Annotated in this window: 83 protein-coding genes, 2 tRNA genes, 2 other RNA genes, 2 pseudogenes and 1 other annotated feature (1 of these 90 only partly in view); of the genes and pseudogenes, 44 read left to right on the top strand and 45 right to left on the bottom strand. The window is 54.6% G+C overall.

What is annotated here, in order from left to right; genetic code table 11:
• The 8 genes and pseudogenes from C3406_RS14690 to pspA all read right to left on the bottom strand — a co-directional run.
• Positions 1–627 (bottom strand): annotated as a pseudogene (locus C3406_RS14690) (carbohydrate ABC transporter permease); the annotation flags it as partial.
• Positions 614–1,495, bottom strand: a complete 882-nt coding sequence (locus tag C3406_RS14685; RefSeq protein ID WP_103822223.1) for a carbohydrate ABC transporter permease — start codon at positions 1,493–1,495, stop codon at positions 614–616. The pseudogene C3406_RS14690 and the gene C3406_RS14685, both read right to left, overlap by 14 nt.
• 22 nt (positions 1,496–1,517) lie before the next feature.
• Positions 1,518–2,810 (bottom strand): ABC transporter substrate-binding protein, encoded by a 1,293-nt coding sequence (locus C3406_RS14680; protein ID WP_103822224.1) that lies wholly within the window; start codon positions 2,808–2,810, stop codon positions 1,518–1,520.
• Between the two features lie 14 nt (positions 2,811–2,824).
• Positions 2,825–4,522 carry a sugar phosphorylase gene (locus C3406_RS14675; RefSeq protein ID WP_103822225.1) on the bottom strand — a complete coding sequence of 566 codons (1,698 nt, stop codon included), beginning with the start codon at positions 4,520–4,522 and terminating at the stop codon, positions 2,825–2,827.
• A gap of 186 nt (positions 4,523–4,708) precedes the next feature.
• Entirely contained in the window at positions 4,709–4,930 is a 222-nt protein-coding gene (pspD, locus tag C3406_RS14670) for a phage shock protein PspD (protein ID WP_103822226.1), read from the bottom strand.
• 14 nt (positions 4,931–4,944) lie between these two features.
• The gene (gene pspC, locus C3406_RS14665; protein WP_103822227.1) at positions 4,945–5,301 is read right to left on the bottom strand and encodes an envelope stress response membrane protein PspC; all 357 of its coding nucleotides are present in this window, start codon (positions 5,299–5,301) and stop codon (positions 4,945–4,947) included.
• On the bottom strand, positions 5,301–5,525 hold the full coding sequence (pspB, locus tag C3406_RS14660; protein WP_103179865.1) for an envelope stress response membrane protein PspB: 225 nt from the start codon (positions 5,523–5,525) through the stop codon (positions 5,301–5,303). The genes pspC and pspB overlap by 1 nt, the downstream gene beginning before the upstream one ends.
• A 51-nt stretch (positions 5,526–5,576) precedes the next feature.
• The gene (gene pspA, locus C3406_RS14655; RefSeq protein WP_103822228.1) at positions 5,577–6,245 is read right to left on the bottom strand and encodes a phage shock protein PspA; all 669 of its coding nucleotides are present in this window, start codon (positions 6,243–6,245) and stop codon (positions 5,577–5,579) included.
• Between the two features lie 167 nt (positions 6,246–6,412).
• On the opposite strand from pspA, the gene pspF reads away from it, so the two are divergent.
• The 10 genes from pspF to pdeR all read left to right on the top strand — a co-directional run bounded on the left by pspF (position 6,413) and on the right by pdeR (position 19,149).
• A complete protein-coding gene (pspF, locus tag C3406_RS14650) occupies positions 6,413–7,390 on the top strand; it encodes a phage shock protein operon transcriptional activator (RefSeq protein ID WP_103822229.1) in 978 nt (325 codons plus the stop codon).
• An 88-nt stretch (positions 7,391–7,478) separates the two neighbouring features.
• On the top strand, positions 7,479–9,119 hold the full coding sequence (gene sapA / locus C3406_RS14645; protein ID WP_103822230.1) for an ABC transporter substrate-binding protein SapA: 1,641 nt from the start codon (positions 7,479–7,481) through the stop codon (positions 9,117–9,119).
• Entirely contained in the window at positions 9,116–10,081 is a 966-nt protein-coding gene (gene sapB, locus C3406_RS14640; protein ID WP_103822231.1) for a putrescine export ABC transporter permease SapB, read from the top strand. The genes sapA and sapB overlap by 4 nt, the downstream gene beginning before the upstream one ends.
• Positions 10,068–10,958: a putrescine export ABC transporter permease SapC gene (gene sapC / locus C3406_RS14635; protein ID WP_103822232.1), complete on the top strand. Its 891-nt coding sequence runs from the start codon at positions 10,068–10,070 to the stop codon at positions 10,956–10,958. The genes sapB and sapC overlap by 14 nt, the downstream gene beginning before the upstream one ends.
• Positions 10,958–11,950: a putrescine export ABC transporter ATP-binding protein SapD gene (gene sapD / locus C3406_RS14630; protein ID WP_103822233.1), complete on the top strand. Its 993-nt coding sequence runs from the start codon at positions 10,958–10,960 to the stop codon at positions 11,948–11,950. The genes sapC and sapD overlap by 1 nt, the downstream gene beginning before the upstream one ends.
• Position 11,951: 1 nt before the next feature.
• Positions 11,952–12,758, top strand: coding sequence for a putrescine export ABC transporter ATP-binding protein SapF (gene sapF, locus C3406_RS14625; RefSeq protein ID WP_103179872.1), 807 nt, complete (start codon positions 11,952–11,954; stop codon positions 12,756–12,758).
• Between the two features lie 122 nt (positions 12,759–12,880).
• Complete coding sequence (fabI, locus tag C3406_RS14620) at positions 12,881–13,669, top strand: enoyl-ACP reductase FabI (protein WP_103822234.1); 789 nt, start codon at positions 12,881–12,883, stop codon at positions 13,667–13,669.
• A gap of 159 nt (positions 13,670–13,828) precedes the next feature.
• Positions 13,829–14,821, top strand: coding sequence for a CMD domain-containing protein (locus C3406_RS14615; RefSeq protein WP_103822235.1), 993 nt, complete (start codon positions 13,829–13,831; stop codon positions 14,819–14,821).
• Positions 14,822–14,909: 88 nt separating this feature from the next.
• A complete protein-coding gene (locus C3406_RS14610; RefSeq protein ID WP_103822236.1) occupies positions 14,910–16,844 on the top strand; it encodes an exoribonuclease II in 1,935 nt (644 codons plus the stop codon).
• A gap of 319 nt (positions 16,845–17,163) precedes the next feature.
• Complete coding sequence (gene pdeR / locus C3406_RS14605; RefSeq protein WP_103822237.1) at positions 17,164–19,149, top strand: cyclic di-GMP phosphodiesterase; 1,986 nt, start codon at positions 17,164–17,166, stop codon at positions 19,147–19,149.
• On the opposite strand, the gene C3406_RS14600 is transcribed toward pdeR, so the two are convergent.
• Positions 19,146–20,015 (bottom strand): crotonase/enoyl-CoA hydratase family protein, encoded by an 870-nt coding sequence (locus C3406_RS14600; protein WP_103179876.1) that lies wholly within the window; start codon positions 20,013–20,015, stop codon positions 19,146–19,148. The genes pdeR and C3406_RS14600 overlap by 4 nt on opposite strands.
• Before the next feature lie 192 nt (positions 20,016–20,207).
• On the opposite strand from C3406_RS14600, the gene yciZ reads away from it, so the two are divergent.
• The 3 genes from yciZ (at position 20,208) to osmB (ending at position 21,695) form a co-directional block, all read left to right on the top strand.
• Entirely contained in the window at positions 20,208–20,390 is a 183-nt protein-coding gene (yciZ, locus tag C3406_RS14595) for a protein YciZ/DeoL (protein WP_103822238.1), read from the top strand.
• Between the two features lie 68 nt (positions 20,391–20,458).
• Positions 20,459–21,214: a DNA-binding transcriptional regulator YciT gene (gene yciT, locus C3406_RS14590; protein WP_103822239.1), complete on the top strand. Its 756-nt coding sequence runs from the start codon at positions 20,459–20,461 to the stop codon at positions 21,212–21,214.
• Positions 21,215–21,479: 265 nt separating this feature from the next.
• Positions 21,480–21,695 (top strand): osmotically-inducible lipoprotein OsmB, encoded by a 216-nt coding sequence (gene osmB, locus C3406_RS14585; protein WP_103179879.1) that lies wholly within the window; start codon positions 21,480–21,482, stop codon positions 21,693–21,695.
• A 113-nt stretch (positions 21,696–21,808) separates the two neighbouring features.
• On the opposite strand, the gene yciH is transcribed toward osmB, so the two are convergent.
• The 5 genes from yciH to pgpB form a co-directional block, all read right to left on the bottom strand.
• A complete protein-coding gene (yciH, locus tag C3406_RS14580) occupies positions 21,809–22,135 on the bottom strand; it encodes a stress response translation initiation inhibitor YciH (RefSeq protein WP_103179880.1) in 327 nt (108 codons plus the stop codon).
• Positions 22,135–22,872 carry an orotidine-5'-phosphate decarboxylase gene (gene pyrF / locus C3406_RS14575; protein WP_103822240.1) on the bottom strand — a complete coding sequence of 246 codons (738 nt, stop codon included), beginning with the start codon at positions 22,870–22,872 and terminating at the stop codon, positions 22,135–22,137. The genes yciH and pyrF overlap by 1 nt, the downstream gene beginning before the upstream one ends.
• 182 nt (positions 22,873–23,054) lie before the next feature.
• Entirely contained in the window at positions 23,055–24,224 is a 1,170-nt protein-coding gene (lapB, locus tag C3406_RS14570; protein WP_103822241.1) for a lipopolysaccharide assembly protein LapB, read from the bottom strand.
• A 6-nt stretch (positions 24,225–24,230) separates the two neighbouring features.
• On the bottom strand, positions 24,231–24,539 hold the full coding sequence (locus tag C3406_RS14565; RefSeq protein WP_103822242.1) for a LapA family protein: 309 nt from the start codon (positions 24,537–24,539) through the stop codon (positions 24,231–24,233).
• 151 nt (positions 24,540–24,690) lie between these two features.
• On the bottom strand, positions 24,691–25,455 hold the full coding sequence (gene pgpB / locus C3406_RS14560) for a phosphatidylglycerophosphatase B (RefSeq protein WP_103822243.1): 765 nt from the start codon (positions 25,453–25,455) through the stop codon (positions 24,691–24,693).
• A gap of 197 nt (positions 25,456–25,652) precedes the next feature.
• Between pgpB and ribA the strand changes: the two genes are divergently transcribed.
• A complete protein-coding gene (ribA, locus tag C3406_RS14555) occupies positions 25,653–26,243 on the top strand; it encodes a GTP cyclohydrolase II (RefSeq protein WP_168192025.1) in 591 nt (196 codons plus the stop codon).
• 39 nt (positions 26,244–26,282) lie between these two features.
• Here the strand turns inward: ribA and acnA are convergent, their stop codons facing one another.
• From acnA to topA, 5 genes are all read right to left on the bottom strand, one after another.
• A complete protein-coding gene (acnA, locus tag C3406_RS14550) occupies positions 26,283–28,958 on the bottom strand; it encodes an aconitate hydratase AcnA (RefSeq protein WP_103822244.1) in 2,676 nt (891 codons plus the stop codon).
• A gap of 163 nt (positions 28,959–29,121) precedes the next feature.
• Positions 29,122–29,223 (bottom strand): small membrane protein YmiC, encoded by a 102-nt coding sequence (gene ymiC, locus C3406_RS26515; RefSeq protein ID WP_231604113.1) that lies wholly within the window; start codon positions 29,221–29,223, stop codon positions 29,122–29,124.
• 298 nt (positions 29,224–29,521) lie between these two features.
• Positions 29,522–29,662 carry a YmiA family putative membrane protein gene (locus C3406_RS14545; RefSeq protein ID WP_220436256.1) on the bottom strand — a complete coding sequence of 47 codons (141 nt, stop codon included), beginning with the start codon at positions 29,660–29,662 and terminating at the stop codon, positions 29,522–29,524.
• A gap of 334 nt (positions 29,663–29,996) precedes the next feature.
• The gene (gene cysB, locus C3406_RS14540; protein ID WP_032611190.1) at positions 29,997–30,971 is read right to left on the bottom strand and encodes an HTH-type transcriptional regulator CysB; all 975 of its coding nucleotides are present in this window, start codon (positions 30,969–30,971) and stop codon (positions 29,997–29,999) included.
• Between the two features lie 186 nt (positions 30,972–31,157).
• Complete coding sequence (gene topA / locus C3406_RS14530) at positions 31,158–33,752, bottom strand: type I DNA topoisomerase (protein ID WP_103822246.1); 2,595 nt, start codon at positions 33,750–33,752, stop codon at positions 31,158–31,160.
• Positions 33,753–34,148: 396 nt separating this feature from the next.
• Between topA and C3406_RS14525 the strand changes: the two genes are divergently transcribed.
• A complete protein-coding gene (locus tag C3406_RS14525) occupies positions 34,149–34,400 on the top strand; it encodes a YciN family protein (RefSeq protein ID WP_103822247.1) in 252 nt (83 codons plus the stop codon).
• A gap of 39 nt (positions 34,401–34,439) precedes the next feature.
• On the opposite strand, the gene sohB is transcribed toward C3406_RS14525, so the two are convergent.
• Entirely contained in the window at positions 34,440–35,486 is a 1,047-nt protein-coding gene (gene sohB, locus C3406_RS14520; RefSeq protein ID WP_103822248.1) for a protease SohB, read from the bottom strand.
• 249 nt (positions 35,487–35,735) lie between these two features.
• On the opposite strand from sohB, the gene C3406_RS14515 reads away from it, so the two are divergent.
• Together C3406_RS14515 and cobO are read left to right on the top strand one after the other, a co-directional pair.
• A complete protein-coding gene (locus C3406_RS14515; protein ID WP_103822249.1) occupies positions 35,736–36,497 on the top strand; it encodes a YciK family oxidoreductase in 762 nt (253 codons plus the stop codon).
• Entirely contained in the window at positions 36,494–37,084 is a 591-nt protein-coding gene (gene cobO, locus C3406_RS14510; protein ID WP_103179892.1) for a cob(I)yrinic acid a,c-diamide adenosyltransferase, read from the top strand. The genes C3406_RS14515 and cobO overlap by 4 nt, the downstream gene beginning before the upstream one ends.
• 32 nt (positions 37,085–37,116) lie before the next feature.
• Here cobO and rluB read toward each other — a convergent pair whose 3' ends face one another.
• The 5 genes from rluB to rnm form a co-directional block, all read right to left on the bottom strand.
• Positions 37,117–37,995, bottom strand: a complete 879-nt coding sequence (rluB, locus tag C3406_RS14505) for a 23S rRNA pseudouridine(2605) synthase RluB (protein ID WP_103822250.1) — start codon at positions 37,993–37,995, stop codon at positions 37,117–37,119.
• Between the two features lie 258 nt (positions 37,996–38,253).
• The gene (locus tag C3406_RS14500) at positions 38,254–38,745 is read right to left on the bottom strand and encodes an Hcp family type VI secretion system effector (protein WP_103822251.1); all 492 of its coding nucleotides are present in this window, start codon (positions 38,743–38,745) and stop codon (positions 38,254–38,256) included.
• 248 nt (positions 38,746–38,993) lie between these two features.
• A complete protein-coding gene (locus C3406_RS14490; protein WP_103822253.1) occupies positions 38,994–39,515 on the bottom strand; it encodes a DUF2778 domain-containing protein in 522 nt (173 codons plus the stop codon).
• 202 nt (positions 39,516–39,717) lie between these two features.
• Entirely contained in the window at positions 39,718–40,338 is a 621-nt protein-coding gene (locus C3406_RS14485; protein WP_103179897.1) for an L-threonylcarbamoyladenylate synthase, read from the bottom strand.
• Complete coding sequence (rnm, locus tag C3406_RS14480; protein WP_103822254.1) at positions 40,335–41,216, bottom strand: RNase RNM; 882 nt, start codon at positions 41,214–41,216, stop codon at positions 40,335–40,337. The genes C3406_RS14485 and rnm overlap by 4 nt, the downstream gene beginning before the upstream one ends.
• Before the next feature lie 137 nt (positions 41,217–41,353).
• On the opposite strand from rnm, the gene trpL reads away from it, so the two are divergent.
• From trpL to C3406_RS14440, 9 genes are all read left to right on the top strand, one after another.
• Entirely contained in the window at positions 41,354–41,398 is a 45-nt protein-coding gene (trpL, locus tag C3406_RS26870; protein ID WP_106993556.1) for a trp operon leader peptide, read from the top strand.
• Positions 41,375–41,469 (top strand) — a sequence feature (Trp leader region). Its footprint overlaps the gene before it by 24 nt.
• Before the next feature lie 24 nt (positions 41,470–41,493).
• Complete coding sequence (locus C3406_RS14475; protein WP_103822255.1) at positions 41,494–43,056, top strand: anthranilate synthase component 1; 1,563 nt, start codon at positions 41,494–41,496, stop codon at positions 43,054–43,056.
• Positions 43,056–44,651, top strand: coding sequence for a bifunctional anthranilate synthase glutamate amidotransferase component TrpG/anthranilate phosphoribosyltransferase TrpD (gene trpD, locus C3406_RS14470; RefSeq protein ID WP_103179900.1), 1,596 nt, complete (start codon positions 43,056–43,058; stop codon positions 44,649–44,651). Before C3406_RS14475 ends, trpD begins: the two co-directional genes overlap by 1 nt.
• A gap of 3 nt (positions 44,652–44,654) precedes the next feature.
• Positions 44,655–46,013, top strand: coding sequence for a bifunctional indole-3-glycerol-phosphate synthase TrpC/phosphoribosylanthranilate isomerase TrpF (gene trpCF / locus C3406_RS14465; RefSeq protein ID WP_103822256.1), 1,359 nt, complete (start codon positions 44,655–44,657; stop codon positions 46,011–46,013).
• A gap of 10 nt (positions 46,014–46,023) precedes the next feature.
• A complete protein-coding gene (gene trpB / locus C3406_RS14460; protein WP_103822257.1) occupies positions 46,024–47,217 on the top strand; it encodes a tryptophan synthase subunit beta in 1,194 nt (397 codons plus the stop codon).
• A complete protein-coding gene (gene trpA / locus C3406_RS14455) occupies positions 47,217–48,026 on the top strand; it encodes a tryptophan synthase subunit alpha (RefSeq protein ID WP_103822258.1) in 810 nt (269 codons plus the stop codon). Before trpB ends, trpA begins: the two co-directional genes overlap by 1 nt.
• Positions 48,027–48,184: 158 nt before the next feature.
• Entirely contained in the window at positions 48,185–49,396 is a 1,212-nt protein-coding gene (yedE, locus tag C3406_RS14450; protein WP_103822259.1) for a selenium metabolism membrane protein YedE/FdhT, read from the top strand.
• Positions 49,393–49,626, top strand: coding sequence for a sulfurtransferase-like selenium metabolism protein YedF (gene yedF, locus C3406_RS14445; protein ID WP_103822260.1), 234 nt, complete (start codon positions 49,393–49,395; stop codon positions 49,624–49,626). The genes yedE and yedF overlap by 4 nt, the downstream gene beginning before the upstream one ends.
• A 104-nt stretch (positions 49,627–49,730) precedes the next feature.
• Complete coding sequence (locus C3406_RS14440; RefSeq protein WP_103179906.1) at positions 49,731–50,003, top strand: ElaB/YgaM/YqjD family protein; 273 nt, start codon at positions 49,731–49,733, stop codon at positions 50,001–50,003.
• 32 nt (positions 50,004–50,035) lie between these two features.
• Here the strand turns inward: C3406_RS14440 and ompW are convergent, their stop codons facing one another.
• The gene (ompW, locus tag C3406_RS14435) at positions 50,036–50,668 is read right to left on the bottom strand and encodes an outer membrane protein OmpW (protein ID WP_103822261.1); all 633 of its coding nucleotides are present in this window, start codon (positions 50,666–50,668) and stop codon (positions 50,036–50,038) included.
• 225 nt (positions 50,669–50,893) lie between these two features.
• Between ompW and C3406_RS14430 the strand changes: the two are divergent.
• From C3406_RS14430 to yciA, 4 genes and pseudogenes are all read left to right on the top strand, one after another.
• Positions 50,894–50,983: pseudogene (locus C3406_RS14430) on the top strand (YkgJ family cysteine cluster protein); the annotation flags it as partial.
• 25 nt (positions 50,984–51,008) lie between these two features.
• The gene (locus C3406_RS14425; protein WP_103822262.1) at positions 51,009–51,752 is read left to right on the top strand and encodes a YciC family protein; all 744 of its coding nucleotides are present in this window, start codon (positions 51,009–51,011) and stop codon (positions 51,750–51,752) included.
• 57 nt (positions 51,753–51,809) lie between these two features.
• Positions 51,810–52,349, top strand: coding sequence for a septation protein A (locus tag C3406_RS14420; RefSeq protein WP_103179909.1), 540 nt, complete (start codon positions 51,810–51,812; stop codon positions 52,347–52,349).
• 105 nt (positions 52,350–52,454) lie between these two features.
• On the top strand, positions 52,455–52,850 hold the full coding sequence (gene yciA / locus C3406_RS14415; protein WP_103179910.1) for an acyl-CoA thioester hydrolase YciA: 396 nt from the start codon (positions 52,455–52,457) through the stop codon (positions 52,848–52,850).
• 31 nt (positions 52,851–52,881) lie between these two features.
• On the opposite strand, the gene tonB is transcribed toward yciA, so the two are convergent.
• Positions 52,882–53,619 (bottom strand): TonB system transport protein TonB, encoded by a 738-nt coding sequence (gene tonB / locus C3406_RS14410; protein WP_103822505.1) that lies wholly within the window; start codon positions 53,617–53,619, stop codon positions 52,882–52,884.
• A 221-nt stretch (positions 53,620–53,840) separates the two neighbouring features.
• Here tonB and C3406_RS14405 point away from each other — a divergent pair, with 221 nt between their 5' ends.
• Complete coding sequence (locus C3406_RS14405; RefSeq protein ID WP_032611245.1) at positions 53,841–54,137, top strand: YciI family protein; 297 nt, start codon at positions 53,841–53,843, stop codon at positions 54,135–54,137.
• A gap of 35 nt (positions 54,138–54,172) precedes the next feature.
• Here C3406_RS14405 and leuE read toward each other — a convergent pair whose 3' ends face one another.
• Both leuE and C3406_RS26040 read right to left on the bottom strand, forming a co-directional pair.
• The gene (gene leuE, locus C3406_RS14400) at positions 54,173–54,808 is read right to left on the bottom strand and encodes a leucine efflux protein LeuE (RefSeq protein ID WP_103822506.1); all 636 of its coding nucleotides are present in this window, start codon (positions 54,806–54,808) and stop codon (positions 54,173–54,175) included.
• Between the two features lie 66 nt (positions 54,809–54,874).
• Entirely contained in the window at positions 54,875–55,048 is a 174-nt protein-coding gene (locus C3406_RS26040; protein ID WP_139157093.1) for a YciY family protein, read from the bottom strand.
• A gap of 142 nt (positions 55,049–55,190) precedes the next feature.
• Here C3406_RS26040 and cls point away from each other — a divergent pair, with 142 nt between their 5' ends.
• Both cls and C3406_RS14390 read left to right on the top strand, forming a co-directional pair.
• Positions 55,191–56,651, top strand: coding sequence for a cardiolipin synthase (gene cls, locus C3406_RS14395; protein ID WP_103179911.1), 1,461 nt, complete (start codon positions 55,191–55,193; stop codon positions 56,649–56,651).
• A gap of 33 nt (positions 56,652–56,684) precedes the next feature.
• Positions 56,685–57,014: an HI1450 family dsDNA-mimic protein gene (locus C3406_RS14390; RefSeq protein ID WP_103179912.1), complete on the top strand. Its 330-nt coding sequence runs from the start codon at positions 56,685–56,687 to the stop codon at positions 57,012–57,014.
• A gap of 43 nt (positions 57,015–57,057) precedes the next feature.
• Here C3406_RS14390 and oppF read toward each other — a convergent pair whose 3' ends face one another.
• The 6 genes from oppF to C3406_RS14360 form a co-directional block, all read right to left on the bottom strand.
• A complete protein-coding gene (oppF, locus tag C3406_RS14385; RefSeq protein ID WP_103179913.1) occupies positions 57,058–58,062 on the bottom strand; it encodes a murein tripeptide/oligopeptide ABC transporter ATP-binding protein OppF in 1,005 nt (334 codons plus the stop codon).
• Complete coding sequence (gene oppD / locus C3406_RS14380; RefSeq protein WP_103179914.1) at positions 58,059–59,072, bottom strand: ABC transporter ATP-binding protein; 1,014 nt, start codon at positions 59,070–59,072, stop codon at positions 58,059–58,061. Before oppD ends, oppF begins: the two co-directional genes overlap by 4 nt.
• A gap of 11 nt (positions 59,073–59,083) precedes the next feature.
• On the bottom strand, positions 59,084–59,992 hold the full coding sequence (gene oppC / locus C3406_RS14375) for an oligopeptide ABC transporter permease OppC (RefSeq protein WP_103179915.1): 909 nt from the start codon (positions 59,990–59,992) through the stop codon (positions 59,084–59,086).
• 14 nt (positions 59,993–60,006) lie between these two features.
• The gene (oppB, locus tag C3406_RS14370) at positions 60,007–60,927 is read right to left on the bottom strand and encodes an oligopeptide ABC transporter permease OppB (RefSeq protein WP_103179916.1); all 921 of its coding nucleotides are present in this window, start codon (positions 60,925–60,927) and stop codon (positions 60,007–60,009) included.
• 85 nt (positions 60,928–61,012) lie between these two features.
• Complete coding sequence (oppA, locus tag C3406_RS14365) at positions 61,013–62,644, bottom strand: oligopeptide ABC transporter substrate-binding protein OppA (RefSeq protein WP_103822263.1); 1,632 nt, start codon at positions 62,642–62,644, stop codon at positions 61,013–61,015.
• A gap of 772 nt (positions 62,645–63,416) precedes the next feature.
• A complete protein-coding gene (locus C3406_RS14360) occupies positions 63,417–64,064 on the bottom strand; it encodes a YchE family NAAT transporter (protein ID WP_103179918.1) in 648 nt (215 codons plus the stop codon).
• 476 nt (positions 64,065–64,540) lie between these two features.
• Here C3406_RS14360 and adhE point away from each other — a divergent pair, with 476 nt between their 5' ends.
• Positions 64,541–67,219, top strand: a complete 2,679-nt coding sequence (adhE, locus tag C3406_RS14355) for a bifunctional acetaldehyde-CoA/alcohol dehydrogenase (protein WP_103822264.1) — start codon at positions 64,541–64,543, stop codon at positions 67,217–67,219.
• Positions 67,220–67,304: 85 nt separating this feature from the next.
• On the opposite strand, the gene tdk is transcribed toward adhE, so the two are convergent.
• Positions 67,305–67,919, bottom strand: coding sequence for a thymidine kinase (gene tdk / locus C3406_RS14350; protein WP_103822265.1), 615 nt, complete (start codon positions 67,917–67,919; stop codon positions 67,305–67,307).
• Between the two features lie 547 nt (positions 67,920–68,466).
• On the opposite strand from tdk, the gene hns reads away from it, so the two are divergent.
• Positions 68,467–68,880: a histone-like nucleoid-structuring protein H-NS gene (hns, locus tag C3406_RS14345; protein ID WP_039030686.1), complete on the top strand. Its 414-nt coding sequence runs from the start codon at positions 68,467–68,469 to the stop codon at positions 68,878–68,880.
• Between the two features lie 203 nt (positions 68,881–69,083).
• Here the strand turns inward: hns and galU are convergent, their stop codons facing one another.
• The 3 genes from galU to rssA form a co-directional block, all read right to left on the bottom strand.
• On the bottom strand, positions 69,084–69,992 hold the full coding sequence (gene galU / locus C3406_RS14340) for a UTP--glucose-1-phosphate uridylyltransferase GalU (RefSeq protein WP_103822266.1): 909 nt from the start codon (positions 69,990–69,992) through the stop codon (positions 69,084–69,086).
• Between the two features lie 201 nt (positions 69,993–70,193).
• Positions 70,194–71,207 carry a two-component system response regulator RssB gene (gene rssB, locus C3406_RS14335; RefSeq protein WP_103822267.1) on the bottom strand — a complete coding sequence of 338 codons (1,014 nt, stop codon included), beginning with the start codon at positions 71,205–71,207 and terminating at the stop codon, positions 70,194–70,196.
• A 92-nt stretch (positions 71,208–71,299) separates the two neighbouring features.
• Positions 71,300–72,199 carry a patatin-like phospholipase RssA gene (gene rssA / locus C3406_RS14330; protein WP_103822268.1) on the bottom strand — a complete coding sequence of 300 codons (900 nt, stop codon included), beginning with the start codon at positions 72,197–72,199 and terminating at the stop codon, positions 71,300–71,302.
• A 114-nt stretch (positions 72,200–72,313) separates the two neighbouring features.
• On the opposite strand from rssA, the gene C3406_RS14325 reads away from it, so the two are divergent.
• The 6 genes from C3406_RS14325 (at position 72,314) to C3406_RS14300 (ending at position 74,369) form a co-directional block, all read left to right on the top strand.
• Entirely contained in the window at positions 72,314–72,772 is a 459-nt protein-coding gene (locus tag C3406_RS14325) for a YchJ family protein (protein WP_103822269.1), read from the top strand.
• A gap of 45 nt (positions 72,773–72,817) precedes the next feature.
• Positions 72,818–73,660, top strand: a complete 843-nt coding sequence (gene purU, locus C3406_RS14320; RefSeq protein WP_103179925.1) for a formyltetrahydrofolate deformylase — start codon at positions 72,818–72,820, stop codon at positions 73,658–73,660.
• Positions 73,661–73,816: 156 nt separating this feature from the next.
• Positions 73,817–73,901, top strand: a tRNA-Tyr gene (locus tag C3406_RS14315).
• A 43-nt stretch (positions 73,902–73,944) separates the two neighbouring features.
• Positions 73,945–74,076, top strand: a non-coding RNA gene (locus tag C3406_RS14310) — RtT sRNA.
• 35 nt (positions 74,077–74,111) lie between these two features.
• Positions 74,112–74,196 (top strand) — tRNA-Tyr (locus tag C3406_RS14305).
• A 46-nt stretch (positions 74,197–74,242) separates the two neighbouring features.
• Positions 74,243–74,369: non-coding RNA, RtT sRNA (locus C3406_RS14300), on the top strand.
• 150 nt (positions 74,370–74,519) lie between these two features.
• Here the strand turns inward: C3406_RS14300 and C3406_RS14295 are convergent.
• Positions 74,520–74,963, bottom strand: coding sequence for an Lrp/AsnC family transcriptional regulator (locus tag C3406_RS14295; RefSeq protein WP_103822270.1), 444 nt, complete (start codon positions 74,961–74,963; stop codon positions 74,520–74,522).
• A gap of 107 nt (positions 74,964–75,070) precedes the next feature.
• Here C3406_RS14295 and C3406_RS14290 point away from each other — a divergent pair, with 107 nt between their 5' ends.
• Positions 75,071–75,967, top strand: a complete 897-nt coding sequence (locus C3406_RS14290; protein WP_103822271.1) for a DMT family transporter — start codon at positions 75,071–75,073, stop codon at positions 75,965–75,967.
• On the opposite strand, the gene narI is transcribed toward C3406_RS14290, so the two are convergent.
• The 5 genes from narI to C3406_RS14265 all read right to left on the bottom strand — a co-directional run bounded on the left by narI (position 75,964) and on the right by C3406_RS14265 (position 84,396).
• Positions 75,964–76,641 carry a respiratory nitrate reductase subunit gamma gene (narI, locus tag C3406_RS14285; RefSeq protein WP_103179928.1) on the bottom strand — a complete coding sequence of 226 codons (678 nt, stop codon included), beginning with the start codon at positions 76,639–76,641 and terminating at the stop codon, positions 75,964–75,966. The two genes, C3406_RS14290 and narI, sit on opposite strands and share 4 nt — an antisense overlap.
• On the bottom strand, positions 76,641–77,351 hold the full coding sequence (gene narJ / locus C3406_RS14280; RefSeq protein ID WP_103179929.1) for a nitrate reductase molybdenum cofactor assembly chaperone: 711 nt from the start codon (positions 77,349–77,351) through the stop codon (positions 76,641–76,643). Before narJ ends, narI begins: the two co-directional genes overlap by 1 nt.
• On the bottom strand, positions 77,348–78,883 hold the full coding sequence (narH, locus tag C3406_RS14275; RefSeq protein WP_103179930.1) for a nitrate reductase subunit beta: 1,536 nt from the start codon (positions 78,881–78,883) through the stop codon (positions 77,348–77,350). Before narH ends, narJ begins: the two co-directional genes overlap by 4 nt.
• Positions 78,880–82,623 carry a nitrate reductase subunit alpha gene (locus C3406_RS14270; RefSeq protein WP_103822272.1) on the bottom strand — a complete coding sequence of 1,248 codons (3,744 nt, stop codon included), beginning with the start codon at positions 82,621–82,623 and terminating at the stop codon, positions 78,880–78,882. The genes narH and C3406_RS14270 overlap by 4 nt, the downstream gene beginning before the upstream one ends.
• 378 nt (positions 82,624–83,001) lie before the next feature.
• A complete protein-coding gene (locus C3406_RS14265; RefSeq protein WP_103822273.1) occupies positions 83,002–84,396 on the bottom strand; it encodes a NarK family nitrate/nitrite MFS transporter in 1,395 nt (464 codons plus the stop codon).
• Positions 84,397–84,705: 309 nt separating this feature from the next.
• On the opposite strand from C3406_RS14265, the gene narX reads away from it, so the two are divergent.
• Positions 84,706–86,502: a nitrate/nitrite two-component system sensor histidine kinase NarX gene (narX, locus tag C3406_RS14260; protein WP_103822274.1), complete on the top strand. Its 1,797-nt coding sequence runs from the start codon at positions 84,706–84,708 to the stop codon at positions 86,500–86,502.
• Positions 86,495–86,903: the 5' portion of a two-component system response regulator NarL gene (narL, locus tag C3406_RS14255; protein ID WP_103822275.1), read on the top strand. The gene runs 242 nt beyond the window's last position; the window shows 409 of its 651 coding nt (coding positions 1–409); the start codon lies at positions 86,495–86,497; its stop codon lies beyond the right edge, outside the window. Before narX ends, narL begins: the two co-directional genes overlap by 8 nt.

Genomic DNA, 86,903 nt, shown 5'->3' with positions numbered 1-86,903 from the left:
CAGTATGGAAGAGTCGGACAAGACAGCAAACAGTGCGGAGACAGCCAGAGGGACGTTGGTGCTGAATAGATTGTGTAGGGGTGTAATGCGCCGCCTGATGTGGTCGACGGCTATCTCGTCCGGGACGGGTGAGAATGAGGTGCGCAGCATGAAGACTGCCGTAGGCAGCGTCTATGTCACCATGGTGATAATCAACGCCAGCTCGGTATCGTAAATGCCGAGCGCAGTGATGATTTTGAACAGCGGTACCACCAGCAGGATCCCGGAGAACATGTAGACGGTGTAGAAGCTCGCATTGATCGTCGCCCGCCCTTTAAAACGCAGTTTGGAGAGGGCGTATGCGCCAAGCGTGCCGAGGAAGACGGCGATAACCGACGAGGTCAGCGACACCACCATGCTGTTACGGAAGTAGTCCACAAACGGGAAGATCAGCGGATTAAAGATGTCGATGTAATGCTGCATCGTCCAGTCCTGCGGCAGGATGGTCGGGTGTAGCGATATCGCCTCTTTCGCGCTCTTGAATGAGGTCATCAGCATCACGAAGAACGGGAACAGCGTGATGACCAGAAATACCGCCAGCCCCAGATAAAAACCAATCCGGCCCAGTACGCGTTTATTTGTTGCCATTGAGGTTTACCCTATTTCTGGTCAGCAGAATGACAGCGAAGATGATCACAAACAGTACAACGGAGATCGCCGCCGCTTTGCCCAGGTCGTTGAAAGCAAAGGCGGTCTTGTAGAGATAGACACCCAGAATATCGACCTTGGTGGTCAGCAGGTAGACATCCGCGAACATGTAGAACATCCAGATGGTGCGCAGTGTGACGACGGTAGCCAGCACCGGCATAATCGCGGGTAGCGTGACGATGCGAAAACGCTGCCAGGCATTGGCCCCATCCATCTCCGCCGCTTCGTACAACGATTTATCGATGGTCTGCAAAATCGCCAGGAACGAGATGAACGCGTACGGGAAGTAGCGCCAGATGGCGAACAGCACCACCAGCACAAAACTGCTGCCAGGGTTGTCGAACCACAGCGGGGCCTGTTCGTACAGGTGCAGCAGATCGACACCCAGATAGTTCACAATGCCGTAGCCGTTGTTGAACATATACTTCCAGGCAAACACCAGCGAAATCGACGGCGTAACGTAGGAGAGGATCACCAATGAACGCGCCGTCTTCCGCAGGCGAAACTCCCGGTTGAAGAAGATGGCCACAGCCAGTCCCAACCCCGTACTGCCAATAACCACCAGCGCCGTATACCAGAAGGTCATCCATAAGGCGTGCCAGAAGGCGGCATCACTCAGGATCCGGATGTAGTTATCCAGCCCGACAAAGACGGCGCTCAACCGCGGATTTAATGGCAATCGTAAAAAACTGATTTCAATATTGGAAATCATCGGCCAGGCTACCAGGCCCCCCAGCAATATCAGGCTGGGGGCCAATAGCAGCATGGCGAAAGGCATATCTGAACGACCAGAAAACAACGTCTTCATAATTCCCTTCCGCAGCGCGCTCCTATCGTTGTGAAATCAGATCGGTCAGTCGCTTCTGGCTGTTGCTTAACGTTGCGCCGAGGTCCTGTTGACCTACCGTCACGTTATGCACCATAGAACTGATGATGCCTGAACCCGTTACGTCGCCCATGCGGGTGAAGTTTTTGTCACCCACGGCGCCAAACACCTGAACATTCGGGAACTGTGAGATCAGTTCATAAGGCAACTGTCCAAAGGCTTTAATCACCTCATTGTTTTTCCAGGTGTCGGTGCCAACTACCAGCTTATTGACCGGCAGCGCGGCGCCAGGGGACATCATTACCCAGTCCGCTGCGTTTTGAGCCTGTTCCATCCAGGCGACGAATTTCTCTGCCGCTTTGGTTTCTTCCTCGGCCTGGCCGGTGGTGATGGTCAGGGACGTCACCATGCCGTAGACCGCGGAGGATTTTTCAGTGGGAACGACAAATCCCAGATTGGCGGGATTTCCGTCTTTATATACGGCTGGCAGGATGTAGGTTGAGTAAACGGCCATCGGCGCAGAGCCGTTCATAAAGGCGTCTTTGATTTCCATAACGTCGTTCGAACCGGGCATGGTGGTCGCCGCCAGCGCTTTATAAAACGCCAGCGCGTTTGCCATTTCCGGCGTATTTATGTCGACATCGCCTTTGGCATTAAAGACATTTGCGCCGCCCGAAAGGGCAAACTGCGAGAACGCTTGCTCAGTCATCACGCTTTCAGCGGTTGGCAGAGCAATGCCGTAATGTTTTTTGGCCGGATCGTTGAGCTTCTGGCTGGCTTTCAGCAGTTGCGCCCAGTTATGCGGCTCTTCAAAACCTGCCGCCGCCAGAACATCCTTGTGATACCAGACACCGGATAGCCAGGCGCTGATCGGCACCCCTGTCCACGCTGCGCCATCTTCGGTGCGTACCACACGCAGAATGCCGTCATAGAAGGTGTTTTCACCCACGGTTTTTATGACTTCGCTGATAGCCGCCCGATCCAGCAGTTGCTCTTTGTCCATGACTTTTGCGTAATCGTGGCTGACTTCAATCACTTCCGGCAGTGCGCCGGTTCGGGCCAGGGTGATCACCTTGGTGTTATAGGCATCTTCCTCAACCGGAACCTGCTTCACCCTGATGGTGGGATTTTCTTTCTCAAATTTTTCAATCAGTGTCGTGATAACCGCCTGACGCTCCTGTTCCACTGATGAGTGCATAAATTCAATGGTGACAGCCGTTGTCTTGTCGTCCTTGCAACCTGACAACAGGGCGCACGAAGCCAGTGCTGATATCAGCACAATTCTGGGCATTTTCATTTTAAGGTCCTTTTTTAGTTTTCTTTAATCCACATGACCTGCCATGGATTAAGGGTCAGAGTAGTACCGTTAATTTCGTTTCCGGTGATCAATTCCTTACCGTTTTTAATTGCTGAAGAGATATTGTGAGATTGATTGCTGAAGTTAAATAATGCTGTGATCCGCTCGCCGCTTGCCGCAGTACGAATGATTTTAAATACCTGGTCGCCGACGGTCGAAAAAATGGCCTGACTGTCAGGATGGAAGGCTTTTTCCGCCCGTCGCAGCGCGATTAATGCATTTAAACCATGGTATATCTGATGTCGAAGATTGTTATTATCTTCGAGTTCCTGGCCTATTTCCCCGGCAATATACTTCCTTCTGTTAATCGCACGGTTATAGCCCAGGCGCGCTACCCCAGCATAATCATTACGCGAACCAAGAATACTCTGAATATAGATCGCCGGGACACCAGGAAAAGTGAGCAGAACGGCATGCGCCAGAATAAACCGGGCAGCCCTTTGCTTATCGTCACTCTCCTTCTGGCTTAATGCATCAAGATAGGTCACGTTTATTTCATACGGGCTTCGCGTGCCATCCGGATTATTTTTCCAGTTTACCAGGGCACCTTCGCTCTGCAGCTTCTCTACCAGGGAGAGGATCTCCGCCTCGGGTAAAATTCCACGCAATGGGTTGAGGCCAATACCGTCATGGGATGCCAAAAAATTAAACCAGGTGGTTTTCAGCGAAGGCAGCTTCAGCGTGGTCGCCCACTGGCATAGCGTCCGGACATCCTGACAATGTACGGCATGCAGAACCAACGGAGGTAACGAGAATTGATAAACCATCTGGGCTTCATTTTCACCGTCACCAAAGTAAGAAATATTATCTTTATGCGGCACGTTTGTTTCCGTGATCAGCACCGTGCCCGGAGCCACCCTGTCAGTAATGGCGCGGAAAAGCTGGATTAGACGGTGGGTTTGCTCAAGATGAATGCAGCTTGTTCCCGGAATCTTCCACATAAACCCAACGGCATCCAGACGGATATAGCGGGCCCCTTCAATAAGATAGTGAAGCAGCACCTCCACCATGGCGATCAGCACCTGAGGAGAAGCGAAATTGAGATCGATCTGGTCTTCGCTGAAGGTGGTCCACAGGTGACGGGTGCTTCCATCACTCAGGGTGAAAGGGGTCAGCAGCGGCAATGCCCTTGGGCGCGTCACGGCGGATAAATCGGTTGCCGGATCGACGGAAATAAAGAAGTCTTCATAGCCAGGCTTTTGATGAATATAATTTGCAAACCACTGGCTCTTTGCTGACATATGGTTACAAACAAAATCAAACATCAAGCTGGCTGACTGTTTTAATTCAGCAATGTCTTTCCACGTACCTGTTTCAGGTGCGACCTCGTGATAATCCATAACGGAAAAACCATCATCAGAAGACCACGGATAAAAAGGTAAAAGATGGACATGAGAAAAAGCGCGAGATAGCCACTTATTATAAAAGCGTGTGAAAACAGGTAGTGCTTTCTCCCCTGCTGCAGAAAACTGATCGGCATAGGTAATCAGGACGACATCTTTTTCATCCAAGTCTGCCTTACGTTTCTCTGTAATTACCTTAGCCGCGTTATCGATTTTCTCGATCAGCACTTCCAAATGCGCGTCAGAAAACGATTCCCCGTAAACCAAATTGATTAAATTCTTAATTTTTGCGTTCACTTTATTTTCCATGGTAGCGGTCCCACGGAGTGGCAATCTACTCTCATGAAAAATGTCTGTCAACGGACGTGGAGGTGGAAAAAGGGATATACGAAGCAGCTCAGCGCATTAATGTGAACTGCCGCAAATAAAGAAGGAAAAAAGGGCTAAAGCGTAACAAGTCCTCTCCTGATAAAGGAAAGGACTTATTGACGGGGATCAGGAGAAGTAACGGCGGGAAAGACGCGTTGCCAGCTTTTTCAGCATCGGCTCCAGCGCGACGGCCAGCAACATTCGTACCGGCTTGCGGGCGACCGATTTAATCGCCCAGCCCGCCACGCCTGCCGGGCCGTAACGCAGCGCGGTCAGTAATACCAGCTTCCCTGCGATTTTCAGGCCCGGCTTGACGCGATGTCCGGCCTGTTGCCAGCGTTGATTCATATCAGTTCTCTCAGTTAAAGCTGACGAAAACGGCTTCGCAGCGTGAAGGTATCCGAGGTGACATACCGCTCCATTTCGCGCAGACGTTTTTCGCCTGCCGACAGCTCAGCATCCACCGCATCCAGTAATTCACCGCTGGTGGGTGCATTCTCATCGCCCATCGCGCCGTCCGGCATCGGGTCCAGCACAAAGGACAAAATGATATAGGCCACCAGGGTAATAAACGCCAGACCAAAGAAAATGGAAAGTACCGTTACCACACGCACCAGTTTCACCGGCACGTCGAGGTAGTGCGCCAGTCCGGCGCAGACGCCGCGCAACATCCCCTGCTGAGGGATACGCCACAATTTTTTATTCAGATTCAGTGCCATTAGCGATCCCTCCAGTTCGGATGTTCCGCATCCAGGATCGCCTCCAGCGCCTGAATACGTTCGCGCATTTTATTTGCGTCCTGAGTTAATTGCGCCAGGCGCTGTTGTTCGCTTTGCGACAGCTCTCCCCTTGAAGAACGGTTACTGTAGTGCAGCCACAACCAGATCGGCAGCACAAACAGCACGAAAATGGTCAGCGGAATGGCAAGAAAAAGCGCGCTCATGTCTACTCCTTGTCTTATGAGTGGCGGCGCCGACGGGCGCCGCAGTCGTTATTATTGATTGTCTTGTTTCATTTTGGCCTTCAGCGCGGCCAGTTGCTCGCTGATTTCATCATCCGCTTTCAGATCGGCAAACTGCTGATCCAGCGTTTTCTGTTTGCCAAAGCTGTGGCTTTCCGCTTCCGCTTCCATCTGATCGATACGACGCTCAAACGACTCGAAACGGGCCATGGCTTCGTCAATCTTGCCGCTGTCGAGCTGACGGCGCACGTCACGGGACGAGCTTGCTGCCTGGTGACGCAGTGTCAGAGCCTGCTGACGGGCGCGGGTTTCGCTCAGCTTGTTCTCCAGCTCTGCAATCTCTTTTTTCATGCGGGCAAGGGTTTCATCCACCAGGGTGACTTCCTGCTCCAGGGTAGCGACAATATCGGTCAGCTTCTGCTTTTCAATCAGCGCAGAACGGGCGAGGTCCTCTTTATCTTTGCGCAGCGCCAGCTCCGCTTTTTCCTGCCATTCGGCCTGCTGGGCGGTCGCCTGTTCAATACGGCGGGAAAGCTGCTTTTTCTCAGCCAGCGCACGGGCGGAGTTAGAGCGCACTTCCACCAGCGTATCTTCCATCTCCTGAATCATCAGACGAACCAGCTTCTGTGGATCCTCTGCTTTCTCCAGCAGTGAGTTGATGTTGGCATTCACGATGTCGGCAAAACGAGAAAAAATACCCATAATTGAATCCTCATATTTTCTGTTATCGGGCTGAGCCCTGCTGCATAGCTAATACAATTCCCGTGCCAATTTTATATCTCTTTGATTTCACACGTGGTGATTGCTTTTTCGCCCGCTACGCCCTACTCTCACTTAGTGAATTACACCAATAAGTGGTCAATTACATCATGGCTGAATTTAAAGATACATTACTTGGGGAAGCCAACAGCTTTCTCGAGGTGCTGGAGCAGGTATCCAGGCTGGCACCGCTGAATAAACCAGTGCTGATTATCGGCGAGCGAGGCACCGGCAAGGAGCTGATTGCCAACCGGCTACACTACCTGTCCGGTCGCTGGGATGGACCGTTTATCTCCCTGAACTGCGCCGCGCTGAACGAAAATCTGCTGGATACGGAACTGTTTGGACATGAGGCGGGCGCCTTTACCGGGGCGCAGCGTCGCCATCCCGGTCGCTTCGAGCGCGCCGATGGCGGCACGTTGTTTCTTGATGAGCTGGCGACCGCGCCGATGCTGGTGCAGGAAAAACTGCTGCGCGTCATTGAGTATGGCGAGCTGGAGCGTGTGGGCGGCAGCCAGCCTTTACAGGTCAACGTGCGCCTGGTGTGCGCCACTAACGCCAATTTGCCGGAGATGGTCGAGCAGGAGAAGTTTCGCGCCGACCTGCTGGATCGGCTGGCGTTTGATGTCGTTAACCTGCCGCCGCTGCGCGAGCGACGCAGCGATATCATGCTGCTGGCGGAGCAGTTTGCCATTCAGATGTGTCGCGAGCTTGGGCTCCCGCTGTTTCCCGGTTTTAGTCAGCACGCCCGCGAAACGCTGCTGGACTACCGCTGGCCGGGCAATATCCGTGAACTGAAAAATGTAGTGGAGCGCTCCGTTTACCGCCACGGTAGCAGCGAGACTGAGCTGGATGAGATTGTGATCGATCCCTTTCAGCGCCCCACACAGCCCCCTGTCAGCAAACCGCTTATCACGGGTACGCCTACCCTGCCCCTCGATTTGCGCCTGTTCCAGCTGGAGCAGGAGAAGCAGTTGCTGGAGCAGAGCCTGCGCGAGGCACAATTTAATCAGAAACGCGCGGCTGAACTGCTGGGACTGACCTACCATCAATTGAGGGCGTTGCTTAAAAAGCATCACATGCGCTGACATAATCAGCACTTACCCGCAGACATTTTTACGAAGCAGGTGTAAGTGCGATACACTTTGCAGATCGTCACTAAAAACCTTAAAAATTATGCGTCTGGTTTTCTCGTCCCTGATTGCGCTCGGTCTGTTAAGCAGCCAGGCGTTTGCCGCTCCTGAGCTGGCAGAGCGCGCGGATATTCGCGACAGCGGCTTTGTCTACTGCGTAAGTGGGCAGGTCAACACCTTCAACCCGCAAAAGGCGAGCAGCGGCCTGATCGTCGATACCCTCGCCGCCCAGCTCTATGACCGCCTGCTGGATGTGGATCCCTATACCTATCGCCTGGTGCCGGAACTGGCCGAGAGCTGGCAAGTGCTGGACAACGGTGCTACCTACCGTTTTCGCCTGCGCGACGATGTGAACTTTCAGAGCACGCCGTGGTTTAAGCCTACCCGTAAACTCAATGCGGATGACGTGGTCTTTACCTTCCAGCGCATTTTTAACCGCAACCATCCGTGGCACTACATCAACGGCGGTAATTTCCCCTACTTCGACAGTCTGCAATTTGCCGATACGGTGAAGAATGTCCGCAAGCTGGATAGCCGCACGGTGGAGTTCACCCTGGCGCGGCCGGATGCCTCCTTCCTGTGGCATCTGGCGACGCACTATGCCTCGGTGATGTCCGCGGAATATGCCACACAGCTCACCCTGAAGGACAAAATGGAGTTGATGGACCGCCAGCCCGTAGGAACCGGACCGTTCCAGGTTGAAGAGTACCGGGCCGGGCAGTACGTGCGCCTGCAGCGCCATGAGAAATTCTGGCGCGGCACGCCGCTGATGCCGCAGGTAGTGGTCGATTTAGGTTCCGGCGGTACCGGGCGGCTGTCGAAACTGCTCACCGGCGAATGTGATGTTCTGGCATGGCCCGCCGCCAGCCAGCTGACCATCCTGCGTGACGACCCGCGTCTGCGCCTGACCCTGCGCCCGGGCATGAATATCGCTTATCTGGCCTTTAACACCAACAAGCCGCCGCTGGACAACCCGGCGGTACGCCATGCCCTGGCGCTGGCGATCAATAACCAGCGTCTGATGCAGTCCATTTATTACGGTACTGCGGAAACGGCCGCCTCAATCTTGCCCCGCGCCTCGTGGGCCTACGATAGCGAGGCTAAAATTACCGAATACAACCCGGAAAAATCACGCGAACAGCTCAAAGCGCTGGGGGCAGAAAACCTCACCCTGCAATTGTGGGTGCCCACCAGCTCCCAGGCCTGGAACCCTAGCCCGTTAAAAACCGCAGAGCTGCTCCAGGCTGACCTGGCCCAGGTGGGGGTCAAGGTGGTGATTGTTCCGGTAGAAGGTCGTTTTCAGGAGGCGCGCCTGATGGACATGAACCACGATCTCACCCTGTCAGGCTGGGCGACAGACAGTAACGACCCGGACAGCTTCTTCCGTCCGCTCCTGAGCTGTGCGGCCATTGATTCGCAGACCAACTATGCCCACTGGTGCAACCGCGAGTTTGACAGCATTCTGCGCAAGGCGCTGTCGACCCAGCAGCTGGCGGCACGTATCGATGCCTATGATGAAGCGCAGATTATTCTGGCCAAAGAGCTGCCGGTGCTGCCCCTGGCCTCCTCCCTGCGTCTGCAGGCGTACCGTTACGATATCAAAGGCCTGGTGCTCAGCCCGTTTGGAAATGCGTCGTTTGCGGGCGTCTCCCGCGAGAAACAAGAAGAGGTGAAAAAACCGTGATTATTTTTACCTTACGTCGGTTGCTGTTGCTGCTGATCACCCTCTTCTTTCTGACCTTAGTGGGTTTTAGCCTGAGCTATTTTACCCCGCACGCGCCGCTACAGGGTGCGTCGCTGTGGAATGCGTGGTGGTTCTGGTTTGAAGGCGTGCTGCACTGGGACTTTGGCGTCTCCAGCATTAACGGCCAGCCCATCGCCGAGCAACTGAAAGAGGTCTTCCCCGCCACCATGGAGCTCTGCATCCTGGCGTTCGGTTTTGCGCTGATGGTGGGAATCCCGGTCGGGATGCTCGCCGGGATAACCCGCAGTAAATGGCAGGACAAGCTGATCAGCGCGATCGCCCTGCTCGGGTTTTCGGTTCCCGTCTTCTGGCTGGCGCTGCTGTTAACGCTCTTTTTCTCGCTGACGCTCGGCTGGCTGCCGGTCTCCGGACGTTTTGACCTGCTCTATGCGGTAAAAACCGTCACCGGATTCGCCATTATTGACGCCTGGCTCTCAGATTCGGTCTGGCGGCATGAGATGATCATCAGCGCCGTGCGCCACATGGTGTTGCCGGTGCTGGCCCTGGCCGTGGCACCGACCACGGAGGTGATTCGCCTGATGCGCATCAGCACCAGCGAGGTGTTTGACCAGAACTATGTTAAAGCGGCCGCCACACGCGGGTTGTCACGGCTGACGATTTTACGTCGCCATGTGCTGCATAATGCGCTGCCGCCGGTGATCCCGCGTCTCGGACTGCAGTTCTCAACCATGCTGACGCTGGCCATGATCACCGAAATGGTCTTTAGCTGGCCAGGCCTCGGGCGCTGGCTGATTAACGCCATTCGCCAGCAGGATTATGCCGCCATCTCTGCCGGCGTGATGGTTATTGGCGCGCTGGTGATTATTGTGAACGTGTTATCTGATATTTTGGGCGCTATGGCTAACCCACTGAAACATAAGGAATGGTATGCCTTACGATAGCGTATACAGTGAAAAGCGCACGCCCGGTGCGTTACGCACCGTGTGGCGAAATTTCTACGGCGACGCCATGGCGATGATCGGCCTGTACGGCTGCGGCGGCCTGGTGCTGCTGTGTATCCTGGGCTCCTGGTTTGCGCCGTATGGCATCGATCAGCAGTTTCTCGGCTATCAGCTGTTACCGCCATCCTGGTCCCGCTACGGTGAAGTCTCCTTCTTCCTGGGCACCGACGACCTCGGGCGCGATGTGTTAAGCCGTCTGTTGAGCGGCGCCGCGCCGACGGTGGGCGGCGCCTTTGTGGTCACCCTGGCCGCCACGTTGTGCGGTCTGGTACTGGGTATTGTCGCCGGGGCTACTCACGGCCTGCGCTCAGCGGTGATGAACCATATTCTCGATACGCTGCTGTCGATCCCGTCGCTGCTGCTGGCGATCATTGTGGTGGCCTTCGCCGGTCCGCACCTGACGCATGCCATGTTTGCTGTCTGGCTGGCGCTACTGCCGCGCATGGTACGTTCGGTCTACAGCCTGGTGCATGATGAGCTGGAAAAAGAGTATGTGGTGGCCGCCCGTCTCGATGGCGCCACCACCATGAATATTCTGTGGTTTGCGGTGCTGCCCAATATCGCCTCGGGCATGGTTACGGAAATTACCCGTGCCCTGTCGATGGCGATCCTGGATATCGCCGCGCTCGGTTTTCTCGATCTGGGCGCTCAACTGCCCTCCCCGGAATGGGGCGCGATGCTGGGCGACGCGCTTGAACTGATCTATGTGGCCCCCTGGACGGTAATGCTGCCGGGTGCTGCAATTATGGTTAGCGTATTACTGGTGAACCTGCTTGGCGACGGGATCCGTCGCGCCATTGTGGCGGGGGTGGAATAATGCCGTTACTGGATATTCGCAATCTGACGATTGAACTTAAAACCGGCGAAGGCTGGGTCAAAGCGGTCGATCGCGTCAGTATTACCCTGAGCGAAGGCGAAATTCGCGGGCTGGTGGGGGAATCGGGCTCAGGCAAAAGCCTGATTGCCAAAGCGATTTGCGGCGTGGCGAAGGATAACTGGCGCGTCACCGCTGACCGTATGCGCTTTGATGATATCGACCTGCTGCGCCTCTCCGTCCGCGAACGACGCAAGCTGGTGGGCCACAACGTGTCGATGATCTTTCAGGAGCCGCAATCCTGTCTCGATCCCTCGGAGCGGGTAGGCAAACAGCTGATGCAAAACATTCCAGCCTGGACCTATAAAGGCCGCTGGTGGCAGCGTTTTGGCTGGCGTAAACGCCGGGCTATTGAGCTGTTGCACCGGGTGGGGATCAAAGATCATAAAGACGCCATGCGCAGCTTCCCCTATGAGCTGACGGACGGTGAGTGTCAGAAAGTGATGATTGCCATCGCGCTGGCTAACCAGCCGCGCCTATTGATTGCGGATGAACCGACCAACGCGATGGAGCCGACCACCCAGGCGCAAATCTTCCGCCTGCTGACCCGGCTTAATCAGAACAACAACACCACTATTTTGCTGATCAGCCATGACCTGCAGATGCTGAGTAAATGGGCGGATAAGATTGATGTGATGTACTGCGGCCAGACCGTGGAAACCGCTGGCAGCGAGGATCTGATCACCACGCCGCATCATCCGTATACCCAGGCGCTGATCCGTGCGATACCGGATTTTGGCAGCCCTATGCCGCATAAAAGTCGCCTGAATACCCTGCCGGGGGCTATCCCGCTGCTGGAGCACCTGCCGATTGGCTGTCGCCTGGGGCCACGCTGTCCTTATGCCCAGCGTAAGTGCATTGAAACGCCGCGCCTGGCCGGGCCGAAGAACCATCTGTTTGCCTGCCATTTCCCGCTGAACATGGAGAAAGAGTGACATGGTCGAAACCCTGCTGGAAGTGCGCAACCTGAGTAAGACCTTTCGCTACCGCACCGGATTATTTCGCCGTCAAACTGTTGAAGCGGTAAAACCGCTGAGTTTCACCCTGCGTGAAAAGCAGACCCTGGCGATCATCGGTGAGAACGGTTCGGGCAAATCGACGCTGGCGAAGATGCTGGCCGGGATGATTGAACCCTCGGACGGTGAAGTCCTGATTGACGACCATCTGCTGAAATTTGGCGATTACTCGTTCCGCAGCCAGCGGATCAGGATGATTTTTCAGGATCCCTCCACCTCGCTGAACCCGCGCCAGCGTATCTCACAGATCCTCGATTTCCCGCTGCGGCTCAATACCGATCTGGAACCTGAAGCGCGACGTAAGCAGATCATCGATACTCTGCGCATGGTCGGACTGCTGCCGGATCACGTCAGCTATTATCCGCACATGCTGGCGCCGGGGCAGAAGCAGCGTCTGGGTCTTGCCCGCGCGCTGATCCTGCGCCCGAAAGTGATCATCGCTGACGAAGCGCTGGCCTCGCTGGATATGTCGATGCGTTCACAACTTATCAACCTGATGCTGGAGTTGCAGGAGAAACAGGGTATCTCGTATATCTACGTCACCCAGCATCTGGGGATGATGAAGCACATCAGCGATCAGGTGCTGGTGATGCACGAAGGCTCAGTGGTGGAGCGCGGCAGTACCGCCTCGGTGCTGGCCGCCCCGCTCCACGATCTGACTAAACGTTTAATTGCCGGGCATTTTGGCGAAGCCTTAACCGCAGATGCCTGGCGAAAAGATCGCTGACCTGCCCTGTATGGAGTGGTCGGATTAACACTGTACGCGACACATGCTATTATCGCCGCGTTTTAACGACGGTTGTCCAAAAATGACAGCCGCCACAACAATGAATATAAGGATTAAGAGCTATGGGTTTTCTTTCCGGTAAGCGTATTCTGGTCACTGGCGTTGCCAGCAAACTGTCCATCGCATACGGCATCGCACAGGCTATGCATCGCGAAGGCGCTGAGCTGGCATTCACCTACCAGAACGACAAGCTGAGAGGCCGCGTAGAAGAGTTTGCCGCGCAGCTGGATTCCAGCATTGTTCTGGAATGCGACGTTGCTAAAGATGAAAGCATCGATGGCATGTTCGCCGAGCTGGCAAAAACCTGGTCGAAATTTGACGGTTTCGTTCACTCCATCGGTTTTGCACCGGGCGACCAGCTGGATGGCGACTATGTAAACGCGGTCACCCGTGAAGGCTTCAAAATCGCACACGACATCAGCTCCTACAGCTTTGTGGCGATGGCGAAATCCTGCCGCTCCATGCTTAACCCGGGCGCAGCGCTGCTGACCCTCTCCTACCTGGGCGCTGAGCGCGCTATCCCGAACTACAACGTAATGGGTCTGGCAAAAGCCTCTCTGGAAGCCAACGTGCGCTACATGGCGAACGCAATGGGTCCGGAAGGCGTGCGCGTAAACGGCATCTCTGCCGGTCCAATCCGTACTCTGGCGGCTTCCGGCATCAAAGACTTCCGTAAAATGCTGGCGCATTGCGAAGCGGTTACCCCGATCCGTCGCACCGTGACCATCGAAGATGTGGGTAACTCCGCAGCCTTCCTCTGCTCTGACCTCTCTGCTGGCATCTCCGGCGAAGTGGTTCACGTTGACGGCGGTTTCAGCATCGCTGCAATGAACGAGCTGGAACTCAAATAAGTTCGTTACCTTCCCGCTCCGGCGGGAAGGTTTGCCCACCGTTCAGCCTTCTCTCCCCCCGTTATTCCGTTCCGCTATTTGTTATCACTTAACAATATTTTTCCGCTTATCCGCCTTCCGCCAGGATATTGATCGCCATTTTGAGATCAAGGAACGCACATGGAACAACGCCGTATTTCTGGCAAAGGCCACTGGTATCATGAGACCCAGTCCAGTAGCAGCCCGACGGAAGTCCTGCCTTTGGTTCCCGAAGCCGCGCATGTCGCCGATCGCTTTTTGCTGAATATCGCGCTACCGGCAACGTTGCTGGCAGCCTGTGAACGCTGGTTAACCCCGGCCCGGGCGCTATGCGACCTTTTTTTCCCGCGCGCCGTGCCGGTAAATCGCCTGCGCACGCTCAGCGCCTACGATCGTTTCAGCACCGCCCTGACGGTAGCCCAGGTCTGCGGCATGCAGCGTTTGTGCAATCACTACGCCGCCCTTCTCGCCCCGCTCCCCGGCCCCGACTCCTCCCGTGAAAGTAATCGCCGTCTCGCCCAGATCACCCAGTATGCCCGCCAGCTTGCCAGCTCGCCGGATGTGATCGACAGCAAAGCGCAGCAGGGGCTAGATGAGGTGGGCCTGACGGTGTATGACATCGTGACCATCAATCAGATTATCGGCTTTGTCGGCTTTCAGGCGCGCGTGGTGGCGGTGTTTCAGGCCCTGCTCGGCCACCCGGTGCGCTGGCTGCCGGGACACCATATCCCGCCTCACGCCCTGCCCAACGATAACGACCTGAATATGTGGCAGCCTGCCATCCCCGGCGTTGAGCGTTGTCAGGCCAGTCCACAGCAGCTGGCCTCGCTTGAACGCTGGCAGGACGAGCCGTTATTGCAGCCTCTTACGCCGGTACTCTGTCATGAACCGTTGATCCTGGATCAAACCGGTGAAATTCTGATCAGTGGCATTAACACGGTGTATAAAGACGATGAGGCGGTAAGGCGTGCGGTAGAACAGCTGGCGCGATCGCCGGATCAGTTCAGCGCCGCGCAATTTATCCCGCTGACAGATGATGGCCAGTCGCCCGTACAGGCCATCAACCTGCTCACCTGGAGCGCTTTTTGCGGCTGGCTGAACCGTCTGAAAATCGCCATTGGCAGAAGCGAATAACCACACTAACGACCGAAAGAGCGCTTGCTGTAGCAGTGAGATTCGCGTAAAACTGTCAGCCGCTCAATGGCTACGAAAATAGATCACTATGCTCCAGGACAACCCGCTGCTAGCGCAGCTTAAACAGCAACTGCATTCCCAGACGCCACGTGCTGAAGGGGTCGTAAAAGCCACGGAAAAAGGCTTTGGCTTCCTTGAAGTCGATGCGCAGAAAAGTTACTTCATTCCGCCTCCGCAGATGAAGAAAGTGATGCACGGCGATCGCATTACGGCCGTGATCCATAGCGAAAAGGATCGTGAATCAGCCGAGCCTGAAGAATTGATTGAACCGTTCCTGACCCGTTTTGTGGGTAAGGTACAGCGTAAAGATGACCGTCTGTCCATCGTCCCGGACCATCCCCTGCTGAAAGACGCCATCCCTTGCCGCGCCGAGCGTGGCGTGACGCATGATTTTAAAGAAGGTGACTGGGCCGTAGCAGAAATGCGCCGTCACCCTCTGAAGGGCGATCGCGGATTTTATGCCGAACTGACCCAGTTTATCACCTTCGGCGAAGACCATTTCGTACCGTGGTGGGTCACCCTTGCCCGCCATAATCTGGAAAAAGAGGCGCCAGAAGGCGCAGCGACTGACATGCTGGACGAAGGTCTTGAGCGTCGCGACCTGACTGCCCTGAATTTTGTCACCATCGACAGCGCCAGCACCGAAGATATGGACGATGCGCTGTATGTTGAAGAGCAGGCTGACGGTAAACTGCTGCTAACCGTAGCGATTGCCGATCCTACGGCCTGGATCGCAGAAGGCACCCCGCTGGATGACGCGGCGAAAATCCGTGCCTTTACTAACTATCTGCCGGGCTTCAACATCCCGATGCTGCCGCGTGAGCTGTCAGATAATCTCTGCTCCCTGCGCGCCAACGAAGTGCGCCCGGTACTGGCCTGCCGTATGTCCATCGCCGCCGATGGCACTATCGAAGAGAACATTGAGTTCTTTGCTGCGCTGATCGAGTCTAAAGCCAAGCTGGTGTACGACGAGGTCTCTGACTGGCTGGAAAACAGCGGTAGCTGGCAGCCAGAGAATGAGGCCATTGCCGACCAGATCCGCCTGCTGCATCGCGTCTGCCTGAGCCGTAGTGAATGGCGTAAAACCCATGCGCTGGTCTTTAAAGATCGCCCTGACTACCGTTTCATTCTCGGTGAAAAAGGCGAAGTGCTGGATATCGTGGCGGAGCCGCGTCGCATTGCTAACCGCATCGTTGAAGAGTCGATGATTGCGGCAAACATCTGCGCAGCCCGCGTACTGCGCGACAAACTCGGTTTCGGTATCTATAACGTGCACACCGGGTTTGATCCGGCTAACAGCGAAGCCCTGGCGGCTCTGCTGAAAACCCACGACGTGCATGTGGATCCGCAGGAAGTCCTGACCCTGAATGGCTTCTGCAAGCTGCGCCGTGAACTGGATGCCCAGCCGTCTGGTTTCCTGGACAGCCGCATTCGTCGCTTCCAGTCTTTCGCTGAGATCAGCACCGAACCTGGCCCGCACTTTGGCCTGGGGCTGGAAGCCTACGCCACCTGGACCTCACCGATTCGTAAGTATGGCGATATGATTAACCACCGCCTGCTGAAAGCGATCGTTAAAGGCGAAACCATTGCCCGTCCACAGGACGAAGCCACGGTGCAGATGGCCGAGCGCCGTCGCCTTAACCGCATGGCGGAACGCGACGTTGGTGACTGGCTCTACGCCCGGTTCCTGAAAGACAAAGCCGGAACAGACACCCGTTTCGCGGCGGAGATCATCGATGTCAGCCGTGGCGGCATGCGTGTCCGACTGGTGGATAATGGCGCCGTGGCCTTTATTCCTGCGCCGTTCCTGCACGCCGTACGTGACGAGCTGGTCTGCAGCCAGGAAAATGGCACCGTGCAAATCAAAGGCGAAGTGGCCTATAAAGTGACTGAAGTTATCGATGTCACTATTGCTGAAGTACGCATGGAAACACGCAGTATTATTGCCCGCCCTGCCGTCTGATTGTTGACTGCCTAAAAGTCGGTTCACCTCATTTGAGGGAACCGGCTTTTTTTTGCGTTAACGTCAAATTCATCATTTTTCCTTATCTTTTTCTCCCCTAAATTGCGAAAAGCGATCACACTTATTCATGACAGTCTGGTGAATGCTTTAACGTGTCACCGGAATATTCATTCGCCTGTATCCTTTTTTGCTAATCTCGTTCTAATATAAGAATACTGGGAAAAAACAATAAGTTTAGTTCGGGCTTACCGCTATTTAAGCACGGTAAAACCGACTGAAAATGCACAATGTGTGCAATTAAGTGCGCCTGGGAGAGAGCATGATTGACGATCTGGAGCAAAATTTGCTGTTTCGTTACATGGGCACCCACAGTCCCTGGTGGCGGCTGACGGCGGACAGTAACGCGCTCCATCTTGCGGCCAGCGAAAGCGCCGATACCACACAGGTTGTGGCGCTGAATGACGAGCAGGCCAACAGCATTCGCCAGATGACGGTTATTACCTCCAGCATTACCATGACGCTCTCCCTGTACGGAACCGAGGTGCCAGTGCACCTTGTGGGACGTAAGATCAATAAAAAAGAGTGGACCGGTACCGCCTCCGCCTGGAACGACACCCCTTCTGTCGCCCGCGACCTGGCGCAGGGGTTATCCTTTGCCGAGCAGGTGGTTTCAGAGGCCAACTCGGTCATCGTTATTCTCGACCGGCACGGCAATATTCAACGCTTCAACCGCCTGAGCGAAGAATATACCGGGATGAAAGAACATGAAGTTATTGGTCAGAACGTCTTTAAACTGTTTATGAGCCGCAGCGAGGCAGCGGCTTCCCGGCGTAATATCAGCGGTTTTTTTCGGGACGGCAGCTCCTATGAAGTGGAACGCTGGATTAAAACCCGTAAAGGGCAGCGTTTGTTTTTATTCCGGAATAAATTCGTGCACAGCGGCAGCGGAAAAAATGAAATATTCCTTATCTGTTCCGGTACGGATATTACTGAAGAACGCCGTGCCCAGGAACGTCTTCGTGTACTTGCCAATACCGACACCATTACCGGCCTGCCAAACCGCAACGCTATCCACGATCTGATCAGCGAAGCGATAGAAACCCGTGGCGATGGTCAGGTGGGCGTGGTCTATCTTGACCTCGATAATTTCAAAAAAGTGAATGATGCCTACGGGCATATGTTTGGCGATCAGCTGCTGCAGGCGGTGGCGCTGGCTATCCTCAGTTGTCTGGAGGACGGGCAGGCGCGTCTGGGTGGCGACGAGTTTATCGTGCTGGCAACCGGTACGTCACAGGGTGCGCTAGAAGCTATGGCTTCGCGGATCCTTACCCGCCTGCGTCAGCCTTTCCGGATTGGTTTAATTGAAGTCTACACCGGCTGTTCGCTGGGGATCTCCCTCGCACCCCAGCACGGCACCGATCGGGAAAGCGTGATACGCAACGCCGATACCGCCATGTATACCGCGAAAGAGAATGGCCGCGGCAAGTTCTGCGTTTTCTCCCCGGAAATGAATCAGCGCGTATTTGAATATCTGTGGCTGGACACCAACCTGCGCAAGGCGCTGGACAATGACCAGCTGGTGATCCACTACCAGCCCAAAATTACCTGGCGTGGCGAGGTGAGAACCCTCGAAGCGCTGGTGCGTTGGCAGTCTCCGGAGCGCGGACTGATCCCGCCGCTGGAGTTTATCTCCTACGCCGAAGAGTCCGGACTGATCGTTCCGCTCGGGCGTTGGGTGATGCTGGATGTGGTGCGCCAGGTGGCCAAATGGCGCGATAAAGGCATCAATTTACGCGTGGCGGTCAACGTTTCGGCCCGCCAGCTGGCAGACCAGACGATTTTCAGCGATCTGAAACAGGCGCTTAAGGATCTCAATTTTGAATACTGCCCTATTGATGTCGAGCTGACCGAAAGCTGTCTGATTGAAAACGAAGAGCTGGCACTGTCGGTGATCCAGCAGTTCAGCCAGCTGGGGGCGCAGATCCACCTTGATGATTTCGGAACCGGTTATTCGTCGCTGTCGCAGCTGGCGCGTTTTCCCATCGATGCCATTAAGCTCGACCAGGCATTTGTCCGGGATATTCATAAGCAGTCGGTGTCGCAGTCGCTGGTTCGCGCAATCGTTGCAGTCGCTCAGGCGCTGAATTTGCAGGTGATTGCCGAAGGGGTGGAGAGTGCGAAAGAAGACGCCTTTCTGACGAAGAACGGCGTCAATGAACGACAGGGATTTCTGTTTGCTAAACCCATGCCCGCTGTCGCTTTCGAGCGATGGTTTAAACGTTATCAGTCACGGAATGCGCGCTAGCTGGCTTTACGCAGGCCCGATGCCGTGTGGCGGTCCTGCAACAGCACCAGCCGCTGCATATAGGCCACGTCCTTAGGTTGCAGGCAGAATGCGGCATCTACCCAATCTTCCGTGATGTCCATCAGCTCACTGCGCGGCAGCTGCAATACCCGCTGGCGGGCGCGCAACATGGCTCTGACGCCATTCATCTTGGGTTGTAACGTGTCGATGAAGGTCCGTGTCGCCACGTAGCCCTGACCGGGTTCGAACAGCACATCCACCAGACCCTGCTGCTCATACCATTCCGCAGTGTGCGACTCCCCTTTGTAGATCAACTCTTCTGCCAGTTTCATACCAGAGCGGCGGGCGACCAGCGAGTAGCCTCCCATCCCAGGGAACAGGTTAAAAGCGATTTCAGGAAACCCCAGGCGGGCATCCCGTTGCGCCAGTAAAAAGTGGTGCGCGAGCGCCGCTTCAAAGCCACCCCCAAGGGCACTGCCCTCTACCATCGACAGGGTGATCGCCCCGGTATCAAATCCCCGCGATGCGGCGTGGACACAGTCCACGCAGGCGCGGGCATAGGCCCGAAGCGCTTCCCGACGACCGTTTTCAATGCACTCGACAAAGAAGCGTAAATCGCCGCCCGTATTATACATATCGGGCACCAGCGAACCGGTCACCCAGAAATCAACCTCAAACCCGGACTGCCGTACCAGCCACGACAGGTTCATAATCTCCTCTATAAGCGCATGATTGAAGCAGGGACGCGGCTGGGCCCGTAACATCATCCACACGGTACGTCTCTCCTCCTCGTAATAGCCGGCGAGCTGGGTAAATCGTGCAGAATCAGTGAACAGTTTACAGGTAGCCTGATTGATAATTGTCATAGTCTAATTCCTCATAGAAAAAAGCGCCTTGCGCGCAGAGTTAGACTAATCCACTACAAAATTCCTACGTATAAAGAAGCATCAAAATATCACTACCATTAATGGGCTTTCGTTAGCTCACTTTTTCCCTTCTCTTTTGCCTTCAATTTCTGCATCATTGAATTTATTCACTTTTCATTTAGGGATGAGATTATGTCTGATATCGATGCACTGAAAGTGGCGCAACGTATTGATACTGTGCTGGATATTCTGGTCGCAGGCGATGTGAACTCTGCTCTTCGTAATCTCGAGATATTAAAATCAGAATTACTGACCCTGGCGGGCGAGCAGAAAAACCCGGGTGCAGTGTCGCCTAAATCCCCATGGGAAGTTTAAGGCTCGATCCACCTCTCGTGTTTAAGTCAGTTTTCAACTAACGGCCATGCCGTTTTAATATGGATGCTATGAACTCCCGACAACAAATAATATTACAGATGGTGATCGACACAGGGCGTGTGAGTGTCGTTGATCTGGCAAAAGCAACCGGCGTGTCAGAGGTCACCATCCGCCAGGACCTCAATCTTCTGGAAAAAATGAGCTACCTCCGTCGCGCGCACGGTTACGCCGTCCCGCTGGACAGCGAAGATGTTGAAACGCGCATGATGAACAACTATGCGCTGAAACGTGAGCTGGCGGAGTTTGCGGCATCGCTGGTGAATAATGGCGAAATGGTGTTTATCGAGAACGGCAGCTGCAATGCCCTGCTCGCGCGCACGCTGGCCGACCAGAAGGAAGAGGTCACCATCGTGACGGTAAGCAGCTACATCGCGCATCTTCTGAAGGAGACGCGTAGCGAAGTGATTTTACTCGGCGGCATCTACCAGAAAAAAAGCGAAAGTATGGTTGGCCCGCTTACGCGTCAGTATGTGCAGCAGGTCCATTTCAGCAAGGCTTTCATCGGCATTGATGGCTGGCAGCCTGATACCGGCTTCACCGGGCGGGACATGATGCGCTCGGATGTGGTGAACGCGGTGCTGGAGAAAGGCGGCGAAACCATTGTGCTCACCGACAGCTCAAAATTCGGCGCGGTTCACCCTTATACCATGGGCCCGGTCTCGCGCTTTAGCCGGGTGATTACCGACGAGGGCATTAAACAAGCCCATATCGCCACTCTGCAGCAAGACGGCTTAACCGTCGATATCGTTAAAAAACCCGCCTGACCCTACTCTAACGCCCGAATATCGGGCGTCATTTTTCTGCCCCTTCGCTCTGAGACTTTTCTGAACCCCCGTTTAAGACTATTTACCTGTCGGATCAGTAATAAAGACGTAAAATTATTGTTAGCGATATAACAGGAAGTAACTATCACCTGCGTGATCTTGTAACGCCTGCGCAATCAAGTTTCATGGAATAACGCGCTTGAGGGGATTCTTAGCCATTTAAGCGAAATGATTTCCGTGGATCAATACTTCAGGAGAATGAATTATGACCTTTAACAGCAAAAAATTATCCGCTGCTATGCTGGCCGTTACGCTGGCATTATCCCTGAGCGCGTGCTCCGGCATGAGCAGACAAGACCGTAATACCGCGATTGGTGCGGGTGCTGGTGCAATTGGTGGTTCCGTCTTAACTGACGGTAGCACGCTGGGTACCCTGGGTGGTGCTGCAGTGGGTGGGATCATCGGTCACCAGGTTAAATAACCTACCGATTGCCACCGCAGTCATTTGATAACGCCCTGTTGTTTCTGGCGCTATCTCAAAATAAAAACAGTAAGCCACGGTTTCGACCGTGGCTTATTTGTTTTGGCGGTGCGTTAACCGCCCGCTAATTTCACTTTCATCCCTTTGGCCTCCAGCAGGGATTTAATGAGATCCCGTTTGTCGCCCTGAATCTCAATAACGCCATCTTTAACTGACCCGCCGCATCCGCATTTTTTCTTCAATTCTGCGGCAATCTGGGTCAGAGTGGCATCGTCGGCATCAATTCCGGTGATCAGCGATACGCCCTTCCCTTTACGTCCGCTGGTCTGGCGTTGAATTCGTACAATGCCATCACCTTTTGGTCGCTCAGCAACCTCTTTTGGCTCATCAATGCGCCCGGTTTCTGTCGAATAGACCAGGCGGCTGTTAGTGTCGCGCATTACGCCCCCTTCTGAAGTGATGCGTTGATAGCTTTAAGGGTTTGTGCCGGATCGGCTGACTGGGTGACCGGCCGACCAATAACCATATAGTCCACGCCCGCCGCCAGCGCCTGTTCCGGGGTCATAATGCGGCGCTGATCGCCTGCATCGCTCCCCTGGGGACGGATGCCCGGCGTGACCAGCTTGAAATCCTGTCCGATAACACTTTTGAAGCGAACGGCTTCCTGAGCAGAGCAGACGACACCATCAAGGCCGCAGGAGTGCGTCAGGCGAGCCAGACGTTCGGCATGCTCTGCCGGTGACAACGTCACGCCAAGGTCCAGCAGATCGCTGGCTTCCATGCTGGTCAGCACGGTAACGGCAATCAGCAATGGGGCATCGTTACCAAAGGGTAACAGCGCTTCGCGAGCGGCGGTCATCATACGCGCCCCGCCGGAGGCGTGAACGTTCACCATCCAGACCCCCAGCTCAGCCGCTGCGGCTACCGCATGGGCCGTGGTGTTAGGAATATCGTGGAATTTCAGATCCAGAAAAACATCAAATCCGCGCTGCTGCATATCCCGAACAATTTGCGGTCCAAAGAGCGTGAACATCTCTTTACCGATTTTCAGGCGGCAGTCTTGCGGATCAATACGATCAACGAACGCCAGGGCATTGTCGCGATTGTTGTAATCCAGAGCGACAACAACAGGAGATTCAGTAACTACGCAGGAGGAAGATGAAGCTACAGACGTCATGACCGGACCTTCTCGTCGATGGGCGCCGCATCGGCGCGGGAATGTTAAACGGCGAGCATTCTACCTGCGCACCACAAAAATTAACAGGTTACATTTTTATTCCTGCCGGACCACAGCGCGCACAGGCCCATTGTGTCAAACTTTAATTAGTATGTTGTAACTAAAACAAGGCTTTTTAAAAATTACTGCCCATCGAGGCCGCGAATTGGCTTAATGGTGGACCAGGCGCGGCATGACGGACAGTGCCAGTAGAGGGTATAGGCCGTAAAACCGCACTTCTGGCAGCGATAGCGCGGCTTGCTGCGCACCTGTTCGCCTACCATGTCCCGCAGCACCATCAGGCTCTCTTTGGCGCGCCCCTCTTCTGCCTCGTTCAGGTGATAATCCATCAGCTTATGGAAGACACGCATGGTGGGATGGCGCTGCAGCTGACGGGTAATGTACACCTGCGCCGTATCACTGCCTTCGTGTTCCTGAACCACATCCGCCAGCATCAGCTCCGCTGTCGCCCCGGTGTTCTCTTCCACGCAACGACGCAAGAAAGCCACCCACTCTGAGGTCATATCCAGCTGCTGATAGCAGGTTTGCAACATCTCCAGGGTTTCGCTGACCAGCTCTTTATCCTGATCGATAACCCGGAGCAGACTCTCCACCGCCTTTTGGTAATCCCCTTTCGCCATATAGACGCGCCCCATCATGATGGAGACGCGCGCGCTGCTGCGATCCGCGGCGGCACCCTTGCGAAGAAGCGCCATGGCTTTGTCCATATCTTCGCTGCCCATCTGCTGCAGGGCGAGTTCGCAGTAGAAGTGGCCAATTTCAACGCGCTGTTTATCTTTACCAAGCTTCACCAGACGTTCAGCAACGTCGATCGCTTTCTGCCATTCACTGGTGGCCTGATAAATCTGCAGCAACTGCTGCAGGGCGCTGATGCGAAAATCGGTTTCATCCACCAGCTGCTTGAACATCTCTTCGGCGCGATCGTAGAGACCGGCCGCCATGTAGTCACGGCCCAGCTGTTGTACCGCCAGCAAACGCTGCTCATAGGTTAATGAGGCGCTCTCCATTAAGGTCTGGTGGATGCGGATGGCGCGGTCGACTTCACCGCGGGAGCGGAACAGATTACCGAGCGTAAGGTGGGCTTCAACGGTCCCGGTATCCTCTTTCAACATCTCAAGGAACAGATCGACCGCTTTATCCTGTTGGTTGCTCAGAAGGAAGTTAACCCCGGCGACGTAGTCGCGTGAAAGACGGTTCGCCTCATCCTGCTTTGTTTGTTGCGCACTTCTGCGGCCCATATACCAGCCATAGGCTGCGGCTACAGGCAAAAGCAGAAACAACAACTCCAGCATCTTAGATTATTCCTTCGCTACCGGCACACCTGAACTTACCGGAACGTCGGCCGGAGGCGCAATTTGGTTTTCAAGACGTTTAATTTTTCGTTCCGCCCGGGCGAGTGATACCCGAACTTTAAGCCAGAACAGACCGCAAATCAGCCAGCCGATAACAAACCCTGCAGCAAACAGAACCGCCAGGAGGCTGGATATCCGATATTCGCCTTGCGCCAGCAGATAATTAAACGTTACCTGTTGATCGTTTTGCGCACCCAATGTGACGGAAATGACAAAAATCGCCAACACCAGTAAGAAAATGAGTAAATATTTCACATTACTTCCCGTTATGTGGTTTAAGCGAATAAAGAGCGTTCACCATAGCGTAACCAGCCTTATAAACTACCATTTTCAGGACGGGCGCGAAACGGAAAAAGCGTCGCGCCACGTTCTGATCTGCGGCTTAATATAATAATTTCAACCTCAGTCAGCTTTCTTGCTCTCTGTCGGCAATTTCCCGCTTCTCTTCTACCGGCGGCGTGAGCGGACCGCAGACGCGCTGGGCAAGCCAGGTGGCACAGGTAATCAGCAGCCACGACATCAGGGTGGCTACCACCAGGTCCCGCGGCCAGTGCATACCGAGCAGCAGGCGGCTTCCCATCACGCCCGTCGCCCAGACCAGCAGAACGGCGATGGTCAACGTGCGTCGACGCGGCCACAGCAGCCCTACCCCCAGCAACGCCCAACTTGCGGCGAACATCGTGTGTCCGGACGGAAAGGCAAATCCGGTCTCTTTTTGCCAGTGCTTGCGTAAGAATGTCGGGACAGCCTGTTGTTCACTAAGCTGTTCTTTCACCAGCTCACCGCGTTCCTTACGCTTTAAATTGTAGAAGTCGTCGACCGGAACATGGTGAGTTTTTTCCAGCCAGACGACAAATGGACGCGGCTCCTGAACCCGATCTTTCACCCAGGATTTGAGCCCCTGGCCGATCAGGATCACGCCAGCGAGAATGGCAAACAGCATAATGGCGGCCCGCAAACGAAAACGCAGGCACCACAAAAACCAGCCGCACAATAGCGTATGCGTAATAATGCCCCAAGGTTGAGTGACCGTCTCGGTTACCCAGAACAGCGCCTTCAACCATGCGCTGTTCGTACCAGGCTGCCACTCCCAGCCTGATATCCACACCGCCACAGGCATTACAAGCAATATCCCTGCACCAACCGCCGTACGGCGGGCTATTGAAAGCATGTCGTCTCCTTTTTTCGATAAGCCCCACAATCATAACCGAAAAATCAGAGCTGCGTAAAAATGTCGGATTGTGCGTTTAACGTTCGTTAAGCCGGCAGTGATTAGGTGAACCCGTGCAGCTTGTGGCAAAATAAGAACATACCGACAGCCAAACAGGCAACAGACACAAGGCGTGTCAGCATTTTCTGGAGAATCACATGCAGCTTAAACGTGTGGCAGAAGCCAATCTGCCAACCCCATGGGGCGATTTCCTGATGGTGGGCTTTGAAGAACTGGCAACCGGGCAGGATCATGTCGCGTTAGTCTTCGGCGATACGTCCGGGCAGACGCCGGTTCTGGCTCGCGTTCATTCCGAGTGTCTTACGGGTGATGCCCTGTTTAGCCTGCGCTGCGATTGTGGTTTTCAACTTGAAGCTGCCCTGTCGCGCATCGCCGAAGAGGGCCGGGGCATTCTGCTGTATCACCGTCAGGAGGGCCGCAACATCGGTCTGCTGAATAAGATCCGCGCCTATGCGTTGCAGGATCAAGGCTACGATACCGTTGAAGCTAATCACCAGTTGGGCTTTGCTGCCGATGAACGTGATTTCACCCTGTGCGCGGATATGTTCAAGCTGCTGGGCGTCGATGAAGTACGTCTGCTAACCAATAACCCGCGTAAGGTGGAGATCCTGACCGAAGCCGGGATCAACATCGTTGAACGTGTGCCGCTGATTGTGGGGCGTAACCCGAAAAACGAACACTATCTGGATACCAAAGCGGCCAAGCTAGGCCATCTGCTTAACAAGTAAAAACAACAGCCCGGCAATTTATACCGGGCTGATTTTCTTTTAGTTCAGCATATTACGAATGACATAGTGCAAAATGCCGTCGTTCTGGTAGTAGGTGAGCTCCGTCGCAGTATCGATACGGCAGCGGCAGTTCACCACCTCGGTTTGTCCATCGACTCGCGTCAGTTTGACCGGCACGGTGGCGCCAGGCGTCAGGTTCTGCAGATCCGCAATATCAATGCGCTCCTCACCCGTCAGCCCCAGCGTTTTACGCGATACCCCCTGCGGGAACTCCAGGGGTAAAATCCCCATCCCGATCAGGTTTGAACGGTGGATACGCTCAAACGATTCGGCGATAACGACGCGTACACCAAGCAGTCTGGGTCCTTTAGCTGCCCAGTCGCGGCTTGATCCGGAGCCGTACTCTTTCCCGGCTATCACCGCCAGAGGCGTGCCCTCCTGCTGATACTTCATGGCGGCATCGTAAATCGAGATCACTTCGGTTCCGGGCAGATGGCGCGTCATTCCGCCTTCCACCCCAGGCACCATCTCGTTGCGGATACGAATATTGGCGAAGGTGCCACGCATCATCACTTCATGGTTGCCGCGACGCGAACCGTAGGAGTTAAAATCACGCCGCTCTACCCCACGACTCTGGAGGTAACGCCCTGCCGGGCTATCCGCCTTGATACTGCCTGCCGGGGAGATATGGTCGGTGGTCACCGAATCACCAAGGATGGCCAGTACGCGCGCGCCGTGGATATCTTCCAGCGGTTTGGGTTCCGCCAGCATCTCGTCAAAGAAAGGCGACAGACGGATGTAGGTGGAGTCATCCTGCCAGCTGTAGGTATCTGAGCGCGCCACTTCAATGGTTTTCCACTCAGGCGTGCCTTCAAACACTTCAGCGTACTCCTTGCGGAACATGTCGGTGGAAACTTTTTCAACCGCAAGAGCAATTTCCTGTGCCGACGGCCAGATATCTTTCAGATAAACCGGATCCCCTTTGCGATCGTATCCTAGCGGATCGGTTGCCAGATTGATATTCATATTGCCCGCCAGGGCATAAGCCACCACCAGCGGCGGAGAGGCCAGCCAGTTGGTTTTAATCAGCGGATGGATACGACCTTCAAAGTTACGGTTGCCCGAGAGCACCGCCCCTACCGTCAAATCACCCTGCTTGATTGCTGTCTCGATAGGTTCCGGCAGCGGCCCGGAGTTACCGATACAGGTGGTACACCCGTACCCTACCAGGTTAAAGCCCAGCTCATCAAGATATGGCGTCAGGCGAGCCTGCGCCAGGTAATCGGAGACCACTTTCGAGCCAGGCGCCAGCGAGGCTTTGACCCACGGCTGACGTTTCAGGCCGAGGGTAACGGCTTTTTTCGCCAGTAGCCCCGCCGCCATCAGGATGCTGGGGTTCGAGGTGTTGGTGCAGGAGGTGATGGCCGCGATCGCAACCGCGCCGTCCGGGAGCTGGTACTGCTGGCCGTTCATGACGTAATCAATAGGACGGCGATCCTTCTGTGCGGTGTTGACCTCCAGTTCAGTGCTGGCGGCAAACGCCTTAGGCACATCCGGCAAAGCCACCCGGTCCTGGGGACGCTTCGGCCCGGCGACGCTGGCTTCAACCTCGCCCATATCCAGCGCCAGGGTGCTGGTGAACACCGGTTCATCGCCCGGATTACGCCACATCCCCTGTGCTTTGGCGTAGGCTTCCACCAGCGCGACCTGCTCACTGCTGCGCCCGCTGAGGCGCATATACTCCAGCGTCACGCCGTCAATGGGGAAGAAACCGCAGGTCGCGCCATATTCAGGCGCCATATTGGCGATAGTGGCCCGGTCTGCCAGCGGCAGAGAGTCGAGGCCGTCACCATAGAATTCTACAAATTTACCTACCACGCCGTGCTTACGCAGCATCTGGGTGACGGTGAGCACCAGGTCGGTGGCGGTGATGCCTTCGCGCAGCTTGCCGGTCAGCTTAAAGCCGACCACATCCGGGATCAGCATCGAGACCGGCTGGCCGAGCATGGCGGCCTCAGCTTCGATCCCCCCTACCCCCCAGCCCAGCACGCCGAGGCCGTTGATCATAGTGGTATGGGAGTCCGTGCCGACCAGCGTATCCGGGTAGGCCACCCACTCCTTATCCTGCAATTCGCTCCACACTGCTTTGCCGAGATACTCCAGATTGACCTGGTGGCAGATACCGGTGCCAGGTGGGACGACGCTGAAGCGACTGAATGCCTGCTGGCCCCACTTGAGAAACACATAACGTTCGTGGTTACGCTCCATCTCCAGACGCACGTTCTCTTCAAACGCATCATCATCGCCAAAATGGTCCACGGTCACCGAGTGGTCAATAACCAGGTCAACCGGGGAGAGCGGGTTCACTTTTGCGGTATCGCCCCCCAGGCGTTTTACCGCTTCACGCATCGCCGCCAGATCAACCACCGCCGGGACGCCGGTGAAATCCTGCATCAGCACCCTGGCCGGACGATAGGCGATCTCCCGGTCGGCGTGGGCGTTCTGCAACCATCCGGCCAGGGCGTGAATATCCTCAGCCGTAACGGAGAGGTCATCCTGCCAGCGCAGGAGGTTTTCCAGTAACACTTTAAGTGACTTGGGTAAGCGCGCAATATCCCCAAGTTCCTTTGCGGCCAGTGGCAGGCTGTAGTAGTGATAGGTTTTGTTCTCAGCCTGCAATGTGTCCTTACTGGCTTCGCGTAGGGTTAACGACATAAGCTCCTCCTTAATTACCGGGATTGCGATGCCCTGACTTTTATCAGGGCCGTAATTAAAGATAACACATCATCATCGTAACGATTTGATAACAACTCAAATGGACAAATTCAGTGTGTAAAGAAGGCATAAAAAAGCCCCGCGGGCGCGAGGCTTTCATCGTTCAGTGTAGGGTGAGCCAGATTAGCTGGCACCAGAAGAGGATCGAGAGGGAAAAGGCGGCCATCCACGACCAGTATTTAGCTCCGGATATATTATTCATCATTGCGGCACCACGCTTTATTAATTTATTGCTCGCTGAGTTTGTCTCAGTTCGGTATTGCTGATGTGTATTTATTAAAGAGTACAAAAGCGCATCGGATTATTATCGCTCAGCGCTGATAATAAGAATTATTGTTTTTTGTCTTCGTCTTCTGCGAAGAGATCAATGAAGGCTTGTTGCACAGGCGACAGCTTCCAGGATGCCGGGACGTTATCTGCAGATCCATTACGGACTTTGCGACGCGTGTCACGCTGCTGACATACAGGCTTCACTGCTTCACTACGCCCCTGAACCGCCATGCTTAACCCCAGAATTTCCAGATAAGTAAAGCCACCACTACCCAAAACAGGGTGGAACCGAGAAACACCGCCAGCCAGGCTTTGCGCTTAAGTCCTGGGTCCCTTTGCGGCTCGTGACGTCCTGACGGCATTGCTAACCCCATACAATCGATTTCGCTTATCATTTGAATACCAAACAATTGGTATAAGTAATCGTAGTTGAGATAAATCCTAAAGAAACTTTAGTCGAAGATCCAGTGAATTTACGAATCGTCTGGTGTGAAATAGTTAATCTTTTGAGCGGAAATATATAAATGAAACGTGGGATTTGCATAGCGGCAAAATATTTTCTATTTTTGTCACATTTTTACAACTGACTCATGAAAAAACGCCGTAACGTTATGGTTATTGTGAGAAATGAAAGCAGATCGGAGGGATTTAATTCAGGTCTTAAGAGAAATAACGGTATCTCTCCCGAAGGAAAGATACCGGAGGTTATTATTTTTCTGGCAGCTTGATATCTTTGAACATCGCTTCGATATCTTCGTTAGAGCGCAGCGCCACCGCCGTATCCACCACGTCACGGGTCAGATGTGGCGCAAATCGTTGAATAAAATCATACATATAACTACGCAGGAAGGTGCTACGGCGGAAACCAATTTTGGTCGTGCTGTGGCCGAATACGCCCTGGGTATCCAGACGCACTAAATCCGGATCGGCAACAGGATCCACCGCCATGCTGGCAATAACCCCGACGCCAAGACCCAGCCGCACGTAGGTTTTGATCACATCGGCATCGGTGGCGGTAAAGACGATCCGCGGCGTAAGCCCCGCGCGATTAAAGGCGGTATCGAGTTCCGAGCGGCCCGTAAAGCCAAAGGTGTACGTCACCAGTGGGTACTGCGCCAGTTCTTCAATGGACACCGACGTTTTTGCCGCCAGCGGATGTTCCGGCGTCACCACAATCGAACGGTTCCAGTGATAGCAAGGCAGCATCACCAGATCGTCATACAGGTGCAGCGCCTCGGTGGCGATAGCAAAGTCCGCATTACCCTTGGAGACCGCTTCGGCAATTTGCGTCGGCGAGCCCTGATGCATATGCAACGAGACGCGAGGATAGCGCTCGATAAAGCCTTTGATCACCCCTGGCAACGCGTAGCGCGCCTGTGTGTGGGTGGTGGCGATATATAACGAGCCTTTATCCGGCCAGGTGTGCTCTCCGGCAACGGATTTAATGGCATCGACCTTCGACAGCACTTCGCGGGCGATGCGGATAATCTCCTGTCCTGCTGGCGTCACCTGGGTAAGGTGCTTACCACTGCGGGCGAAAATCTGGATCCCCAGCTCATCTTCAAGCATGCGTACCTGCTTACTGATGCCGGGTTGCGAAGTGTAAAGACCTTCTGCGGTGGAGGAGACGTTAAGGTTGTGGTTGACCACCTCAACGATATAGCGGAGCTGCTGTAGTTTCATGCCAGACCATCCGATTTAGCGCACACGGGCAATCGCTTAAGACGATTTGATAATAAAGAAAGGGTTAACTATAACCACTATATCACTTATATCTTTGCTGTATAGCCCGGAACAAAAAATAATAACCCGGCAATAAAAAAGGGCCGGAATACCGGCCCTTTTGAGGTAACTTAGCGTAAATTAAAGCTATTTCTTGCCTTCAACCCATTTGCCGTCAACATAAAATGCTGACCAGCCGGTGGCTTTACCCTCTTTCTCAGCAGCGACATATTGCTGCTTGGTTTTACGGCTAAAACGCACAACGGTCTTATTACCTTCTGCATCCTGCTGCGGTGCATCGGCCAGATAACGCAGTTTTTCTGGCAGGCGATCGCGGAAGCGGTAAAGCTCCTCAACCAGCGGCGCACGTGTTTCACGCGATTTCGGGAAGGTGTTCGCCGCCAGGAAGACGCCCGCAGCACCGTCACGCAGAACAAAGTACGCATCGGATTTTTCACACGGCAGCTCCGGCAACGGAACCGGATCTTCCTTCGGCGGAGCCACTTCACCGTTACGCAGGATCTTACGCGTGTTTTTGCAGTCGTCATTGGTGCAGGCCATGTACTTACCAAAACGCCCCATTTTCAGGTGCATTTCAGAACCACACTTCTCGCATTCCACAATCGGACCGTCATAACCCTTGATGCGGAACTCACCCTCTTCAATCTCGTAACCGTCGCAGGTCGGGTTGTTACCACAGACATGCAGCTTACGTTTCGGATCGATGAGGTAGCTGTCCATCGCTGTGCCGCACTTATTGCAGCGGCGTTTGGCGCGTAATGCGTTGGTTTCCGCATCGTCGCCTTCCAGCACGTTCAGCACTTCGTTTTCCGGCACCAGGTTGATGGTGGTTTTGCAGCGCTCCTTCGGGGACAACGCATAGCCTGAGCAACCGAGGAAGACACCGGTCGTGGCGGTACGAATCCCCATCTTACGGCCGCAGGTCGGACAGTCGATGCTGGTCAGCACCATCTGGTTCGGCTGCATACCGCCTTCTTCCGGGTCTTTTTCCGCTTTATCCAGCTGCTTGGTGAAGTCGCTGAAGAAGCTGTCCAGCACCTTCTTCCACTCGGCTTCATGGTTAGCCACCTGGTCAAGGCTGTTTTCCATCTGCGCGGTAAAATCGTAGTTCATCAGCTCGCGGAAGTTATCTTCCAGGCGATCGGTGACGATTTCACCCATTTTCTCCGCATAGAAACGGCGGTTTTCCGCGCGCACATAGCCGCGATCCTGAATGGTCGAGATGATCGACGCATAGGTCGACGGACGACCGATACCACGTTTTTCCAGCTCTTTCACCAGTGAGGCTTCGCTGAAGCGTGCCGGCGGCTTGGTGAAGTGCTGGGCCGGGGTCAGCTCAATCAGGGTAAGTTCATCCCCGGCGTTGACCGCTGGCAGGGTTTTATCTTCATCACCTTTACGCAGCGCTGGCATCACTTTGGTCCAGCCATCGAAACGCAGGATACGTCCACGCGCCTTGAGGCGGAAATCGCCCGCGCCGACGGTCAGCGTGGTGGAGTCATACTGCGCCGGGGTCATCTGACAGGCAACAAACTGGCGCCAGATCAGCTGATACAGTTTTTGCGCATCGGCTTCCATGTCCTTAAGGGATTCCGCCAGCACAGAGACATCAGAAGGACGAATCGCTTCGTGCGCTTCCTGGGAGTTCTCTTTGCTGTTGTACTGATTGGCGCTTTCCGGCAGGTATTTCTTACCGAAATTGTCGCCAATGTAATCACGGACCATGTTGACGGCATCCTGGCTCAGGTTGGTGGAGTCAGTACGCATATAGGTGATGTGACCCGCTTCATACAGACGCTGCGCCATCATCATGGTTTTTTTCACGCCATAGCCCAGACGGGTGCTGGCCGCCTGCTGCAATGTGGAGGTGATAAACGGTGCGCCAGGTTTGCTGCTGGTCGGTTTGTCTTCACGATCCAGTACCTGATAACGCGCTTTTTCCAGCAGCGCTACCGCGGCCATGGTCTGTTCGCGATTTTCAGGACGGAACGGCTTATCGTTCTGGTGCGACACTTCCAGCGGCAAGGTGTCGCCGCCCGGCGTGGTCACGCTGGCGTCAACTTCCCAGAACTCTTCTGGCACGAACGCTTTGATTTCGCGTTCCCGTTCAACCACCAGACGCACGGCAACAGACTGTACGCGGCCTGCGGAGAGGCCACGCGCAATCTTTTTCCACAGCAGTGGAGAAACCATGTAACCCACGACGCGGTCCATAAAGCGGCGCGCCTGCTGAGCGTTGACGCGGTCGATATTCAGCTCACCCGGCTTTTCAAACGCCTGGCGGATCGCGTTTTTAGTAATTTCGTTAAACACTACGCGGCTATAGCGTGTGTCATCGCCCCCGATCACCTCCCGCAGGTGCCATGCAATGGCCTCCCCTTCGCGGTCAAGGTCGGTTGCGAGATAGATGTGGTCGGCTTTTTCCGCCAGCTGTTTCAGCTCGGAGACGACTTTCTCTTTACCCGGCAGTACTTCGTACTGTGCCTGCCAGTTATCCCATGGGTTAACTCCCATGCGATTTACGAGCGCGCTACGTTCATCCTTTTTAGGCTTTTTGGCCCCTTTGGTGGAGGTAGAGTCGGCGCTCTTCTTGGCTGAGCCACTGGTCGGCAGATCGCGGATATGACCGACGCTGGACTTAACCACGTAGTCACTACCCAAATACTTATTGATCGTTTTGGCTTTTGCCGGGGACTCAACGATAACGAGAGCTTTACCCATATTCACCTTTACCTAATTTGTTTCTTCCAGGAATACGTCGCGTGAGTTCACCTTCCACTGGCGACGAGACATTTATATAACGACGCCACGAGTGGATATCAACCCCGTTTGCCGTTCAGTCATAAAATCGACATCACATAAGCAGTTGAGTTGACGCGATTTTTCTCGCTCCAGTATAACCACACGACGAGATTTAGGTCGAATGTCAAGCAAATCTGTTGCCAGAATGACGAAAGCGCACACTCTACCTGATAAAATCCGTTACGCAACTTTATTAGCATGCAAAAGCAAATCACGCCAGCGCTGTACCTCTTGCCCTGGAGGGGGCAAAACGGGGAAAATTTGCTCCCGGGACCGCGGCGGCATAGACTAATATCACTGTTTAAGGAGTGGATAATGCAGCAAAATACCCAACCCATTGACCGTGAAACGTTGCTTGCTGAAGCAAATAAACTCATTCGTGAACATGACGACACCATGGCAGGGATCGAAGCCACTGGCGTTGAACAGCGCAATGGTGTGCTGGTGTTCAGCGGAGAGTACTTTCTCGATGAGCAGGGGTTACCGACCCCGCGCAGCACGGCGGTATTTAATATGTTTAAATACCTCGCCCATGTCTTATCTGAGAAGTACCACCTGGTTGATTGATTGATGCAAAAACGCGAGGCAAATGCCTCGCGTTTTTATTCACAGCAGCGGTTTCTGCCCTCGCTGCAGCCAGCGCAGCAGCAGACGATCCGCGCTCTCTGCGGCGCTGTTAGTAAAGCGGTCCATCAGCTTTTTACGGCGCGTATAGCGCACGCCCACCAGCTCGCGGCCCTCCATCAGCGACAGCAGCAGATCGTCGCTGGTTCCCACCTCGTCCACCAGCCCCTTTTCCAGCGCCTGAGTACCGTACCAGTGCTCGCCGGTGGCGACCTCGTCGATATTCAGCGTGGGTCGCATCTGCTTCACAAACCCTTTGAACAGCTGATGGGTGTCATTGAGATCTTCACGGAATTTCTGTCGCCCCTCTTCGGTGTTTTCACCCAGCAGGGTCAGCGTGCGCTTGTACTGACCCGCCGTGTGAAGCTCGACATCGATATCTTTATTTTTCAGGAAACGATTGAAGTTAGGGATCTGCGCCACCACGCCAATCGAACCAATAATAGAGAAAGGCGCCGCGACAATTTTGTCGGCCACGCAAGCCATCATATAACCGCCGCTGGCAGCGACTTTATCCACCGCCACCGTCAGCGGGATATGTTTGTCACGCAGACGTTGCAGCTGTGAGGAGGCCAGCCCGTAACCATGCACCACCCCACCCGGGCTTTCGAGACGCAGCACCACCTGGTCTTCGGCTCTTGCCACCGCCAACACCGCGGTGATCTCCTCGCGCAGGGAGGAGACTTCATGGGCGTCCATGCTGCCTTTGAAGTCCAGCACATAGACCCGCGGCTTTGCCACCTCCGGATGGAGTTCCTGCTTTGCTTTCTGCTTTGCCGCTTTCGCGTCAAGTTTGTGCTTTTTCTTCTGCGCTTTGTGCCACTGCTTTTGCTGATGCGCATCAAGCAGCGCCACTGACATCTCTTCCTTCATCTCAGTGTACTGCTCGCTTAAGCGGGTAATGCGCAACTCGCCGCGCTGACGTTTGCGCTGCGTCAGGTTAACAATCAGAACGGCGATCACCGCAATGGCAATCACCACCGTCGCAATTTTGGCCAGAAATAAACCGTACTCAGAAAGTAATTCCACGCGTCCACCTTGGTTTAACCACTTGTTTTCACACCCAGTGTACAACAGCCTTCACCAGGCGTCTCTTACCTGACGATACCCTTGCGAGCCCTCTTCAGAAATGTTTATTTATGGATGAAATATTTGCAAATTGTTAATTTTACAGCGAACTCTCCGGTAGACTGATTGTAATCAGCCGCGCTTTCGGGCATAAAGCCGAAAAGAGACCGCACAGCATGGGCCGCGCCAACGCGCGCCAGAGGAGTGACCTTGCACTATCAACCGAAAAAAGATCTACTGCAAAACCGTATTATTCTGGTCACGGGAGCCAGCGACGGCATTGGCCGCGAAGCGGCGCTGACCTACGCCCGCCACGGTGCGCGCCTGATTCTGCTGGGACGTAATGAAGATAAATTGCGCGACGTCGCGCAGGCGATCGCCAGTGAAGGCGGCGCGCCGACCCGCGAATATGTTCTCGACCTGTTAACCTGTACCCCACAGAGCTGCCGGGAACTTGCCGAACGCATTGCTGCTGAGTATCCCCGTCTGGACGGGGTGCTGCATAATGCGGGCTTCCTCGGCGAAGTGCGGCCAATGGAGGAGCAAACCCCAGAGATCTGGCAGCAGGTGATGCAGGTAAATGTTAACGGCACCTTTTTCCTTACCCAGGCACTGCTTCCTTTATTACTGAAGTCCGATTCCGGCTCGCTGGTGTTTACCACATCCAGCGTCGGGCGTCAGGGTCGGGCTAACTGGGGCGCCTATGCCGCCTCGAAATTTGCCACCGAAGGGATGATGCAGGTCCTGGCCGAGGAATATCAGAGCCGCCATCTGCGCGTCAACTGTATCAATCCCGGCGGGACACGCACCAGCATGCGCGCCAGCGCGTTCCCGACAGAAGATCCGCTGAAACTGAAAACCCCTGCCGATATCATGCCGCTCTATCTGTGGCTGATGGGCGACGACAGCCGCCGGAAAACCGGCATGACCTTTGATGCCCAACCCGGCCGTAAACCAGGAATATCGCAATGAGTGATGAACGTCATCAGCAGCGCCAGCAGCGCCTGAAAGAGCAGGTCGATGCCCGCGTTGCCGCAGCTCAGGATGAGCGCGGGATTATTATTGTCTTTACCGGTAACGGCAAAGGTAAAACCACCGCGGCCTTTGGTACGGCGACCCGCGCCGTGGGTCACGGGCAAAAGGTGGGTGTGATCCAGTTCATCAAAGGCGAGTGGCCTAACGGCGAGCGTAATCTGCTGGAGCCGCAGGGTGTGGAGTTTCAGGTTATGGCGACCGGCTTTACCTGGGACACGCAAAACCGCGACACTGACACCGCGGCCTGCCTGGCGGTCTGGGAGCATGCAAAGCGCATGCTGGCGGATACCACGTTGAATATGGTTCTGCTCGATGAGATCACCTATATGGTGGCCTACGACTATTTACCGTTACAGGAAGTGGTTGATGCGCTGAACAACCGACCGGCGCACCAGACGGTGATTATTACCGGGCGCGGCTGTCATCGGGATCTTATGGAGATGGCGGATACGGTCAGCGAGTTACGCCCGGTGAAACACGCCTTTGATGCAGGCGTTAAAGCGCAAATCGGCATCGACTATTAACAAAAAACCCGGCCAGGCCGGGTTTTGTTTTTTTAGCCGTTGTTGTTACGGCTGCCAGAGCGGCGATTATTGCCGCTGACCTGGCTGTGACGTTTGACCGCCCGGCGGATCTGGTTCGCCTTCATACGGCGACGATCTTTTTCTACCGCCACTTTCGAGGAGGTTTCCGGCGCCAGCTGCACCAGCTCACGCAGATAGTTAGTCTGGGTTAAATCCAGCTCGGTATAGCCACCACGTGGCAGGCCCTTCGGCAGAAGAATGTCACCGTAACGGACGCGGATCAGGCGGCTAACCTGCACGCCAACGGCTTCCCACAGGCGACGCACCTCGCGGTTACGGCCTTCGGTCAGGGTGACGTTGTACCACTGGTTAATACCTTCACCACCGGTAAACTTGATGGTTTTAAACGCTGCCGGGCCATCTTCGAGCTGCACGCCCCGGGAGAGTTCACGGATCTTATTGTCGTCAACTTCACCAAACACGCGAACCGCGTACTCACGCTCCACCTCACGGCTTGGGTGCATCAGACGGTTTGCCAGTTCACCGTCGGTGGTGAACAGCAACAGGCCACAGGTGTTAACATCCAGACGACCTACAGCGATCCAGCGCGCACCGCGCAGTTTTGGCAGGCGGTCGAATACGGTTGGGCGACCTTCTGGATCGTTGCGGGTGCAGAGCTCGCCTTCCGGCTTGTAGTAAGCCAGTACGCGGCAGATTTGCTCGGCAGACTCTTTCACCGAGATCAGGTGGCCATCGATACGGATTTTCAGACCTGGTACGATTTCCACACGGTCGCCCAGCGTGGCGATTTTACCGTCCACACTGACACGACCTGCTTCGATAATGGTTTCGATTTCACGGCGTGAACCGTGGCCGGCGCGGGCCAGCACTTTCTGTAATTTCTCGCTCATTGAGCTTCCTTCAGGTGTCGCCTTCACAGGCGTCTGGTATACATTCGAAAACAAGGAGTTAAGCGCGATTCGGCCTTAACTCAATGATCTGTAAATCTTTCACAGCACACATAATGGCAGACAATACGTCTCGCCCAGTGATTCATGGCCGCACATACTACATGAATTTTAGACTAAATGATTCAACAAGTTTTGCGCAGCAGCGTTCTGGTGCTGGTAACCTGAAGCAAACCCAACGATTTGGGCAGGCAGATCTTCTCAGGCTGTAGGACGCTCGTTCCAGGCATCAGTGAACTGAATGTTGCCATCCACGATACGCCAGGTGATTTTTTCATACTGAATACTGACGCTTTCTACATGATTCATTTTATCGTTGCCCGATAATTTTACGTTAGGTACAGCGCAGTTAACGCCAGTGATCTTCACGTTTTCCATCAACACCGTGTAATAGCAGACTTCCTGCCCTGCGTCGTTAATGTGATAAAACCTGATCTCGGCACTTTTCAACGTCTGCCCTGTAGCAGCCGCTTTATAAAGGTAGGGGGTGGAACTATCTACCTCCTTTTCGATCATCATAGATGAGTGCTGACGTGTACCGGTAATTTTACCGTTGGCACTGTCAACAGGCAGGTGGATGCCATGACTCAGACCGATAATTTCGACGCTGCCTTCACGGTTCTGAATATCTACAGACCCTTTAATATCTGCGCCACCATCGTCTTTAAGCCACATATACGGAGGGATTGGCATTTTATTTGCTCCTTAATTTTTTGATTAACTTCATTGTCATAACATAGATAAATATAGCCACAGGTAAGATAGAAATTATGTGAATGTATAAATACAGATCATAAAAATTATCCGCACCGATTTCGTCAGGCCCATAAATAAGATGACCAATGCGTGTGGCTAAATCATCGTTAAACCAGAGTTCAGGATCGCCTATCAAACGGCCTACAACTATAAATAATGTAATAAAATAAATAACTTTACTTAATCTACAAACGAATGTTGTTATAACCACCAGCAACTACCTCCACCCATCCTCTGGCCATCAACGCCCGCATACAGGGGACCTGAACAAGTGATGTATTCATAAGCGCATTATAAATCATCGCAAAATCAGAATTATGGGCGATTGTTATACAGCCTTTTGACGAAGCACCGGGGTGCAACCGGAAGCTACCGCGCTTAACACCCTCTATCCAAGTATTATCGTCTATTCCCCAATCATCTCGCCACAAGGCAAACCAATCCGATTTACCAAAAGGGCTGATATTCAGTATTCTCTTTGTAAAATCTTTAATTTCAAGTTGCTTTTGCGAGAACCAGTTCCCCTCATGCCGATCCACAATCCAATACTTACCGGGCGGAATTGGGCCATTGTCAGGAATATTTCGGCATCCGCCATTGTTACGGCAAACGCCTTTACCTGAATGTGCCATAAACACACCCACACCGTACAAATTAAACGGTGCATAGTCTGCTCCGTTCAGAATTAATGTTCCTCGTAACGCCATAGACAACCCTTTTATCTATAAATATGTGTTCACTTATCGTATATCTACATATTCATGCGGGAATAGGGTTATTCCGGACACGGGCTAATTTTCAGATAATAACAAGATATTAAATGTGCGTGGGAAATAAGCTAAGCATTAATAGCAGGGCCATTATAACAGGAGAATTCATGCTATATAGATGGCCCTAAAAGAATGGAGATTACAAGAAAGGCTTCACATCCCCCACTCCTTCACGCAGCACAACCGGGGCATCTTCCGTTAAATCGATCACCGTGGTCGGCTGTTGGCCGAGATAGCCGCCGTGAATCACCAGCTCAACCTGTTTCTCCAGGCGGTCTTTGATCTCATCGGGATCGGATTCCGTAAAGTCGCTGCCCGGTAGCATCAGCGAGGTGGAGAGCATCGGCTCGCCGAGCGTCTCGAGCAGCGCCTGAGCAATCGGGTTTGACGGCACGCGCATCCCGATGGTTTTGCGTTTTTCCTGCAGCAGGCGGCGCGGCACCTCTTTCGTCCCTTTGAGGATAAAGGTGTAATTACCCGGCGTGTTATTTTTGATCAACCGAAACGCCACGTTATCCACGTAGGAGTAGGTCGATAACTCAGAGAGATCGCGACACATCAGGGTGAAGTTATGCCCGTTAGGCAGATTGCGGATCCGGCAGATACGCTCCATCGCGTTTTTGTCTTCGATCTTACAGCCCAGCGCATAGCCTGAGTCAGTTGGATAGACAATAACGCCACCCTTACGCACGATCTCCACGGCCTGATTAATCAAACGCGGCTGCGGATTGTCAGGATGGATATAAAAAAATTGGCTCATACTACCCTCTCTTCAATTGGCGTTGGCTGCTCCCAGAGTTGCCACACCGGCTCGACGCCAGCGGGTAACCAGAGCTTGCGTCCCAGCTCTATCCAGGGACAAGGCTGATGAAAATCAGAGCCCTGGGAGGCAAGGAGTCCATACTGGCGGGCATATTCAGCCAGCTGACTGCGCTCGTTGGGCGCCTGCTGACACTGAGCGACTTCCATCGCCTCTCCGCCGTGTTCGGCAAAGTAAGCCAGCAGACGTTTCAGCCATTTGGCGGAAAGGTTATACCGCCCCGGATGGGCCAGTACCGCCTTACCACCAGAATAATGAATGACATCAATAGCTTGTTCTATTGTACACCACTGGGGAGGAACGTATCCGGTTTTCCCACGGGCGAGATATTTTTTAAACACATCCGCAATGTTATTTGCTTTCCCGGCTTCAATCAGAAAACGGGCAAAGTGGGCGCGGGTCACCGCCCCGCCATTCGCCAGACGCAGGGCCCCTTCCCACGCGCCGGGAATGTGAGCCTTCTCCAGACGTTCGGCGATCATCTCTGCCCGCTGTACGCGCCGCGTTTTTTGTTCATCCAGGAACGCACAGAGGGTCGGGTTCTCAATATCGATGTTTAACCCGACGATATGGATCTCGTGATTTTCCCAGACGGTGGAAATCTCCACGCCGTTGATTAAGGTCAGAGGCAATCCGCTGCGGGCAATTTCCGCCCGCGCGGCCGCAATGGCCTCGGTGGTGTCGTGATCGGTAATGGCCAGCGTGCCCACGCGCATCTCATGGGCACGATGGACTAGCTCTTCAGGCGTAAGCAGGCCATCGGAGGCCTGGGTATGGCTGTGTAAATCATAAATCACTGCGTAATTCGTGTCGCTCAAAGCGGCTCCCGTCACTGCTCGTCAATATCTGCGCCGCCATCATAACGGCATGTGGTGAAATTCTGAAATCGGGGGTTGACAATAAGCCATCGAACTAGTTAACTAGTACGCAAGTTCACTCAACGAGGTATCTGAAAATGACCGCACATTTCACTCTGCATGGCTGGTGGCGCACTTCCTGATAATCGGGCAGTGTCGTACGTCTGCGTCATGCATACAGATACCTGGCCCGCCACTGAGCGGGCTTTTTTATGAACAGAATAAAGAGAACAACATAATGCAAACAGCCAAACCGAATCTCGAACTGCTGACCCGTGAGGCGGCGTATCGCCATAATCCCACAGCCCTCTTCCATCAGGTGTGCGGCGCGCGACCTGCCACGCTACTGCTGGAGTCGGCGGATATCGACAGTAAAGACGATCTGAAAAGCCTGCTGCTGGTCGACAGCGCCCTGCGCATCACCGCCCTGGGCAACACCGTCACCCTGAAGGCACTTTCTGAAAACGGTGCGGCCCTGCTGTCGCTGCTGGACAATGTCCTGCCCGCGGGCATTGAGAACGAACATCGCCCGGACCAGCGGATCCTGCACTTCCCGCCGGTGAGCCAGCTGCTGGATGAAGATGCCCGCCTCTGTTCACTGTCGGTGTTTGATGCCTTCCGCCTGCTGCAAAACCTGGTGAACGTACCGGAAAGCGAGCGCGAAGCGATGTTCTTTGGCGGGCTGTTTGCCTATGACCTGGTGGCCGGTTTCGAAGAGCTGCCGGAGCTGGAGCAGGGCAATCGCTGTCCGGACTACTGCTTCTATCTGGCGGAAACCTTAATGGTGATCGACCACCAGAAAAAATACACCCGCATTCAGGCTAGCCTGTTTACCCCGTTACTGGCGGAGAAGCAGCGCCTGGAGCAGCGCATCGCCCAGCTGCAGGAGCAGATGAATGAAGCCCCGCCGGAACTGCCGGTGCAGCGCGTGGAGCAGATGCGTTGTGACGTCAGCCAGACGGACGACGAGTACGGCGCGGTGGTGCGCCAGATGCAGAAAGCCATTCGCGCAGGCGAGATCTTCCAGGTGGTGCCGTCCCGTCGTTTTTCCCTGCCCTGCCCGTCGCCGCTGGCGGCCTACGACGTGCTGAAAAAGAGTAACCCCAGCCCCTACATGTTCTTTATGCAGGATAATGATTTCACCCTGTTCGGCGCCTCGCCGGAGAGCTCCCTGAAGTACGACGCCACCAACCGTCAGATTGAAATCTATCCGATTGCCGGTACCCGTCCGCGCGGTCGTCGTGCCGACGGTTCCCTGGATCGCGACCTCGACAGCCGCATTGAGCTGGAGATGCGCACCGACCAGAAAGAGATGTCCGAACACCTGATGCTGGTGGACCTGGCCCGTAACGATCTGGCGCGCATCTGCACCCCGGGTAGCCGTTACGTGGCCGATTTAACCAAAGTCGATCGCTACTCCTTCGTGATGCACCTGGTCTCCCGCGTGGTGGGCGAGCTGCGACAGGATCTGGACGTGCTGCACGCCTACCGCGCCTGCATGAATATGGGCACCCTGAGCGGCGCGCCGAAAGTCCGCGCCATGCAGCTGATTGCCGAGGCCGAAGGCCGTCGTCGCGGCAGCTACGGCGGCGCGGTGGGCTACTTCACCGCCCACGGCGATCTGGATACCTGTATCGTGATCCGCTCCGCCTACGTTGAAGAAGGCATTGCCACCGTCCAGGCGGGCGCGGGCATCGTTCTCGACTCGGTTCCGCAGTCTGAAGCTGACGAAACCCGCAATAAAGCCCGCGCGGTACTGCGCGCCATTGCGACTGCCCATCACGCACAGGAGATTTTCTGATGGCTGACATTCTGCTGCTCGATAATATCGACTCCTTTACCTATAACCTGGCGGATCAGCTGCGTGCTAACGGTCACAACGTGGTGATTTACCGTAACCATGTCCCGGCCCAGACCTTAATCGACCGTCTGGCCACCATGCAAAACCCGGTGCTGATGCTCTCCCCGGGGCCTGGCGCGCCGAGCGAAGCGGGCTGTATGCCGGAGCTGCTGACCCGCCTGCGCGGCAAACTGCCGATCATCGGTATCTGCCTGGGCCATCAGGCGATTGTAGAGGCTTATGGCGGCTACGTCGGCCAGGCCGGTGAGATCCTGCACGGGAAAGCCTCCAGCATTGAGCACGACGGCCAGGCGATGTTTGCCGGGCTGATGAACCCGCTGCCGGTGGCGCGTTATCACTCGCTGGTGGGCAGCAACATTCCGGCGGGCCTGACTATTAACGCCCATTACAACGGGATGGTGATGGCGGTGCGTCACGACGCGGATCGGGTTTGCGGGATGCAGTTCCACCCGGAATCCATTCTGACCTCCCAGGGCGCGCGCCTGCTGGAGCAGACCCTGAACTGGGCGCTGCAGAAACTGGAGCAGACCAACACCCTGCAGCCGATTCTGGAAAAACTCTACCAGGCGCAAACCCTGAGCCAGCAGGAGAGCCACCAGCTCTTCTCCGCCGTGGTACGCGGTGAGCTGAAGCCGGAGCAGCTGGCCGCCGCGCTGGTGAGCATGAAAGTGCGCGGTGAACAGCCGCAGGAGATTGCCGGTGCCGCCACCGCATTGCTGGAAAACGCCGCCCCGTTCCCGCGCCCGGACTACCTTTTCGCGGATATCGTCGGTACCGGCGGTGACGGCAGTAACAGCATCAACATCTCTACCGCCAGCGCCTTTGTCGCTGCCGCCTGTGGGCTGAAGGTGGCGAAGCATGGTAACCGCAGCGTCTCCAGCCGTTCCGGCTCGTCGGATCTGCTGGCCGCCTTCGGCATCAACCTGGACATGAACGCGGAGAAATCCCGCGATGCGCTGGACGAACTGGGCGTCTGCTTCCTGTTTGCACCGAAGTATCACACCGGCTTCCGCCATGCCATGCCGGTGCGCCAGCAGCTGAAGACCCGTACCCTGTTTAATGTGCTTGGGCCGCTGATCAACCCGGCGCATCCGCCGCTGGCGCTGATTGGCGTCTACAGCCCGGAACTGGTGCTGCCGATCGCCGAAACCCTGCGCGTGCTCGGTTATCAACGTGCGGCGGTGGTCCACAGCGGCGGGATGGACGAAGTCTCGCTCCATGCGCCAACGCTGGTGGCCGAACTGCACAACGGTGAAATCAAAAACTACCAGCTTGACGCAGCAGACTTTGGTCTAACCCCGTATCACCAGGAACAACTTGCGGGCGGCACCCCGGAAGAAAACCGTGACATTCTGACCCGCCTGTTACAAGGTAAAGGTGAGCCAGCGCATGAGGCCGCTGTCGCCGCTAACGTCGCCATGCTGATGCGTCTGCACGGCGAAGAGGATTTACAGGTCAACGCGCAAAAAGTGATTGATGTGTTGCGCTCCGGCGCAGCCTACGACCGAGTGACCGCACTTGCGGCAAGAGGGTAAACAATGCAGACCGTATTAGCGAAAATCGTTGCCGATAAGGCCATCTGGGTTGAAGCGCGGAAACAGCAGCAGCCGCTCGCCAGTTTCCAGAATGACGTGGTACCAAGCAGCCGTCGTTTTTATGAGGCCCTGCAGGGCGCGCGCACCGCATTTATCCTGGAGTGCAAAAAGGCCTCCCCGTCGAAAGGGGTGATCCGCGACGATTTCGACCCGGCGAAGATCGCCGCCATCTATAAGCACCACGCTTCGGCTATTTCGGTGCTGACCGATGAGAAATATTTTCAGGGAAGTTTTGATTTTCTGCCCATCGTCAGCGGTATCGCGCCGCAGCCGATTTTGTGCAAAGACTTTATCATCGACCCGTATCAAATCTGGCTGGCGCGTTTTTATCAGGCCGACGCCTGCCTGCTGATGCTCTCGGTCCTGGACGATGAACAGTACCGCCAGCTTGCCGCGGTCGCGCACAGCCTGAACATGGGTGTGCTGACCGAAGTGAGCAACGAAGAGGAGCTGAAGCGTGCTATCGCCCTCGAGGCAAAAGTGGTCGGGATCAATAACCGCGACCTGCGCGATCTCTCCATCGACCTGAACCGCACCCGCCAACTGGCGCCGCGTCTGGGCGCAGGCGTAACGGTGATTAGCGAGTCCGGCATCAACAGTTATGCCCAGGTTCGCGAGCTGAGCCACTTCGCCAACGGCTTCCTGATTGGGTCGGCGATGATGGAGCAGGACGATCTCAGCGCCGCGGTACGTCGCGTGCTGCTGGGGGAGAACAAGGTCTGCGGCCTGACGCGTCCACAGGATGCCGCCGCGGCTTATGAAGCGGGCGCCATTTACGGCGGGCTGATCTTCGTTGATGCCTCCCCGCGCAACGTGACCGAGGCGCAGGCGCGCGAGGTGATCGCCGCCGCCCCGTTACAGTATGTGGGCGTCTTCCGCAATGGTGCCATTGAACAGGTGGCTGCCACGGCAGAGTCGCTTTCCCTGGCCGCCGTCCAGCTGCACGGCAGCGAAGATCAGGCGTATATCGATGCCCTGCGTGAAAGGCTTAAACCGCAGGTGCAAATCTGGAAAGCGCTGAGCGTGGCCGAAAACTTGCCGCCTCGCACACTGCGACATGTTGATAAGTATGTGCTGGATAACGGCCAGGGCGGAACCGGGCAGCGTTTTGACTGGTCACTGCTCAACGGCGAGAAGCTGGATAACGTCCTGCTCGCCGGGGGCTTAAGCCCCGATAACTGCGTTGAAGCCGCCAAAGCGGGCTGCGCAGGTCTCGATTTTAATTCAGGCGTTGAGTCGCAGCCGGGCATAAAAGATGCCAGCAAACTGGCTTCGGTGTTCAAAACGCTGCGTGCATATTAAGGAAGAGAAGATGACCACATTATTAAACCCTTATTTTGGCGAATTCGGCGGTATGTATGTACCGCAAATCCTGATGCCCGCCCTGCGCCAGCTTGAAGAGGCGTTCGTGAGTGCGCAAAAAGATCCGCTCTTCCAGGCTGAGTTCACCGACCTGCTGAAAAACTACGCCGGACGTCCGACGGCCCTGACCAAATGCCGTAACCTGACCGAGGGAACGAAAACCACGCTGTACCTGAAGCGTGAAGATCTGCTCCACGGCGGCGCGCATAAAACCAACCAGGTGCTGGGTCAGGCGCTGCTGGCAAAACGGATGGGTAAAACCGAAATCATTGCCGAAACCGGGGCCGGTCAGCACGGTGTGGCATCGGCGCTGGCCAGCGCCCTGCTCGGCCTGAAATGCCGTATCTACATGGGGGCAAAAGACGTTGAGCGCCAGTCGCCGAACGTCTTCCGTATGCGTCTGATGGGTGCGGAAGTGATCCCGGTGCACAGTGGCTCGGCCACCCTGAAAGATGCCTGTAACGAGGCGCTGCGCGACTGGTCCGGTAACTATGAAAACGCCCACTATATGCTGGGCACCGCCGCGGGCCCGCACCCGTTCCCGACTATTGTGCGTGAATTCCAGCGCATGATCGGTGAAGAGACCAAAGCGCAGATCCTCGAAAAAGAGGGTCGCCTGCCGGATGCGGTGATCGCCTGCGTGGGCGGCGGCTCAAACGCCATCGGCATGTTTGCTGACTTCATCGACGATACCCGCGTGGGGCTGATTGGCGTCGAACCTGCCGGTCACGGGATTGAAACCGGTGAACACGGTGCGCCGTTGAAGCATGGCCGCGTGGGCATCTACTTCGGCATGAAGGCGCCGATGATGCAGACCGACGAAGGCCAGATTGAAGAGTCCTACTCCATCTCTGCCGGGCTGGACTTCCCGTCCGTCGGGCCACAGCACGCGCACCTGAACAGCATTGGCCGTGCCGAGTACGTATCCATTACCGATGACGAAGCGCTGGAGGCGTTCAAAACCCTGTGCCGTAAAGAGGGGATCATTCCGGCGCTGGAGTCCTCGCACGCGCTGGCCCATGCCCTGAAAATGATTAAAGAGAACCCGGAAAAAGAGCAACTGCTGGTGGTCAACCTTTCCGGTCGCGGTGATAAAGACATCTTCACCGTTCACGATATTCTGAAAGCACGAGGGGAAATCTGATGGAACGTTACGATAACGTGTTTGCTGAACTTAAAACCCGCAAGGAAGGCGCGTTTGTTCCCTTCGTCACGCTGGGCGACCCCTCTCCGGAGCAGTCGCTGAAAATCATCGACGCCCTGGTTGAAGCGGGTGCCGATGCGCTGGAGTTGGGCATTCCCTTCTCCGATCCGTTGGCGGATGGCCCGACCATTCAGAGTGCCACCCTGCGCGCCTTTGCCGCAGGCGTGACCCCGACCCAGTGCTTCGAGATGCTGGCAACCATCCGTCAGAAATACCCGGCAATGCCCATCGGCCTGCTGATGTATGCCAACCTGGTCTTTAACCGCGGTATCGATGAGTTCTACGCCGAGTGCGCGCGCGTGGGCGTGGATTCCGTGCTGGTCGCCGATGTCCCGGTCGAGGAGTCGGCTCCGTTCCGCCAGGCGGCGATGCGACACAACGTTGCGCCGATCTTTATCTGCCCACCGAATGCCGATGATAACCTGCTGCGCCAGATCGCCTCCCACGGTCGCGGCTATACCTACCTGCTGTCCCGCGCCGGGGTGACGGGTGCGGAGAACAAAGCCGCCCTGCCGCTGCACCATCTGGTGGAAAAACTGACGGAGTACAATGCCGCACCGCCGCTGCAGGGCTTTGGTATTTCAGCGCCTGAGCAGGTGACCGCGGCGCTGGGCGCCGGGGCGGCCGGGGCGATTTCCGGCTCGGCAATCGTCAAAATTATCGAGAACAATGTCGATAAGCCTGAACAGATGTTGAGCGAGCTGAAAGCCTTTGTCAGCGCCATGAAAGCCGCAACCCGCCCGCAGTAAAAGAGTCGCCGTCTGGTTTTTTACCAGGCGGCTTCACGCATAAATTGATCCCTTCGATCTTTAACGCAGTTAATCCTTTTCAAACGCGATTCCCGGCGTATCATCCTCACGTTTTATAACACTTCCTCCTTAAACCTTCTGAGTTCAGAGGTTTAACTATGTCATGGCAATATTTTAAGCAGACTTATTTAATTAAGTTCTGGTCACCTGTTCCTGCCGTTATCGCTGCCGGGATCCTCTCCACCTACTATTTTGGCATCACCGGCACTTTCTGGGCGGTTACGGGTGAATTTACCCGTTGGGGCGGACAGTTGCTGCAACTGGCAGGTGTTCACACCGAAACGTGGGGTTACTTCAAACTCATTCACCTTGATGGCTCCCCACTGACACGCATCGACGGCATGATGATCATCGGGATGTTCGGCGGCTGTTTTGCTGCCGCACTTTGGGCCAACAACGTCAAGCTGCGCATGCCGCACAGCCGGATCCGCATCGCCCAGGCGGTGGTTGGCGGTATCATCGCCGGGTTTGGTGCGCGCCTGGCGATGGGCTGTAACCTCGCGGCTTTCTTTACCGGGATCCCACAGTTCTCTCTCCACGCCTGGTTTTTTGCGCTCGCCACCGCCGTCGGCTCGTACTTTGGCGCGCGTTTTACCCTGCTGCCCCTGTTCCGTATTCCGGTCAAAATGCAAAAAGTGAGCGCCGCCTCGCCGTTAACGCAGAAGCCGGATCAGGCCCGTCGTCGCTTTCGTCTTGGTATGCTGGTCTTCTTCGGCATGCTGGCCTGGGCGCTCTGTACCGCGCTAAACCAGCCGAAGCTCGGGCTGGCGATGCTGTTCGGTGTCGGATTTGGTCTGCTTATCGAGCGGGCGCAGATCTGCTTTACCTCCGCGTTTCGCGATATGTGGATCACCGGACGCACCATGATGGCGAAGGCGATTATCGCCGGGATGGCGGTGAGCGCCATCGGGATCTTCAGCTACGTCCAGCTGGGTGTCGCGCCTAAAATCATGTGGGCCGGGCCGAACGCCGTGATCGGCGGGCTACTGTTTGGCTTTGGGATTGTGCTGGCGGGCGGCTGCGAGACCGGGTGGATGTACCGCGCGGTGGAAGGCCAGGTGCACTACTGGTGGGTTGGTCTGGGTAATGTGATTGGCTCGACCCTGCTGGCTTACTGGTGGGATGATTTATCCCCAGCGCTGGCAACGAACTGGGACAAGGTTAATCTTCTCAACACCTTTGGCTCGCTGGGTGGATTGCTGGTGACCTACATTTTGCTGCTGGTCGCCTTTTTGCTGGTGCTGGCGCAGGAGAAACGCTTCTTCCGCCGCGCTGCCATGAAAACTGACATTCGTGAGGAAGCCGCATGAAAGCGATCATTCCCGACTACCGCCTCGATATGCTGGGCGAACCTTGCCCCTACCCGGCGGTTGCCACGCTTGAGGCGATGCCGCAACTGAAAAAGGGCGAGATCCTGGAGGTGGTGAGCGACTGCCCTCAATCCATCAACAATATTCCCCTGGACGCCAGAAACCACGGCTATACGGTACTGGATATCCAACAGGATGGGCCCACCATCCGCTATCTCATCCAAAAATAATAAGAGGGTGGCGCCAGGCCACCCTTTCTTAAGTATTAATCCCATTTTCTCCAGGATATCCCTATTGAGTCTATGCTTTACATTGACTACAAAAGGAGAACGTTATGTCAGACCAAAATCTTGATAATGATGCACAATATGCAGGTGAAAAAGCGAAGAACAAACTGGATGAATTCGCCGGCGCTGCGCAGCAGCAGTTTGGCGAGGCCGTTGATTCGCCAAAACATCAGCTGAAGGGTGCCGGGCGCAAATATGCTGCACAGGCAAGCGACGTTGTTACTGATGTGACCGACGCAGTGAAAAATAACCCCCTTACCGGCCTGATTGCCGCGGGTGCGGTGGGTATTGTTCTTGGCCTGCTGTTAGGGCGTAAGTAAATAAAAAAAGGCCCCTCGGGGCCTTCTTATTTTCAGAAGCGGTATCCCGCCGAGAACATAAACACCCACGGATCCAGACGGGTATTTATATTTTGCTGCTGATCCCCCGCCTTAAAGCGCACTTCGGTGTCGATATCCATGTACCAGACCGACATATTAATCAGCCAGTCACGGTTGATGAGGTAATCCAGCCCCACCTGCCCCGCCATACCCCATGAATCTTTCAGGCTCAGATCGGAAAGGCCAGCCGCTTTACCGGTGTCGTTAAACTTCTCATCAAAAAACGTGGTGTAGTTGACCCCGGCGCCAACGTAGGGGCGAACCTTGCTGCCAGCATCGCCGAAATACCACTGAGCCATCAGCGTCGGCGGCAGATGGTGAACCGTGGCGATATCCCCGGTTGGGCCCGTACCTACTCTGTGGCGAAACGGCGTGGCCGCCAGCAGTTCAACGCCGACGTTATCAGTCGCCATCCAGGTAAAGGTCATCCCCGCCTGGGTATTGTTACTGACGTTAAAACCGCCCAAACCGAGCACATTGTCCGAGCCTTCCGTAGGACGCACCGTCGCCGTCCCGAGACGGAAAAAGAACTCACCTGCTTCGTGGGCCATTGCGCCGCCGGAAAGCGTGCTCAGAATCAGTGCTGCCACCGCTGCTTTTTTCATATCCATTCCCTCGTTATGGTTTTATTCAGGAACGGAATATACCTACAAATGATTAATAAGTGATCTTGCATTGATCACACTAAATTCAGTGATTTAACATTCATTGATCTAAATTAATTTTTTTCACAACTAGCAAAAATTGATAGGCAGGGTCTGGATCAATTTTGCCGTTTCGGACACAAAACGCCCCGCTTGCCTACAACCGCGCAAAATGGCAGCGACGCATTACGGGCGCTTTACAAAGATATGCTTTTCCATACAAGGCTTGATACTGCCACCGTACACTTATCCAGGGTACAATTGCCCGCTAATTAACACCTGCAATACTCAAGGAGAGTGCATGTCTATCACGGCGAAGTCTGTCTACCGTGACACGGGGAATTTTTTCCGCAATCAGTTCGTTACCTTTTTACTGATCGCCTTGTTGTGCGCATTTATCACGGTGGTACTTGGTCATGCTTTTTCGCCGAGTGAGGAGCAGATTGCCAGCCTGAGCGAAGGCGATCAAATCGCCAGCAGCGTTGGTCTGTTTGAGATGGTGCAGAACATGACCCCGGAACAGCAGCAGATCCTGTTGCGGGCTTCTGCGGCCTCGACCTTTTCCGGACTTATCGGCAATGCCATTCTGGCTGGCGGCGTGCTGCTGATGATCCAGCTGGTTTCTGCCGGGCAACGCGTCAGCGCGCTGCGGGCGATAGGTGCCAGCGCGCCGCTGCTGCCCAAGCTGTTTATTCTGATCTTTTTAACCACCATGCTGGTGCAATTAGGGATTATGCTGGTTGTGGTGCCGGGCGTGCTGTTGGCGATTGTGCTCGCCTTCGCCCCCGTAATGATGGTGCAGGACCGCATGGGCATTTTTGTCGCCATGCGTAGCAGTATCCGGCTTGCATGGTCTAATATGCGTCTGGTCGCGCCAGCGGTAATGAGCTGGCTGCTGGCGAAAACTCTGCTGCTGCTGTTTGCACCTAATCTTGCCGTTCTGACGCCTAACGTCGGTGCTGTTGTGGCAAATACCCTGAGCAACCTCATCTCCGCTGTCTTGCTCGTTTATTTGTTCCGCCTGTACACGTTAATTCGCCAGTAATTTTTCTGACGGCCTGTTCAGAACGTACAGGTCATCGCTGATAGATGGAATCGAAGAATGAAGCAGTTTCTTGATTTTTTACCCCTGGTTGTCTTTTTTGCTTTTTATAAGCTGTATGACATTTACGCCGCGACCACTGCCCTGATCGTCGCCACCGCAGTCGTGCTGATTTACAGCTGGGTGCGCTACCGCAAGGTTGAAAAAATGGCCCTGATCACCTTTGTGCTGGTGGCCGTCTTCGGCGGGCTGACCGTCTTTTTCCACAACGATGAGTTCATCAAGTGGAAAGTGACCGTCATTTACGTGCTGTTTGCGGGTGCTCTGCTGTTCAGCCAGTGGGTGATGAAAAAGCCGCTTATCCAGCGCATGCTGGGTAAAGAGCTGGCGCTGCCGCAGGCGGTCTGGTCGCGCCTGAATATCGCCTGGGCGGTGTTCTTTATTCTCTGTGGTCTGGCGAATATCTATATCGCTTTCTGGCTGCCGCAGAACATCTGGGTCAACTTTAAAGTCTTTGGTCTGACCGCCTTAACGCTGATTTTCACCCTACTGAGCGGCATCTATATCTATCGCCACATGCCGCAGGACGACAAGCAGTAATCCTTCCGCCAGGCTTAATAAGCCTGGCGTTTTTCTTCTGTTCTCTCCGGCAGCAAATCATAGTAGCATCCCGCCTGAAGTCCTCCGTAATAAGTAGAGTTCATAATGACAACAACGAACGCCCCGCAGGGCGAACTGGTTTTACGCACACTTGCAATGCCCGCCGACACCAATGCGAACGGCGATATTTTTGGCGGCTGGTTAATGTCGCAGATGGATATGGGCGGGGCGATCCTCGCTAAAGAGATTGCCCATGGCCGCGTGGTGACGGTCCGGGTTGATGGTATGACCTTTCTGCGGCCTGTCGCGGTGGGTGATGTGGTCTGCTGTTACGCGCGTTGCGTGAAACGGGGAAATACCTCGGTGTCGATCAATATCGAAGTGTGGGTGAAGAAGGTCTCTTCGGAACCGATCGGCCAGCGCTATAAGGCCACCGAAGCGCTCTTTATTTACGTGGCGGTGGATAGCGAAGGCAAACCGCGCGCATTACCGCAAGCATAAAAAAAGCCTCCCAGTTGGGAGGCTTTTTTTATTATTCCATCTGCGCCCCGCCGTTGAGGCGGAAAACGATATTGACGATGAGCCCACTGCCTGGCTTACCGGCTTCGTAGCGCCACTTACGCATCGCGTTTTTCACATCACGCTCGAACATGTTTGACGGCTGCGCGGAGAGGATCTGGATATTATCCACACGTCCGTCGGCGGTGACGTCAAATTTCACCCGTACACGTCCTTCAATACGCAGAGCCTGCGCCCGCGACGGATATTGCGGCTGGTTACGGCTCAACGCACGTGGACCCGCCGGTGCCGCTGGAACCGGCTTAGCGGTAACTGGCGCGGAGTTCATGACCGGGCGAGCCGGAGCCGCACGCTCAACTGGCTGGGTGGTACGAGGCTCAACCGGGCGCTCTTGACGCTTCGGACGCTCTTCCACCTTTTTCACCGGCTTCGGTTTCGGCTTCGGCTTCGGTTTTGGCTTGGGCTCCGGTTTGTGGATCACCACAGGCGCTTCTTTTGGCGGCTCAGGAACAACTTCAGGTTCTGGTTCCGGCTCGGGTTCGGGCTCTGCAACAGGCTCCGGTGGAGGCGCGACCTGCACGGGCTCCAGCTCCGCAGGCGTTACCATGGTCACCGAAATCGGCTGCGCGGGCGCTGGCATTTCAATAACCTGATGTACCGATGTGTAAAGCAGACCCGCCACCACGGCTCCGTGAATTCCGACGGACAACAGTGTCGGCCAGGGAAAGCGGCGAGGTAAATCGAGGGTCATTGAAGTCATAATCGTTTCAGTTAAAAAGCCAGGCCCTGATTTTAAATGCAAATAGCAATCATATTCAATAAGCCAGTTAAACTTCGCCCGATTTTACCGTCCAGCTGGTGAAAAAAGGCCCATCAGGCGCAAGGTTTTAACAATGTTGCCATCTTTACATTGCAGTCACCTGCACTTTCACATAACGTAATTCCCACTTTTATCGGTTAAGGAGCTCCGCTGTGCTTTACGTGATTTTTGCTGCAGATGTCGCTGATTCTCTGGAAAAACGTCTCTCCGTACGCCCTGCCCACCTTGCGCGCTTACAACTGCTGCATGACGAAGGCAGATTACTGACCGCAGGGCCAATGCCTGCTGTCGACAGCAACGATCCGGGTGCGGCTGGCTTTACCGGCTCAACGGTGATTGCCGAATTTGAATCCCTCGAAGCGGCACAGGCCTGGGCGCAGGACGACCCGTATGTGGCGGCAGGCGTGTATGATAACGTCGTGGTGAAGCCGTTTAAAAAAGTTTTCTAAGATAAAAATAGGCTCCGTACCAGGAGCCTTTTTTATTAGTTCAGCGATGCCAGCCGCGCCGCAAAGCCAACAAACAGTAATCCTATTAAACCATTTCCCAGCTTCGCCAGTTTCTTTTTGGTTTTCAGATAGCGCGTAACAAACGCGCCGGAGAAGATCAGGAAGCTCATATAGATAAAACTGATGATTTCCAGCGTGACCGCGAGGATCATAAAAGCGACGCCGGTGTGCTTCGCGTGAACGTCAATAAACTGCACAAAGAATGAGACATAAAACAAAATCGCCTTCGGGTTGGTCATACTCAGCACCAGCGAGCGTTTCATTATGGTTTTAGCCGGTTCGAGACCGCCAGCATCGCCCTGCTGTGTATGCCTTATTACCGACCAGAGCATTTTGCCGCCCAGCCATAACAGATAGAACGCCCCGAGATAGCGCACAATATTAAACAGCATCGGCGTGGTCTGGATCAGCGCCGCGACCCCTGCCCATGCCAGAAACATCAGTACCGCATCGCCAATAAATACGCCACTGGCGGCAAGATAGCCCTTTTTCACACCGTGACCAATACCGGTTTTTAAAACGAATAAGGTATTAGGCCCAGGAACCAGAACAATAAAAATAGCCCCGACAACATAGGTCCAGAAATTCAGTACACCCAAATCCGCAAACACCTCATCCTCCTTTTTGATGTAGCGAATAAAAAACATCGGGCACCTCTGTGGGTGCCCTTGTGTCATTCAGTAATCCTGAATGGCGAACAGCAACGCATTGCGATGACGGTTCATACTGCATTTTCTGATGGCGTGGATACGCATATTACGGCGGGATTGAGCTTCCAGCCAACGCGCTTTGCGACGACTTGTCTGTCGCAACATGCGCCAGCGCCCTACTTCTGTTCTACTGCGCTTCATGTTACCAACTCTTCACAAAACAGAGCGTTCATTATAGTCCCTTGCCTGCGGCAGACCAGCGCTTTTATCTGGCGTTTTTATTTGCCAGAAAAATCCTGACGCGTAAACTCTTAACAATACGCTTTCAAAAGGATTTTTTATTATGACAACCTTCTACACCGTGGTGAGTTGGCTGCTCATTCTGGGATACTGGCTGTTGATCGCAGGGGTGACGTTACGCATCCTGATGAAGCGCAGAGCCGTTCCCTCTGCCATGGCATGGCTGTTGATTATTTATATCCTGCCGCTGGTCGGCATCATTGCGTATTTATCCTTCGGTGAGCTTCACCTCGGTAAACGTCGGGCCGAGCGTGCCCGGGCGATGTGGCCCTCCACGGCGAAATGGCTGAACGATCTGAAATCCTGCAAACATATTTTTGCCGAAGAGAACAGTGACGTCGCCGCGTCGTTATTTAAGCTCTGTGAACGCCGCCAGGGGATTGCCGGGGTGAAAGGCAATCAGCTGCAATTGATGACCACCTCTGATGACGTTATGAACGCCCTGATCCGCGATATTCAGCTGGCGCGGCATAATATCGAGATGGTGTTCTATATCTGGCAGCCGGGCGGGATGGCCGATCAGGTAGCTGAATCCCTGATGGCCGCGGCACGCCGGGGGATCCACTGCCGTCTGATGCTCGACTCCGCCGGTAGCGTGAACTTTTTCCGCAGTAACTGGGCATCCATGATGCGCAATGCCGGTGTAGAAGTGGTCGAAGCGTTAAAGGTTAACCTGATGCGTGTGTTTCTGCGCAGGATGGATCTGCGCCAGCACCGCAAAATGGTGCTCATCGACAACTACATCGCCTATACCGGCAGCATGAACATGGTCGACCCGCGCTTTTTTAAACAGGATGCCGGTGTGGGCCAATGGATCGATCTGATGGCGCGTATGGAGGGCCCTGTCGCAACCGCGATGGGGATCGTCTACTCCTGTGACTGGGAGATTGAAACCGGCAAACGCATTCTGCCCCCACCGCCGGATGCCAATATCATGCCGTTTGAACAGGCCAGCGGGCACACTATTCATACTATCGCCTCCGGACCGGGCTTCCCGGAAGATCTGATCCATCAGGCGTTATTGACCGCCGCCTATTCCGCCCGCGAATACCTGATCATGACCACCCCCTATTTCGTGCCGAGTGACGATCTGCTCCACGCTATCTGCACCGCCGCCCAGCGCGGGGTCGATGTCAGTATTATCCTGCCGCGCAAGAACGATTCGGTGCTGGTGGGCTGGGCCAGCCGGGCCTTTTTCAGCGAACTGCTGGCGGCCGGGGTGAAGATTTACCAGTTTGAAGGTGGGCTGCTGCACACCAAGAGTGTGCTGGTGGATGGCGAGCTTAGCCTGGTGGGAACAGTGAACCTCGATATGCGCAGTCTGTGGCTCAATTTTGAGATCACGCTGGTGATCGACGATACCGGTTTTGGGGGCGATCTGGCGGCCGTGCAGGATGATTATATCTCGCGCTCCCGCCTGCTGGATGCCCGTCTGTGGATGAAAAGGCCGCTATGGCAGCGAATTGCCGAACGACTGTTTTACTTCTTTAGTCCGTTGCTGTAAAACGTGCCCAACGATGTTAAACAGGTAGTCATCATGGAAATGGATCTGAACAATCGCCTGACCGAAGACGAAACGCTCGAGCAGGCCTACGATATCTTTCTGGAACTGGCCGTCGATAATCTCGACCCGGCTGACGTGATTCTCTTTAATTTGCAGTTTGAAGAGCGTGGCGGCGCCGAGCTGTTCGATCCGTCTGAAGACTGGGCTGAACATGTCGATTACGACCTGAACCCGGACTTTTTCGCCGAGGTGGTGATTGGCCTGGCGGAGACCGACGGCGGAGAGATCAATGATATCTTTGCCCGCGTTCTGCTGTGTCGTGAGAAAGACCACAAGCTGTGCCACATACTTTGGCGCGAATAAAAAAAGGCTGCGATTGCAGCCTTTTTTATTGCCTGTTACCCGGTCAGAGCGGGTCAACCTTCAGGCAGGAGACCGCATGGCGGAAGCTGCCCTCCAGTACCGGACGCGTCTTCGCGCACTCCGGCCCGGCAATCGGGCAGCGGGTACGGAACACGCAGCCAGATGGCGGGTTGATGGGCGACGGCAGCTCCCCTTCCAGCAGCTGAATGGTCTTATTCTGCTCCAGGTCAGGATCCGGCACCGGCACGGCAGACATCAGCGCTCTGGTGTAAGGGTGTAAGGGATTATGATACACCTCGTCATAGGTGCCCAACTCCACCGCATGGCCGAGATACATCACCAGTACGCGATCGGAGATGTGCTTCACCACCGCCAGGTCGTGGGCGATAAAGATCAGCGACAGCCCCATCTCACGCTGCAGTTTCTGCAGCAGGTTAACCACCTGCGCCTGAATCGACACGTCCAGCGCCGAGACCGGTTCGTCACAGATAATCAGTTTCGGCTCGAGGATCAGCGCGCGGGCAATCCCGATACGCTGGCACTGGCCGCCTGAGAACTCGTGAGGATAGCGGTTGATAAGGTTCGGCAGCAGACCTACCTTCATCATCATCGCCTTGACGCGGTCGCGCACTTCGGTACGCGGCATCTTCGGATGATAGGTACGCAGCGGCTCTGCGATGATCTCGCCAATGGTCATACGCGGATTCAGTGACGCCAGCGGATCCTGGAAAATCATCTGAATGTCGCTTCGGACCTCGCGCCACTCTTCCGGCTTCATCCCCAGCAGATCTTTACCCAGCCAGGCGACCTTGCCGCCAGTGGCTTTCACCAGGCCGATGATCGCGCGGGCAAAGGTGGATTTGCCGCAGCCCGACTCCCCCACCACGCCAAGAGTTTCCCCCTCGTAGAGACGCAGGGTGACGCCGTCAACCGCTTTCAGGGTTTTCGCCGGCTGCCAGAACCACTGCTTGCCGTCTTTGATGTCGAAGTGCACTTTCAGATCGGCGATTTCAAGCAGAACATTTCTTTTTTCGTCAATGGCTGTCATACCAGCTCCTCGTACGGCTTAAAGCAGGCACGCAGACGGCCTGGTGCAAACTCTTCCAGCGGTGGCGCGCTGTTGCAGATTTCCATCGCGTGCGGACAACGCGGCTGGAACGGGCAGCCTTTCGGCAGACGCAGCAGGTTAGGCGGGTTGCCAGGAATGGTCAGCAGCGACTCCCCTTCCGCATCAAGACGCGGTACCGCATTCAGCAGGCCAATCGAGTACGGGTGCGCCGGATGGTAGAAGACATCACGCGCTTTACCGTACTCCATGGTACGCCCGGCATACATCACCAGCACTTTGTCGCAGATCCCGGCCACGACGCCCAGATCGTGGGTAATCATGATGATCGCGGTATTAAACTCGCGCTTCAGCTCGTTTAGCAGGGTCATGATCTGCGCCTGAACGGTCACGTCCAGCGCAGTAGTCGGTTCATCGGCAATGAGCAGTTTTGGCCGGCACAGCAGCGCCATCGCGATCATCACGCGCTGGCGCATCCCGCCAGAAAACTCGTGCGGGAACATGCGCATACGCTTACGCGCTTCCGGCATTTTTACCGCATCCAGCATCTTAACCGACTCTTCAAACGCTTCGGCTTTGCCCATCCCTTTGTGCAGCATCAGCACTTCCATCAGCTGCTCGCCCACACGCATGTACGGGTTCAGGGAGGTCATCGGATCCTGGAAAATCATAGATATCTGCTCGGCACGCAGCTTGTTAAGCTCGTTCTCCGGCAGGTTAAGGATCTGCTTACCGTTAAAGGTGGCAGAGCCGCCGATAACGCCGTTTTGTGCCAGCAGCCCCATCAGCGCGAACGCCGTCTGGGATTTACCGGAACCGGATTCACCCACGATACCCAGCGTTTCGCCAGCACGCAGGCTGAAGTTAAGATCATTTACCGCGGTCACATCGCCATCAGGCGTTTTAAAGGTGACGCGCAGATCTTTTACATCCAGCAGGAGATTACCCTGCTGATGCGCTTGTGGGGCCGATGCCGTTTCAATAATAGTCATGGCGGCACTCCTTAACGGTCTTTCGGATCGAGGGCATCACGCAGGCCATCGCCGATAAAGTTGAAACAAAACAGTGTCACCACCAGGAAACCCGCCGGGAACAGCAGCAGCCACGGTGAAACTTCCATAGAGTTGGCGCCATCGCTCAGCAGCGCACCCCAGCTGCTCAGCGGCTCCTGGGTACCCAGGCCGAGGAAGCTCAGGAAAGATTCAAACAGGATCATGCTCGGAACCAGCAGGGAGGCATACACCACCACCACACCCAGCACGTTTGGCACGATATGACGGACCACGATATTACCGGTTGAAACCCCGCCCACCTGCGCCGCTTCGATAAACTCTTTGCGCTTCAGGCTCAGGGTCTGGCCGCGCACGATACGCGCCATATCGAGCCAGGAGACCATGCCGATAGCCACAAAGATCAGCAAAATGTTCTGGCCAAAGAAGGTCACCAGCAGGATGACGAAGAACATAAACGGGAAGGAGTTAAGGATCTCCAGAATACGCATCATCACCGAATCGACCTTGCCGCCGAGATAGCCGGAGAGCGATCCGTATAACGTCCCCAGAATCACCGCAACAAAGGCTGCTGCGATCCCTACCATCAACGAAATGCGTCCACCGATGGCCACACGGACCAGCAGGTCACGCCCGGAAGAGTCGGTACCAAAGTAGTGGCCCGATTCGGTATCCGGCGCGCTGGACATCATGCCCCAGTCGGTGTCGAAGTAGGTGAACTGCGACAGCATCGGCGCCAGCGTCACAAACAGGGCGATAAGGACCAGGACAATCAGGCTGGCAACCGCAGCACGGTTATGCATGAAGCGACGGCGTGCATCCTGCCAGAGGCTGCGCCCCTCCACTTCCAGTTTTTCACTGAAGTTTTCCAGCGCCTCGCTGTTTTTCTTACTTAACATCATGGCGAGCTCCAGTGTCAGTAGCGGATTTTCGGATCGATAACGGCATAGAGCACGTCGACGATCGCGTTAAAGAAGATGGTGAGCGCGCCAACGAGAATGGTCAGACTCAGTACCAGTGAATAGTCGCGGTTAAGGGCGCCGTTAACGAACAGCTGGCCGATACCCGGCAAACCATAGATGGTTTCGATAACCATTGACCCGGTGATAATCCCGACGAACGCAGGGCCCAGATAAGAGAGCACCGGCAGCAGCGCAGGTTTTAACGCGTGACGGAAGATGATGCGGCGCATCGGCAGCCCTTTGGCCCGGGCAGTACGGATGAAGTTCGAGTGCAACACTTCAATCATTGAACCACGGGTGATACGCGAAATACTGGCGATATAGGCGAGAGACAACGCGACCATCGGCAGGATCATAAATTTCAGCGCCCCGCCATTCCAGCCGCCGCCGGGCAGCCATTTCAGGGTGATGGCAAATATCATGACCAGCAAGGGGGCCACGACAAAACTCGGTATGACGACACCGGTCATTGCCACCCCCATAACGGTGTAATCCCATTTCGTATTTTGATTAAGAGCAGCAATAACGCCCGCCGTGACGCCAAGAATAACGGCCAGTAAAAACGCCGCGGCGCCTAATTTCGCCGAAACGGGGAAGCTGGACGCCACCAGATCGTTTACGGAATAATCTTTATATTTAAACGACGGACCAAAATCACCGTGGGCCAGCTGTTTCAGATAGTTGAAATACTGGGTGGAGATAGGATCGTTTAAATGATATTTCGCTTCGATATTCGCCATAACTTCTGGCGGCAGCGTACGTTCACCGGTGAATGGACTTCCCGGCGCGAGACGCATCATAAAGAAGGAGATCGTGATAAGAATAAATAGCGTTGGGATCGCTTCAAGACAGCGACGTAGGATAAATTTCAACATTGCCCGTACCTTCTGGCGTGTGCCTATATAATATTACGATGAGTAGACACCGTGGGGCAGACAGCGCCCGCCCCACTCATTGCCATTAATGCTTGATAATATACAAGTTTTTAACGTAGATATTATCCATCGGGTCTTTCCCGGTATATCCACCTACCCACGGTTTCACCAGACGGGCGTTCACGTAGTAGTAAACCGGTACGATCGCAGAATCTTTGTCGAGCTGCTGTTCCGCTTTCGCGTACAGATCGACGCGCTGCGCTTCGTCAGTCACTTTCAGGGTATCGCCGATCAGCTTATCGAACTCTGCGCTCTTATAGTGCGCGGTGTTGTTCGAGCTGTCGCTCAGCATGGTGTTCAGGAAAGAGGTCGGCTCGTTGTAGTCCGCACACCAGCCAGCACGGGCCACATCAAAGGTGCCCTGATGGCGGCTATCCAGGAAGGTTTTCCACTCCTGGTTTTCCAGCTTCACGTTCACACCCAGGTTTTTCTTCCAGATGGAAGAGACTGCGATAGCCAGTTTCTTATGCAGATCGGAGGTGTTATACAGCAGGCTGAAGGTCAGCGGCTTGTCTGCGGTATAACCCGCTTCGGCCAGCAGCTTCTTCGCTTCTGCATTACGCTGTTCCTGGGTCATTTTGAACCATTCTGGCTCGGTCAGCTTCGCACCATCGGTATACGGTGGCGTGTAGCTGTACGCTGGCAGGTCGCCCTGGTTTTTCACCTTGTTGACGATGATATCGCGATCCAGCGCCAGCTTCAGGGCGGTACGAACGCGAACGTCAGTGAATGGCGCTTTCTGGTTGTTGATTTCGTAATAATAGGTGCAGAGGTACGGGTCAACGTGTACTTCAGCAGGGATCTCTTTCTTCAGCTTCTGGAAGAGTTCAATCGGCATGTTGTTATAGGTCATGTCGATTTCGCCGCTGCGGTAGCGGTTAACGTCAGTCACTTCAGAAGAGATTGGCAGGTAGGTGACCTGATTAATGACGGTTTTCGCGTTATCCCAGTAGTTGGTATTACGCTCCAGGTCGATACGTTCGTTAACGACCCAGGCTTTCAGCTTGTAGGCGCCGTTGGTCACGATATTGGCAGGCTGAGTCCACTTATCGCCAAATTTTTCAACCGCGGCTTTTGGAACCGGGGAAACGGACGGGTGAACCAGCAGCTTATAGAAATAAGGTACCGGCTCGCTCAGGGTAACTTCGAACGTATTGTCATCGATCGCTTTTACGCCGAGATCGGTAATCGGTTTTTTGCCGGTGATGATGTCATCGATATTGGCGATGTGGCCATACTGCAGATAGCTCGCATACGGCGAGGCAGTATTAGGATCTGCCAGACGCTGCCAGCTATAAACGAAATCGTGGGCGGTAACCGGGGAACCATCGGACCATTTCGCGTCTTTACGCAGGTGGAAGGTCCAGACTTTAAAGTCCTTGTTTTCCCATTTTTCAGCTACACCCGCAACCGGGTGGCCGTTTACGTCAGTGACCAGCAGACCTTCGAACAGATCGCGGTTAACGTTAGACTCCGGTACACCTTCAATCTTGTGCGGATCCAGAGACTGAACCTCAGCACCGTTGTTACGCACCAGCGTTTGCTTCTCCGCCAGTTGAACTCCAGCAGGGACGTCAGCAGCCATTGCAACGTTACCTGCGATTAGCGCAGTTAAAATCCCCGCAGCTACCAGACTTTTTTTTGTGATGATGGACATTGTGTTGATACTCCACTCTTTATAATTACTGGTTTTTACCAGCCTGTTTAATTCCCCTTTTTAGGGGTTCCCTGACAACGTAGGAGTTTATGCTGCCGTCAGGCGTTTTTTACTTCTCGCTATCACCGACTTTACTATTACTGGCGGCTCGTCTGGCCACCTTGCGTCGATTTGTGACATGCCTCCCCTGCCGAGGCATGTATTAATTCTTATAGGTCAGAATCGTTAATGAAAAAGATTCTCATCTATAAGAAGTACGCTGAAATGGAATGGCCGGAAAGTACCAAATGAGTTACTTAGGTGCCAATACATTTTGCAAATTTGTTAACCAATTCTCTTTTACGGAAGAGACCGTTACGCCGTGGGCTGCCATGCCGCGCATCGAATGCGAAAAAAGTGCCTGTCATTCAATGAGATGAAGAAAGTGTTTTCGATGAGCGTACCGCGATGCCAGAAGCGATCTGTTTTTTGTACAAAAAATTAACAACTGTCTATTATTTAGCACATTCATCTAAATCATTCAGCAAATTACTAATATCATCTCAGTAATCTTGCAGCAAGCCCCAGAGTATTGTGTGAGTAAAATAACAGACGCTTTGCGCGGTTTATGACCAGATGAACGGTATGTGGAAAGGCAACTTATTGAAAGTTAACAAAACAAAATTATTAATAAAATTTATTATAGTTAAAGCGATTTTCAACTTTCATTATATGATTTGCTGATAATGACAAAAAAAGCGGAGCCCAGTGCTCCGCTTTTTCATTTGAAGGATTACCCTAATAACCCCGGAAAAATTGATTTCAGACCGGTAACAATAAATTCAATCCCCAGCGCCATCAGCAGCAGACCCATAATACGGGTGATAACGTTAATGCCTGTCTGGCCCAGCAGGCGTACCAGCCACGGCGCAATACGGAACACCCCCCAGCAACAGAAGGCAAACAGGGCAATAGCTATCGAGAAGCCAATCAGATGCATCAGGTTATGGTAACGCGTTCCCCATACGATGGTAGAACTGATCGCCCCTGGCCCTGCCATCAAGGGCAATGCCAGCGGCACCACGCCGATGCTCTCTCGGATGGCGGTTTCTGATTTCTCCTGCTTGTTCTGTTTGTCCTCACCCAGCTTGCCGCTGATCATTGACATGGCAATGGTGACCACAAGGATCCCGCCGGCTATTCTGAACGAATCGATCGAGATGCCAAAAATCTGCAATATTGAATCGCCAAGATAGAGCGACGTCAGCAGGATGATCGCCACGGATAAATTTGCCGTCAGGTTGGTTTTATTCCTGGCAAGGGCGGTTTGATAGCTGGTCATACTGATGAAGACGGGAATAATGCCCACCGGGTTCACCAGCGCGAACAGACCAATAAAGAACTTAAAATACGTTGGGAAATCAAAGAGCGATAGGCTCACTGTTAGCTCCGCTGATTAGCAAGTCTTAATATAAAATGTGGCATCCACAATAACCCGGCAGACGATACGCCTTTTATGCCTCTACTTCATCACAATAATGCTAAATATGGTGATGTTACGCTGTAAAATATTTGTGTACTTTATGCGTTGTTATGGTTCAATTAGTTTTGCAATTATTTAACAATCGATGAAATGCCCTAAAATACCCCTGCTGAAAGGTATCAGCTTATGGATAAATTGATACAGATCATGTTTTCGGTACTCAGAAGTGAGTAATCTTGATCACGCCACCAGGGAGACTCAGAGTCTGAACGTAGGCTACTGATGGAAGGCTCTTTTAGTAAATCAGGGGAACGATAAAGACGTTAACATCTTGTTTTTACGTAAGTTAAGCAAGTGGCAATGACGCTGACTATACTGTTTTCGTGTCGAGCAGCTGATTTACTAAAAGAGTTTAACATTATCAGGAGAGCATTATGGCTGTTACTAATGTCGCTGAACTTAACGCACTTGTAGAGCGCGTAAAAAAAGCCCAGCGTGAATATGCCAATTTCACCCAAGAACAGGTTGATAAAATCTTCCGCGCCGCCGCTCTGGCTGCTGCAGATGCTCGAATCCCTCTCGCTAAAATGGCCGTTGCCGAATCCGGTATGGGTATCGTTGAAGATAAAGTGATTAAAAACCACTTTGCTTCTGAGTATATCTACAACGCCTATAAAGATGAGAAGACTTGTGGCGTTCTGTCTGAAGATGACACGTTCGGTACCATCACCATTGCTGAGCCAATCGGCATCATCTGCGGTATCGTTCCAACCACCAACCCAACTTCTACTGCTATCTTCAAATCGCTGATCAGCCTGAAGACGCGTAACGCAATCATTTTCTCTCCACACCCACGTGCTAAAGATGCAACCAACAAAGCTGCAGATATCGTTCTGCAAGCGGCGATCGCTGCGGGTGCACCGAAAGATCTGATCGGCTGGATCGATCAGCCTTCCGTGGAACTGTCTAACGCTCTGATGCACCACCCGGACATCAACCTGATTCTGGCAACTGGTGGCCCAGGCATGGTTAAAGCGGCCTATAGCTCCGGTAAACCAGCTATCGGCGTAGGTGCGGGTAACACCCCAGTTGTTATCGACGAAACTGCCGATATTAAACGTGCTGTTGCTTCTGTACTGATGTCTAAAACCTTCGATAACGGCGTAATCTGTGCTTCCGAGCAGTCCGTTGTTGTTGTTGATTCCGTATACGATGCCGTTCGCGAACGTTTCGCCAGCCACGGCGGTTACCTGCTGCAGGGCAAAGAGCTGAAAGCGGTTCAGGACATCATCCTGAAAAATGGCGCACTGAACGCCGCCATCGTAGGTCAGCCAGCGTATAAAATTGCTGAACTGGCAGGTTTCACCGTCCCAGCCAGCACCAAGATCCTGATTGGCGAAGTGAATATCGTTGACGAAAGCGAGCCGTTTGCACACGAAAAACTCTCTCCGACGCTGGCAATGTACCGCGCGAAAGATTTCGAAGATGCGGTTGATAAAGCAGAGAAACTGGTAGCGATGGGCGGTATCGGCCATACCTCCTGTCTCTACACTGACCAGGATAACCAGCCTGAACGTGTGGCCTACTTCGGTCAGATGATGAAAACTGCACGTATCCTGATCAACACCCCTGCTTCTCAGGGTGGTATCGGTGACCTGTATAACTTCAAACTCGCGCCTTCCCTGACTCTGGGTTGTGGTTCATGGGGTGGTAACTCCATCTCTGAGAACGTTGGTCCTAAGCACCTGATCAACAAGAAAACCGTTGCTAAGCGAGCTGAAAACATGTTGTGGCATAAACTTCCGAAATCTATCTACTTCCGCCGTGGCTCCCTGCCAATCGCGCTGGATGAAGTGATTACTGATGGCCACAAACGTGCGCTCATCGTGACTGACCGTTTCCTGTTCAACAATGGCTACGCAGACCAGATCACCTCTGTTCTGAAAGCGGCTGGCGTGGAAACTGAAGTGTTCTTCGAAGTTGAAGCTGACCCAACCCTGTCTGTTGTTCGCAAAGGCGCAGAGCTGGCAAACTCCTTCAAACCAGACGTGATCATCGCGCTGGGCGGCGGCTCCCCAATGGACGCAGCCAAAATTATGTGGGTAATGTACGAGCACCCAGAAACGCACTTCGAAGAGCTGGCGCTGCGCTTTATGGATATCCGTAAACGTATCTACAAGTTCCCGAAAATGGGCGTGAAAGCGAAAATGATCGCCGTCACCACCACTTCCGGTACCGGTTCTGAAGTGACACCGTTTGCTGTTGTTACCGACGATGCAACAGGTCAGAAATACCCACTGGCAGACTACGCTCTGACCCCGGACATGGCGATTGTTGACGCCAACCTGGTCATGGATATGCCGAAATCACTCTGTGCATTCGGTGGTCTGGATGCGGTAACTCACGCCCTGGAAGCTTATGTTTCTGTACTGGCGTCTGAGTTCTCTGACGGCCAGGCTCTGCAAGCACTGAAACTGCTGAAAGAGAACCTGCCAGCCTCTTATAACGAAGGCTCTAAAAACCCGGTTGCCCGTGAGCGTGTGCACAGTGCTGCCACCATCGCCGGTATCGCGTTTGCTAACGCCTTCCTGGGTGTGTGTCACTCCATGGCGCACAAGCTGGGCTCTCAGTTCCACATTCCTCACGGTCTGGCGAACGCCCTGTTGATCTCTAACGTTATCCGTTACAACGCTAACGATAACCCGACCAAGCAGACTGCATTCAGCCAGTACGACCGTCCACAAGCGCGTCGTCGCTACGCAGAAATCGCTGACCACCTGGGCCTGAGCGCTCCTGGTGACCGCACTGCTGCGAAGATCGAGAAACTGCTGGCATGGCTGGAAAGCCTGAAAGCTGAGCTGGGTATTCCTAAGTCTATCCGTGAAGCTGGCGTTCAGGAAGCTGACTTCCTGGCACACGTAGACAAGCTGTCTGAAGATGCCTTTGATGACCAGTGTACTGGTGCGAACCCGCGCTACCCATTGATCGCAGAGCTGAAACAGATCCTGCTGGATACCTACTATGGCCGCGAATACACTGAAGGTGTGGTTGCTGCACCTGCAGCTGTTGAAACCCTGGTAAAAGCGGATAAGAAAGCGAAGAAAAGCGCTTAATTAATCGCTCAATAAAAAAACCCGCTTCGGCGGGTTTTTTTATGTCTCTTTTCCAGCGTAAATAGGGACAGACTCTGCCAGACCGTTAACGACGACTGGCTTCCTGAATCGCTGTCAGAGAGCCTACCACCAGCGCCTCTTTATAATGCTTACGACATACGGATACATAGCGCTCATTGCCGCCAATCACCACCTGTTCGCCTTCTGCATAGGGTTTTCCTGCCTGATCAAGACGCAGCACCATACTCGCTTTACGCCCGCAGAAGCAGATGGTTTTTAATTCCACCAGTTTGTCTGACCAGGCCAGCAAATACTGGCTACCGACAAACAGCTCGCCGCGAAAATCCGTTCGCAGCCCATAGCAAAGCACCGGAATATCCAGCTCATCAACCACTTCAGAAAGCTCATGAACCTGCTGACGCGTTAAAAACTGGCTCTCATCCACCAGTACGCAATGGACTGCCTGGTCAGCGGCCTCTGCACGAATTTCATCCAGCAGATTGGTTTGGGGGTTAAATAACCTGGCCGGAGAAGAGAGGCCAATTCGGGAGCTCACTTTTCCGGCACCAAAACGGTCATCGATTTCAGCGGTATAAACCACCGTACGCATCCCACGCTCCTGGTAATTGTAGGAGGATTGCAGTAACGCGGTCGACTTACCTGCGTTCATTGCTGAATAGTAGAAATACAGTTGTGCCATTGGCCGTTAAACCCTAATCAATGTGTATTATTACCGATACGCGATTGTACCATATTTTGTCGGGTCTTCCGTGCTGCGGCGCGGAAGACCCGCGTTACGAGAGATTTCATCCTTCGCCAGGATATAGGACAACTTACGAGGGAGCAGATGAAAAGGACGTAAAAACTCATGGTTTTATAAACGCTAAGTTCTGGAAAAATCTGTTATTTTAAGTCGATACGGGGCTTGAAATGATTCAGGTGTAATTAAAAATTCCCTTGGGCAACCGTGTTTTGAGTACTAATACGAAAGGTTGATATTTATCCGGAGAAACAAAAACCCCCATGAAAATTGTCTGCAAAAAAAGAGTTCACCGTCAGGTTTACAACGCATCTTTTGATAACGCCGCCCCCCTTTCACCTCGCCAAATTTAAGTTCTGATAATTAATAATAGTCCCGAATATTAGGTATTTTTGAATTCCTTACATTCTGGCCTATTGCACATATCAATTTATGCCTCTATTATTACCTCAACAAACCCCCACATTATAAGTTTGAGATTACTACAATGAGCGAAGCACTTAAAATTCTGAACAACATCCGCACTCTCCGTGCCCAGGCGAGAGAATGTACTCTGGAAACGCTTGAAGAAATGCTGGAGAAATTAGAAGTCGTTGTTAATGAGCGTCGTGAAGAAGAAAACGCCGCTGCTGCTGAAATCGAAGAACGTACACGTAAACTGCAGCAATATCGTGAAATGCTGATCGCTGATGGTATTGATCCTAACGAATTGCTGAACAGCATGGCTGCCGCCAAAACCGGTACTAAAGCTAAACGTGCTGCGCGTCCGGCTAAATATAGCTACATCGATGAGAACGGCGAATCTAAAACCTGGACCGGCCAGGGTCGTACTCCAGCTGTTATCAAAAAAGCAATGGATGAGCAAGGTAAACAACTGGACGACTTCCTGATTCAGGAATAAGCCAGTAAATATCCGAAAAATCCCGCTTAATGCGGGATTTTTTATGCCTGTATTTTATCTCGTGTGACATTCTGTTACACGTGCTCATATAACGATTACATCACACTATTACCCTACCCTACGTGAGTGACACCCTAAAAAAGTTATAAAAAAACCGGTGTAGCATGGCTATCACCGGTTTTGCTTAGGGCGTTAACGCCGTATTAGTTTTTAATGCCCAGCGTCTCTTTCAGCCAGCCCTTAAATTCTTCGCCCAGGGACTGGTGACGAACACCATATTCAACGAAGGCCTGCATGTAACCGAGTTTATTACCGCAGTCGTGGCTCTTCCCTTTCATGTGGTAAGCCTCCACGGTCTCTTTTTCGATCAGCATGTCGATGGCGTCGGTCAGCTGGATTTCACCCCCGGCACCTGGAGGCGTTTTCGCCAGCAGCGGCCAAATCTCTGCGCTCAGAACATAACGCCCTACTACAGCGAGGTTAGACGGCGCTACGTCAGCTTTTGGCTTCTCAACCACGCCAACCATTGGCACGCTGTCGCCCGGGTTCATCGCCACGCCTTTGCAGTCGACAACGCCGTATGCGGTCACGTCTTCAACCGGCTCAACCATGATCTGGCTGCTGCCCGTTTCGTCGAAACGTTTAATCATTTCAGCCAGGTTATCCTGGGAAAGATCGGATTCAAACTCGTCGAGAATAACGTCCGGTAAAATAACCGCTACCGGCTCGTTACCGACTACCGGATGAGCACACAGGACTGCATGACCCAGACCTTTTGCCAGCCCCTGACGGACCTGCATAATAGTCACGTGCGGCGGGCAAATAGACTGCACTTCCTGAAGAAGCTGACGCTTCACGCGTTTTTCCAGCATGGCTTCAAGTTCAAAACTGGTATCGAAATGGTTTTCGATAGAGTTTTTGGATGAATGTGTTACCAGCACAATTTCAGTAATGCCTGCAGCAATACATTCGTTAACCACATACTGGATTAATGGCTTATCAACGAGTGGCAGCATCTCTTTTGGAATTGCCTTCGTTGCTGGCAGCATCCTGGTTCCCAACCCGGCAACCGGGATAACGGCCTTTCTCACTTTCGAATTTACGGCAGCCATTGAAACTCTCCTGAAATGTTCATGTTTTGAACTTTAGTCTGCATTAATAACGCGTTTAGTATATCAGCCTGGGGAGGATGTCCGGGTCTGAAAAGGACGCGCTACCGCTTAATTAGGATAAATACGAATAAAAACAGGCACCGATAGTAGCATTGCCCGTAAAACGACGGTAAAGCTATCTACCGTTTAAATTCCAACTGACTATTCTGTGGACAACATTAAGCGCAACCGCCCCCCTGTACCCCAAATTTGGCATTGCCATGAGGTGCAGCGATGGCTTATTTGATTCAGATAAGTATTTCCTAAGGTTCCTAACGGAACGCCTTTGCTGACCTGAATATGATGCTCACCCGTATTAAGCGTGGCATTAAGTCCGGCGGAGACTAAAATCAAATTTTTCAGGCCGCTATGGTAATAACCGACCAGTAATGGGAATTGTCCTGGCAAACTGGCCTGGCGCAGCAGCTGGTTAACCTGTTTCAGCAGGCTACCTAACTCAGGCAGGCGCTGACCCTGATGAGAAAGTTGTTCCTGAAGCAAGCCATTAAATAATGCCCGCAATAATAATGCCGCCAGCACACCATTATCGCCCGCCCGGGTAACATCCAGACAATAAAACGCCAGATCGTTATCGGATAATGGTGCGATATCCAGCACCAGACCCGGTTGATCGGCAGCCATCAGCTGGCGGTAATTAACTTTGCAGCCGGAAAATGTCTGCTGAACCGGCGGCTGAAGCTCCTGTAACAGTTTTGCCGCCGCAGAGGGGTTATTCACCAGCGCATCCCAGTCCTGAAAAAGCCGCTCTTCCTCTTCAACACGCGAATTAAACATATTGGGATAGAGGCAGGCGAGAACGGTTTCACGCAAGCGATTCAAATCTTTAACTGGCTTAAGCAATACGTCCTGGACACCCAGGCGTAACGCTTTTGCGATATCGGCCATATTTTCGGTCGCAGAAATGACCAGAATGGGGATCTGGTCACCGGCATTACGTAAATGCTCCACCAGCTTCAGGCCATTCATCCGCGGCATGGCGATGTCGCAAATCATCAAATCGGGCTTAATGCCCACCATTTTTTCCAGGGCGTCGATCCCATCACCTGCAAGTGCAGTCGTCGCCCCCAGCGATGATAGCCATGAATCCAGTAAGGAGCGGAAAACAGGCTCGTCTTCAACTATCAGAATTTGTTTCCCGGCTAATGGCTGTGTCATGGTCTCTCCCGGCGCTGACAATAGATAAATAGTGGCATGCTATCGGCACTATCGCCTGTCAGATTTTGCTGAAGTAATCAAAAAAAGGGTGCTCAGGCTGTTGCCCGCACTAAAGGTAATAATTCGTCCATTTTCTTTTCGACTGCCTGCGCGCCTGCGGTAATGGCCGCTTCAGCACGATGGAAATCGAGCGTTGAAATTTGTGGACAAAAAGGTTGAATCAATATATCCGGCGGGTCACCCGCCATTCGATTACGCTTCAGGCGATTTTCCAACACCTGAATCGACGTCGTCATGATTTCCATGGCGGTTGGCGCAGCAACCAGCTTGCGGGTGGTTCGCGTGAAACGTCCTCGCAGGCGTTTATGCCACGCGAGATCCTCCAGAGCGTACTCATCCGACTGGGTGTTAACCGGCATCAAATCCTGCTGCATCAGGTGGGCATCATGTTGGAGATCGACGGCAATCACGATATCGGCCCCCATCGCACGGGTCAGTGAAATGGGAACAGGATTCACAACGCCGCCGTCAACCAACCAGTAACCGTTGTGCGGAACCGGCGCCATCAGACCCGGCATACTGCAGGAGGCACGGACGGCAAGATGAATATCGCCTTCGGTAAACCAGATCTCCCTGCCGGTGCTGAGGTTGGTTGCAACCGCACCGAAAGGCATCTGACAGCTGGAGAATTCGGTCAGGGGCATCACCTGGCGAAAACGGTTAAAGACGCGCTCTCCGCGTAATAACCCGCCACGTTGCCAGGAGAGATCCATCAGGCGCAGGACGTCCCAGTAGCTAAACGATCGTACCCAGGTTTCCAGCTCGGGAAGCTTGCCACACGAGTAGGCGGCTCCCACCAGTGAACCTATTGAACAGCCTGCAACAATATCAATTTCGATACCCAAACGTTGTAAGGCGTTGATCACACCAATATGCGACCAGCCCCGGGCTGCACCTGAGCCCAATGCCAGTCCAATTTTTACTTTTCTCATTATCCCTGTTTAGCGTCCCCTGGATTCCTGCATAGCGTCATTGCGACCGCTCAGTTAACATAGTGCCACCCTGGCGTTATACGCCATTCATTTTTTAATTTCAGGAAGAGAATCGTGTCTCAACTCTGTCCCTGCGGTAGCGCACTCGAGTATAGCCTATGTTGCCAACGATATCTTAACGGTGAGCAGGTTGCACCGGACCCGGCATCACTTATGCGCTCCCGATATGCCGCTTTTGTGACGCGGGACGCAGACTACCTGATCAAGACCTGGCATCCATCCTGCCATGCTACTGATTTTCGTCAGGAGATCGAGGCCGGATTTGCAAATACGCAGTGGCTCGGCCTCACTCAGTACGAAACGGCAGCAGGCCGGGATGAAAACGAGGGGTTCGTCAGTTTTGTTGCGCGCTTTACCGAGCAAGGAAGAGCGGGCGCGATCATCGAACGCTCGCGTTTCTTAAAGGAGGGTGGAGAGTGGTACTATATTGACGGCACGCGTCCACAGTTTGGTCGTAATGACCCCTGCCCTTGTGGTTCAGGCAAAAAATTTAAAAAGTGTTGCGGGCAATAAGGCCTGACAACACGGTTCAAGCAAACACGTAAGGATTTTCCGGCAATGCAATCAACACAACGTAAAGTGCTGCGCACCATTTGTCCCGACCAGAAAGGGCTGATCGCCCGTATCACCAATATTTGCTACAAACATGAACTGAATATCGTGCAGAACAACGAGTTTGTTGATCACCGTACCGGCCGCTTCTTTATGCGTACCGAGCTGGAAGGGATCTTCAATGACGCGACGTTGCTTGCCGATCTGGACGGCGCGCTCCCGGAAGGTTCCGTGCGTGAACTGAACCCTGCCGGTCGCCGCCGGGTGGTGATCCTGGTTACCAAAGAGGCCCACTGTTTGGGCGACCTGCTGATGAAAGCCAACTATGGCGGGCTGGATGTTGAGATCGCCGCGGTCATTGGTAACCACGAGACGCTGCGTACGCTGGTTGAGCGTTTTGATATTCCGTTTGAGCTGGTCAGCCATGAAGGCCATACCCGCGAAGAGCATGACAATTTAATGGCGCAGGCCATCGAAGCGCATAACCCGGATTATGTGGTGCTGGCGAAATATATGCGCGTCCTGACGCCGTCATTTGTTGCCCGCTTCCCGAATAAGATTATCAACATTCACCACTCGTTCCTGCCGGCCTTTATCGGCGCGCGTCCTTATCACCAGGCGTACGAACGCGGCGTGAAAATCATCGGCGCAACGGCACACTACGTGAATGACAATCTGGATGAAGGTCCAATCATCATGCAGGACGTGATTCATGTCGATCACACCTACACGGCGGAAGATATGATGCGTGCCGGCCGCGACGTTGAAAAAAATGTCTTAAGCCGTGCGCTGTATCAGGTGCTGGCGCAGCGCGTCTTTGTCTACGGTAACAGAACGATTATTCTTTAATCCTTTATAAAATGAATTGATTAGCTTTGCGTCTTTATGCGTAAAAATCAGGCAAACGATTCATTTATGCAAAGGAAGTCTTTACAGGGGCGCGTCATTTGATATGATGCGCCCCGCTTCCCACAAGGAAGCAGGCCAGTAAAAGCATTACCCCGTGGTGGGGTTCCCGAGCGGCCAAAGGGAGCAGACTGTAAATCTGCCGTCATCGACTTCGAAGGTTCGAATCCTTCCCCCACCACCATTATTCACCACAGCGATGTGGTAATACCGATGAGATGTAGCGATGTTTGCACTTATCGGGAAGGGTGAGAACCTTCGATGAAGGTTCGAGTCAAGCGAAAGCGAGACAACGTTGCCAAAGGCAACGGCCCGAAGGGTGAGGAGCGAAGCGACGAATAATCCTTCCCCCACCACCATCTTCAAGTTTCACCTCAAAATCTGAATTACCCCTGGTGGGGTTCCCGAGCGGCCAAAGGGAGCAGACTGTAAATCTGCCGTCACAGACTTCGAAGGTTCGAATCCTTCCCCCACCACCATCACTTCCAGATAGTTTCAAACCTCTTACTCCGCACTATGTTCCATATTCTTCCAATGCAGGGAAGGATGAGAAGCTTCGACCAAGGTTCGATTCGAGCGTAGCGAGAAAGCGTTGCCGCAGGCAACGACCCGAAGGGCGAGGCGTAGCCGAGTTATCCTTCCCCCACCACCATCACTTCTCTCAAAAAACAATCCAAAATAGAGTGATATTCTTCCGGTTCCGCACACCAGTTTTCCCCGGTGGCGCTGCGCTTACCGGGGCTACAAAACCGTACCATACTCGTAGGCCGGGTAAGGCGCAGCCGCCACCCGGCGAAATCCCTTACAACGGGGGCAACCGACGGGTCACCGGTGAACTCTTCACAATCGATGAATTGCACTGCGCATGTTCTGCCAGTCCATCCAGCAACGTATCCAGTTGCTCGATGGAGCGCACCACCAGCCGGATAACGAAACAGTCCTCGCCGGTCACTTTGTCGCTTTCAATACACTCCGGCATCTGCTGGATGTATTTATCCACTTTATGCAATAACCCCGGTAACGGTCGCACGCGCACCAGCGCCTGCAACGTGTAACCCAGTGCGGCCAGGTTTACCCGCGCGCCATACCCCTGAATGATGCCTCGCTCTTCCAGCCGTTTTAAACGCTCTGCCGTACTGGGTGACGTGAGCCCAACCCGGGCGCTTAACACCTTCAGCGACATACGCGCATCCTCTACCAGACAGCGCAGAATATGACGGTCGATCTCATCGATAAGGTAATCCATAGCATTCACCTAATTTATAAAACTAAACCTCGCCTTTTACCTTAATTCAGCGCTGTTAAACCGGACACATTTTTTTAACAATAGAGGCAATAATCAGGAGGTGTACGATGCGCGACATTCAACAAGGCGTCTGGCAGATGAGCCTGGCGATGCTGATATCCGGCTCTATCGGGGCTTTTGTGTTGCTTTCCGGCTTGCCGGTCATTGACGTGGTGTTCTGGCGCTGTCTGATTGGCGCCATTGCGCTGTTTCTTTTTATTCGTTTGAGTAAACGCCCTTTTAGCCCGTTAACCAAAGTGACCCTGGGTCTGGCCATTCTTGGCGGCATTGCGCTGGTCATTAACTGGCTGCTGCTCTTTGCCGCGTTCGAACGTATCTCCATCGGACTTTCGACGGTGGTCTATAACACCCAGCCCTTTATGCTGGTGTTGATGGGCATGCTGATGGGCGAGCGGGTGAGTCTGGTGAAATGGGGCTGGCTGTTCCTCGCCTTCGGCGGGGTGGTGATTTTGCTCTCCAGCGAGCTGACCGGCGGACACAGCGCACAATGGCTTGCGGGAATCGGCCTCGCGCTGGGTGCCGCTTTCTTTTATGCCCTCACTGCCATTATCACACGCAAATTACAGACCATTGCACCGCAGCACATCGCCTTTATCCAGGTGTTAACCGGCGTGGTGATGCTGCTGCCGCTGGCGCATATGCCGACCTTCTCCAGCGATTTCCCGTGGGGGATTCTGCTGACGCTGGGCATCGTGCACACAGGGGTGATGTATCAACTGCTGTACAGCGCCATTCAGAAGCTCCCTACCCCCATCATCGGCTCGCTGTCATTTATCTATCCGGTCGTCGCGCTGATTGTCGACAACCTGGTGTTCGGGCACGCGCTCAGCCTCACCCAGCTGGCTGGCGGAGCGCTGATTCTGTTTGCCGCGGCGGGTAATAACCTCGGCTGGGGCGAAAAAAAACCCCGCCAGAGCGGGGTTGAGATGAAAACGGCGGATTAGCGACGGGCGCGCACAATCTGGTATTTGCGCGTCATGTACTCCACCGGCGCGCTCCAGATATGCACCAGACGGGAGAACGGGAACAGCAGGAACAGCGTCATGCCCAGTACCAGGTGCACGCGGAAGATAAACGCCACGCCGTCAAGATGCTCAGACGCACCGCCATGGAAGGTCACTACCGACTGTGCCCACCCCACCAGCTTCAGCATTTCGCTGCCGTCCATATGCTGAGCCGAGAACGGAATGGTCAGCAGACCCAGCGCGCACTGCACCATCAGCAGGGTGAGGATCAGGATATCCGCCCCGGTGGTGGTAGCGCGCACACGTGGGCTGAACAGACGACGCTTCAGCAGCATCAGGCCGCCAACCAGGGTCATCAGGCCGCAGGCACCGCCGGCAATCATCGCCATCTTCTGCTTCACGTCCATCGGCAGGAAGGATTCATACATCCAGTGCGGGGTCAGCATTCCGAGGAAGTGACCGGCAAAAATCCCCAGGATCCCGAAATGGAACAGGTTGGATGCCATGTTCATCCCTTTGCGATCCAGCATCTGGCTGGAGGCGGCGCGCCAGGTGTACTGGCCGTAGTCGTAACGCAGCCAGCTACCAATCAGAAATACCGAACCCGCAATGTACGGATAGATATCGAAGAAGAACATATTCAGGAAGTGCATTATTGCTGTCCTCCGTTAGAGATATTCAAATATTGCGGGGCAACGGCACCGGCAAAACGACGCTGGTGAGCAGAGATTTCCGACTCGCCGCAGCTCTGGTCAGCAAAGAACTTCACCTGTTCCTCTTCCCAGACCGCATCCAGCGCCTGTGGGGTGTCGTCGCGCGCTTCATCGGCGATTTTCTCCGCCACTTTTTCACTGTCGACCGAGGCGTTAGCCAGCTTCACCAGCAGTTCGAACAGCACCGCATAGCGGCTTTCACGCTGTTGCAGACGCGCGCTCAGCAAGGCCAGGATCGGGGCGATATCCTGCAGGCCGCCCAGCGCCTCTTCTTTTGGCAGCTGTGCCAGATACTCCAGGTAGAGCGGCAGATGATCCGGCAGCTCGCGGCTGTCGAGATGCAGGCCGTGCTGCTCATACTGGGCCATTAAGTCCACCATCGCCTGGCCGCGATCGCGGGACTCGCCGTGAACGTGTTCAAACAGCAGCAGCGAGGTGGCGCGGCCCCGGTCGAACAGCTGGCTGTAGTCAGACTGCGCATCCAGTAGATCGCGCGCTAACAGATCGCGGAGGAAAACGCCCAGTTTCTGGGCATCCTCTTTATCCAGGTTTTCCGATGACGCGAGTGCATCGAAGAGTTCCTGTTGATGCTGCGCCAGCGCAGCATCCGGGTACTCGAGCAGACGCGAAACAATGACGAGTTCAATCATTGGTGCGGCTCCGTTTTGCTGGTCACATCCATCGCGTCGATGCGGCGGCTGTTGAACAGGTTGAATTTGTTGTCTGACCCGTGGCAACCGTCGCCGAAGGTAAAGCCACACCCGCTTTTCTCCGGGAAAGCTTCACGCGCCAGCTCACGGTGGCTGCTCGGCACCACGAAACGGTCTTCGTAGTTGGCAATCGCCAGGTAGCGGTACATCTCCTGGGCCTGGGCTTCACTTAAGCCCACCTCTTCCAGCGCGCGGGTATCGATGACGCCGTCAACGGTTTCCGCACGTTTGAAGTGGCGCATCGCCAGCATACGTTTCAGGGCCAGCAGCACCGGCTGGGTATCCCCTGCGGTCAGCAGGTTCGCCAGGTACTGAACCGGGATACGCAGGCTTTCGACGTCCGGCAGGATACCGTTGCTGCCCAGCTCACCGGCATCCGCCGCAGACTGAATAGGCGACAGAGGCGGCACGTACCAGACCATCGGCAATGTGCGGTATTCCGGATGCAGCGGCAGAGCCAGCTTCCAGTCCATCGCCATTTTGTAGACCGGCGACTGCTGCGCGGCGTCGATCACGCTCTGCGGAATACCGTCCTTCAGCGCCTGAGCGATCACCTTCGGATCGTTCGGATCGAGGAACACATCCAGCTGACGCTGATAGAGATCTTTCTCGTTTTCGGTGCTCGCCGCGTTCTCAATCGCGTCCGCGTCATAGAGCAGTACGCCGAGGTAGCGAATACGGCCTACGCAGCTTTCGGAGCAGACGGTTGGCATCCCGGCTTCGATGCGCGGGTAGCAGAAGATGCACTTCTCAGACTTACCGCTCTTCCAGTTGAAGTAGATTTTTTTGTACGGGCAGCCGGTGATGCACATACGCCAGCCGCGGCACTTGTCCTGGTCGATCAGCACGATGCCATCTTCTTCACGCTTGTAGATGGCACCGCTCGGGCAGGTGGCGACACACGCCGGGTTGAGGCAGTGTTCGCACAGGCGCGGCAGGTACATCATGAAGGTGTTTTCGAACTGGCCGTACATCGCCTTCTGCATGTTCTCGAAGTTCTGATCTTTGGCGCGTTTTTCGAACTCGCCGCCCAGAATCTCTTCCCAGTTTGGCCCGCTGGTGATCTTGTCCATGCGCTGACCGGTGATCAGCGAGCGTGGACGGGCGATCGGCTGGTGTTTACTTTCCGGCGCGTTGTGCAGGTTCTGGTAGTCAAAATCAAACGGCTCGTAGTAATCATCGATGCCCGGCAAATGCGGGTTAGCAAAGATTTTACCCAGCAGCAGCGCGCGGTTACCCATGCGCGGCTGCAGCTTGCCGTTGATTTTGCGGATCCAGCCGCCCTTCCACTTCTCCTGGTTTTCCCAGTCGGTCGGGAAGCCGGTGCCCGGCTTGCTTTCCACGTTGTTGAACCAGGCGTACTCCATCCCTTCCCGGCTGGTCCAGACATTTTTACAGGTGACTGAGCAGGTGTGACAGCCGATGCATTTATCCAGATTCAGCACCATGCCGACTTGTGAACGAATTTTCATTTTACGCTCTCCTGTACCTGGTCATTACCTTCGCCGTCTAACCAGTTAATGTTCTTCATCTTACGTACCACCACGAACTCATCGCGGTTCGATCCTACGGTGCCGTAGTAGTTAAAGCCGTAGGCCAGCTGGGCATAACCGCCGATCATATGGGTTGGTTTCGGCGTAATACGGGTCACAGAGTTGTGGATCCCGCCGCGCTGCTCGGTGATCTCAGACCCCGGCAGGTTCACGATACGTTCCTGCGCGTGGTACATCATGGTCATCCCGGCCGGTACGCGCTGGCTCACCACCGCACGCGCCGTCAGGGCACCGTTGCTGTTGAAGACTTCGATCCAGTCGTTATCTTCGATCCCCAGATCTTTGGCGTCCGCTTCACTCATCCAGACAATCGGGCCACCACGGGACAGGGTCAGCATCAGCAGGTTGTCGCTGTAGGTGGAGTGGATACCCCACTTCTGGTGCGGCGTCAGGAAGTTCAGCGCCTTCTCCGGGTTGCCGTTTGATTTCGCACCCATCACCGCTTTCACCGAACGGGTGTCGATTGGCGGACGGTACACCAGCAGGCTTTCACCGAAGTCACGCATCCACTGGTGATCCTGATACAGCGACTGACGACCGGACAGCGTGCGCCATGGGATCAGCTCGTGAACGTTGGTATAACCCGCGTTGTAAGAGACATGCTCATCTTCGAGGCCAGACCAGGTCGGGCTGGAGATAATTTTACGCGGCTGGGCCTGAATATCACGGAAGCGGATCTTTTCGTCTTCTTTGTTCAGCGCCAGATGGGTATGATCGCGGCCAGTAAACTCGCTCAGCGCCGCCCAGGCTTTCACCGCCACTTGGCCGTTGGTTTCCGGCGCCAGGGTGAGGATCATCTCTGCCGCATCAATCGCGGTGTTGAGCATTGGCTGGCCTTTCGCCGGGCCATCCGCCTTGGTGTAGTTGAGCTTACGCAGCAGATCCATCTCGCTCTGGGTATTCCAGGCAATGCCTTTCCCGCCGTTACCGATTTTTTCCATCAGCGGGCCGATAGAGGTAAAGCGCTCATAGGTCGCCGGGTAGTCACGTTCAACCGGAATGATATGCGGCGCGGTCACGCCCGGGATCAAGTCGCATTCGCCTTTTTTCCAGTCCTTCACGTCCAGCGGCTGCGCCAGTTCGGCAGCGGAGTCGTGCTGGATGGGCAGCGTCACCACGTCGGTCTCTTTGCCCAGGTGGCCTACGCAGACTTCGGAGAATTTCTTCGCGATGTCTTTGTAGATATCCCAGTCGCTTTTCGATTCCCACGCCGGGTCAACGGCCGCAGAGAGCGGATGAATAAACGGATGCATATCCGAGGTATTCATGTCGTCTTTTTCGTACCAGGTGGCGGTTGGCAGCACGATGTCGGAGTAGAGACAGGTGCTGGAGAGACGGAAGTCGAGGGTCACCACCAGATCCAGCTTGCCGTCGAGACCGTTATCTTTCCACTCCACCTCTTCCGGCTTCACGCCGCCCTGCTTGCCAAGATCTTTGCCCTGAATGCCGTTTTCGGTACCGAGCAGGTATTTCAGCATGTACTCGTGCCCTTTACCGGACGAGCCCAGCAGGTTGGAGCGCCAGATGAACAGGTTACGCGGATGGTTTTTACCGTTTTCCGGCTGTTCTGCCGCGAAACGGATGGAACCCTCTTTCAGGGATTTGACGGTGTAATCCACCGGGGTCATGCCCGCTTTCTTCGCCGCTTCTGCAATGCGCAGCGGGTTGGTGCCCAGTTGTGGCGCAGAGGGCAGCCAGCCCATGCGTTCAGCGCGGACGTTGAAGTCGATCAGGTGACCGCTGTAGCGGGATTTATCCGCCATCGGCGACAGCAATTCCTGCGCGGTAACCGTCTCGTAGCGCCACTGGCTGGAGTGGTTATAGAAGTAGGAGGTGCTGTTCATGTGACGCGCCGGACGCTGCCAGTCGAGGGCAAACGCCAGCGGCTGCCAGCCGGTCTGCGGACGCAGTTTTTCCTGGCCCACGTAGTGTGCCCAGCCGCCGCCGCTCTGACCCACGCAGCCGCAGAAGATCAGCATGTTGATCAAACCGCGATAGTTCATATCGAGGTGATACCAGTGGTTCAGACCGGCACCGACGATGATCATTGAACGACCGTGGGTCTTATCGGCGTTATCGGCAAACTCACGTGCGGTACGGATGATCTGCGCCCGTGGAACGCCGGTGATCTGCTCCGCCCAGGCCGGGGTGTAGGCTTTTACGTCGTCATAGCTGGTGGCGCAGTTTTCATCACCGAGACCGCGCTCCAGACCGTAGTTGGCCAGAGTCAGGTCGTAAACGGTGGTGACCAGTGCGGTTGAGCCGTCGGCGAGCTGCAGGCGTTTCACCGGCAGTTTGTGCATCAGGACGTTCTGCAGCTCCACCTTGTTGAAGTGCTCGGAGCCTTCGCCGCCGAAATACGGGAAGCCAACATCGGCGATCTCGTCCTGGCTGCCCAGCATGCTGAGGCGCAGTTCGGTCTCTTCGCCCGTCGTGCCGTTACGCTGCTCGAGGTTCCATTTACCTTTCTCGCCCCAGCGGAAGCCGATAGAGCCGTTCGGTGCAACCAGCTCGCCATTGCTATTACAGGCAACGGTTTTCCACTCCGGATTGTTTTCCTGGCCCAGCGCATCCACCAGATCGGCGGCACGCAGCATGCGGCCTGCGGCATAGTAGCCGTCACGCTCTTCGAGCATGACCAGCATCGGCATGTCGGTGTAACGACGCACGTAGTCGGTGAAGTACTGGCTTGGCTTGTCAACATGGAACTCACGCAGCATGACGTGGCCCATCGCCAGCGCCATGGCCGCATCGGTACCCTGCTTCGGCGCCAGCCACAGATCGCAGAGCTTGGCAATTTCGGCATAGTCCGGGGTCACGGCTACGGTTTTGGTGCCTTTGTAACGCACTTCGGTAAAGAAGTGGGCGTCCGGGGTACGGGTCTGCGGCACGTTAGAGCCCCAGGCGATGATGTAGCTGGAGTTGTACCAGTCGGCGGATTCCGGAACGTCGGTCTGCTCACCCCAGGTCTGCGGAGAGGCAGGCGGCAGGTCGCAGTACCAGTCGTAGAAACTCAGGCAGGTGCCGCCGATCAGCGACAGATAACGCGCGCCAGAGGCGTAGGAGACCATCGACATCGCCGGGATTGGCGAGAAGCCAGCCACGCGGTCCGGGCCGTAGGTTTTCACGGTATAGACGTTGGAAGCGGCAATCAGCTCATTCACTTCCTGCCAGGAGGAGCGAACAAAGCCGCCGCGACCGCGAGCCTGTTTGAAGCTCTTCGCTTTGTCGGCGTCTTCGATAATAGAGGCCCAGGCCAGAACCGGATCGCTGTGCTGCGCTTTCGCTTCACGCCACATTTTCATCAGGCGTTTACGCATCAGCGGGTATTTCAGGCGGTTAGCGCTGTAGAGATACCAGGAGTAGCTTGCGCCACGCGGGCAGCCGCGCGGTTCGTGGTTTGGCATATCCGGGCGGGTGCGCGGGTAGTCGGTCTGCTGCATTTCCCAGGTCACCAGACCATTTTTGACGAAAATTTTCCAGCTACAGGAGCCGGTGCAGTTTACGCCGTGGGTCGAACGTACGACTTTGTCATGTTGCCAGCGCTGACGGTAACCGTCTTCCCAGTCCCGGTTAGTCTCCAGAACCTGGCCGTGCCCATCGGCAAATGTTTCGCCCTTCTGTTTGAAGTAGCGAAACCGGTCCAAAAATTTGCTCATCGGGTATCTCCTGTATGGAGCCTGTGGCTCTCTAAATCGACATTGCTGATTTGCAGCGAAGGTAACGCTCTGAAAGAGGAGGAGAATTGATAACGATCAAGGGGAGTTGGGGATGTTCAGAAGGGGAAATTTTCGACTACCACCAAAGCGGTACAGAATATAATAATGTAACTTACTGTTTTATATGGTCATTATTTATTTATCCTACAAAAGCGCGCGTAACATTTAACCCCAGCGGTATTAAGGGGTAGGTAAGCCTGATTAGCGATGGCGATCACAGTGGCCGCATGCTAACAGCGGCTTACGCTTTGAGTATGTTGTAACTAAATGCAGCGCAAAAAAAGCGCGGCACCAGGCCGCGCAAACGGATAATCAAACTTACTTTTTATTAGAATTCCGTCCGTATACCAGCCAGGTGACAAACACGCAGACGATATAGAAAACGAGGAACACCTTCATCGCACCCGCCGGCGAGCCGGTCAGATCCAGTGAGATACCAAAGGCTTTAGGAATAAAGAACCCGCCAATCGCGCCGATCGCTGAGATAAAGCCCAGCGCGGCTGCGGTGTCGGTAGCCGCCTCACGCATCGCCTGCTGCTCAGTGCCGCCCTGCGCTTTAACGCGATCCATCGTCAATTTACGGAAGATCACCGAAATCATCTGGAAGGTGGAAGCACTCCCCAGCCCGGCAGTCAGGAACAGCACCATAAAGACCGCGAAGAAGGCGCCGAAGTTGCCGCCCACACCGTTTACCGGCAGGGTCATAAACAGCAGGGCACAGAAGAGAGCCATCACCACAAAGTTCACCAGCGTCACGCGGGTACCGCCCAGACGGTCAGAGATCATCCCGCCGGTAGAGCGTGCCAGGGCGCCAATAAACGGCCCGAAGAAGGCGTAGTGCAGGATCTGCACATCCGGGAACTGGGTTTTGGACAGCATCGCAAACCCGGCAGAGAAGCCGATAAACGAGCCGAACGTTGCCAGATAGAGCAGCGCCATGATCCACAGGTGGGCGCGCTTCAGCACCGGCAGCTGTTCGCTGAGCGACGCTTTCGATGCCGCCAGGTCGTTCATGCCAAACCATGCCGCCAGGGTAAAGACCACCAGGAACGGCACCCAGATCCACGCGGCGTTCTGCAGGAACAGCAGCGAGCCGTCGGCCTGTTCAACGCCAGCGCCACCAAACGCGGCGAAAATAGAGACCGAGATCGCCAGCGGCGCAATCAGCTGCATTACGCTGACGCCCATGTTGCCCAGGCCGCCGTTGATCCCCAGCGCCCCGCCCTGCTTCTGTTTCGGGAAGAAGAAGCTAATGTTCGCCATGCTGGAAGCGAAGTTTGCCCCTGCAAAGCCGCACAGCAGAGAGATGATTACGAAGGTGCTAAACGGTGTAGAGGTATCCTGTACCGCAAAGCCCAGCCAGACGCACGGGATGATCATGATCCCGGTACTGAACGCGGTCCAGCGGCGTCCGCCGAACACCGGTACCATAAAGGCATAAGGGACACGCAGCAGTGCGCCGGAGAGCGCAGGCAGCGCGGTTAACATAAACAGCTGGTCGGTGGTAAACTTGAAGCCCACTTTCGGCAGGTTAACAGCGACGGCGCTGAACAACATCCAGACGCAGAACGCCAGCAGCAGACAGGGAACGGAAATCCACAGATTACGACTTGCTACTCGTTGGCCGCGCTGTTGCCAGAACGCCGGATCTTCCGGACGCCACTCGGTAATGACTGCGCCAGAATCCCTTTCGGGGGTAGTAGAGTGACTCATAGACACCTCTGATTCTTAAAAGTTGCCACAAAGATCAGGGTTTTAAGCCGACAGGAAGTTGATATAAATCAATGGGAAGGTGGGCAATTTTATGGCCTGAAAATCGCTATCCCCCAAAGTGAGTAGCGCTTATCAGTGAAAAAGGTGTGGTTTTTCACGGTACTGCTTCCCCCGCTTACCCCTCTCCTCCCATTCACCTCTCCAATGGCAATTAGTAGGTAATCCTTTTGAGGTATGGGTATACTCCAGGGGTTGCCTGAGAATAGAGCCCTTGCCGAGTCCAGGCATTGTCAGGAGCCAGACTGCCCTATGTTTAAACGCTGTTTTTCACCACTCACGCTGGTTAACCAACTGGTGCTGATTGTCATGCTGTCTACCGGGATCGGGGTGACAGGGATGGCGATCTCCGGCTGGCTGGTTCAGGGCGTTCAAGGCAGCGCACACGCCATTAATAAGGCCGGTTCACTGCGTATGCAGAGCTACCGCCTGCTGGCGGCCATCCCCCTGGAAGCCAAAGACCAGGCGTTACTCGATGAAATGGAAGCGACGGCGTTCAGCCCCGAACTGGAAATCGCTGCCCGCCGCGATCGTCAGCAGGCGCAGCTGAAGGCCCTGCAGACTTACTGGCATACCCAGTTAATGCCCGGGCTGCGACAGGCGCGTAATCCGGATGCGGTAGCCCAGGATGTCTCCGGCTTTGTCAGCCGTCTGGATACTCTGGTTTCGGCGTTCGATCACAGCACCGAGCTGCGTATCGGCCGGGTGGTACTGCTGCAGCAGGTGATGGCGGTCTTTATGGGGCTGCTGCTGGTCTTCACCATCCTCTGGCTGCGCGCCCGGCTGCTGCACCCCTGGCGCCAGCTGCTGGCGATGGCCCGCGCCGTGACCCAGCGTGATTTTACCCAGCGCGCCCACATCAACGGACGCAATGAGATGGCGATGCTCGGCGAGGCGCTGAACACCATGTCCGGCGAGCTGGCTGAGAGTTATGCGGTGCTGGAACAGCGCGTGCGCGAAAAAACTGCCGGGCTGGAGCAGAAAAACGAGATCCTCTCCTTCCTCTGGCAGGCCAACCGCCGCCTGCACTCCCAGGTGCCGCTGTGCGAGCGCCTCTCGCCGGTGCTTAACGGCCTGCAGAATCTGACCCAGTTGCACGACATCGAATTGCGCGTATACGACCTGGAAGATGAAGAGAATCATCAGGAATTTACCTGTCAGTCGGATGCCAGCTGCGATGAAATTGGCTGTCGCCTCTGCCCGCGCGGCCTGCCGCCGCTGACCACCAGCGGGACCACCCTGAAGTGGCGCCTGGCGGATAACCTGACGCAGTACGGCATTTTACTGGCGACGCTGCCCGCCGGACGTCATCTCAGCCACGATCAGCAGCAGCTGGTCGATACGCTGGTGGAGCAGCTGACCGCGACCCTGGCCCTCGACCGCCATCAGGAAAAACAGCAGCAGCTGATTGTGATGGAAGAGCGCGCCACCATTGCCCGCGAATTGCATGACTCCATCGCCCAGTCGCTCTCCTGCATGAAGATGCAGGTCAGCTGTCTGCAGATGCAGGACACGGATCTGCCGGAGAGCAGCAAGCAGCTGCTGAGCCAGATCCGCAACGAGCTGAACACCTCCTGGATACAATTGCGGGAACTGCTAACCACCTTCCGCCTGCAATTAACGGAGCCCGGCCTGCGTCCGGCGCTGGAGGCCAGCTGTCAGGAGTTTAGCGCCCGGCTCGGCTTTAACGTCTCGCTGGACTATCAGCTGCCGCCCCGTTTCGTACCCTCTCACCAGGCTATTCATCTGCTGCAGATCGCCCGGGAGGCGTTAAGCAATGCGCTGAAACACGCCGGGGCGACGGCGGTCTCGCTCACCGTGAGCCAGCACGAAAACCAGGTCAGACTGGTGGTGCGTGACAACGGCTGCGGGATCCCGGAAAACGCCGAACGCAGCAACCACTATGGTCTGATTATTATGCGAGACCGCGCACAAAGCCTGCGTGGAGATTGTCAGGTCCGTCGGAGCGAATCGGGCGGAACTGACGTTATCGTCACCTTTATTCCCGAAAAGCCTCTTTTCACTGCCCAAGGAGAACACCATGTCTAATCAGGAGCCCGCTACAATCCTGTTGATCGACGACCATCCGATGCTGCGCACCGGTGTTAAACAACTTATCAGCATGGCGTCGGATATCACCGTCGTGGGCGAAGCCAGCAACGGCGAACAGGGGATTGAACTGGCCGAGGCCCTCGATCCTGATTTGATCCTGCTCGACCTGAATATGCCCGGCATGAACGGCCTCGAAACCCTCGATAAGCTGCGCGAGAAAACGCTCTCCGGTCGCGTGGTGGTCTTCAGCGTCTCCAACCATGAAGAGGATGTGGTCACCGCCCTGAAACGCGGCGCCGATGGCTACCTGTTAAAAGACATGGAGCCGGAAGATCTGCTGAAATCGCTGCAACAGGCGGCGGCTGGTGACATGGTGTTGAGCGAAGCGTTAACCCCGG

This window comes from Leclercia sp. LSNIH8, assembly GCF_002920195.1.
In the GTDB taxonomy this organism is placed as follows: domain Bacteria; phylum Pseudomonadota; class Gammaproteobacteria; order Enterobacterales; family Enterobacteriaceae; genus Enterobacter.
This window is presented reverse-complemented; position numbering and strand designations above follow the sequence as displayed.

Excerpts from the sequence above, each read along its gene's own strand:
- cls (WP_103179911.1), top strand. The coding sequence starts at position 55,191 with ATGACAACCTTCTACACCGTGGTGAGTTGGCTGCTCATTCTGGGATAC.
- trpA (WP_103822258.1), top strand. The coding sequence starts at position 47,217 with ATGGAACGTTACGATAACGTGTTTGCTGAACTTAAAACCCGCAAGGAA.
- cobO (WP_103179892.1), top strand. The coding sequence starts at position 36,494 with ATGAGTGATGAACGTCATCAGCAGCGCCAGCAGCGCCTGAAAGAGCAG.
- pspD (WP_103822226.1), bottom strand. The coding sequence starts at position 4,930 with ATGAATCAACGCTGGCAACAGGCCGGACATCGCGTCAAGCCGGGCCTG.
- yciZ (WP_103822238.1), top strand. The coding sequence starts at position 20,208 with ATGTCTGATATCGATGCACTGAAAGTGGCGCAACGTATTGATACTGTG.
- rluB (WP_103822250.1), bottom strand. The coding sequence starts at position 37,995 with ATGAGCGAGAAATTACAGAAAGTGCTGGCCCGCGCCGGCCACGGTTCA.
- C3406_RS14680 (WP_103822224.1), bottom strand. The coding sequence starts at position 2,810 with ATGAAAATGCCCAGAATTGTGCTGATATCAGCACTGGCTTCGTGCGCC.
- purU (WP_103179925.1), top strand. The coding sequence starts at position 72,818 with ATGCAATCAACACAACGTAAAGTGCTGCGCACCATTTGTCCCGACCAG.
- sapD (WP_103822233.1), top strand. The coding sequence starts at position 10,958 with ATGCCGTTACTGGATATTCGCAATCTGACGATTGAACTTAAAACCGGC.
- ribA (WP_168192025.1), top strand. The coding sequence starts at position 25,653 with ATGCAGCTTAAACGTGTGGCAGAAGCCAATCTGCCAACCCCATGGGGC.
- yedF (WP_103822260.1), top strand. The coding sequence starts at position 49,393 with ATGAAAGCGATCATTCCCGACTACCGCCTCGATATGCTGGGCGAACCT.
- pyrF (WP_103822240.1), bottom strand. The coding sequence starts at position 22,872 with ATGACGTCTGTAGCTTCATCTTCCTCCTGCGTAGTTACTGAATCTCCT.
- oppB (WP_103179916.1), bottom strand. The coding sequence starts at position 60,927 with ATGTTGAAATTTATCCTACGTCGCTGTCTTGAAGCGATCCCAACGCTA.
- trpD (WP_103179900.1), top strand. The coding sequence starts at position 43,056 with ATGGCTGACATTCTGCTGCTCGATAATATCGACTCCTTTACCTATAAC.
- oppA (WP_103822263.1), bottom strand. The coding sequence starts at position 62,644 with ATGTCCATCATCACAAAAAAAAGTCTGGTAGCTGCGGGGATTTTAACT.
- trpCF (WP_103822256.1), top strand. The coding sequence starts at position 44,655 with ATGCAGACCGTATTAGCGAAAATCGTTGCCGATAAGGCCATCTGGGTT.
- C3406_RS14265 (WP_103822273.1), bottom strand. The coding sequence starts at position 84,396 with ATGAGTCACTCTACTACCCCCGAAAGGGATTCTGGCGCAGTCATTACC.
- ompW (WP_103822261.1), bottom strand. The coding sequence starts at position 50,668 with ATGAAAAAAGCAGCGGTGGCAGCACTGATTCTGAGCACGCTTTCCGGC.
- lapB (WP_103822241.1), bottom strand. The coding sequence starts at position 24,224 with ATGCTGGAGTTGTTGTTTCTGCTTTTGCCTGTAGCCGCAGCCTATGGC.
- C3406_RS14390 (WP_103179912.1), top strand. The coding sequence starts at position 56,685 with ATGGAAATGGATCTGAACAATCGCCTGACCGAAGACGAAACGCTCGAG.
- narH (WP_103179930.1), bottom strand. The coding sequence starts at position 78,883 with ATGAAAATTCGTTCACAAGTCGGCATGGTGCTGAATCTGGATAAATGC.
- yciH (WP_103179880.1), bottom strand. The coding sequence starts at position 22,135 with ATGCGCGACACTAACAGCCGCCTGGTCTATTCGACAGAAACCGGGCGC.
- C3406_RS14420 (WP_103179909.1), top strand. The coding sequence starts at position 51,810 with ATGAAGCAGTTTCTTGATTTTTTACCCCTGGTTGTCTTTTTTGCTTTT.
- narX (WP_103822274.1), top strand. The coding sequence starts at position 84,706 with ATGTTTAAACGCTGTTTTTCACCACTCACGCTGGTTAACCAACTGGTG.
- C3406_RS14545 (WP_220436256.1), bottom strand. The coding sequence starts at position 29,662 with ATGGGGTTAGCAATGCCGTCAGGACGTCACGAGCCGCAAAGGGACCCA.
- yciT (WP_103822239.1), top strand. The coding sequence starts at position 20,459 with ATGAACTCCCGACAACAAATAATATTACAGATGGTGATCGACACAGGG.
- tdk (WP_103822265.1), bottom strand. The coding sequence starts at position 67,919 with ATGGCACAACTGTATTTCTACTATTCAGCAATGAACGCAGGTAAGTCG.
- C3406_RS14610 (WP_103822236.1), top strand. The coding sequence starts at position 14,910 with ATGCTCCAGGACAACCCGCTGCTAGCGCAGCTTAAACAGCAACTGCAT.
- C3406_RS14675 (WP_103822225.1), bottom strand. The coding sequence starts at position 4,522 with ATGGAAAATAAAGTGAACGCAAAAATTAAGAATTTAATCAATTTGGTT.
- pdeR (WP_103822237.1), top strand. The coding sequence starts at position 17,164 with ATGATTGACGATCTGGAGCAAAATTTGCTGTTTCGTTACATGGGCACC.
- sapC (WP_103822232.1), top strand. The coding sequence starts at position 10,068 with ATGCCTTACGATAGCGTATACAGTGAAAAGCGCACGCCCGGTGCGTTA.
- fabI (WP_103822234.1), top strand. The coding sequence starts at position 12,881 with ATGGGTTTTCTTTCCGGTAAGCGTATTCTGGTCACTGGCGTTGCCAGC.
- tonB (WP_103822505.1), bottom strand. The coding sequence starts at position 53,619 with ATGACCCTCGATTTACCTCGCCGCTTTCCCTGGCCGACACTGTTGTCC.
- pspA (WP_103822228.1), bottom strand. The coding sequence starts at position 6,245 with ATGGGTATTTTTTCTCGTTTTGCCGACATCGTGAATGCCAACATCAAC.
- osmB (WP_103179879.1), top strand. The coding sequence starts at position 21,480 with ATGACCTTTAACAGCAAAAAATTATCCGCTGCTATGCTGGCCGTTACG.
- adhE (WP_103822264.1), top strand. The coding sequence starts at position 64,541 with ATGGCTGTTACTAATGTCGCTGAACTTAACGCACTTGTAGAGCGCGTA.
- C3406_RS14600 (WP_103179876.1), bottom strand. The coding sequence starts at position 20,015 with ATGACAATTATCAATCAGGCTACCTGTAAACTGTTCACTGATTCTGCA.
- C3406_RS14490 (WP_103822253.1), bottom strand. The coding sequence starts at position 39,515 with ATGGCGTTACGAGGAACATTAATTCTGAACGGAGCAGACTATGCACCG.
- C3406_RS14475 (WP_103822255.1), top strand. The coding sequence starts at position 41,494 with ATGCAAACAGCCAAACCGAATCTCGAACTGCTGACCCGTGAGGCGGCG.
- C3406_RS14290 (WP_103822271.1), top strand. The coding sequence starts at position 75,071 with ATGCGCGACATTCAACAAGGCGTCTGGCAGATGAGCCTGGCGATGCTG.
- narJ (WP_103179929.1), bottom strand. The coding sequence starts at position 77,351 with ATGATTGAACTCGTCATTGTTTCGCGTCTGCTCGAGTACCCGGATGCT.
- C3406_RS14685 (WP_103822223.1), bottom strand. The coding sequence starts at position 1,495 with ATGAAGACGTTGTTTTCTGGTCGTTCAGATATGCCTTTCGCCATGCTG.
- pspC (WP_103822227.1), bottom strand. The coding sequence starts at position 5,301 with ATGGCACTGAATCTGAATAAAAAATTGTGGCGTATCCCTCAGCAGGGG.
- C3406_RS14500 (WP_103822251.1), bottom strand. The coding sequence starts at position 38,745 with ATGCCAATCCCTCCGTATATGTGGCTTAAAGACGATGGTGGCGCAGAT.
- C3406_RS14525 (WP_103822247.1), top strand. The coding sequence starts at position 34,149 with ATGCAGCAAAATACCCAACCCATTGACCGTGAAACGTTGCTTGCTGAA.
- narI (WP_103179928.1), bottom strand. The coding sequence starts at position 76,641 with ATGCACTTCCTGAATATGTTCTTCTTCGATATCTATCCGTACATTGCG.
- C3406_RS14270 (WP_103822272.1), bottom strand. The coding sequence starts at position 82,623 with ATGAGCAAATTTTTGGACCGGTTTCGCTACTTCAAACAGAAGGGCGAA.
- acnA (WP_103822244.1), bottom strand. The coding sequence starts at position 28,958 with ATGTCGTTAACCCTACGCGAAGCCAGTAAGGACACATTGCAGGCTGAG.
- rssA (WP_103822268.1), bottom strand. The coding sequence starts at position 72,199 with ATGAGAAAAGTAAAAATTGGACTGGCATTGGGCTCAGGTGCAGCCCGG.
- pgpB (WP_103822243.1), bottom strand. The coding sequence starts at position 25,455 with ATGCTTTCAATAGCCCGCCGTACGGCGGTTGGTGCAGGGATATTGCTT.
- oppC (WP_103179915.1), bottom strand. The coding sequence starts at position 59,992 with ATGATGTTAAGTAAGAAAAACAGCGAGGCGCTGGAAAACTTCAGTGAA.
- C3406_RS14615 (WP_103822235.1), top strand. The coding sequence starts at position 13,829 with ATGGAACAACGCCGTATTTCTGGCAAAGGCCACTGGTATCATGAGACC.
- C3406_RS14425 (WP_103822262.1), top strand. The coding sequence starts at position 51,009 with ATGTCTATCACGGCGAAGTCTGTCTACCGTGACACGGGGAATTTTTTC.
- hns (WP_039030686.1), top strand. The coding sequence starts at position 68,467 with ATGAGCGAAGCACTTAAAATTCTGAACAACATCCGCACTCTCCGTGCC.
- yedE (WP_103822259.1), top strand. The coding sequence starts at position 48,185 with ATGTCATGGCAATATTTTAAGCAGACTTATTTAATTAAGTTCTGGTCA.
- C3406_RS14440 (WP_103179906.1), top strand. The coding sequence starts at position 49,731 with ATGTCAGACCAAAATCTTGATAATGATGCACAATATGCAGGTGAAAAA.
- pspF (WP_103822229.1), top strand. The coding sequence starts at position 6,413 with ATGGCTGAATTTAAAGATACATTACTTGGGGAAGCCAACAGCTTTCTC.
- yciA (WP_103179910.1), top strand. The coding sequence starts at position 52,455 with ATGACAACAACGAACGCCCCGCAGGGCGAACTGGTTTTACGCACACTT.
- trpB (WP_103822257.1), top strand. The coding sequence starts at position 46,024 with ATGACCACATTATTAAACCCTTATTTTGGCGAATTCGGCGGTATGTAT.
- cysB (WP_032611190.1), bottom strand. The coding sequence starts at position 30,971 with ATGAAACTACAGCAGCTCCGCTATATCGTTGAGGTGGTCAACCACAAC.
- sapF (WP_103179872.1), top strand. The coding sequence starts at position 11,952 with ATGGTCGAAACCCTGCTGGAAGTGCGCAACCTGAGTAAGACCTTTCGC.
- C3406_RS14485 (WP_103179897.1), bottom strand. The coding sequence starts at position 40,338 with ATGAGCCAATTTTTTTATATCCATCCTGACAATCCGCAGCCGCGTTTG.
- C3406_RS14295 (WP_103822270.1), bottom strand. The coding sequence starts at position 74,963 with ATGGATTACCTTATCGATGAGATCGACCGTCATATTCTGCGCTGTCTG.
- sapA (WP_103822230.1), top strand. The coding sequence starts at position 7,479 with ATGCGTCTGGTTTTCTCGTCCCTGATTGCGCTCGGTCTGTTAAGCAGC.
- oppD (WP_103179914.1), bottom strand. The coding sequence starts at position 59,072 with ATGACTATTATTGAAACGGCATCGGCCCCACAAGCGCATCAGCAGGGT.
- galU (WP_103822266.1), bottom strand. The coding sequence starts at position 69,992 with ATGGCTGCCGTAAATTCGAAAGTGAGAAAGGCCGTTATCCCGGTTGCC.
- rssB (WP_103822267.1), bottom strand. The coding sequence starts at position 71,207 with ATGACACAGCCATTAGCCGGGAAACAAATTCTGATAGTTGAAGACGAG.
- topA (WP_103822246.1), bottom strand. The coding sequence starts at position 33,752 with ATGGGTAAAGCTCTCGTTATCGTTGAGTCCCCGGCAAAAGCCAAAACG.
- ymiC (WP_231604113.1), bottom strand. The coding sequence starts at position 29,223 with ATGATGAATAATATATCCGGAGCTAAATACTGGTCGTGGATGGCCGCC.
- oppF (WP_103179913.1), bottom strand. The coding sequence starts at position 58,062 with ATGACAGCCATTGACGAAAAAAGAAATGTTCTGCTTGAAATCGCCGAT.
- pspB (WP_103179865.1), bottom strand. The coding sequence starts at position 5,525 with ATGAGCGCGCTTTTTCTTGCCATTCCGCTGACCATTTTCGTGCTGTTT.
- C3406_RS26040 (WP_139157093.1), bottom strand. The coding sequence starts at position 55,048 with ATGAAGCGCAGTAGAACAGAAGTAGGGCGCTGGCGCATGTTGCGACAG.